The organism is Streptomyces flavofungini (assembly GCF_030388665.1).
In the GTDB taxonomy this organism is placed as follows: domain Bacteria; phylum Actinomycetota; class Actinomycetes; order Streptomycetales; family Streptomycetaceae; genus Streptomyces; species Streptomyces flavofungini_A.
On sequence record NZ_CP128846.1, the window covers coordinates 8,321,968 to 8,432,751 of the forward strand.

Annotated in this window: 109 protein-coding genes and 2 pseudogenes (2 of these 111 cut by a window edge); 55 read left to right on the forward strand and 56 right to left on the reverse strand. The window is 73.0% G+C overall.

The window, feature by feature from the left end:
• Both QUY26_RS35970 and QUY26_RS35975 read left to right on the forward strand, forming a co-directional pair.
• Positions 1–291, forward strand: the 3' end of a protein-coding gene (locus QUY26_RS35970; RefSeq protein WP_289954179.1) for a glycosyl hydrolase family 95 catalytic domain-containing protein. 1,953 nt of this gene lie to the left of the window's left edge; only the last 291 of its 2,244 coding nucleotides appear in the window; the start codon falls outside the window, past its left edge; the stop codon is at positions 289–291.
• Between the two features lie 153 nt (positions 292–444).
• Positions 445–1,134: a B3/B4 domain-containing protein gene (locus tag QUY26_RS35975; RefSeq protein ID WP_289954181.1), complete on the forward strand. Its 690-nt coding sequence runs from the start codon at positions 445–447 to the stop codon at positions 1,132–1,134.
• Between the two features lie 33 nt (positions 1,135–1,167).
• Here the strand turns inward: QUY26_RS35975 and QUY26_RS35980 are convergent, their stop codons facing one another.
• Positions 1,168–1,896, reverse strand: coding sequence for a lysophospholipid acyltransferase family protein (locus tag QUY26_RS35980; protein WP_289954183.1), 729 nt, complete (start codon positions 1,894–1,896; stop codon positions 1,168–1,170).
• Between the two features lie 257 nt (positions 1,897–2,153).
• Here QUY26_RS35980 and QUY26_RS35985 point away from each other — a divergent pair, with 257 nt between their 5' ends.
• The 4 genes from QUY26_RS35985 to QUY26_RS36000 all read left to right on the forward strand — a co-directional run bounded on the left by QUY26_RS35985 (position 2,154) and on the right by QUY26_RS36000 (position 5,288).
• Positions 2,154–2,534 (forward strand): thioredoxin family protein, encoded by a 381-nt coding sequence (locus tag QUY26_RS35985; protein WP_289954184.1) that lies wholly within the window; start codon positions 2,154–2,156, stop codon positions 2,532–2,534.
• A 207-nt stretch (positions 2,535–2,741) separates the two neighbouring features.
• Positions 2,742–3,248 (forward strand): flavin reductase family protein, encoded by a 507-nt coding sequence (locus QUY26_RS35990; RefSeq protein ID WP_289954188.1) that lies wholly within the window; start codon positions 2,742–2,744, stop codon positions 3,246–3,248.
• Positions 3,249–3,479: 231 nt separating this feature from the next.
• Positions 3,480–4,268, forward strand: coding sequence for an electron transfer flavoprotein subunit beta/FixA family protein (locus QUY26_RS35995; RefSeq protein ID WP_087883011.1), 789 nt, complete (start codon positions 3,480–3,482; stop codon positions 4,266–4,268).
• Between the two features lie 57 nt (positions 4,269–4,325).
• Positions 4,326–5,288: an electron transfer flavoprotein subunit alpha/FixB family protein gene (locus QUY26_RS36000; RefSeq protein ID WP_289954191.1), complete on the forward strand. Its 963-nt coding sequence runs from the start codon at positions 4,326–4,328 to the stop codon at positions 5,286–5,288.
• Between the two features lie 107 nt (positions 5,289–5,395).
• On the opposite strand, the gene QUY26_RS36005 is transcribed toward QUY26_RS36000, so the two are convergent.
• The gene (locus tag QUY26_RS36005; protein WP_289954193.1) at positions 5,396–6,298 is read right to left on the reverse strand and encodes an endonuclease/exonuclease/phosphatase family protein; all 903 of its coding nucleotides are present in this window, start codon (positions 6,296–6,298) and stop codon (positions 5,396–5,398) included.
• 274 nt (positions 6,299–6,572) lie between these two features.
• Between QUY26_RS36005 and QUY26_RS36010 the strand changes: the two genes are divergently transcribed.
• The 3 genes from QUY26_RS36010 to QUY26_RS36020 all read left to right on the forward strand — a co-directional run bounded on the left by QUY26_RS36010 (position 6,573) and on the right by QUY26_RS36020 (position 10,670).
• On the forward strand, positions 6,573–7,910 hold the full coding sequence (locus QUY26_RS36010; RefSeq protein ID WP_289954194.1) for a DUF6986 family protein: 1,338 nt from the start codon (positions 6,573–6,575) through the stop codon (positions 7,908–7,910).
• 137 nt (positions 7,911–8,047) lie between these two features.
• Positions 8,048–10,126 carry a serine/threonine-protein kinase gene (locus QUY26_RS36015; RefSeq protein ID WP_289954197.1) on the forward strand — a complete coding sequence of 693 codons (2,079 nt, stop codon included), beginning with the start codon at positions 8,048–8,050 and terminating at the stop codon, positions 10,124–10,126.
• 328 nt (positions 10,127–10,454) lie between these two features.
• Positions 10,455–10,670: a hypothetical protein gene (locus QUY26_RS36020; RefSeq protein WP_289954199.1), complete on the forward strand. Its 216-nt coding sequence runs from the start codon at positions 10,455–10,457 to the stop codon at positions 10,668–10,670.
• An 89-nt stretch (positions 10,671–10,759) separates the two neighbouring features.
• Here the strand turns inward: QUY26_RS36020 and QUY26_RS36025 are convergent, their stop codons facing one another.
• The gene (locus QUY26_RS36025; RefSeq protein ID WP_436840459.1) at positions 10,760–11,848 is read right to left on the reverse strand and encodes a LacI family DNA-binding transcriptional regulator; all 1,089 of its coding nucleotides are present in this window, start codon (positions 11,846–11,848) and stop codon (positions 10,760–10,762) included.
• Between the two features lie 336 nt (positions 11,849–12,184).
• On the opposite strand from QUY26_RS36025, the gene QUY26_RS36030 reads away from it, so the two are divergent.
• The 3 genes from QUY26_RS36030 to QUY26_RS36040 all read left to right on the forward strand — a co-directional run bounded on the left by QUY26_RS36030 (position 12,185) and on the right by QUY26_RS36040 (position 14,753).
• Positions 12,185–13,156 carry an ROK family protein gene (locus QUY26_RS36030; protein ID WP_289954201.1) on the forward strand — a complete coding sequence of 324 codons (972 nt, stop codon included), beginning with the start codon at positions 12,185–12,187 and terminating at the stop codon, positions 13,154–13,156.
• A 263-nt stretch (positions 13,157–13,419) separates the two neighbouring features.
• On the forward strand, positions 13,420–13,884 hold the full coding sequence (locus QUY26_RS36035) for a hypothetical protein (RefSeq protein ID WP_289954204.1): 465 nt from the start codon (positions 13,420–13,422) through the stop codon (positions 13,882–13,884).
• A 170-nt stretch (positions 13,885–14,054) separates the two neighbouring features.
• On the forward strand, positions 14,055–14,753 hold the full coding sequence (locus QUY26_RS36040; RefSeq protein WP_289954206.1) for a GNAT family N-acetyltransferase: 699 nt from the start codon (positions 14,055–14,057) through the stop codon (positions 14,751–14,753).
• 85 nt (positions 14,754–14,838) lie between these two features.
• Here the strand turns inward: QUY26_RS36040 and QUY26_RS36045 are convergent, their stop codons facing one another.
• Entirely contained in the window at positions 14,839–16,932 is a 2,094-nt protein-coding gene (locus QUY26_RS36045; protein WP_289954207.1) for an NPCBM/NEW2 domain-containing protein, read from the reverse strand.
• A gap of 266 nt (positions 16,933–17,198) precedes the next feature.
• On the opposite strand from QUY26_RS36045, the gene QUY26_RS36050 reads away from it, so the two are divergent.
• The 3 genes from QUY26_RS36050 (at position 17,199) to QUY26_RS36060 (ending at position 20,445) form a co-directional block, all read left to right on the forward strand.
• Entirely contained in the window at positions 17,199–18,458 is a 1,260-nt protein-coding gene (locus tag QUY26_RS36050) for an ABC transporter substrate-binding protein (RefSeq protein WP_289956334.1), read from the forward strand.
• 143 nt (positions 18,459–18,601) lie between these two features.
• The gene (locus QUY26_RS36055; protein ID WP_289954208.1) at positions 18,602–19,519 is read left to right on the forward strand and encodes a carbohydrate ABC transporter permease; all 918 of its coding nucleotides are present in this window, start codon (positions 18,602–18,604) and stop codon (positions 19,517–19,519) included.
• Positions 19,516–20,445, forward strand: a complete 930-nt coding sequence (locus tag QUY26_RS36060; protein ID WP_289954209.1) for a carbohydrate ABC transporter permease — start codon at positions 19,516–19,518, stop codon at positions 20,443–20,445. The genes QUY26_RS36055 and QUY26_RS36060 overlap by 4 nt, the downstream gene beginning before the upstream one ends.
• 1 nt (position 20,446) lies before the next feature.
• Here QUY26_RS36060 and QUY26_RS36065 read toward each other — a convergent pair whose 3' ends face one another.
• Positions 20,447–21,124 (reverse strand): response regulator transcription factor, encoded by a 678-nt coding sequence (locus QUY26_RS36065; RefSeq protein WP_289954210.1) that lies wholly within the window; start codon positions 21,122–21,124, stop codon positions 20,447–20,449.
• Positions 21,125–22,303 carry a sensor histidine kinase gene (locus tag QUY26_RS36070; RefSeq protein ID WP_289954212.1) on the reverse strand — a complete coding sequence of 393 codons (1,179 nt, stop codon included), beginning with the start codon at positions 22,301–22,303 and terminating at the stop codon, positions 21,125–21,127.
• A 248-nt stretch (positions 22,304–22,551) separates the two neighbouring features.
• Here QUY26_RS36070 and QUY26_RS36075 point away from each other — a divergent pair, with 248 nt between their 5' ends.
• On the forward strand, positions 22,552–23,205 hold the full coding sequence (locus tag QUY26_RS36075; protein ID WP_289954214.1) for a hypothetical protein: 654 nt from the start codon (positions 22,552–22,554) through the stop codon (positions 23,203–23,205).
• A gap of 181 nt (positions 23,206–23,386) precedes the next feature.
• Here QUY26_RS36075 and QUY26_RS36080 read toward each other — a convergent pair whose 3' ends face one another.
• Together QUY26_RS36080 and QUY26_RS36085 are read right to left on the reverse strand one after the other, a co-directional pair.
• Complete coding sequence (locus QUY26_RS36080; RefSeq protein WP_289954215.1) at positions 23,387–23,524, reverse strand: 50S ribosomal protein bL37; 138 nt, start codon at positions 23,522–23,524, stop codon at positions 23,387–23,389.
• A gap of 105 nt (positions 23,525–23,629) precedes the next feature.
• A complete protein-coding gene (locus tag QUY26_RS36085) occupies positions 23,630–24,019 on the reverse strand; it encodes an STAS domain-containing protein (protein WP_289954216.1) in 390 nt (129 codons plus the stop codon).
• 305 nt (positions 24,020–24,324) lie between these two features.
• On the opposite strand from QUY26_RS36085, the gene QUY26_RS36090 reads away from it, so the two are divergent.
• On the forward strand, positions 24,325–25,368 hold the full coding sequence (locus QUY26_RS36090; protein WP_289954218.1) for an NUDIX hydrolase: 1,044 nt from the start codon (positions 24,325–24,327) through the stop codon (positions 25,366–25,368).
• Positions 25,369–25,380: 12 nt separating this feature from the next.
• Here QUY26_RS36090 and QUY26_RS36095 read toward each other — a convergent pair whose 3' ends face one another.
• Entirely contained in the window at positions 25,381–26,376 is a 996-nt protein-coding gene (locus QUY26_RS36095; protein WP_289954220.1) for a helix-turn-helix domain-containing protein, read from the reverse strand.
• A gap of 181 nt (positions 26,377–26,557) precedes the next feature.
• Between QUY26_RS36095 and QUY26_RS36100 the strand changes: the two genes are divergently transcribed.
• Both QUY26_RS36100 and QUY26_RS36105 read left to right on the forward strand, forming a co-directional pair.
• Complete coding sequence (locus tag QUY26_RS36100) at positions 26,558–27,007, forward strand: peptidase inhibitor family I36 protein (RefSeq protein ID WP_289954222.1); 450 nt, start codon at positions 26,558–26,560, stop codon at positions 27,005–27,007.
• The gene (locus QUY26_RS36105) at positions 26,992–27,972 is read left to right on the forward strand and encodes a hypothetical protein (protein WP_289954223.1); all 981 of its coding nucleotides are present in this window, start codon (positions 26,992–26,994) and stop codon (positions 27,970–27,972) included. The genes QUY26_RS36100 and QUY26_RS36105 overlap by 16 nt, the downstream gene beginning before the upstream one ends.
• 107 nt (positions 27,973–28,079) lie before the next feature.
• Here QUY26_RS36105 and QUY26_RS36110 read toward each other — a convergent pair whose 3' ends face one another.
• Positions 28,080–29,435, reverse strand: a complete 1,356-nt coding sequence (locus QUY26_RS36110; protein ID WP_289954226.1) for a tannase/feruloyl esterase family alpha/beta hydrolase — start codon at positions 29,433–29,435, stop codon at positions 28,080–28,082.
• A gap of 107 nt (positions 29,436–29,542) precedes the next feature.
• On the opposite strand from QUY26_RS36110, the gene QUY26_RS36115 reads away from it, so the two are divergent.
• Both QUY26_RS36115 and QUY26_RS36120 read left to right on the forward strand, forming a co-directional pair.
• Entirely contained in the window at positions 29,543–30,730 is a 1,188-nt protein-coding gene (locus tag QUY26_RS36115) for a sensor histidine kinase (RefSeq protein WP_289954229.1), read from the forward strand.
• Positions 30,727–31,428, forward strand: coding sequence for a response regulator (locus QUY26_RS36120; RefSeq protein ID WP_289954231.1), 702 nt, complete (start codon positions 30,727–30,729; stop codon positions 31,426–31,428). Before QUY26_RS36115 ends, QUY26_RS36120 begins: the two co-directional genes overlap by 4 nt.
• Positions 31,429–31,461: 33 nt before the next feature.
• Here QUY26_RS36120 and QUY26_RS36125 read toward each other — a convergent pair whose 3' ends face one another.
• Positions 31,462–32,817: a dipeptidase gene (locus QUY26_RS36125; protein ID WP_289954233.1), complete on the reverse strand. Its 1,356-nt coding sequence runs from the start codon at positions 32,815–32,817 to the stop codon at positions 31,462–31,464.
• A 132-nt stretch (positions 32,818–32,949) separates the two neighbouring features.
• Between QUY26_RS36125 and QUY26_RS36130 the strand changes: the two genes are divergently transcribed.
• The 3 genes from QUY26_RS36130 to QUY26_RS36140 all read left to right on the forward strand — a co-directional run bounded on the left by QUY26_RS36130 (position 32,950) and on the right by QUY26_RS36140 (position 36,297).
• Positions 32,950–34,152 carry a geranylgeranyl reductase family protein gene (locus QUY26_RS36130; protein WP_289954237.1) on the forward strand — a complete coding sequence of 401 codons (1,203 nt, stop codon included), beginning with the start codon at positions 32,950–32,952 and terminating at the stop codon, positions 34,150–34,152.
• A 193-nt stretch (positions 34,153–34,345) separates the two neighbouring features.
• Positions 34,346–35,635, forward strand: a complete 1,290-nt coding sequence (locus tag QUY26_RS36135; protein WP_289954240.1) for a sensor histidine kinase — start codon at positions 34,346–34,348, stop codon at positions 35,633–35,635.
• A complete protein-coding gene (locus QUY26_RS36140) occupies positions 35,632–36,297 on the forward strand; it encodes a response regulator (RefSeq protein WP_289954242.1) in 666 nt (221 codons plus the stop codon). The genes QUY26_RS36135 and QUY26_RS36140 overlap by 4 nt, the downstream gene beginning before the upstream one ends.
• Here the strand turns inward: QUY26_RS36140 and QUY26_RS36145 are convergent.
• The gene (locus tag QUY26_RS36145) at positions 36,289–36,654 is read right to left on the reverse strand and encodes a DUF6332 family protein (RefSeq protein WP_289954244.1); all 366 of its coding nucleotides are present in this window, start codon (positions 36,652–36,654) and stop codon (positions 36,289–36,291) included. The two genes, QUY26_RS36140 and QUY26_RS36145, sit on opposite strands and share 9 nt — an antisense overlap.
• Before the next feature lie 176 nt (positions 36,655–36,830).
• On the reverse strand, positions 36,831–38,357 hold the full coding sequence (locus tag QUY26_RS36150) for an MFS transporter (protein ID WP_289954246.1): 1,527 nt from the start codon (positions 38,355–38,357) through the stop codon (positions 36,831–36,833).
• A gap of 87 nt (positions 38,358–38,444) precedes the next feature.
• Here QUY26_RS36150 and QUY26_RS36155 point away from each other — a divergent pair, with 87 nt between their 5' ends.
• Positions 38,445–38,867 (forward strand): MarR family winged helix-turn-helix transcriptional regulator, encoded by a 423-nt coding sequence (locus QUY26_RS36155; RefSeq protein WP_289954248.1) that lies wholly within the window; start codon positions 38,445–38,447, stop codon positions 38,865–38,867.
• A 15-nt stretch (positions 38,868–38,882) separates the two neighbouring features.
• Here the strand turns inward: QUY26_RS36155 and QUY26_RS36160 are convergent, their stop codons facing one another.
• Both QUY26_RS36160 and QUY26_RS36165 read right to left on the reverse strand, forming a co-directional pair.
• On the reverse strand, positions 38,883–39,611 hold the full coding sequence (locus QUY26_RS36160; protein ID WP_289954250.1) for a maleylpyruvate isomerase family mycothiol-dependent enzyme: 729 nt from the start codon (positions 39,609–39,611) through the stop codon (positions 38,883–38,885).
• Between the two features lie 96 nt (positions 39,612–39,707).
• Positions 39,708–40,760 (reverse strand): D-alanine--D-alanine ligase family protein, encoded by a 1,053-nt coding sequence (locus tag QUY26_RS36165; protein WP_289954253.1) that lies wholly within the window; start codon positions 40,758–40,760, stop codon positions 39,708–39,710.
• Between the two features lie 206 nt (positions 40,761–40,966).
• On the opposite strand from QUY26_RS36165, the gene QUY26_RS36170 reads away from it, so the two are divergent.
• Positions 40,967–41,542, forward strand: a complete 576-nt coding sequence (locus QUY26_RS36170) for a dihydrofolate reductase family protein (RefSeq protein WP_289954256.1) — start codon at positions 40,967–40,969, stop codon at positions 41,540–41,542.
• Here QUY26_RS36170 and QUY26_RS36175 read toward each other — a convergent pair.
• Positions 41,539–42,237, reverse strand: coding sequence for an AraC family transcriptional regulator (locus tag QUY26_RS36175; RefSeq protein WP_289954258.1), 699 nt, complete (start codon positions 42,235–42,237; stop codon positions 41,539–41,541). The genes QUY26_RS36170 and QUY26_RS36175 overlap by 4 nt on opposite strands.
• Before the next feature lie 95 nt (positions 42,238–42,332).
• Complete coding sequence (locus QUY26_RS36180; RefSeq protein ID WP_289954260.1) at positions 42,333–43,535, reverse strand: MFS transporter; 1,203 nt, start codon at positions 43,533–43,535, stop codon at positions 42,333–42,335.
• A gap of 472 nt (positions 43,536–44,007) precedes the next feature.
• Between QUY26_RS36180 and QUY26_RS36185 the strand changes: the two genes are divergently transcribed.
• A complete protein-coding gene (locus QUY26_RS36185) occupies positions 44,008–45,240 on the forward strand; it encodes an ROK family protein (RefSeq protein WP_289954262.1) in 1,233 nt (410 codons plus the stop codon).
• Positions 45,241–45,256: 16 nt separating this feature from the next.
• Here QUY26_RS36185 and QUY26_RS36190 read toward each other — a convergent pair whose 3' ends face one another.
• On the reverse strand, positions 45,257–46,450 hold the full coding sequence (locus QUY26_RS36190; protein WP_289954265.1) for an MFS transporter: 1,194 nt from the start codon (positions 46,448–46,450) through the stop codon (positions 45,257–45,259).
• Between the two features lie 141 nt (positions 46,451–46,591).
• On the reverse strand, positions 46,592–47,191 hold the full coding sequence (locus QUY26_RS36195) for a TetR/AcrR family transcriptional regulator (RefSeq protein ID WP_289954266.1): 600 nt from the start codon (positions 47,189–47,191) through the stop codon (positions 46,592–46,594).
• A gap of 119 nt (positions 47,192–47,310) precedes the next feature.
• Here QUY26_RS36195 and QUY26_RS36200 point away from each other — a divergent pair, with 119 nt between their 5' ends.
• Complete coding sequence (locus QUY26_RS36200) at positions 47,311–48,297, forward strand: NAD(P)/FAD-dependent oxidoreductase (protein ID WP_436840460.1); 987 nt, start codon at positions 47,311–47,313, stop codon at positions 48,295–48,297.
• Here the strand turns inward: QUY26_RS36200 and QUY26_RS36205 are convergent.
• From QUY26_RS36205 to QUY26_RS36220, 4 genes are all read right to left on the reverse strand, one after another.
• Positions 48,275–49,225: a phosphotriesterase family protein gene (locus QUY26_RS36205; protein WP_289954268.1), complete on the reverse strand. Its 951-nt coding sequence runs from the start codon at positions 49,223–49,225 to the stop codon at positions 48,275–48,277. The two genes, QUY26_RS36200 and QUY26_RS36205, sit on opposite strands and share 23 nt — an antisense overlap.
• A complete protein-coding gene (locus QUY26_RS36210) occupies positions 49,222–49,809 on the reverse strand; it encodes a DUF4865 family protein (protein WP_289954269.1) in 588 nt (195 codons plus the stop codon). The genes QUY26_RS36205 and QUY26_RS36210 overlap by 4 nt, the downstream gene beginning before the upstream one ends.
• A 45-nt stretch (positions 49,810–49,854) precedes the next feature.
• Entirely contained in the window at positions 49,855–50,256 is a 402-nt protein-coding gene (locus QUY26_RS36215) for a (R)-mandelonitrile lyase (RefSeq protein WP_289954272.1), read from the reverse strand.
• Positions 50,257–50,392: 136 nt separating this feature from the next.
• Positions 50,393–50,968 (reverse strand): TetR/AcrR family transcriptional regulator, encoded by a 576-nt coding sequence (locus QUY26_RS36220; RefSeq protein WP_289954274.1) that lies wholly within the window; start codon positions 50,966–50,968, stop codon positions 50,393–50,395.
• A 244-nt stretch (positions 50,969–51,212) separates the two neighbouring features.
• Here QUY26_RS36220 and QUY26_RS36225 point away from each other — a divergent pair, with 244 nt between their 5' ends.
• From QUY26_RS36225 to QUY26_RS36235, 3 genes are all read left to right on the forward strand, one after another.
• Complete coding sequence (locus QUY26_RS36225; protein ID WP_289954278.1) at positions 51,213–51,491, forward strand: SHOCT domain-containing protein; 279 nt, start codon at positions 51,213–51,215, stop codon at positions 51,489–51,491.
• On the forward strand, positions 51,488–52,291 hold the full coding sequence (locus tag QUY26_RS36230) for an ABC transporter ATP-binding protein (RefSeq protein ID WP_289954280.1): 804 nt from the start codon (positions 51,488–51,490) through the stop codon (positions 52,289–52,291). The genes QUY26_RS36225 and QUY26_RS36230 overlap by 4 nt, the downstream gene beginning before the upstream one ends.
• 86 nt (positions 52,292–52,377) lie before the next feature.
• Positions 52,378–54,939, forward strand: coding sequence for an ABC transporter permease (locus QUY26_RS36235; RefSeq protein WP_289956335.1), 2,562 nt, complete (start codon positions 52,378–52,380; stop codon positions 54,937–54,939).
• Between the two features lie 133 nt (positions 54,940–55,072).
• Here QUY26_RS36235 and QUY26_RS36240 read toward each other — a convergent pair whose 3' ends face one another.
• Together QUY26_RS36240 and QUY26_RS36245 are read right to left on the reverse strand one after the other, a co-directional pair.
• Positions 55,073–55,585: an ATP-binding protein gene (locus QUY26_RS36240; protein WP_289954282.1), complete on the reverse strand. Its 513-nt coding sequence runs from the start codon at positions 55,583–55,585 to the stop codon at positions 55,073–55,075.
• Positions 55,586–55,773: 188 nt separating this feature from the next.
• Positions 55,774–56,100: a hypothetical protein gene (locus tag QUY26_RS36245; protein WP_289954284.1), complete on the reverse strand. Its 327-nt coding sequence runs from the start codon at positions 56,098–56,100 to the stop codon at positions 55,774–55,776.
• A gap of 381 nt (positions 56,101–56,481) precedes the next feature.
• Here QUY26_RS36245 and QUY26_RS36250 point away from each other — a divergent pair, with 381 nt between their 5' ends.
• Complete coding sequence (locus QUY26_RS36250) at positions 56,482–57,588, forward strand: PLP-dependent cysteine synthase family protein (protein WP_289956337.1); 1,107 nt, start codon at positions 56,482–56,484, stop codon at positions 57,586–57,588.
• Between the two features lie 17 nt (positions 57,589–57,605).
• Here the strand turns inward: QUY26_RS36250 and QUY26_RS36255 are convergent, their stop codons facing one another.
• Positions 57,606–58,106: an SRPBCC family protein gene (locus QUY26_RS36255; protein ID WP_289954286.1), complete on the reverse strand. Its 501-nt coding sequence runs from the start codon at positions 58,104–58,106 to the stop codon at positions 57,606–57,608.
• Positions 58,107–58,168: 62 nt separating this feature from the next.
• On the reverse strand, positions 58,169–59,053 hold the full coding sequence (locus tag QUY26_RS36260; RefSeq protein ID WP_289954288.1) for a DeoR/GlpR family DNA-binding transcription regulator: 885 nt from the start codon (positions 59,051–59,053) through the stop codon (positions 58,169–58,171).
• Positions 59,054–59,496: 443 nt separating this feature from the next.
• On the opposite strand from QUY26_RS36260, the gene QUY26_RS36265 reads away from it, so the two are divergent.
• A complete protein-coding gene (locus QUY26_RS36265; protein ID WP_289956340.1) occupies positions 59,497–61,830 on the forward strand; it encodes a hypothetical protein in 2,334 nt (777 codons plus the stop codon).
• Here QUY26_RS36265 and QUY26_RS36270 read toward each other — a convergent pair.
• The 4 genes from QUY26_RS36270 to QUY26_RS36285 all read right to left on the reverse strand — a co-directional run bounded on the left by QUY26_RS36270 (position 61,781) and on the right by QUY26_RS36285 (position 66,866).
• Positions 61,781–64,192, reverse strand: a complete 2,412-nt coding sequence (locus QUY26_RS36270; protein ID WP_289954290.1) for a right-handed parallel beta-helix repeat-containing protein — start codon at positions 64,190–64,192, stop codon at positions 61,781–61,783. The genes QUY26_RS36265 and QUY26_RS36270 overlap by 50 nt on opposite strands.
• Before the next feature lie 498 nt (positions 64,193–64,690).
• Complete coding sequence (locus QUY26_RS36275; protein WP_289954292.1) at positions 64,691–65,296, reverse strand: Rv1733c family protein; 606 nt, start codon at positions 65,294–65,296, stop codon at positions 64,691–64,693.
• Positions 65,297–65,513: 217 nt separating this feature from the next.
• Positions 65,514–66,347, reverse strand: coding sequence for an MOSC domain-containing protein (locus tag QUY26_RS36280; protein WP_289954296.1), 834 nt, complete (start codon positions 66,345–66,347; stop codon positions 65,514–65,516).
• 45 nt (positions 66,348–66,392) lie between these two features.
• Positions 66,393–66,866, reverse strand: a complete 474-nt coding sequence (locus tag QUY26_RS36285) for a DUF6643 family protein (protein WP_289954298.1) — start codon at positions 66,864–66,866, stop codon at positions 66,393–66,395.
• A gap of 281 nt (positions 66,867–67,147) precedes the next feature.
• Between QUY26_RS36285 and QUY26_RS36290 the strand changes: the two genes are divergently transcribed.
• Positions 67,148–68,467, forward strand: coding sequence for a TerD family protein (locus QUY26_RS36290; RefSeq protein WP_289954299.1), 1,320 nt, complete (start codon positions 67,148–67,150; stop codon positions 68,465–68,467).
• A gap of 19 nt (positions 68,468–68,486) precedes the next feature.
• Here the strand turns inward: QUY26_RS36290 and QUY26_RS36295 are convergent, their stop codons facing one another.
• Positions 68,487–69,671, reverse strand: coding sequence for a glycosyltransferase (locus QUY26_RS36295; RefSeq protein ID WP_289954301.1), 1,185 nt, complete (start codon positions 69,669–69,671; stop codon positions 68,487–68,489).
• 73 nt (positions 69,672–69,744) lie between these two features.
• Here QUY26_RS36295 and QUY26_RS36300 point away from each other — a divergent pair, with 73 nt between their 5' ends.
• Both QUY26_RS36300 and QUY26_RS36305 read left to right on the forward strand, forming a co-directional pair.
• Entirely contained in the window at positions 69,745–70,560 is an 816-nt protein-coding gene (locus QUY26_RS36300) for a glutamate racemase (protein WP_354670771.1), read from the forward strand.
• A gap of 241 nt (positions 70,561–70,801) precedes the next feature.
• A complete protein-coding gene (locus QUY26_RS36305) occupies positions 70,802–71,353 on the forward strand; it encodes a hypothetical protein (protein WP_289954304.1) in 552 nt (183 codons plus the stop codon).
• On the opposite strand, the gene QUY26_RS36310 is transcribed toward QUY26_RS36305, so the two are convergent.
• Positions 71,310–72,404, reverse strand: coding sequence for an O-antigen ligase family protein (locus QUY26_RS36310; protein ID WP_289954306.1), 1,095 nt, complete (start codon positions 72,402–72,404; stop codon positions 71,310–71,312). The genes QUY26_RS36305 and QUY26_RS36310 overlap by 44 nt on opposite strands.
• A gap of 221 nt (positions 72,405–72,625) precedes the next feature.
• Between QUY26_RS36310 and lnt the strand changes: the two genes are divergently transcribed.
• From lnt to QUY26_RS36345, 7 genes are all read left to right on the forward strand, one after another.
• Positions 72,626–74,218 (forward strand): apolipoprotein N-acyltransferase, encoded by a 1,593-nt coding sequence (gene lnt / locus QUY26_RS36315; protein WP_436840461.1) that lies wholly within the window; start codon positions 72,626–72,628, stop codon positions 74,216–74,218.
• Positions 74,219–74,227: 9 nt separating this feature from the next.
• Positions 74,228–74,698: an NUDIX hydrolase gene (locus QUY26_RS36320; protein ID WP_289954308.1), complete on the forward strand. Its 471-nt coding sequence runs from the start codon at positions 74,228–74,230 to the stop codon at positions 74,696–74,698.
• A gap of 127 nt (positions 74,699–74,825) precedes the next feature.
• Positions 74,826–75,533, forward strand: a complete 708-nt coding sequence (locus tag QUY26_RS36325) for a hypothetical protein (RefSeq protein ID WP_289954310.1) — start codon at positions 74,826–74,828, stop codon at positions 75,531–75,533.
• Between the two features lie 49 nt (positions 75,534–75,582).
• Positions 75,583–76,209, forward strand: coding sequence for a hypothetical protein (locus tag QUY26_RS36330; RefSeq protein ID WP_289954312.1), 627 nt, complete (start codon positions 75,583–75,585; stop codon positions 76,207–76,209).
• 63 nt (positions 76,210–76,272) lie between these two features.
• Positions 76,273–77,457, forward strand: coding sequence for a methyltransferase (locus QUY26_RS36335; RefSeq protein ID WP_289954315.1), 1,185 nt, complete (start codon positions 76,273–76,275; stop codon positions 77,455–77,457).
• Between the two features lie 16 nt (positions 77,458–77,473).
• On the forward strand, positions 77,474–78,151 hold the full coding sequence (locus QUY26_RS36340) for an alpha-ketoglutarate-dependent dioxygenase AlkB family protein (protein ID WP_289954316.1): 678 nt from the start codon (positions 77,474–77,476) through the stop codon (positions 78,149–78,151).
• A 172-nt stretch (positions 78,152–78,323) separates the two neighbouring features.
• Entirely contained in the window at positions 78,324–79,232 is a 909-nt protein-coding gene (locus QUY26_RS36345) for an SDR family NAD(P)-dependent oxidoreductase (protein WP_289954320.1), read from the forward strand.
• 54 nt (positions 79,233–79,286) lie between these two features.
• Here QUY26_RS36345 and QUY26_RS36350 read toward each other — a convergent pair whose 3' ends face one another.
• The 3 genes from QUY26_RS36350 to QUY26_RS36360 form a co-directional block, all read right to left on the reverse strand.
• Entirely contained in the window at positions 79,287–80,015 is a 729-nt protein-coding gene (locus tag QUY26_RS36350; protein ID WP_289954321.1) for a 2OG-Fe(II) oxygenase, read from the reverse strand.
• A gap of 456 nt (positions 80,016–80,471) precedes the next feature.
• The gene (locus tag QUY26_RS36355; protein WP_289954322.1) at positions 80,472–80,969 is read right to left on the reverse strand and encodes a methylated-DNA--[protein]-cysteine S-methyltransferase; all 498 of its coding nucleotides are present in this window, start codon (positions 80,967–80,969) and stop codon (positions 80,472–80,474) included.
• 207 nt (positions 80,970–81,176) lie between these two features.
• Positions 81,177–81,803 (reverse strand): LysE family translocator, encoded by a 627-nt coding sequence (locus tag QUY26_RS36360; protein WP_289954323.1) that lies wholly within the window; start codon positions 81,801–81,803, stop codon positions 81,177–81,179.
• A gap of 111 nt (positions 81,804–81,914) precedes the next feature.
• On the opposite strand from QUY26_RS36360, the gene QUY26_RS36365 reads away from it, so the two are divergent.
• The 3 genes from QUY26_RS36365 (at position 81,915) to QUY26_RS36375 (ending at position 85,185) form a co-directional block, all read left to right on the forward strand.
• Positions 81,915–82,367 carry an Lrp/AsnC family transcriptional regulator gene (locus QUY26_RS36365; protein ID WP_289954324.1) on the forward strand — a complete coding sequence of 151 codons (453 nt, stop codon included), beginning with the start codon at positions 81,915–81,917 and terminating at the stop codon, positions 82,365–82,367.
• Between the two features lie 170 nt (positions 82,368–82,537).
• On the forward strand, positions 82,538–84,559 hold the full coding sequence (locus tag QUY26_RS36370; protein WP_289956343.1) for an NADPH-dependent 2,4-dienoyl-CoA reductase: 2,022 nt from the start codon (positions 82,538–82,540) through the stop codon (positions 84,557–84,559).
• Between the two features lie 68 nt (positions 84,560–84,627).
• Positions 84,628–85,185, forward strand: a complete 558-nt coding sequence (locus QUY26_RS36375) for a PadR family transcriptional regulator (RefSeq protein WP_289954326.1) — start codon at positions 84,628–84,630, stop codon at positions 85,183–85,185.
• Here the strand turns inward: QUY26_RS36375 and QUY26_RS36380 are convergent.
• From QUY26_RS36380 to QUY26_RS36390, 3 genes are read right to left on the reverse strand one after another with little or no spacing between them, the layout of a single operon-like run.
• The gene (locus tag QUY26_RS36380) at positions 85,182–86,318 is read right to left on the reverse strand and encodes a Gfo/Idh/MocA family protein (protein ID WP_289954328.1); all 1,137 of its coding nucleotides are present in this window, start codon (positions 86,316–86,318) and stop codon (positions 85,182–85,184) included. The genes QUY26_RS36375 and QUY26_RS36380 overlap by 4 nt on opposite strands.
• Positions 86,315–87,067 carry a sugar phosphate isomerase/epimerase family protein gene (locus QUY26_RS36385; RefSeq protein WP_289954330.1) on the reverse strand — a complete coding sequence of 251 codons (753 nt, stop codon included), beginning with the start codon at positions 87,065–87,067 and terminating at the stop codon, positions 86,315–86,317. Before QUY26_RS36385 ends, QUY26_RS36380 begins: the two co-directional genes overlap by 4 nt.
• Before the next feature lie 53 nt (positions 87,068–87,120).
• The gene (locus QUY26_RS36390; RefSeq protein WP_289954332.1) at positions 87,121–88,116 is read right to left on the reverse strand and encodes a helix-turn-helix transcriptional regulator; all 996 of its coding nucleotides are present in this window, start codon (positions 88,114–88,116) and stop codon (positions 87,121–87,123) included.
• Between the two features lie 225 nt (positions 88,117–88,341).
• Here QUY26_RS36390 and QUY26_RS36395 point away from each other — a divergent pair, with 225 nt between their 5' ends.
• Complete coding sequence (locus QUY26_RS36395; RefSeq protein ID WP_436840551.1) at positions 88,342–89,049, forward strand: NIPSNAP family protein; 708 nt, start codon at positions 88,342–88,344, stop codon at positions 89,047–89,049.
• A gap of 141 nt (positions 89,050–89,190) precedes the next feature.
• On the opposite strand, the gene QUY26_RS36400 is transcribed toward QUY26_RS36395, so the two are convergent.
• The 4 genes from QUY26_RS36400 to QUY26_RS36415 form a co-directional block, all read right to left on the reverse strand.
• Positions 89,191–89,739, reverse strand: coding sequence for a DM13 domain-containing protein (locus QUY26_RS36400; RefSeq protein ID WP_289954336.1), 549 nt, complete (start codon positions 89,737–89,739; stop codon positions 89,191–89,193).
• A gap of 138 nt (positions 89,740–89,877) precedes the next feature.
• Positions 89,878–90,816, reverse strand: coding sequence for a bile acid:sodium symporter family protein (locus QUY26_RS36405; RefSeq protein WP_289954340.1), 939 nt, complete (start codon positions 90,814–90,816; stop codon positions 89,878–89,880).
• 262 nt (positions 90,817–91,078) lie between these two features.
• Positions 91,079–91,582: a hypothetical protein gene (locus QUY26_RS36410; protein ID WP_289954342.1), complete on the reverse strand. Its 504-nt coding sequence runs from the start codon at positions 91,580–91,582 to the stop codon at positions 91,079–91,081.
• Positions 91,583–91,823: 241 nt separating this feature from the next.
• The gene (locus QUY26_RS36415) at positions 91,824–92,765 is read right to left on the reverse strand and encodes a LysR family transcriptional regulator (RefSeq protein ID WP_289954344.1); all 942 of its coding nucleotides are present in this window, start codon (positions 92,763–92,765) and stop codon (positions 91,824–91,826) included.
• 135 nt (positions 92,766–92,900) lie between these two features.
• Here QUY26_RS36415 and QUY26_RS36420 point away from each other — a divergent pair, with 135 nt between their 5' ends.
• Genes QUY26_RS36420 through QUY26_RS36430 form a run of 3 tightly spaced genes read left to right on the forward strand, consistent with a single transcriptional unit; the run spans position 92,901 to position 95,616 of the window.
• Complete coding sequence (locus tag QUY26_RS36420; protein ID WP_289954346.1) at positions 92,901–93,596, forward strand: type 1 glutamine amidotransferase domain-containing protein; 696 nt, start codon at positions 92,901–92,903, stop codon at positions 93,594–93,596.
• Positions 93,597–93,599: 3 nt separating this feature from the next.
• The gene (locus QUY26_RS36425) at positions 93,600–94,262 is read left to right on the forward strand and encodes a TetR/AcrR family transcriptional regulator (protein ID WP_289954347.1); all 663 of its coding nucleotides are present in this window, start codon (positions 93,600–93,602) and stop codon (positions 94,260–94,262) included.
• Between the two features lie 7 nt (positions 94,263–94,269).
• Positions 94,270–95,616 carry an aldehyde dehydrogenase family protein gene (locus tag QUY26_RS36430; RefSeq protein ID WP_289954350.1) on the forward strand — a complete coding sequence of 449 codons (1,347 nt, stop codon included), beginning with the start codon at positions 94,270–94,272 and terminating at the stop codon, positions 95,614–95,616.
• A 28-nt stretch (positions 95,617–95,644) separates the two neighbouring features.
• Here the strand turns inward: QUY26_RS36430 and QUY26_RS36435 are convergent, their stop codons facing one another.
• Entirely contained in the window at positions 95,645–96,121 is a 477-nt protein-coding gene (locus QUY26_RS36435) for a nuclear transport factor 2 family protein (protein ID WP_289954352.1), read from the reverse strand.
• 192 nt (positions 96,122–96,313) lie between these two features.
• On the opposite strand from QUY26_RS36435, the gene QUY26_RS36440 reads away from it, so the two are divergent.
• A complete protein-coding gene (locus QUY26_RS36440; RefSeq protein WP_289954353.1) occupies positions 96,314–96,913 on the forward strand; it encodes a PadR family transcriptional regulator in 600 nt (199 codons plus the stop codon).
• A 76-nt stretch (positions 96,914–96,989) separates the two neighbouring features.
• Here the strand turns inward: QUY26_RS36440 and QUY26_RS36445 are convergent, their stop codons facing one another.
• The 6 genes from QUY26_RS36445 to QUY26_RS36470 form a co-directional block, all read right to left on the reverse strand.
• Positions 96,990–97,361 carry a hypothetical protein gene (locus QUY26_RS36445; protein ID WP_289954355.1) on the reverse strand — a complete coding sequence of 124 codons (372 nt, stop codon included), beginning with the start codon at positions 97,359–97,361 and terminating at the stop codon, positions 96,990–96,992.
• Positions 97,362–97,451: 90 nt separating this feature from the next.
• Entirely contained in the window at positions 97,452–98,471 is a 1,020-nt protein-coding gene (locus tag QUY26_RS36450; protein WP_436840462.1) for a fibronectin type III domain-containing protein, read from the reverse strand.
• 264 nt (positions 98,472–98,735) lie between these two features.
• Positions 98,736–99,146 (reverse strand): PTS fructose transporter subunit IIA, encoded by a 411-nt coding sequence (locus QUY26_RS36455; RefSeq protein ID WP_289954357.1) that lies wholly within the window; start codon positions 99,144–99,146, stop codon positions 98,736–98,738.
• A gap of 90 nt (positions 99,147–99,236) precedes the next feature.
• The gene (gene dhaL / locus QUY26_RS36460) at positions 99,237–99,848 is read right to left on the reverse strand and encodes a dihydroxyacetone kinase subunit DhaL (protein WP_289954361.1); all 612 of its coding nucleotides are present in this window, start codon (positions 99,846–99,848) and stop codon (positions 99,237–99,239) included.
• Positions 99,849–100,010: 162 nt separating this feature from the next.
• Positions 100,011–101,003, reverse strand: a complete 993-nt coding sequence (dhaK, locus tag QUY26_RS36465; protein ID WP_289954362.1) for a dihydroxyacetone kinase subunit DhaK — start codon at positions 101,001–101,003, stop codon at positions 100,011–100,013.
• Positions 101,004–101,255: 252 nt separating this feature from the next.
• Positions 101,256–101,618, reverse strand: coding sequence for an ANTAR domain-containing protein (locus tag QUY26_RS36470; RefSeq protein WP_289954364.1), 363 nt, complete (start codon positions 101,616–101,618; stop codon positions 101,256–101,258).
• Here QUY26_RS36470 and QUY26_RS41035 point away from each other — a divergent pair.
• Positions 101,589–102,011: an SsgA family sporulation/cell division regulator gene (locus tag QUY26_RS41035; RefSeq protein WP_354670736.1), complete on the forward strand. Its 423-nt coding sequence runs from the start codon at positions 101,589–101,591 to the stop codon at positions 102,009–102,011. The two genes, QUY26_RS36470 and QUY26_RS41035, sit on opposite strands and share 30 nt — an antisense overlap.
• Positions 102,012–102,847: 836 nt before the next feature.
• On the opposite strand, the gene QUY26_RS36480 is transcribed toward QUY26_RS41035, so the two are convergent.
• Both QUY26_RS36480 and QUY26_RS36485 read right to left on the reverse strand, forming a co-directional pair.
• A complete protein-coding gene (locus QUY26_RS36480) occupies positions 102,848–103,174 on the reverse strand; it encodes a plasmid stabilization protein (RefSeq protein ID WP_289954367.1) in 327 nt (108 codons plus the stop codon).
• An 84-nt stretch (positions 103,175–103,258) separates the two neighbouring features.
• Complete coding sequence (locus QUY26_RS36485; protein WP_289954369.1) at positions 103,259–103,483, reverse strand: hypothetical protein; 225 nt, start codon at positions 103,481–103,483, stop codon at positions 103,259–103,261.
• A 397-nt stretch (positions 103,484–103,880) separates the two neighbouring features.
• Between QUY26_RS36485 and QUY26_RS36490 the strand changes: the two genes are divergently transcribed.
• Both QUY26_RS36490 and QUY26_RS36495 read left to right on the forward strand, forming a co-directional pair.
• Positions 103,881–105,704 carry a thiamine pyrophosphate-requiring protein gene (locus tag QUY26_RS36490; protein ID WP_289954370.1) on the forward strand — a complete coding sequence of 608 codons (1,824 nt, stop codon included), beginning with the start codon at positions 103,881–103,883 and terminating at the stop codon, positions 105,702–105,704.
• Positions 105,705–105,841: 137 nt separating this feature from the next.
• Positions 105,842–106,870, forward strand: a complete 1,029-nt coding sequence (locus QUY26_RS36495) for an SDR family oxidoreductase (protein WP_289954374.1) — start codon at positions 105,842–105,844, stop codon at positions 106,868–106,870.
• A gap of 216 nt (positions 106,871–107,086) precedes the next feature.
• Here the strand turns inward: QUY26_RS36495 and QUY26_RS36500 are convergent, their stop codons facing one another.
• Positions 107,087–107,503: a CBS domain-containing protein gene (locus tag QUY26_RS36500; protein WP_289954377.1), complete on the reverse strand. Its 417-nt coding sequence runs from the start codon at positions 107,501–107,503 to the stop codon at positions 107,087–107,089.
• A gap of 445 nt (positions 107,504–107,948) precedes the next feature.
• Here QUY26_RS36500 and QUY26_RS36505 point away from each other — a divergent pair, with 445 nt between their 5' ends.
• Positions 107,949–110,051: a catalase gene (locus QUY26_RS36505; RefSeq protein ID WP_289954378.1), complete on the forward strand. Its 2,103-nt coding sequence runs from the start codon at positions 107,949–107,951 to the stop codon at positions 110,049–110,051.
• An 82-nt stretch (positions 110,052–110,133) separates the two neighbouring features.
• Here the strand turns inward: QUY26_RS36505 and QUY26_RS36510 are convergent.
• The 3 genes and pseudogenes from QUY26_RS36510 to QUY26_RS36520 all read right to left on the reverse strand — a co-directional run.
• Positions 110,134–110,265: pseudogene (locus tag QUY26_RS36510) on the reverse strand (GNAT family N-acetyltransferase); the annotation flags it as partial.
• 129 nt (positions 110,266–110,394) lie between these two features.
• A pseudogene (locus tag QUY26_RS36515) lies at positions 110,395–110,595 on the reverse strand (LysE family translocator); the annotation flags it as partial.
• A gap of 15 nt (positions 110,596–110,610) precedes the next feature.
• Positions 110,611–110,784: the 3' portion of a SigB/SigF/SigG family RNA polymerase sigma factor gene (locus QUY26_RS36520; protein ID WP_289954381.1), read on the reverse strand. The gene runs 621 nt beyond the window's last position; the window shows 174 of its 795 coding nt (coding positions 622–795); the start codon falls outside the window, past its right edge; the stop codon is at positions 110,611–110,613.

Here is a 110,784-nt window from a genome sequence, read left to right on the forward strand (position 1 = left end):
CGCACCCAGGGCGCGTTCCTCGTCGACGCCTCCCGGCGCGGCGGACGCACCGAGTGGATCAGGGTGGAGAGCGAGGCCGGGGAGCCGCTGCGGCTGCGGCACGGCATCGCCGGCGCCGTCGACGTGCGCGACGAGCGCGGGCGCCCGCTGCCGTACGAGGGCCGGAACGTCATCAGCGTGCCGCTGCGGCGCGGGCAGGCCGCGGTGATCACTCCCAAGGGGGCGAGGCCGTCGCTGCGCCCGCGCGACGTGCGCGCGAACGGGACGGAGCCCGCCTGGGGGCTGCCGTAGAGGTGCGGAGGGCGAGAGGGCGCGGACGCTGAGGGGGGCGACGGGTCGTGGGTCGCGGGTCGCGGGTCGCGGGTCGCGAAGAAAGTTCATCGTGGTGCACTTGGTGGTGCTCTATGCTGTACTTCCGTCGATTTCCGTGACCCAAGGCAGACCATGACGCTCACTCTCACCGTGTCCGACGAGGTGCGCACGCTCGCGCCCGGCTTCACCCACGTCGCCATCGAGGCGTACGACCTCGTCAACGGCCCCAGCACCGACGCCACCTCGGCCCTGCTCGACGACGCCGCCCGCCGTCTCGCCGCGCGTCTCGAAGGCCGCGCCCCGCACGAGGACCCGCACATGGCGGCCTGGCGTGCCGCGTACACGGCCTTCGGCGCCAAGCCCTCGCGCACCCGCAACTCCGCCGAGGCGCTGGCCAAGCGGGCGCTCGCGGACGGCGGCCTGCCGCGGATCAACGCGCTCGTCGACGTCTACAACGCGATCAGCGTGGCCCGTCTGATCCCCGTCGGCGGCGAGGACATGGATCACATCAAGGGCGGCATGCGGCTGGTCCGGGCCGCCGGGGACGAGGACTTCGTCACCATGGCGGCGGGCGAGCGCGCCGTCGAGCACCCGGAGCCGGGCGAGGTCGTCTGGCGCGACGACGAGGGGGTCACCTGCCGGCGCTGGAACTGGCGGCAGGGCCCGCGCACCCGCCTCACGGAGGCGAGCGTGAACGCGATCTTCCTGCTCGAAGGCATGGGACCGGACGCGGGCCTGGAGGCGGCGGGCGCCGAGCTCGCCGAGCTCCTGGAGAAGGTCAGCCCAGGGGCGCGCGTCACCGTCCACGAGCCGGTGGGGTAGCCGGTTCGCCGCCCGCGGGGGTCGGGCGGTGGGTCAGCCCGCTTCGGCGGCGCGGACCTCGGCGGGCGTCGGGGCGGTGCCGCCGAGGTGCGCCGGCATCCACCAGGTGTCCTCCGGGCCCTTGGGGCGCGCGGGGTAGGCGCGCTGCGCGGCTTCCAGGAGCTCCTGGCAGCGCTCGCGCAGGCGGCGCGTGATCGCGCCCGCGTACTGGTCCTTGGGGGCTTCCAGGCGCTCGCCGACGCGGATCGTGATCGGCAGGCCCTGGCGCTTGAAGTTGCGGGGGTGCCCCTTCGTCCACAGCCGCTGCGTGCCCCACAGGGCCATCGGGATCAGCGGGACTCCGGCCTCCTGGGCCATGCGCGCGGCACCCGACTTGAACGACTTCAGCGTGAACGACTGCGAGATCGTCGCCTCGGGGAAGACGCCGATGATCTCTCCGGCGCGCAGCGAGTCCAGGGCGTGGGCGTAGGCCGTCTCGCCCTGCTTGCGGTCCACCGGGATGTGCTTCATGCCGCGCATCAGCGGCCCCGAGATCTTGTGGCGGAACACCGACTCCTTCGCCATGAAGCGCACCACGCGCTTCTGGGGCAGGGCGGCGAGGCCGTCGAAGATGAAGTCCAGGTAGCTGATGTGGTTGCTGACCAGGACTGCCCCGCCCGAGCGCGGAATGTTCTCGGAGCCCTTGCAGTCGATCTTCAGGTCGAGCGCCTTGAAGAAGGTCTTGGCGGCGCCGATGACCGGTCGGTAGACGAGTTCTGCCATGGCTGGGGAGGGCCCTTCGTCTCTGCCAGAGGAGAGGGCCTTTGGCAGGAAGCTAAGTTACGGATCCGTAGGGTCTACGGCTTTGCCAGATCGTGCCCCAAGAACGAGCGGCTGGCCAGCCATGGTGCCCGTATCGCGCGAGATTCTCGTCACGTCGGAATCTTTCCGTACGCGCGTGCGCTGTAGGGATGGACGTATGTGGAGCCCCGGTGGGGCGGATCGAGGCCCCTGGTGGGGGTGGGAAAGGCGGGGCGCCCGTGACAGGGGAGCGCGGAGGCGAGAGCGCGGGGGCGCGCGGCGCCCCACGGCTCGGTGCGGACCGGCCGGGCGCCGCTCGGCTCGGTGCGGCGGAACTCGGCGCGGAGCTGGGCGAGAGAGCCACGCTCGTGCAGTTCTCCAGCGCGTTCTGCCAGCCCTGCCGGGCCACCCGCAGGGTCCTCGCCGACGTCGCCGCCATGGTCCCGGGCGTCGCCCACGTGGAGATCGACGCGGAGGCCGAACTGGATCTCGTACGCGCGCTGGGCGTCGACAGGACCCCGACCGTGCTCGTCCTGGACGCCGACGGGCGCGAGGTCCGGCGCGCGGCGGGACAGCCGCGGAAAGCCGATGTGATCGCGGCCCTCGGGGCGGCGGTATGAGCGAGATGAGGCGATCCGGGCGGCCTTCGCATCCCGGAACGGGCTTGACTGCACCCGCCACCTATCGTCAGCCTGCTGCCATGCCCCCGGAGCTCCTTCTCTACGAGCGTGTCCACCTGGACCTCGCGCGCCACGCCGGCGCGCGCTGTCGGTCCCGCTGAGCAGCCACGGACCCGTTCGTACCTCTCGGCAGAAGGACACAACTCCATGACGGCCACGCCCGACCTCTCCGCCCCCCAGCTCGCGACACCCGATCTGCTGCGCGCCGCCTTCCGCAGGCACGCGGCCGGAGTCGCCGTGATCACCGCCCGGGGCACCGGCCCCGTCGGCTTCACCGCCACCTCGCTCACCTCGGTCTCGGCCGAACCCCCGATGGTCTCGTTCGGCATCGGCACCGGCGCCTCCAGCTGGCCCGCGATAGCCGTGGCCGAGCACGTCGGCGTGCACATCCTCGGCGAGCACCAGCAGGAGCTCGCCGCCACCTTCGCGCGCAGCGGCGCCGACCGCTTCGGCGCGCCCACCCGCTGGTTCGACGGTCCCGAGGGCGTGCCGGTCCTCGACGGCGTACTCGCCTGGATGGTGTGCCGGATCGTGGCGCGGGTGCCCGCCGGGGACCACCGGGTGGTCCTGGCCGAGGCCGTCGCCGGGGATCCCGCGGGGGCGGGCCGCCCGCTGCTGTACCACCAGGGACGCTTCAACGCGCTGCGTGACTGAGAGTTCCCGATGACGCGGGGTGCGCGTGATTACGGAGCGTTGCAAAGGTCACAGTTCAAAGCGCTTGCTCAGGGGGAAAGTACTGGGTGTACTCATGAGTAATATTCCGGTTGGAGCGGGGGCCGCCCCAACCGGGACCCGCCGCTTCAGGCGCCTATGCTGCCTGCAAGAAGGCAGTAGCCCGCAGCCAAGGCAGCAGCCCAGTAATGACGATGCAGTAGGAGAGCCGGCGTGAGCTTGAGGATCGTTGTCTGTGTGAAGTACGTGCCCGACGCCACCGGCGACCGGCACTTCGCCGAGGACCTGACCGTCGACCGCGACGACGTGGACGGCCTGCTCTCGGAGCTCGACGAGTACGCGGTCGAGCAGGCCCTGCAGATCAAGGAAGCGGCGGACGACGACGCCGAGATCACGGTCCTCACCGTCGGCCCCGAGGACGCCAAGGACGCGCTCCGCAAGGCCCTGTCGATGGGCGCCGACAAGGCCGTCCACGTCGAGGACGACGACCTGCACGGCACCGACGTCATGGGCACCTCCCTCGTCCTGGCCAAGGCCGTCGAGGAGACGGGCTACGACCTCGTCATCGCGGGCATGGCCTCCACCGACGGCACCATGGGCGTGCTGCCCGCGATCCTCGCCGAGCGCCTCGGCGTGCCGCAGGTGACGCTGCTCTCCGAGGTCTCCGTCGAGGGTGGCGTGGTGAAGGGCCGCCGTGACGGCGACACCGCCTCCGAGCAGCTCGAGGCGTCCCTGCCGGCCGTCGTGTCCGTGACGGACCAGTCGGGCGAGGCCCGCTACCCGTCCTTCAAGGGCATCATGGCCGCCAAGAAGAAGCCGGTGAAGTCGCTCGACCTGGACGACCTGGACATCGACGCCGAGACCGTCGGCCTCGAGGGCGCCTGGACGAAGGTCGACTCCGCCGCCGAGCGTCCCGCGCGCACCGCGGGCACGATCGTCAAGGACGAGGGCGAGGGCGGCAAGCAGCTGGCCGAGTTCCTCGCGGGCCAGAAGTTCATCTGAGCTTCAGTCACCCCACCCCTCCCCAACTTCTTCGTACTCGCAGGAGATTGAAGTCCCATGGCTGAAGTTCTCGTCTACGTCGACCACGTCGACGGCGCCGTCCGCAAGCCCACCCTCGAGCTGCTGACGCTGGCCCGCCGCATCGGCGAGCCCGTCGCCGTCGCGCTCGGCTCCGGCGCCGAGGCCACCGCCGCCACGCTCGCCGAGCACGGCGCGGTGAAGGTCCTCACCGCCGACGCCCCCGAGTTCGCCGACTACCTCGTCGTGCCGAAGGTGGACGCCCTCCAGGCCGCCTACGACGCCGTGTCGCCGGCCGCCGTGCTCGTGCCGTCCTCCGCCGAGGGCAAGGAGATCGCGGCCCGCCTCGCGGTCCGCATCGAGTCCGGCATCATCACCGACGCCATCGACCTGGAGGCCGGTGACGAGGGTCCGGTGGCCACGCAGTCCGTGTTCGCGGCCGCGTTCACCACCAAGTCCCGCATCTCCAAGGGCACTCCGGTCATCACCGTCAAGCCGAACTCGGCGCCGGTCGAGGCCGCCCCGGCCGCGGGCGCCGTCGAGGCCCTGTCGGTGTCGTTCTCCGCCCAGGCCACCGGCACCAAGGTCACCGCGCGCACCCCGCGCGAGTCCACGGGCCGCCCCGAGCTGACCGAGGCCGCGATCGTCGTCTCCGGCGGCCGCGGCGTGAACGGCGCCGAGAACTTCGCGATCATCGAGGCGCTCGCCGACTCGCTCGGTGCCGCCGTCGGCGCCTCCCGCGCCGCCGTCGACGCCGGCTGGTACCCGCACTCCAACCAGGTCGGCCAGACCGGCAAGTCCGTGTCGCCGCAGCTGTACATCGCCTCCGGCATCTCCGGCGCGATCCAGCACCGCGCCGGCATGCAGACGTCGAAGACCATCGTGGCCATCAACAAGGACGCCGAGGCCCCGATCTTCGACCTGGTCGACTACGGCGTGGTCGGCGACCTCTTCGAGGTCGTCCCGCAGCTGACCGACGAGGTCAAGTCGCGCAAGGGCTGAGCCCGTCGGGCCCGGGAGCGCCGGGGAACCGGCGCTCCCCGCGGCTCGCGGCCGAGGTCGGAGAAGGCCCCCGTTTCCGCCGTGCGCGGACGCGGGGGCCTCGCGCGTCACAGCGTCAGGCTCGCCTGCACCGGCAGGTGGTCGCTCGGGAACTGTCCGCCGAGCGAGAACGTGTTGATGGCCGCCGCGTGCACCCGGGCACCCGGCGACGTCAGGATCCAGTCGATGCGGTCGCCGTCCGGCACGAGCGGCTTGTAGCCGTGGAACGTCGCGTACTGCTTGCTGCGTTCGTCCGCCGCGTCCCAGGTGTCGACGAGCCCGGCGTTCAGCATCGTCTCGTACACCGGGTTCTTGTGGGCCGCGACGTTGAAGTCGCCGGTGAGGATCAGCGGCAGCGAACGGTCGAGCGCCGTGATCCGGTCGGTGATGAGGTGCGCGGCGCGGGTGCGGGCGTACTGACTGGCGTTGTCCAGATGGGTGTTGAGGACGTACAGCTCGCCGTCCGTGCGCCGGTCCAGGAAGCGGACCCAGGTGACCATGCGGATCGAGCCGCCGCCCCAGGTGTTGGAACCGATCACGTCCGGGGTGTCGGAGAGCCAGAAGTGGTCGTAGGCGACCGGCAGCAGCCTGCGCGTGTCGTAGAAGACCGTCATGAACTCGTCGCGGCTGCCGCCCGCGCGGCCGGTGCCGATCCACGCGTAGTGCTGCCCCAGGTCCTCGGCGATGTCCTGCACCTGCTGGTAGAGACCTTCCTGGGTGCCGACGACGTGCGGGCGGGCACGCCGCAGCAGTTCCCGTGTGACGGGGCGGCGGACGGCCCAGGTGTTCGGCGGGGTCGTCCCGGCGTAGCGCAGGTTGAACGACATCACCTCCAGTCGGCGGCCCGGACGCTCCACGGCGCGGGCGGGCGACGCTGCCAGGGCGGTGGCGAGCAGCGGGACCGCCACGGCCGCGGCCGCGGCCGCCGTCCGCAGGCCGGAGCGGCGGGTCACTCGGTTGTCGGTCGGCACGCGTTCTCCTTCATCGGGTCGTGGTTCGGTGCGTTCGGTCGCGGTCGGGCCACGGTCAGCGTGAAGTGCGCCCACGGGAGTGTGGAAGCACCATCTGAGACACGCGTGAACATGCGGGGACCGGCACGCGAGAAGGTGTTGACCAGCGGGAAGGTGCACAGATAACTTCAGTATGCGGATGTTGGATTCCGTCAGACGGAAAGACGGTCGGTGGCGTCGTGGGTGTGAGTCACTGAGAGCCGGCGTGGGTCACTGAACAGTGGAGGGTGCACGGATGGGTCAGCAGGAGAAGGTGTCCACGAGCCTCGCAGGTGCGGTCAGCGAAGGCATCAGCGCCTCGCTCGCGCCGGTCGACGCGGAGCTCGAACGCCGGTACCCGGGAGACCCCGGCACCCGTCAGCCCGTGCACACCGTGTACGTACCCGGTGAGGCCTTCGCCGCGGACACCATCCGCGACTGGGGCGGCCGCGCCCTCGCCGCCCTCGACGAGCACGCCCCCGACGCCGCGTCCTTCGCCGCCGTCCTCGGCCTCGCCGACGACCTCGCGGAGCCCGTCTACACCCGCGTGCGCGCCAAGCTGGAGCGCGAACCCGTCGAGGACCTGCGCGTCGACTTCGAGGACGGCTACGGCGGCCGCACCGACGCCGACGAGGACACCCATGCCGCCCGCGCGGCCCGTCTGATCGCCGAGGCCTACGCGAACGGAACGGCCGCTCCGTACATGGGCATCCGCATGAAGTGCATGGAGGCGCCGGTACGCGACCGGGGCATCCGCACCCTCGACGTCTTCCTGTCCGGCCTCATGGACGCGGGCGGGCTGCCCGACGGCCTCGTCCTGACCCTGCCCAAGGTGACGTACGCCGAGCAGGTCACCGCGATGGTGCGGCTCCTGGAGGAGTTCGAGAAGGCCCGCGGCCTCACCCCGGGACGGATCGGCTTCGAGATCCAGATCGAGACCAGCCAGTCCATCCTCGCCGCCGACGGCACCGCCGCCGTCGCCCGCATGATCGACGCCGCCGAGGGCCGCGCCACCGGCCTGCACTACGGCACCTTCGACTACAGCGCCTGCCTCGGTGTCTCCGCCGCCTACCAGGCCAGCGACCACCCCGCCGCCGACCACGCCAAGGCCGTCATGCAGGTCGCCGCCGCGGGCACCGGCGTGCGCGTCTCCGACGGCTCCACGAACGTGCTGCCCGTCGGACCCACCGCGAAGGTCCACGACGCCTGGCGGCTGCACTACGGCCTGACCCGGCGCGCCCTCGCCCGCGCCTACTACCAGGGCTGGGACATGCACCCCGGCCACATCCCCACCCGGTACGCCGCCGTCTTCGCCTTCTACCGCGAGGGCTTCGCGCAGGCCGCGGCCCGTCTCGCCGCCTACGCCAACCATCCCCAAGCTCTCAACTCCGTTCGAGCAGGGGAGACCCCAATCGGCGGCGACATCGCGGACGAGCCCGCCACCGCCAAGGCCCTCGCCGGGTACCTGCTGCGCGGCCTGGACTGCGGGGCGCTCGACACGGCCGAGGTCACCCGCCTCACCGGCCTGACGCTCGCCGGGCTCCAGGCGTACGCGGGGCCGCGCCGGGGGGACCTGACGCCGTCGGCCAAGTAGGGCCGCGACCGGAGGCGCGGGCGTCCCGAGGTCTTCACGAGACGTCCCGCACCGCCTGTCACATCCGCCCCGTACTCTGTACGCCACACAGCACATCAGCACGACGGCGGCACAGGGATCGCAGGGACGGGGCAGCGGTGTCTTCGGGGGAACAGGGACAGACGGACGGGGTCGGCCGCGTCCTCGCCGGGCGGTATCGCGTGCTCGCGCAGCTCGGGCGCGGCGGCATGGGCGTCGTGTGGCGCGCCCTCGACGAGGTGCTGCACCGCGAGGTCGCGGTCAAGGAGCTGCGCACCTACACCGACACGGCCGGGCCGGAGCTCGCCGACCTGCGGCTGCGCATGCAGCGTGAGGCCCGCGCGGCGGCCCGGGTGCGCCACCCCGGAGTCGTCGCCGTGCACGACGTCGCGGAGGTCGACGGACGGCCGCTGATCGTCATGGAGCTGGTCGACGGGCCGTCCCTGGACGACGTCCTGCGCGAGCGAGGACCGCTCGACCCGCGCGAGGCCGCGGCCATCGGCGCCAAGGTCATGGACGCCCTCGCCGCCGCCCACCGCGCGGGCGTCCTGCACCGCGACGTCAAGCCCGGCAACATCCTCCTCGGCACCGGTGGCCGCGTCGTCCTCACCGACTTCGGCATCGCCACCATGGAGGACCCCGGCGACGGCTCGGCCACCCACCTCACCCGCAGCGGCGAACTCGTCGGCTCCCTGGACTACTTGGCGCCCGAGCGGGCCCAGGGCCAGGAGCCCGGCCCCGCGTCCGACGTCTGGGCGCTCGGCGCCACGCTGTACGCGGCCGTCGAGGGCGCGTCCCCGTTCCGCCGCACGTCCACGTGGTCCACGCTCACCGCGATCGTCGTCGAGCCCCTGCCCGTGCCGCTGCGCGCGGGCATGCTCATGCCGGTCCTGCGGCTCCTCATGGACAAGGACCCGCAGGCACGGCCGGACGCGGAGGGCGCGCGGCGGCTGCTTGAGCAGGTGGCTGCGGGGGAGTCGATCTCGTCGGGGGCGTTGGGGGCGTTGGGGGCGTCAGGGGCGCCGGGGGCGTCGGAGGCAGGGCGTGCGGCTGGGGCTGGTGGGGTTGGTGAGTTCGGTGGGGCTGTGGGGGCTGGTGGGTCCGCCGGGGCTGTTGGTGCCGCCGGTGCCGTGGGAGCCATGGGGCCTCTGGGGTCTGGTGGCCCTGTCGGGTCGACCGGACGCGGCGGCGTGACCGGGCCCCTCGGACACGCGGAGTCGCCGTCCCCGGGCGCAGGGAGCGGGGAGCGCGAGCCCACGGTGCGCCATGTGCCGACAGCGCCGCCGCCCGGATTCGGTCCGCCTCCCGGTGCGGCAGGAGCGGCCGGTGTGCCCGGGGAGGCTCCTGGGCACGGTGGGGCGGGGGCGCCCGGCGAGCTCGCGGCGTTCGGTGTGCCGGGTCTCGGCACGGCCGGACAGCCCGCGGGGTCCATACCGGCGTCCGCTGCGGAACCCTCCGGCCGTCGTGCCGCCCGGGCGGGTCGGCCGCGCCGGGGCAAGGCCCTGCTCGCCGCCGCGGCCGTCGTGGTCGTCCTCGCGGCGACGGGCGTGACCGTGGCGGTGCTCTCCGGCGGGGACGACAAGAAGGACCAGGCACGGGACGCGCGCGACGCGCAGGAGGCCGGGGGCACGGTCGAACCGGGCTCGGACGCGAGCCGGGGCGCCCTCGACCCGGACGGTTCGAAGCCTTCGAAGCAGGGCGACAAGAAGACGAAGCCCTCCAAGGGCGCCGACCGCCCCGACAAGGCGGGCAAGGACGACCGGGACGGCGACGGCGAGGACGGCGCGAAGGGCGACGGGGCGGCGGACGACGACTCCGGTTCCGGTTCCGGCGACAAGTCCGACGCACGCCCCAAGGAGTCGTCGAAGCCGCCCAGGAGCGGCACGTCCGGCGGTTCCTCCGGCGGCGACGAGGAGCCCGCGTGCCACCCCGCGGGCGGCGGCAAGTACAACTGCTCGGTGTGGCAGACCGCCAAGTCGTACCAGGCGTCGGGCGCCGAGGCGGGCATCCTCAACGCGGGCACCAACTACTTCTACTGCCAGCAGAACCTGGGCCGCCGCGAGACGCACGGCCAGTGGACCAACGTCTGGTGGGCGAAGACCGACGACGACAGCGGCAACACGAATGTGTTCGTGAGCGACGTGTACATCCGGGGCGGCGACAACGACAAGCCGCTTCCGGGTCTGCCGACCTGCTGACGGTGGGGCCGCCCGGCCCCTGAGGGGTGCCCCGGGCGCGCCGCGTGCGCGGGGCAGGGAACACCGGGGCGCGTCGGGCCCGCCGTGAACATTCCGGCTGCGCGGCTCCCGCGACGGCGCGGACCCTTGCCGGATGGACGAGTTGACGCCCACGAAAGCCCTGATCGGCCCGGAGGCCTCGGCCGACGGGGACCGACCTCATCGTGCGCGCCGCGACTCCCGAGGACGCGGCCGAGATCTGCCGCATGCTCAACACCGTCGACCTCCTGGAGCTCGGGCACGCGGAGACCGACCTGGGCATCGTCGAGGTCGACCTGGTCCACACGACATGCCGGGCTACGAGACCGTCTACGGGCGCGCCGTCGAACCCGCCGCGACGGTACGCATCACCTGGGCCGACGGAGCGCGGCGCACGGTCCGCCCGAACCCCGACGGCACGTTCCTGACGTTCGCCCGCAGGCGGCCCGGGACGGAGCGGGAGCACCGCACGATCGACGCGCCGGACCGGCGGGGGAAGGTCGGCACGAGCGACCCTCACGGGTAGGGCGACCCGCACGGGCCACAGCGCGGGCGCCTTGGGCAGCTCGCCCGGCGCGGGACGGCCGCCCTGGTCGGCCCGCGCCGGGCAGCCCCTCACGCGGAGGGCGGCAGCTCCCCCGACCCCCGCGTGATCAACCGCGTCGGCAGTTCGATGCGCTCCGGCGTGTCCGAGGCGCCGTCGAGCTGGCGGAACAGCCGCTCCGCCGCCGTGCGCCCCAGCTGGGCCGCGTCCTGGGCGACCACCGTCACGCCGGGGCTCAGCAGGTCGGCCAGCTCGATGTCGTCGAAGCCGACGAGGGCCACGGGGCGGGCCAGGCCCGCGAGGACGCGCACGACCGTGACCGTCACGCGGTTGTTGCCCGCGAAGACGGCGGTGACGGGGGAGGGGCCCGACAGCATCGACTCGGCCGCGTGCCGGACCCGGTCGGGGTCCGTGGGGCCGAGCGACACCCAGGACTCGTCGACCTCGATGTCCGCCTCCGCCATCGCCGCGCGGTAGCCGCGCAGCCGTTCTATCGCGGTGTGGATGCGCGGCTGGTCACCGATGAAGCCGATCCGGCGATGACCGTGGGCGACCAGGTGCGCCACGCCGTCGCGCGCGCCCCCGAAGCTGTCGGAGAGCACCACGTCCGCGTCGATCCGCCCCGGCGGCCGGTCCACGAACACCGTCGCGACACCGGCGGCGATCTCCGGCTCCAGATAGCGGTGGTCGTCGCCCGCCGGAATCACCACGAGCCCGTCCACCCGGCGGGCGCACAGGGCGAGCACCAACTCCTGCTCGCGGTCCGGGTCCTCGGCGCTCGAGCCGTTGATCAGCAGCGCCCCGTGCGCGCGGGCGACCTCCTCCACGGCTCGGCTGAGCGGCCCGTAGAACGGGTCGGCCAGGTCCTCAAGGACCAGGCCGATGCTCGCCGTACGGCCCTTGCGCAGCACCCGCGCGCTGTCGTTGCGCCGGAAGCCCAGCGCCTCGATGGCCTCCTGGACACGGCGTTCGGTGTCGGGCGTGACACCGGGCTCGCCGTTCACGACGCGCGACACCGTCTTCAGGCCCACACCCGCGCGCGCGGCGACGTCCTTCATGGTCGGCCGGTTGCCGTAACGGCTCTTGGAGTCCGCGGTGCCGTCCGGAGTCCTCCCGTCCGTACGGAGCCGGGAGACGGGGGTGCGGGCGGTCTCTGCCACGGTGCGCTGTCCTGTCTGTCGTCCACTGGTGCGGATCTCAGTGTGCGTAACGTCGGTGCTTCACGTGAGGAAGTTCAGACTTCCACCTCTGCGCTTCCCCCTCTGTACGGCGACGTCCGTACTGCGACGTCCACTATCCATCGGGGGTCGTACGTCCCCGTCCACCGGGGTCCGCATCCGTCGCGCCCGGGGACCGCCCGGGGCGGCGCGCGCCCGGTCGAATGCGTGTGCCGCGCATGTGGCGTCGAGCATAGGACCTGGACAACGTTGTCAGATGCGCGAGAGACTAGGCACCGCACTCTCCGGCCTGCCCTTTCACCAGGAGATCTCACACTGATGCCCACGGACCTCGTCGCCGCACTCGACATCGGCGGCACCAAGATCGCCGGAGCCCTCGTGGACGGCCGGGGCCGGATCCTGCTGCGTGTCCAGCGGCCGACGCCCGCGCGCGAGGACGGCGACACCGTGATGCGCGCGGTCGAGGAGGTGCTCGGCGAGCTGACGGCCGGTGAGCCGTGGGGCCTCGTCCGCGCGGTCGGCATCGGCAGCGCGGGTCCGGTCGACGCCGGCGCGGGCACGGTCAGCCCGGTCAACGTCCCCGGCTGGCGGGGCTATCCCCTGGTCGAGCGCGTGCGCGCCGCAGCCGGTGGCCGACCGGTCGAGCTGGTGGGCGACGGCGTCGCGATGGCGGCAGCCGAGCACTGGCAGGGCGCGGCCCGCGGCCACGACAACGCCCTGTGCATGGTGGTGTCCACCGGCGTCGGGGGCGGCCTGATCCTGGGCGGCTCCCTGCACCCCGGCCCCACCGGCAACGCGGGCCACATCGGGCACATCAGCGTGGACCTCGACGGCGACCCGTGCCCGTGCGGCGGGCGCGGCTGCGTCGAGCGGATCGCGAGCGGCCCGAACATCGCCCGGCGCGCCCTGGCGAACGGCTGGCTCCCCGGACCCGACGGCGACACCTCCGCCGCCGCCGTGGCCCGCGCGGCCCGCGCGGGCGACCCGGTCGCCGTCGCCTCCTTCGACCGTGCGGCGAAGGCCCTCGCCGCGGGCATCGCCGCCACGGCCACGCTCGTCGAGATCGACATCGCGGTGATCGGCGGGGGCGTGGCGATGGCCGGCGACCTCCTGTTCGCACCCCTGCGCCGTGCCCTGCGCGAGTACGCCACCCTGTCGTTCGTCGGCGGCCTCACCGTCGCCCCCGCCCTGATGGGCACCGACGCGGGCCTCGTGGGCGCGGCCGCGGCGGCGCTGCGGGCGTTCCCCGACGCGACGGTCGGACAGCTGCGCCCGGTGGCCAATCGCTGAGCCCGGTCGCGGCGACGTCCAGCGGCTCCAGGAGGTCGCCGCTCGTTGGGACTTGCCGAATCCCGTCGATGCCGGGTGAACGGCCAGCGGCTTGCGCCCAGTTGCGGCACGAGGCTGCAAACGGGGGGAGCGTCAGGCGATCACGATGGCAGCGCAGAAGGATCGGAGCCGGAGAAGAGGCACAGTGCCTCGGGCGGTCGCCTGGACGATTGGTGTCGCGCTCGTCGCTGTGCTGCTCACCTCATGTGAGGGTCGGCACTCTCGTGGGCGTCAAGCTGCACTGCAGCGGGGCGGGCGTCACCTGCACGGCACTCTCCTCCGAGCGGCAGAACGTGCTCACGCCTGACGACAAGGCGAAATGGCGGTGGATGGTCAAGCCATCCGCAACGGGCACCATGACTCTCGCCCTCACGGTCACGGCGTACTACCGCGACACGAACAACGTCCTTTTCGAGAAGCCGCCCTTCATGCGGAGAGCGCGCGTCGACGCGACGGCGGCGAACACGGCTCGGCGCGCCAAGGACGATGCGGTCGCGGTGCTGGCGGTCCTGGGCGCGGTGTTCGGTCTGGGCGTCGCCTGGGTGACGATCCACGAGTTCTGGCAGCGTCGCTCCGGCAGAAAGACCGAAGCCGAGGCCACGAAGAAGACTCTGCCACGGAGGGTACGCGGGGTACGCAGGGTGAGGCACCGCGACGGCCCCCGCGTGCGTCGTCGCAACCGGACATGACCTTTGGCCCGGCGCCAAAAGACCTTGTCGACCGCGTCCGGCTTGCCGGCCTGGCGGCCAGGCGGCTGTCGGCTGGCGACCTGGCGGCCGGCGGCCTTCGTCATTCGCGGATCGGGCCGGGCAGTCGACCCCCGTGCCGCGGAGGAGTGCCGGGATGCGAAGATCGGGCAGTGACCAGTGATGCCGCCGTGCTCGACCATCCCGTGGCCCAGTCGCTGCTTGGGCAGCACGCGGAGCTGGCTCGGCGCTGCGGGCAGGCGGCCACGTACCTGCCGGGTGTCGCGACCTTCTGCGCGGTGCCGGCCGAGCCCGACGCGACGGACTGGGCCGATCTGGCGCGACTGCTCGGCAGCGGCGGTTTCGCCGACATGTTCAGCAGCCCGGCGCTCCCGCCGTCGGACTGGGAGCCGGTCTTCGAGTTGGAGGGGCGGCAGATGCTGTGGCCCGGCCGCCCAGCCGGTGCTCCACGTCCTGCCGCCGATGTCGCGGTCCTGGAGCTGGGGCCGCAGGACGTGCCGGACATGCTCGACCTCGTCGCGCGGGCCGAACCGGGGCCGTTCTGGCCCCGTACCTGTGAGCTCGGCACCTATCTCGGGATCCGCGCGCAAGGACGCCTGGTGGCGATGGCGGGCGAGCGGCTACGGCCTCCGGGGTGGACCGAGATCAGCGCCGTGTGCACGGCCCCCGAGGCACGCGGCCAGGGCCACGCGGCCCGGCTGGTGCTCGCGCTGGTCGAGCGCGTACTCGCCCGGGGAGAGCGGCCGTTCCTGCACGTGGCCGAGGCGAACACCGGTGCCATCGCCCTGTATGAGCGGCTCGGGTTCGAGAACCGCAGGTCAGTGACCTTCCGCGGCTTCCGCACCCCCTGACGCGCCGGGTGGGCCCGGCCCTGTCGTCGAGACGGGGCCGGGCCCCACGCGCGCTCGGGCCCGAGCGCGCGTGAACTCAGCGGTCTCAGCAGTTCAGCACCGGCTCCGCCCAGTCCGCGTGGTCCGAGTCGATGCCGTCGCCGCCGTCCGTGACGACGAGGCGGATCACTTCGGCGCCGCGCACGTCGGCCGAGACCGTCTCGGCGGGGTCGGCGGTGGTGAGGACGCCGGTGGCGGCGGCGAGTCTGCCGTCGGCCCAGATCTGGAAGGCGACGGTGCCCTTGTCCGGCTTCTCGTCGTCGACGCCGACCTGGGCGGTCAGCTTCTTGCACGTGCCGCCCGCGTAGTACTCGACGGTGCTCTGCGCGTGCACACCGAGCCCCTTGGCGTACACCTTCCCGCCGATGGTGAGCGGCCTGCCGTCGCCTGCCGCGCTCTCGCCGTTGCTGGTGTCCTTCTCGACGGGACCCCAGCCGTTGGTGGTGGACAGCCAGGGCAGGCCGCTGAGCGCGGTGTCGCCGGTGGGCGGGGCCACCACGACCCGTGCCGTCAGGGGCAGTTCGAGCTGGACGCGGCCGCCGCCGGGTGCGCGGTGGCTCGCCTTCAGGCCGAGGGCGTACGCTCCGGGCTTGGCGTCCCGCGGTGCCGTCACCTGCCAGGACGTGCCGAGAACCTCGCCCGTGCGGAGGGTGGACGCGCGGGTCGGGGAGGTCGCCTTGAGGCGCCAGCCGGAGGGGCCGGTGAGGGAGACGCGGACGTCGCGCGCGTCGGTGCTGCCGCGATTGGCGACCTTGGTGAGGACCTTCTCGGCCTTGCCCGCCTCCACCAGCGGGTCGGTGGCGGTGCCGAGGTCGACGGCGGGCGGCTTGTGGTGCCACTGGTCGTCGGCCGAGACCCGCACGAGGACCGTGCCGTGCGCGGGCACGGTCGCGGAGATGGTGCCCGCGACGTTGTAGCTCTCGTGCTTCCACAGGTCGCGCAGGGAGTAGCCGTCGGCGGCGGGCAGGCCCACGGCCTTCGCGGTCGTGGTGATGGTCTTCGGGCTGCCGGTCTCGTTGAACAGCGCGACGGCGCGGCTGCCGTCCTTCATCTCCTTGGCGACGACCCAGCGCCCGCCCTCGGACGAGACGACGTGGCCCTGCTTGCCCAGCGGGTCCTGGTCGACGGCGATGACTTCCTTGTTGCCGAGGATGTCGAAGGTCTCGGGGGAGACCTTGCGCAGGTCGGAGCCGATGAGCAGCGGCGCGGCCATGATCGACCACATGGAGAAGTGGCTGCGGTACTCGGTGGCCGTCATGCCCCCGTTGCCGACCTCCAGCATGTCGGGGTCGTTCCAGCGGCCGGGGCCCGCGTGCTGCGCGAGCGGCAGGTTCTTCTTCATGATGGAGAGCATCGAGCCCCAGTTGTCGCTGATGTCGCCCGTGGTGCGCCACAGGTGACCGACGTCGGCGGCCCACTCCCAGGGCTTGTTCTCGCCCCACTCGCAGATGCTGTAGACGATCGGGCGGCCCGTCGTCTCCGACGCCGCCTTCAGGGCGTCCCGCATGGCGATGTAGCGCTTCTTGGCGTCCACGCCCTGGTTATTGCAGTTGTCGTACTTGAGGTAGTCGACGCCCCAGTCGGCGAACTGCTGGGCGTCGCTGCGCTCGTGGCCGAGCGCGCCGGGGAAGCCCGCGGAATTGCAGGTCTTCGTGCCCGCGCTGGTGTAGATGCCGAGCTTGAGCCCCTTGGAGTGGACGTAGTCGGCGACCGCCTTGATGCCGTTCGGGAACCGCTTGGGGTCGGGCACCAGCTTGCCGTCGGCGTCGCGCTGCGGCAGCGCCCAGCAGTCGTCGAGGTTGACGTACTCGTACCCCGCGTCCTTGAGGCCCTTCTCGACGAAGATGTCGGCGATCCCTTTGACCATCGACTCATCGAAGTCGGCGCGGCAGTGCGTGGCGTTCCAGTTGTTGAAGCCCATCGGAGGGGTGAGTGCGAGGCCGTCCGGCAGCCGGGGGCCCTCGCTTCCCCGGGCCTGCTCCCGGGGCTGGGCACCGTCCGCTCCGGGCGGCTGGGCGGAGTCCGTGGTCCGGGTGTCGCGGGCGACGGCGGGCGCCGCGAGCCCGGCCGCGCAGAGCAGCGCCGCGGCGAGCGACCCGACCACTCTTCGGCGGATGGTGCGGCGGGAAAGGTGACGCATCGTGACGTTCCTCCGTACTCGCGGAAGATGGGATGTCTTCGTGTACGTGTCACTCGTGCGCGCTTACGGTAGGGCGTGTTGAACTCTGTTGGAAGAGGAGCGGTAACGGTTCGGGCCGTCCCCGTCAAAACCCTTGACGGCAGGGACTGGTGGGAGTGAGATCCAATCCTCGCGTTCGGTTGTGTTCGGTTGCACCCCGAGGAGGGGACATGACGCAGTCATCGTTCACCGGTCCACCGACCCCGCGTGGTGGCGTGGGACATCCGATGTCCCGGCGGAATCTTCTGCGCGGTGCGGCCGTCGGCGCCGGGGCGGTCACGCTCCCCGCGCTGCTCACCGGCTGCGGTGACGGACCCGGCGGCAACAAGAACGAGGTGACGGTGGGCTCCAACGCCTCGGACGCCGTGCCGAAGAAGGCGTTCGCCGCGGCCTTCGACGCGTACGAGAAGCAGAGCGACAAGAAGGTCAAGGTCAACACCACGGAGCACAACGAATTCCAGCAGAACATCACGCGCTATCTCCAGGGTTCACCGGACAACGTCTTCATGTGGTTCGCCGGCTACCGCATGCAGTACTTCGCCGAAAAGGGCCTGCTCATCGAGATCAGCGATGTCTGGGAGGACTTCAAGGGGTTCTCGCCCGCCCTGAAGGAACAGTCGACCCACGAGGGCAAGCAGTACTTCGTGCCGTACTACTACTACCCCTGGGCCGTCTTCCACCGGAAGAGCCTCTTCGAGAAGCAGGGATACGAACAGGCCAAGAACTGGGACCAGTTCATCGCCCTCGCCAAGAAGATGCACAAGGACGGCACCCCGGTCGCCTTCTGCGACAAGGACGGCTGGCCCGCGATGGGCACCTTCGACTACATCAACATGCGCCTGAACGGATACGACTTCCACAAGAGCCTGATGGCGGGCGAGGAGGCGTGGACCGACCAGAAGGTGAAGAAGGTCTTCGACCTGTGGCGCGAGCTCATGCCGTACTACCAGAAAGGCGCGCTCGGCCGGACCTGGGAGGAGGCCGGGCAGGGCCTCCAGCAGCGCAGGACCGGCATGGCCGTCTTCGGCATGCCGCACCCCGGCTCCCAGTTCCCGGTGGACGAGCGCGACGACATCGACTTCTTCGCGTTCCCCGAGATCGACCCGCAGTTCGGCCAGGACGCGGTGGAGGCGCCCATCGACGGATTCCTCATCGCCAAGAAGTCCAGGAACGTGGAAGGCGCCAAGGACCTGCTTGCCTGGCTCGGCACCGCAGAGGCCGAGGACGTCTATCTGAAGGGCGACCCCAACAACGTCGCGGTCAACGACGGCGCCGACACCGCGAAGTACTCCCCGCTGCAGAAGAAGTCCGCCGAACTCGTCTCCAAGGCCAAGCACATCTCGCAGTTCCTGGACCGCGACACCCGCCCCGATTTCGCGCAGACCGTGATGATCAAGGCGCTGCAGGACTTCATCAGCAACCCGAAGGACGTAGACGGGCTCGTCAACAGCATCGAACGGCAGAAGAAGGACATCTTCTCCACCTGAGACGCCACCCGGGAATTCCCCTGGAGCTCGACCCGGGACGCCCCCTGCGACGCCCCCGGAACTCCACCCCGGGCTCCACCCCAGAACTCCACCGAGAAGAACCGTGAGTTGATTCGTGAGCTGATTCGAGAGGACCGCACTCCGTGCCGCAGAAAACCGCGCGGCGCGCCGGTCGGCGGGCGACGGCACGGCGCTTCACGCGCCGTGACATCGCCGTGCTCGGCGTGCTCCTTGGCATCCCCGTGCTCCTTGACATCGTCATCGTCTGGGGCCCGGCCCTGGCCTCCGTCGGCCTGTCCTTCACGTCCTGGGACGGCATCGGCGACATCCACTGGGTGGGCGGGGACAACTACGAGAACCTGGTCGAGGACTACCCCGCGTTCTGGCCCGCCGTCCGCCACAACCTGTTGTGGATCGCCTTCCTCGGCCTGGTGGCGACGCCGTTCGGGCTCTTCCTCGCCGTCCTCATCGACCGCGGCGTCCGCTTCAGCCGCTTCTACCAGTCCGTGCTGTACATGCCCGTCGTGCTGTCCCTCGCCGTCGTCGGCTTCATGGCGCAGCTGCTCCTCGGCACCGACCAGGGCGTCGTCAACACGATCCTGGACAACCGCAACGACCCGGTCGATTGGCTCGGCGACTCCAGCATCAACCTGTGGATGATGATGCTGGCCGCGAGCTGGCGGCACACCGGCTACGTCATGATCCTCTACCTGGCCGGACTCAAGTCCGTCGACCCCGCGCTCAAGGAGGCGGCGGCCATCGACGGCGCGAACGAACGCCAGACCTTCTTCCGCGTCACCCTGCCGACGCTGCGCCCCGTGAACGTCATCGTCGGCGTCATCACCGTCATCGAGGCTCTGCGCGCCTTCGACATCGTCTACGCGGTCAACAAGGGCCGCAACGGGCTCGAACTGCTCTCGGTGCTCATCACCGACAACATCATCGGCGAGGCCAGCCGCATCGGGTTCGGCTCGGCCATCGCGGTCTTCCTGCTCGCGGTGTCCCTGGGATTCATCGTGACGTTCCTGGTCCAGGAGCTGAGAGGAGCGCGCGAGAAATGACAGCGGACATCCGTGCCACGGCCCGCACCACCGAACCCGCGCCACCCGCACGCGAGTTCCGCCCCGCGCGGCCGCCCCGCCGCGGTCGCTTCGGCGTGCACATCTTCCTGTCCGCGGTGTCCCTGCTGTTCCTGGCGCCGCTGCTGCTCGCCGTCTACGCCAGCCTGCGCCCGTACGAGGAGACGGCCCAGCACGGCTACTTCTCGTTCCCGAAGAAGCTGTCCTTCGACTACTACCGCGAGGCCTACACCGAATCCGGTATGGGCAAGTACTTCATGAACACGCTGATCATCGCAGTGCCCGCGGTGATCATCACGCTCTTCCTCGCCGCGTTCGTCGCGTTCGCCGTCGCCCGCATCAACATCCGCGGCAGCCTGGCCCTGCTGATGTTCTTCACCGCGGGCAACCTGCTGCCGCCACAGGTCCTCGTCACACCGCTCTACGTTCTCTTCCTGAAGATCGACCTGCCTTGGTGGATGTCGGACTCGATGAGCCTCTACGACTCGTACTGGGCCGTCATCCTCGTCAACATCGGCTTCCAGGTGGGCTTCTGCGTCTTCGTCCTGGCCAATTTCATGCGCACCCTGCCCAAGGAGATCCTGGAGGCGGCGATCGTCGACGGCGCCGGGGTGTGGACCCAGTTCTGGCGCATCACCCTGCCCCTGTGCCGCCCCGCGATCGCGGCCCTCGCCACGCTCGAGTTCACCTGGATCTACAACGACTTCCTCTGGGCCCTGATCTTCATCTCCAACCCCGACAAGCTCCCCATCACCTCGTCGCTGAACAACCTGCGCGGCCAGTTCTTCACCGACTACAACCTGCTCGCGGCGGGATCGGTCCTGGTGGCCCTGCCGACGATCCTTGTCTTCCTGCTGCTGCAACGGCACTTCATCGCGGGGTTGACGCTGGGGTCGAGCAAGGGCTGAGTCAGTTCTCCGCGTCGCGGACCAAAAGCGCGATCTGCACCCGGTTCTCGACCTGCAGCTTGGCGAACAGGTTGGTCGTGTGCGCCTTGACGGTGGCGACTCTGATGCGGAGCCGTCGGGCGATCTCCGGGTTGCCCAGGCCGTCCGCGATGGCCCGGGCGGTCTCGCGTTCCCGCTCGGTCAGGGTGGACAGCTGTTTCCGCGCGGCTTCGCGGGACGGGTCGCGGGCGTGCGCGGACTGCGGTCCGGTGGCCGCGGCGATCACTCGCGCCGTGGCCGCGGGCGACAGGACGGGGTTGCCGCCCGCGACGGTCCGTACCGCGTCGAGGATCTGCGAGGGCTGGGTGTCCTTGAGTACGAAGCCGAGTGCTCCGGCGCGCAGCGCGCCGAGCACCAGATCGTCGGAGTCGAAGGTGGTCAGCATGAGCACCCGCGGCGCGGGCCGCCGGGTGAGGAGTTCCCGGGTCGCGCTGAGACCGTCACGGCCGGGCATGCGCACGTCCATCAGGACGACGTCCGGCCGCTGTTCGTCCACGGCGGTGAGCGCGGCGTTCCCGTCGGCCGCCTCCGCGACGACGGTCAGGTCCGGTTCACCGTCGATGATGAGGCGCAGCGCCATGCGCACCAGTTGTTCGTCGTCGACGATGGCGACACGGACCTTCGTCTGTTCGGTGTCCACTCAGGTTCTCTCTTCGAGCACGGGGCCCGGCCAGGGCAGGGCGGCTGTCAGGAGGTAGCCGTCGCCGGGGGTGGGGCGGTGGTCGAGCCTGCCGCCGACGAGGTCGACCCGCTCGCTGAGGCCGAGCAGCCCGAATCCCGACGTCGGCGGTCGCGCCGTCGTGGCGGTGGTCGCCGAGTTGCGGACGCTGACGGTGAGATGGCCGCCCGCGGTTCCCGCGAGAGTGACGTGCACGCGGGCGCCCGGGGCGTGCTTGGCGGCGTTGGTGAGTCCTTCCTGGACGATCCGGTAGCAGGTGCGGGCGACGACGTCGGACGGTCTTCCCGTCACGGTGGTGCTGAGCGTGACGTCGAGGCCGGACCCGCGTGCCTCCTCGACCAGGCCAGGGATGTGGCCGAGGTCGGGCTGGGGCGGTTCGGGGCGGCCGGGTTCCGCCCGGAGCACGCCGAGGACGTCCCGTAGTTCCTCCAGGGCCTGGTGGGAGCCCTCGGCGATGCCGCGGACCAGGACGCGGTTCTCCTCGGCGCTGAGGTCGCCGCGGTGGTCGAGGACTCCGGCCTGCAGGGCGACCAGGGAGATCCGGTGCGCGAGCACGTCGTGCATCTCGCGGGCGATCCGGTTGCGCTCCAGGGTGCGGGCCCGCTCCGCTCGCGCGGTCTGCTCGCGTTCCGCGCTCTCTGCCCGCTCCCGCAAGGACCGCACCTCGACTCGGCGTGCGCCGACGGCCATGCCCACGGCCACCGCGATGCCCGCGGCCAGTGCCGGGAGCGCGAACCGGAACCACGTCGAGCCGGGCGCGTCCTGCGTGGGGTAGGGCGAGGGGATCTGGGACGCGGCCAGGTAGACCAGCGCGACGCTCCCGATCTCCATCGGACGGCGACGGGTGGCGACCGAGCTCAGCGCGAGCAGCGCGGTGCCGCCGGCGAGCGCCGACGCGGTGGAGACGATCGCGACCGTCATGGCGACGGCACGCGGGAACCGGCGCCGCCACAGCAGCGCGGCCAGGCAGCCGAGAGCGACCAGCGGATCACCGATGAGGAACCAGGAACCCGTCCCGTCCGCCTGCCGGTGCAGCACCACTCCGAGGGACAGCCAGGTCGGCAGGCCCATGGCCGCGGCCGCCGCGAGGCGCCAGGCCTGCTGCCGCCGTCCGAGCGGTGGCGCGACGTCCGTGTTCACCCGGTCATTGTCGCGAGACCGCGTGGACAGCGCGTCAGACCTGAGTCTGGTATGCCCTTCGACCGGAGTCGAATGACCGCCTCGTCCTTGGTCGAGGACGGTCCGGGCCGACGGGCCGATGTGCCGACCGCGCCGGCTGGGCGAAGGTCGTTCCGCACGGACGACACCGCCCCCGGCACGTCGACACCGGTGGCCGTCACCCCCGATCACGAGTGCGTAGGACCGAACTGTCGCGAGGGAGCGGAGTCATGATCGACGAGTGGCGGCGGCGCCGGGCGGCCCGGCGGGTCAAGCCCGGGGACGGGTGGCCGCTGCAACCCTTCCGCTGGTGGCAGCTGCTCTCCCGCGCCCTCTTCTACCTTCGGCTGACGCACGACGACGGTCGGCAGATCGTCTACGCCATCGACGTCAGGCACGGCCGGACCGACGAGTCGGGCGCCGTCAACGCCGATCTGTACGTCGACGGCAGGCGGCATGCCCGGTCCAGGCTCCCCGCGGCCTTCCCCGTCCCCGGAGGCACCGTCGAAGTGAGGACGAGCGCCTTCGGGCTCAAACGCTGCCACTACGTCACCGCTGAGGGAACCGAGCACCGACTCGTCCCGGACCGCGACTCCGCCGAAGGGCGCCGTGCGTACGTCGACCGCGCGCACCCGGCACTGAGCCGCTGGATCGGGCACCTCTCGTCGATCGTGCTCGTGCTCGCCCTGCTCCTGCTCGTCTCCCAGCTGGTCGAGCAGGTCACCCGGCCGGACGAGATCGCCCGGCACGTCGGGGCCTTCACGTCCCCCGTGGACCTGTCGGCGTGGGGCAACGCCGTGGCGGGGTTCGTTGCCGCGGCGGCCGGCACGGAGCGGGCGCTGCGGCTGCAGTACCACTGGCTGCTCGATGCCGGGGCGGGATGACCGGAGCAGAACCTCGACGTGCCGTGCGTGGCGCTTACGGCAGTTGTCGGGCCACGGCCCGTTCCGGCGCCCTCGGCGAAGTACCAGTCATGGCTGTGCACGGATACGCCGGTGTCCCGATGCCACCCCGGTACGGGGACCAGACTCCCGGACCGCCGCCTTACGAGCGGCGGTCCGACCGTCAGGACTGCGGCCGCTTGCCGTGGTTGGCCGCGTGCTTGCGGCGGGCCTTCTTCTTGCGGCGACGCTTCGAGGACATGGCCGCGCTCCTCTCGGGGGTGAGATGGCGCCGATTGCTCGGTCTTTCGGCGTTTTCCACCCTTTCACACCGCTGCGGGGCTCGCGATTCCGCCGGGGGTTCGCGGGAGCGACGCGGCCGTACGGGCCCCGGGCCGTGCGGTTCGGGGCCCGGTCGTGTACCCGGTCAAGGGCCGAGGTGCGGCTGCGCCAGCGCCTCCCGTACGGAGGCGACCGGAGACAGCGTCGCCTTCAGGCCGGTGATGCCCATGACGCGCAGGGTCATGGGGTCGGCGCACACCACGCGCAGCGCGGCGCCCCGGGCGGTGAGGCGGCGGTGGGCCCGCATGAGCAGGGAGAGGCCGGAGCAGTCGAGGAACGTGGCACGCGTCAAGTCGACCACGACGACCCGGGCCGGGCCCGCCGTCACCGGGTCGAGGTGGGGGAGCGTGCGCTGGAACCCCACGAGGTCCATGTCGCCGTACAGCTCCACGACCGTGGCGCCGTCGACCTCGTACACCCGGGGTGGTAATTCCGGGTTCTCGCACGTGAATTCGCTCAGCTTGTCCTGATGCACTAGTCCCCCCAGGGCGAGCCCCGGCCAGTGCGCGCGGCCGGGGGCGGCTGCTGTGCAGCAACCGGAACGAGGAGGTCACCAGGGGCCAGGGTGCCTGGCGGATCACGGTATCGGGCAGGGCTGTGACGCGTCGTGCGGGAACGATTCATGGGAGAGCACTGCCACTCGATAGGGGGAAGTTGGCGCGAGGCCCTTGACAGGGTGGCTCGACTGTTCCCGCGAGGACGGCCACCCTCATCAGGCGCTGGTTTCCGTGGCAGTGTGTTGCGGGCAAGCCACTGGGGGCCAACAGAAGAGGGGGAACCGTGATCGTCTGGATCAACGGCGCGTTCGGTGCGGGCAAGACCAGCGCCGCACGGGAACTGATCGAGCTGATCCCGAACAGCACACTCTTCGACCCTGAGGTCATCGGCGGCGGGCTGCCGCAGCTCCTTCCGGCCAAGCACCTCGCCGAGGTGAGCGACTTCCAGGACCTGCCGATCTGGCGGCGCCTGGTGGTCGACACGGCGGCCGGGCTGCTCGCCGAGGTCGGCGGCGTCCTCGTGGTGCCGATGACACTGCTGCGCCAGGAGTATCGCGATGAGATATTCGGCGGGCTCGCCGCCCGTCGCATACCCGTGCGCCACGTTCTGCTCGCTCCGGACGAAACGATCCTGCGTGCGCGCATCGCCGCCCGTGAGGTCTCCCCGGACGTGCCCGACGGCGAACTGCGCGTCCGACAGTGGTCGTTCGACCACATCGAGCCCTACTTCGCCGCGCTGTCCGCCTGGCTCGGCGCGGACGCCCACCGCGTGGACAACGGCTCCCTGACGCCGTACGAGACGGCGGAGCGCGTCGCCGAGGCCGTCCGCACCGGGGCCGCCGCCGTCTGCGACATCGTGCAGACACCCGAGCCCACCGCGGAGACCCTCGCCGCCGGCGTGCTGCTCTTCGACGAGCAGGACCGGGTGCTCCTGGTGGATCCGACGTACAAGGCGGGCTGGGAGTTCCCCGGCGGTGTGGTGGAGCCGGGCGAGGCACCCGCGCATGCCGGGGTGCGCGAGGTCGCCGAGGAGACCGGAATCCGGCTCACCGGGACGCCGCGCCTGCTCGTCGCCGACTGGGAGCCGCCCACACCGCCCGGCTACGGCGGCATGCGCCTCCTTTTCGACGGCGGCCACCTCGACAGCAGCGAGGCGCGCAGGCTGCTGCTGCCGGGGCCGGAGCTGCGGGACTGGCGCTTCGTCACCGAGGACGAGGCCGCCCGGATGCTCCCGCCCGTGCGCTACGCCCGTCTGCGCTGGGCGCTGCGGGCGCGGGAGCGGGGCGCGACGCTGTACCTAGAGGCGGGCGAGCCGGTGGGCGGCTAGCCGGGGGCCGCGTCAGGCGGGCAGGAGCGGCTGCTGCCCGTTCAGGAGGGCCGTGCCCAGTGCCGTGACCGCGTGCAGCGTGGTGTTGCGGTGGCGGCGGCTGGAGACGAGCGCGGCCTGGCGCAGGGCGGTGAGGTGGCGGCTGGCGTTGGACGGGCTCAGGCCGGTGTGCCGGGCCAGTTCCGTGGTGGTGGAGGTGCCGTCGGCCGCGGCCTCCAGGAGGCGGGCGCGGGCGTGGCCGAGGAGGGCGGCGAGGGCCGGGTGGTCGGCGAGGGCGTGGCTCGGCCGCTCCCAACCCGGCCGGTGTTCGATGGGGTAGGCCAGGACGGGGTCCAGGGCGGGGTCGATGAGGGTCGTGGGGTGGCAGGGGCTGAAGAAGCAGGGCAGGAGCAGCAGGCCGCGTCCCTCCAGATGGAGGTCGAGGTCGAGGGGGAAGTCCATGGTGAGGACCGGGTGGTCCCAGCGGGCTGACGGGTGCAGCGTGCCGAGGACCGCGTCCCACCCGCCGTGTGCGAGGGCCCGGGTGCGCAGCGCGACGTCGTGGCGCACCTCGTCGTCGATGACGCGCCAGTACGGCTGGAGCCCGACATCGAAGCAGGCCCGGGCGGTGTCGGCGATGCGGCCGAGCACGGGGGCCGAGCCCGCGGCCAGGTCGGCCGCCCAGGAGGGCAGCCTGCGGCCGGGGTTGAGGCGGCCGAAGGTCTGGAGGTCGGCGCGCAGCGTCCGCCGGGGCAGGGCGCGCAGGGCCTCCGTCTGTTCCCGCAGCTCCGCGCCCGTGCGAAGGGTGAGGAAGTCGCAGGTGTAGCCGCGGACCGGGGAGAGCGCCGTGAGCATCCGGACGTCGGCCGGGAGCGCGGGGGCCACCCGCCGTCGCCAGGCGCCGAAGAGCACGGAGGCGTCGCGGCGTCGGAGCCGGTGCAGGCTGATGCTCAACTCCCACAGCGGATCGGGCCCTTCGACGAATCGAGTGCGCGCGAGGTCGTCCGAAGTGAAATGAATCCGCAGCATTCCGGTTCCCCCGATTTCGATAGCGCAGAAACTTCCCCGCGGTCGCGGTGCGGTTCGGTGACCGCACACCAGGGACATTGCGTCCAGTTGCACATTTGTAGCAGTCCGCCCGGTGAATGCATCAGTCTCTTTTCGGCACGAAGAAAGGGCGTTCCATCCATCGTCGATTGAAGGGGGAAACATGCGTAGGACTTGGGGAGTCGCGGCGGCTTCCGCGACGCTGGTGCTCGGTGGACTCGCGGCGGTGCCGGCTTCGGCGGGGGAGAGCGGTGCGAGCGGTAGCGGCGGGGAGGCGCGGGCACTTCAATGCGCCCCGGGTGACGCGTGCTTCTGGGTGCACAACGACTACAGGGGCGCCCGGGGGCGGGTCGCCGGGAACAACCGGGACTTCCGGGACTTCCCGCAGGGGCAGTGTCCCCGCGGCACCTGGAACGACTGCATCAGCTCCTACGCGAACCGCGGCAGGAGCTGCACGGTGTACTTCTGGACGGGCTTCAACTACACCGGCAGGTGGCACAGCCTGGGCAGGAACGACGAGGTCCCGAACTTCGCGGCGCCGCCGCCGGTCGGCTACAGCGACCCGGCGTTCAACGACACCATCAGCTCCAACCACTGGTGCTCGCCGAGGTGACGCGCAGGCCACCACGGGTCGTGTGCCTCACGGTGGCCGTGCTGGCCGGTCTGTCGGGCTGCTCCGCGGCGCCCGGCGGGCCGGTCGGCTCCCGGTCGACGGCGTCCGCGTCAGTCGGGGGGCTGAGCGCGGACGCCGTCGACATGGTCACCAGGTCCGGGAGCTGGCCCGCGGCCCAGCAGACCCTGGACACGGCCCTGAACGAGCTGACCCACACCTGCATGCGGCGCGCGGGCTTCGTGTACCCGGCGACCAAGGCGGCGCGGCCGACCTCCCCCGACGACGCGAAGGCCCTGGTCGACCTGCCCGCCCGCCGCCGTCACGGGTACGGCATCGCGTCCCCGCCACCGTCGTCCGGGCCGCCGCCCGCCCCGTACTACACCGAACTCGACGCGGACCGGCGCCGCCGCTTCGACCTGGCCTTCTCCGGTCCGCCGGACGCGCGGACAGAGGTCGGGACGGGGGCCGGCACGGTCCGGGTGGGGCGGCGTGGCTGTGACGCCGAGTCGCGCGCCCGGCTCGCCGGGGACGTCGTTGCCTGGGCGCGCATGTACTACACGCCGGAGGCGCTCAACGGCCGCCTGGACGCGGCCGTTCCCCGGCAGTCCGGATACGTGGCCGCACTGGCCCGTTGGCGCTCCTGTATGACGGAACGCGGTCATCGGTACCCGTCTCCCGAAGCGGCCCGCGAGAAGTTGAGCGCTGTATATGAGAAGCGTGATCGGAGGAAGTCAGCACAGAATTTGGAATTCCGCGCACTCGAACGTGACGTCGCCGCAGATGACGGTGAATGCGCCTTGGCAAGCAGGCTTCCTTCGTCGGCCATTGAAGCGCGGCGCAAGCTCGTGCATTCGCTTCCGGAGAAGGATCGCGCGGCTATCACTGAGCTGGCGCGCATTCAGGCGGCGGCGTTGAAACGGGCCGAGGCGGTCCTCGCCGACAAGTCCCGGCGGGAGGCCCGTTAGGCAGCGGCCGGGATGTCGCCCCGACACGACGGGCGATCACTTCGCCCTGGGCCCGGGTGTTCTGCCCAGCGCAGAGCGACGCCCGTCCTGCCAGGGCAACCGGCTGCTCAGAGAGTGCAGGACTGCACCGGGTCGGCGTCAGGGCGGGGCACCGTGCGGCTGCGCGGCGGGGCCGTGCCGTCCTCCGTCCAGGCCGTCAGCGCGTCGAAGGCGTCGCGCACGCAGGGGAGCATGGGGCGCACGAGGCGCGGGTGCGCGCCGTACAGGCCGTCGGTGTGGTTGCCGCCGGTGATCCGGTAGTAGCGATGCCGGTCCTCGCGGTGTGCCTTCGCCACGAGCCGCGCGTACCGGTCGGAGCCGGGGCCGATGGGGACGAGGGCGTCGAGCGTGCCGTGCAGGGTGATCAGGGGGCGCTGGACGCGGCCGGACAGGGACAGACGGGCCACGGTGTCGTGCACCGCGCGCGGGCGCTTCGCGTAGTCGTAGTCGGTGTCGCAGCCCTTGCCCGTGCCCTCGCGGCAGAACGGCGTCCCGGCCTCGGTGGCGCCGTCGTAGTCCGGATCGACCTCCTCGCGGAAGAGGCGCTGGAAGGTGTCCCACTGCGTGCGGTAGTGCGTCTCCCACAGCGGCTCGGACTCCGGTGGATAGCCCGCGGCGCGCAGTGCCTCGCGCGCGCCGGGCTCGCCCGCGAGGAGCCGGGGATAGGCGCGCAGCGCGGGTGGCAGCGTCGCCAGGAGGTTCGGCGCCCCGCGCGTCAGGAGCACGCCCTCCCAGTCGAGGCCGCCGTCGTACAGCCACGGCACGTTCTCCAGCTGCCAGCGGACCAGGTAGCCGCCCATGGACATGCCTGCCGCGTACGTGTGCCGGGGTGCCCGGCCGTAGTGCCGGGCCGCGACGCTCTTGGCGGCGACGGTGAGCTGGGTGAGGCGCCGGTGCCATTCGGCGATGGCGTCACCGGGGCGCCTGCCGTCGCGGTACAGCGTGGGGCCCGTGTTGCCCTTGTCGGTCGCCGCGAACGCGTAGCCGCGCGCGAGGGCGTGGTCGCCGATGGAGCGGTCGTTGGCGTACTGCTCGCGGACGCCGGGCGGCCCCGCCACGACCAGGCCGCCGTTCCAGCGCTCCGGAAGGCGGATCACGAACTGGCTGTCGTGGTCCCAGCCGTGCGTGCTGTTCGTGGTCGAGGAGTCGGGGAAGTAGCCGTCGAGCTGGACGCCGGGCACGCCGCTCGGGTGACGGGTCCCCGGGGCCTGAAGGCCTGCCCAGTCCGCGGGGTCGGTGTGGCCGGAGGCGACGGTGCCCGCCGTGGTGAGGTCATCAAGACATGCGGCGACGGTGCGCTCGGCGCCGGGTACGCGGAGCCGGTCGCCGGGGCAGGGCGCGGGGTCGGGGGCGGCCGCGGCGGTCGGGGTGAGAGTGGTCAGCAGCAACGCGGCTGCCACCGCCGAGAAGTGACGGAACATCATGCGTAGGACTCCTTCGGTCGTCGGGCCCGAGCTCGGTGGGGGCCGCCTCCTGCTCGACGGGGAGCCGGCGCCTGGTGCGGAGCGGGGCACGGTGACCTCCGCGCCCCGTGCCCTGGGTCTCCTCCGTGCTCTACGCCGCCGTGCTGTTCGCGGGCGTGTACTACGACATCGTCGGGGACGACCCGCAACACCCCGGGCGCACCGCGGGGTTCGTCATCGGCGTGGCCGCCCTCTTCGCCCTGGACGCGGCCGAGGCGCGCTGGTGCCGTGCGGGTGCGCGGCGCGGTGCCGTCGCGGCGGCCGTCCTCGTCCTGCGCGTCGGGCTCTTCTTCGCCGTGGCCGCGTGCGACGGCGCGGGCCTGTCCCGGGTGCTCTTCGTCCTGGTGCCGTTCACCGCGTACTTCGCGTTCGGGCGCCGCGCGAGCCTCACGCTCGGCGCGGGCTGCGCGGGCGTGCTGCTCGGTTGGTACGCGCTCGCGGTCGACGGCTGGTACGCGGACGCCGAGGCCATCTCCGACCTGCTGATGTTCGCACTCGGTCTGGTGCTCGCCGTGTCGATGGCGGCCGTCGCGACCGGTGCGCAGGAGGCCCGGCGGAGCCTGGAGTCGACCGTGCGCGAACTCCGGGCTTCCCACTGGCAGTTGCGCAAGTACGCGGCGCGGGTCGCCGAACTCTCCACGGCTCAGGAACGCAACCGCCTCGCCCGCGACATCCACGACAGCCTCGGCCACCATCTCACCGCCCTCGCCGTGCAGTTGGAGAAGGCCGAAGCCTTCCGCGCCCTCGACGCGACGGCGGCCGACCGTGCCGTGAGCGACGCCCGCTGGTCGGCGGCGCGCGCCCTCGACGAGGTGCGCGCGTCGGTCCGCGCCCTGCGCGCCGAGAGTGCCCCCTTCTCCCTGTCGACCGCGCTCACCGACCTCGTCCGCCACACCGGCACCGACCGGCCGCGCGTCACCCTCACCGTCACCGGAGCCGAGACCGGGTACGACGTGGACCGGCTGACCGCGCTGTACCGCGCCGCCCAGGAAGCCCTGACCAACGCCCGCCGCCACGCCGACGCCCGGCACGTCACGGTCTGCCTGGAGTACGGCCGGTCCGCCGCGCGCCTCACCGTGGCCGACGACGGGCGCGGCCTGCCCGGCCCGGCGGCGGGCGCGGCGCCGGGCGTCGGCCTGCTCGGCCTGCGTGAACGACTCCAACTCCTCGGCGGCGCGCTGCGCATCGCGAGCGAGGCGGGGACGGGGACGACACTCACGGCGACGGTGCCGCGCACCCCGGGCGGCGAGCCATGACCGCGGACGGCGCACCCACCGACACCCCCGACGCCGTGCGCGTCCTCGTTGTCGACGATCAGGAGCTGGTCCGCGAAGGCATCGCCTCCCTGCTCGGCATCCAGCCGGGCATCAGCGTCGTCGGCACGGCGGCCGACGGCGCCGAGGCCGTCGACGCGGCGCTCGCCCTGGCGCCCGACGTGATCCTCATGGACGTCCGCATGCCGGGGACGGACGGCGTCGAGGCGGTCCCGGTCATCGCGAGCCGGGCGCCCGGCTGCAAGGTGGTGATGCTGACGACGTTCGACGACGAGGAGTACGTCGTACGGGCCCTGCGCGCCAGTGCTGTCGGCTACCTCCTGAAGAACCTGCCGGCGGCCGAACTGGCCGCCGCCGTACAGCTCGCCCACCGGGGCGTGGCCCAGCTCGACCCGGCCGTCACCCGGCGCCTGGCCGGAGAGCCCCCACCACCACCGGCCCCGACCACGCCACCGGCCCCGACAGCACCACCATCCCCGCGGGGCGAGCCCGAACCGACCGCCCGGGAGGTGGAGATCCTGCGCCTCGTCGCGGCCGGAGCGACCAACCGCGAGATCGCCTCCCGGCTCTACCTCAGCGAGGGCACCGTGAAGAACCACATCTCGCGCATCCTCACCCGCCTCGGCCTGCGCGGACGCGCCCAGGCCGCGCTGTACGCACGGGACCGCGGACTGTTGTAGCGCGCAGCGCCGGCCAGGGCCGGGGCCGGTGCGTCAGCTCTTCGCGTACCGCTGGAGGAACAGCGCCTCCGCGACCGACATCCGCTCCAGCTCCTGCGGGGACACGCTCTCGTTGACCGCGTGGATCTGGGCCTCCGGCTCGTTCAGGCCGATCAGCAGGATCTCCGCCTCCGGGTACAGGGCGGCCAGCGTGTTGCACAGCGGGATGGAGCCGCCCATGCCTGCGGCCTGCATCTTCTCGCCGTCGTAGGCCTCGCTGAGCGCGCCGGCCATCGCCTCGTAGGCGGGGCTCGTGGTGTCCGCGCGGAACGCCTGGCCCTGGCCGATCTGCTCAGTGCTCACGCGGGCGCCCCACGGCGTGCGGGACTCCAGGTGGGCGCGCAGCAGCTTCGTCGCCTCGGCGGCGTCCACGCCCGGCGGCACCCGCAGGCTGATCAGCGCCCGCGCGGAGGCCTGCACGGACGGCGTCGCGCCGACGACCGGCGGGCAGTCGATGCCGAGGACCGTGACGGCCGGGCGGGCCCAGATGCGGTCGGCGACCGAACCGTCGCCGATGAGGCCGACGCCGTCGAGGACCTTGGCGTCCCTGCGGAAGTCCGCCTCGCTGTACTGCAGGCCCTCCCAGACGCCGCCGCCGTCCAGGCCGTCGACCGTCGTCGAGCCGTCCTCGGCGCGCAGCGAGTCGAGGACGCGCACCAGCGCCCCCAGGGCGTCCGGCGCCGCGCCGCCGAACTGGCCGGAGTGCAGATTGCCCTCCAGGGTGTCGATCTGGACGCGGACGAGGGTCATGCCGCGCAGCGTCGCGGTCACCGTCGGCAGGCCGACGCGGAAGTTGCCCGCGTCGCCGACGACGATCGTGTCCGCGCGCAGCAGCTCCGGGTGCTCCTGCGCGTACCGCTCCAGGCCGCCCGTGCCCTGCTCCTCGGAGCCCTCCGCGACGACCTTGACGTGCACCGGGACGCCGCCGTTCGCCTTGAGGGCGCGCAGGGCGAGCAGGTGCATCACGATGCCGCCCTTGCAGTCGGCGCTGCCGCGGCCGAACCAGCGGCCGTCGCGCTCCGTCAGCTCGAACGGGGGCGTGGCCCACCCGGCCTCGTCGAGCGGCGGCTGCACGTCGTAGTGCGCGTACAGCAGGACCGTCGGGGCGCCCTCGGGGCCCGGCAGGAAGCCGTACACGGACTGGGTGCCGTCCGGGGTGTCGAGCAGCGCGACGTCCTGGAAGCCCTCGGTGCGCAGCGCGTCGGCGACCCAGTTCGCGGCGGCCTCGCTCTCGCTCCTCGGGTACTGCTCGAAGTCCGCCACCGACTTGAACGCCACCAGTTCGGTGAGTTCCGCCTTCGCCCTCGGCATGAGAGAGGCGACGGTCTCGGCGATCGGATGCGGCGACATGGGCACGCTCCTCGTGGGTGCGACGTTGTGCGGGGTGTACGTGATCCTCCCACAGGAGGGTCGCGGGAGTGTGCGCCGTAGGATGCCTCAAGAGAGCGCGGCCAAGAGCGGGATCGGGAGCGGAAGACCAACGTGAGCAGCGAGAACTCAGCGGACGACGCGCGACAGGTCTGGGACGTCGTCGTGGTCGGCGCCGGACCCGCGGGCGCCTCGGCGGCGTACGCGGCAGCCGTCGCCGGACGCAGCGTACTGATCCTCGAGAAGGCCGAACTGCCGCGGTACAAGACGTGCGGCGGTGGCATCATCGGCCCCTCGCGCGACGCGTTGCCGCCGGGGTTCGAGCTGCCCTTCAAGGACCGCGTGCACGCGGTGACGTTCTCCTTGGACGGCAAGTTCGCCCGCACGCGCCGCTCGCGGAACATGCTGTTCGGGCTGATCAACCGCCCGGAGTTCGACCAGCAGCTGGTCGAGCACGCCCAGAAGGCGGGCGCCGAGCTGCGCACGGGCGTCACGGTCAGCCGCGTCGAGCAGCACGGCCCCGCGGTGCCCGACCGGCGCACGGTCGCCGTCGTCCTCCAGGGCGGCGAGACCGTCCTGGCCCGCGCCGTCGTGGGCGCCGACGGCAGCGCGAGCCGCATAGGGGCGCACGTCGGCGTGAAGCTGGACCAGGTGGACCTCGGCCTGGAGGCGGAGATCCCGGTGCCGGAGACCGTCGCGGAGGACTGGGCGGGCCGCGTCCTGATCGACTGGGGACCGATGCCGGGGAGTTACGGCTGGGTGTTCCCCAAGGGCGACACCCTCACCGTGGGCGTGATCTCCGCGCGCGGCGAAGGCGCCGCCACGAAGCGGTACTTGGAGGACTTCATCGCCCGCCTCGGTCTCGCGGGCTTCGAGCCGAGCCTGTCCTCCGGCCATCTCACGCGCTGCCGCAGCGACGACTCGCCGCTCTCGCGCGGACGCGTCCTGGTCTGCGGCGACGCGGCGGGCCTCCTGGAGCCGTGGACCCGTGAGGGCATCTCCTTCGCGCTGCGCTCCGGGCGGCTCGCGGGGGAGTGGGCCGTGCGCATCTCGGAGGCGCACGACGCGGTGGACGCCCGCCGCCAGGCCCTGAACTACGCGTTCGCGATCAAGGCGGGCCTCGGCGTCGAGATGAGCGTCGGCCGCCGCATGCTCAAGGTCTTCGAGCGCCGCCCCGGCCTGCTGCACACGGCCCTCACGGGCTTCCGCCCGGCGTGGAACGCGTTCGCCAAGATCACCCGTGGCTCGATGACGCTGGCCGAGCTGGTGCGGACGCATCCGGTGGCGGGGCGGGCGCTGAGCCGACTGGACCGGTAGGCCGACGGGCGGGCGGCTCCGCGGGCCCTGGGAGGCCCGGCGGCCCGCCCTCCCCTGGCCGGGGCCCCGGCCAGGGGGCCGCGCCCGGCCCTCGTACCCCCTCCCGTACTCCCCGCCTACTCCACGGGGAGTACGCCTGATCGCCACGCCTGGCGGACGCTCCGCGCCGACGCCCCGGTCTAGCGTGACTGCCATGGAACAGGAGCATCAGCGCGACGGCGGCGGCCCGCCCCGGGCGGCCGCCGGGCAGCCGTCACGGCCGGGACCCGCGGCCTGGCGGCAGGGACCGCCGTGGTGGCGCCAGGGACCGCCCTGGTGGCGGGTCGGGGATACGGCCACGCGCCGTCTGCCGTGGCTGACCACCGCGCTGCTGACCGTGTTCGTGCAGGTCGGCACCACCTTCGCCGCACAGGGCCAGTCCGACCGCGAGACACCCGACGGCTTCGCGCGGGCGCTGCTCCTCGCGGGCACGGCCGCCCTCCTGATGCGTCACCGCCACCCCGTCCCGGTGGCGTACCTCACCGCCGGGACGGCGATGGTGTACCTCGGCGCCGGATACCCCTACGGGCCCGTGCTCATCACCGTCGCCGTCGGCTGCTTCGCGGCGGTCGTCGCCGGACACCGGTACGCGGCGTGGGGCGCCGTCGGCATGCTGTGGGCCGGGCATCTGCTGATCGCGCACTGGCTGTACCAGTACTTCCCGCCGAGCGACGACGGCCCCAGCTCCTGGGGCGGGGAGATCGTCATCGCGGTCTGGGTCGTGGCGATCGCCGCCGTCTCCGAGCTCGCCCGCACCCGGCGCGAACAGTGGGCCAAGGAGCGCGCCGAGCGGGAGCTCGCGGCGCGGCGGCGCGCCGATGAGGAGCGGCTGCGCATGGCCCGGGAACTGCACGACGTACTCGCCCACAGCATCTCCGTCATCAACGTCCAGGCGGGCGTCGGCCTCGCCCTGCTCGACTCCGACCCCGAGCAGGCCCGCACCGCCCTGACCACCATCAAGGCCGCCAGCAAGGAAGCGCTCGGCGAGGTCCGCCAGGTCCTCGACACCCTCCGCGCCCCCGGCGCGGCCCCGCGCGCCCCCGCCCCCGGGCTCGACCGCATCGGCGAACTCGTCGAACAGGCCAGGAGCACCGGCCTCACCGTCACCGTCACGACGGAGGGCCGCCGCGCCGCCCTGCCGCCCGGCGCGGACCTGGCCGCGTTCCGGATCGTCCAGGAGGCCCTGACGAACGTCGTACGACACTCGGAATCCAGGACAGCCACTGTCCTGGTCCACCGTGCTCCCGACGCGGTCACCCTGCGCGTCGACGACGAGGGCCCCGCGACCGGCACGGAGGCGGGCGGCAGCGGCAACGGACTCGCCGGGATGCGGGAGCGCGCCGCCGCCCTCGGTGGCACGATCGAGGCGGGCCCGCGCCCCGACGGCGGCTTCCGCGTCACGGCGGTCCTGCCCACCCGCACCGCACCCGAGGAGAACCAGTGATCCGCGTACTGCTCGCCGACGACCAGTCACTGGTCCGCGCCGGGTTCAAGGCTCTGCTCGACGCGCAGCCGGACATCGAGGTCGCCGGTGAGGCGGCGGACGGTGAGGAGGCGGTGCGTCTGGTGCGGCAACTGCGGCCGGACGTCGTCCTGATGGACATCCGCATGCCGGTGCTCGACGGGCTGGAAGCGACCCGGCGCATCACGGGCGAGGCGGACCTGGACGGGGTGAAAGTCGTCATGCTGACCACGTTCGAGCTCGACGAGTACGTCTTCGAGGCGATCAGGTCGGGCGCGTCGGGCTTCCTGGTCAAGGACACCGAGCCGGACGAACTGCTGCGTGCGGTACGGGCGGTGGTCGCCGGGGACGCGCTGCTCTCGCCCGGGGTGACGCGGCGTCTCATCGGGGAGTTCGCCGCGCGCTCCAAGGAGCCCGCTGCCGCTGAGACACTGAGCGAACTCACCGAGCGGGAACGGGAGGTGATGGCTCTCGTCGGCATCGGACTCTCGAACGAGGAGATCGCCCGCCGCCTCGTCGTCAGCCCGCTCACCGCGAAGACGCATGTGAGCCGCACGATGGTGAAGCTGGGCGCCCGCGACCGCGCCCAACTGGTCGTCCTCGCCTACGAGTCGGGCCTCGTCCGCCCGGGCTGGCTAGGCTGACCCGCCCCCGGGCCGCCCGCCCCTGCCGTCGCTGTCGCCACCGAGGACGTCACCACCCGTGCCGCCGTCGGCAGCGTCGCCGAGGGCGGCACGCCGCTCCCGCTCGCGCGCGGTGAAGCGCCACAGCACCGTGACGAGCCGCGCCACGAACGCGGTGGCCGCCAGCGAGCCGCCCACGCCGAGAAGGGTGCGCTCCGTGGACTCCGACAGGCTGAACGCGATCGCGGGGCCGGCCACCACCACGCCGATGATGGCGAGCGCCACGGCCGTCGCGCTCGCGAGCGCGTACCCGATCTCGACCGTGATGGCGTCCCGCTCGGCCTGGCTGCGCCGCCCCTGGCCCACTGCCTCGTCCATGATTCGATTCCTGTTCCCCCGCAGATCGTCCCTTACGGGGAGTCTCACAGCCGGATGTCCTGGAGGCAAGGAAACGCGTGGGGCATCCAGGGCGGACGCGGGAGGGCCCGGCGTGGATCCCACGCCGGGCCCTCCCGCGTCTCGGGGGCCGCACCGGCCCGCCGGGCCTGCGAGGGTCAGTCGCCCACGCTCACCCGCTCGTTCGCGCTCGTGCGCTCGCCCGCGCTCTCCAGGGGCGGGGCCGCGGTCGGCGACTTGGCCACGACGACGGTCTGCTGCCCCCGGCGGGCCCGCAGGCCGGTGAGGTTGATGAGCAGGCCCGCGAGCGCGAACAGCGTCACGAGGACCAGCCCTGGCCGGTAGCTGTCGAGGACGGACTGCGGCGAGGCGGTGCCCTCGGCGGAGCCGCCGTCGGACGCCGTGATGACCGCGGTGGTGATCGCGAGGATCACCGCGCCGCCGACCTGGATCGAGGTGTTCAGGAGGCCGGAGACCATGCCCTGCTCGTGGTCGTCGACGCCGTTGGTGGCCTGGATGTTGAGCGAGGGGAAGACCAGCGCGCACGCGATGCCGAGCAGCACCATCGAGGGCAGGATGACCGCGACGTACGTGGGCGTCAGGTCGATGCGCAGGAAGAGGCCGTACGACGCCACGAGCAGCGCGAAGCCCGTCACGATGACGCGGGTCGTGCCGAACCGGTCGATGACACCGGCGATCTTCGTGGCGGACAGCGCCACGATCACGCCCGCGGGCAGGAACGCGAGCGCCGTCTCCAGGGCCGACCAGCCGAGCAGCGACTGGAGGTACTGGGTGGCGATGAACTGGAAGGACACGTACCCGCCGAAGAACGTCACCGCGCCGAGCTGGGCCCGGATCTGCGGCCCGGAGCGCAGCACGCCGAGGCGGATGAGCGGGTTGGGGGTGCGCAGCTCGATGCGGACGAAGAGGGCGAGGAGCACGGCCACCGCGAGGAAGGAGAGCAGCGTGCGCGCGGAGGCCCAGCCGACCTCGGGGGCCTGTACGACGGTGAAGACGAGCAGCAGCATCGACGCCGTGCCGGTGACGGCGCCCGGCACGTCGTAGCCGCCGCGCTTCTCCTCGCGCGCCGAGCGGGGGATGAGCTTGAGGCCGGCGATGAGCGCGATCACGGCGATGGGTGCGGGCAGCAGCATGGTGAGCCGCCAGCTGACCTCCGTGAGGACGCCGGACAGGACGAGGCCGAGGGAGAAGCCGGTGGCGGCGCAGGTGGTGTAGATGGACAGGGCGCGGTTGCGGACCGGGCCCTCGGCGAAGGTCGTGGTGATGATCGACAGGCCCGCGGGGGCGGTGAACGCGGCGCTCAGGCCCTTCACGAAGCGGCTCGCGATGAGCAGCGGACCGGAGTCGACGAGCCCGCCGAGCACCGAGGTCAGGGCGAAGACGCCGAGCGCGATCAGGAACACCTCGCGGCGGCCGAGCAGGTCCGCCGCGCGGCCGCCGAGCAGCAGCAGTCCGCCGTAGCCCAGGATGTAGCCGCTGACCACCCACTGCAGGGACGAGGTGGACAGGTCGAGTTCGGAGCCGATGGAGGGCAGGGCGACGCCGACCATCGACACGTCGAGCGCGTCCAGGAACATCGCTGCGCACAGCACGAGCAGCGTGCCCCACAGGCGCGGGGTCCAGCGCTCCTGGGGCGGGGAGGCAGGAGGGAGCGGAGAAGTCATGGGGGGCAATCTTGCATGCGCGTGCATTGAATGCAAGCGCATTTAATTCATGTGCAATAAACTCCTCGTTTCTGCTACCGTGCGTGCATGGTGGCGACCAAGGCCGGGCCGACGGCGACTGATGCCGAGCAGGCGCTCGTGAACCAGTGGCGGGACATCCAGACGGTGCACGCGCGCACCCACTGCGAGCTGGACCGCGAGCTGCAGCCGTACGGCCTGGGCGCGAGTGACTTCGAGGTCCTCGACGTGCTCGCCACCGGCCTCGCGGAGGACGGCACCGACGCCTTCCGCGTCCAGGACATCGCCTGCCAGGTGCATTTGAGCCAGAGCGCGCTGTCCCGGCTGATCGGCCGCCTGGAGAAGGACGGCCTGGTCGAGCGCGGCATGTGCAGCGAGGACCGCCGCGGCGTGCGGGTCTGCATCACCGAGAAGGGCAGCCGGGTGCACGCCGAGGCGCGGCCCGTGCAGCGGACGGTCCTCGCGCGGATGCTTCCCGGCGCGGGCGCCTGACGTCGGGCCGGGGTCTCAGACCCCCGCCTTCTCACGCCACAGCGCCGCCAGTTCGGCGTCCCCCGACACCGCGGGGAACGTCCGGCGGTTCCACAGCGCCAGATAGAGGTCCGCGGCCGGGCCCGACACCTCGCAGTCGGCGGGCGCCGTCTCGCCCCGCTCCGTGACGGCGACATCGACGGACAGTCGTACCGTCCACGTCCCCTCCGTGTCCGTCGTCCGCACCCGAAGCACCCGCGGCTCGGCCGTCCGCATCCGGCTCTTCTCGCGCGCGTGGAACCCGCGCAGCAACTCGTCGATGCCGTCCGCCGCGAACCGCGCGTCGAGCGCCGACAGCGTGCCACCGCGCGCCGACTCGGCGTCTATCCGGTGCACGGCCGTCTCGTTGGCCTGCCGTCGCGCCCAGAACGCGAGCGGCGACGGCGCGGGCAGGAACGTCCAGCACTCCAGGTCGACGGGCGCGTCCCGCAACGCGGCGACCAAGTGACCGTGCCCCTCCCGGAACCAGTCGAGCAGGGCGTCGCCGTCCAGGTCCAGCCGCTCCTGCCAGGGCTGGAACTCAGGGAGCGCCTCCGCGACGAACCGCGTGGCCCAGCGGTGCACCGTCCCGGTGTGCCGCAGCAGGTCGCGGACCCGCCAGTCGGGGCACGTCGGCACGGGTGCGTCGAGGCCCGCGGCCACGGCCGCGTCGGCCAGCAACGTGCCTTCGCGGTCCAGGACTTCTGTGTGCTCGGCAGTCTTCATGGGGGGATTGTGCGGGATGCAGCGGGCTTCAGCGAGAGTGACCCCAGGCCGCATGCGACCGATATGCGACCGATATGTGACTGATCGACGGGGGGCTCAGTGCTCGTGGTGACCGATGCCGTGCTTCCCCAAGCTCACGATCTCGTCGATGAGTGCCAGGTACGAAAGGTCTGCGCCCGCGGCCGCGTGCGCGAGGGCGCTGGTCGTGCGCAGGCCGGGGCAGGCGTTCACCTCCAGGCAGTGTGGCTCTCCCTGGAGGTCGCAGCGGAAGTCGGAGCGGGAGTAGTCCGTGTCTTCGAGCCCCACGGCCCGGTGGGCTCGGAGGGCCTGTTCGCGCAGGTGCCGCTCCAGCCGTGGTGGGATGCGAGCGGGGCAGGTGTGGGACGCGCCGCCCTTGGCGTACTTCTTCCGGTAGTCCAGGAAGGGGCCGTCGAAGACGTACTCGACGGCGGGCAGGACCCGGCGGCCCAGCACGCCCACCGAGAACTCCCGGCCGGGCAGATACGGGGTGAGCACCACCTCCTCGCCCGCGGGCATGCCGTGCAGCACGCGCGACAACTCGTCCTCCACGCACACCAGATGGAGCGTCTCGTGGGCCGTTCCCGCCGCGGCCTTCACCACGACGGGGCCCTCTCGCAGCAGTGCGACGGGCTCCGGCGGCAGGTGTCCGTCGTCCGTGCGGTGCGCCGTCCACGGTCCGACCCGGACCCCCGCGTGCGGCAGCAGTTGCAGCGTGCGCCGCTTGTCCCAGGCGAGGCTGCACTGCGCGCTGCCCGCGCCGGTGAAGGGGATGCCGGCCATCTCCAGGAGGGACTGCACGTGCCCGTCACCGCCCCAACCCCCGTGCAGCGCTAGGAAGACCAGGTCGGCGGAGCGCAGCGTGCCAAGGACGGGGCCGCGGGTGAGAGCGGTGAAGATGCGCCGTCTGTCCTCGGCCTCGTCCCTGTCGGGGAGGCGGACCGGTGAGGTGAACCGGGGCAGCTCGTCGGCGTCGCGCGTCGGCCCCGCGAGGACCGGGTGCGGGGCGGCCGGGTCGACCACCTCGACCTCGTGTCCGAGCTTCGCCAACGCGTGGGCCACCGACAGTCCGGATTCCAGGGAGACGTAGCGTTCGAGGCTCTCCGCTCCGCAGAGCACGACAATCCTCATGGACCAGCATTACCCGCCACGCGTCGGCAGTACCGTCGTATTCCCGTCACCGAGCTCGGTGAGCAGAGCAGAGCAGACCAGTGCGGCGCGTGGGGCCGGCTGCTCGGGTCCGTGCGCCGCAGCCGCTGTCGTTTCCGTCCAAGACGGCTCCGGCGGGCCGATCTAGGTTGAGCACACAGCTCGCCCGATCCAGAGGAGACAGCACCATGCGCAACCTGGTCTATACCGGATTCATGTCGCTCGACGGCGTCGTGGACTCGCCCGGCGGGCCGGGCGAAGGCCACCGCAGCGGCGGCTGGGTGGTCAACGATCTCGAGTTCGTGCCGGAAGCCTGGTCGCTGAAGGGCGAGGAACTCGCCGACACGACGGCGCTGATGTTCGGCCGCCGCAGCTACGAGGCGTTCTCGAAGGTCTGGCCCGGTTCGGAGGACCACGCCGACTACAAGGAACTGCCCAAGTACGTGGTGTCGACCACGCTGTCCGAAGACGACCTCGTCGACGGTTGGGGGCCGACCACCATCCTGCGCTCGGAGAAGGACATCGCCGCGCTCAAGGAGGGCGAGGGCGGCGCGATCTTCATCCACGGCAGCGCCGAGCTGGCAGGGCGCCTTTCGGACGCCGGCCTCATCGACCAGTACAACCTGCTCGTCTTTCCCGTGCTGCTCGGTGCCGGCAAGAGCGCGTTCGGCCGGGCCGACCGCGACAAGCAGATGCTGACGCTGCGGGAGTCGCAGAGCTACTCGAACGGAATCCTGAAGCTGGTCTACGACGTCAAGCGCTAGCCCAGGTCGAGGCCGATCGCGCAGTCGACGCCCTGACGCAACTGCCCGGCGCTGCGCCCGACGTACGAGCGCAGCGCCCGGGCCAGGTGCGGCTCGTCGAAGTAGTCGAGCCCGGCGACCACATCGGCGGCCGGGGCACCGCCCGCGAGCAGCTCCGCCGCGGTGCGGGCACGCTCGATCTGCCGTACGGCACCCCGCGTCAGCCCGGTCGCGGCCCGGAACCGGCGCTCGACCGTCCGCTGTGAGACACCCGGGTCGTGCGGGCCCCGCAGCACCTCGGCGACCAGCGAGTCACGGACCACGATCCCGGCCCGGACGAGGCGGTCGACCAGTGCCTCGGCGTCGTCCGGGCCGGGCGTCTCATGGCGCGCGCCGTCCAGCCGGAACGACCGGTGCCAGGTGTCGGGGAGCTCGATGCCGCCGTCGACCAACGCGGGTGTGGGCACGGCCCGCAACGAGGTGCCCAGGGCGAACTCGATGCCCGTGAAGGTCGCGCCCCGCGGCACCGGCACCGTGGCCGTCCGGGTCGCGGGACCGGTGACGGACGCGTACGCCCGGCCGTCCTGCTCCCAGAACACCAGGCCCCAGCGCACCCCTGCGACGGCGGTCATCGACGTGACCTGCCCGCCCGTACAGGTCCACACCATGTCGACCCACGGCGAGTCGGACCGGCGTGTCTCGAAGTGCAGCTTCACGGGCGAAGAGTACGCGGGGCGAAGCGGGTTGTGACGTGGTCAGGGGACCTCTCGTGGAGGCCGTACCGCCCCGACGGCCCGCCCGCGCGCGCAGATCACGTGACGACCCGCCGCGTGCCGAAGCCGATCACGGCGGCCACCGCGGCCAGCAGGGCCACGCTGGTGAGCGCCGTGGGCAGGGTGAACCAGTCCGCCATGAAGCCGATGGCGGGCGGGCCGAGGAGCATGCCGGAGTAGCCGAACGTGGAGGCGATGGCCACGCCGCTGGCTCCGGCCAGGGCGCCGGCGCGTTCGACGGCGACCGGGAAGATGTTGGCGAGGCCGACGCCGGTGATGGCGAAGCCGAGGAGCGCCGCCCACACGGAGGGGGCGAGCGCGCCGAGGAGCATGCCGACGGCGGCGGTCGTGCCGCCCGCGACCAGGGTCCGGGTGCGGCCGAGCCGTTCGAGGAGGGTGGTGCCGGTGGCGCGGCCGAGCGTCATGGCGAGCGCGAAGCAGGAGTATCCGGCCGCTGCCACGCCCGGGTGGGTGTTGAGGTCCTGTTCGAGGTGGAGCGCGCCCCAGTCGGCGAGCGCGCCCTCGCCGTACGCCGTGCAGAGGGCGATCAGGCCGAAGACGATCACGAGGCCGCGGGTGCGGGGGGTGAGGCGCTGCGAGGTCCTGTCCTCGCGCTGCCGTTCGCGCGGGGGCGCGGCGGGCTCCAGGCGCAGCAGCGCGCGGCCCGCCACAGCGGTGACGAGCAGGCCGATGACGGTGAGGCCGAGCAGGTGGACGGTGGGGGACACGGAGCCCGCCATGAGTGCGCCGAGCCCCGCGCCGATCATCCCGCCGAGGCTGAAGGCCGCGTGGAAGCTGGGCATGATCGGCCGCTTCATGGCGGCCACGAGGTCCACGGCCGCGCTGTTGAAGGCGACGTTGATCCCTCCGTATGCGGCTCCGAAGAGCAGCAGCACCGCCCCGAGCGCCGCCGCGGAGTGGGTCAGGGGAGGCAGCGCGACGCTCAGCGACAGCAGGACGCCGCAGACGACCGTCACCGGGTGGCTGCCGTAGCGGTGGCAGAGCCGTCCGGTGATCATCATGGTGACCACGGCCCCGACGGACACGCCGAGCAGGGCGAGCCCGAGGGCGCTCGACGAGGCGCCGGTCTGTTCCTTGATGGCGGGGATGCGGACGACCCATCCGGCGAAGATGAAGCCGTCGAGGGCGAAGAAGACCGTGAGGACGGCTCGGAGCCGGGTGAGGTCATGGCCCCGCGTTGCGCCGTCGGGCGGCGCGGGCGAGGACGTTGCGGAGCGCATGGGCGGGTGTCTCCTCGGTGGGGGAGGGCGGGTCAGGCGCCCTTCACTGGCATTCGGCTGCGCGGGACCCTTGCGGGCGGGAGGCGGGAGGCGGGCTCGGCTCCGGTCCCCTGGCGCAGGGCTTCAGGACCTCGGTCGGGTCAGCGGGCGGCCACGGGCCCGGATGGCTGCGCGACGGTCGGCCCGGACCCCGCTGGAGTGGCACCAGAGGCCCGGGGCGTGGTTTTGTTTAGTAGCGGCACAAAGTCAGCGTAGAGGGGAAGCCGGGTTGTCGACAAGACGGTTTCCTCGTGGTGTGCGCGGCGTCGCATGGTGACGGGCGTGCGGGCGGGGATCGCGTGGTGTGCGCGGGGAGTGCCGGCGGTACGCGCACGGGGCGGCCGTGTCCGCGGCGCCCGGGAAGACAGGACGGGGAAGACGGGATGACGGCTGAACGGCGAGACGGCGTACGGATCATGGGAGACTCGCCCTCATGAACGGGAAGGCTGTCACCCGGGGTGAGGCACATCTGTCCACGCGTACGCGTCTGGAGCGGGGGCGTACCGCGCTCGGTCCCGCCCTCGAACTCGTCCACACCGGGCGCGCCCCCACCCGAGCCGTCCTCACCGCCGAGCTGGGTGTCACCCGCGCCACGGCCGGAGCGGTCGCCGCGGAGCTCGAAGCGCTCGGCCTGATCAGCGTCGACGCCAAGCCGAGCGCCGCCGCCGGCTCCCAGGGGCGGCCCTCGCACCGGCTCTCCGTCGCCGGGGACGGCCCCGTCGCGCTGGCGGCGCAGGTGCACGCCGACGGGTTCCGGGCCGCCCTGGTGGGTCTCGGCGGCCGGATCGTCGCCACCGCGCCCGGCTGCGAGACCATCGACGCCGACCCGGCGCAGGTCCTCGGCTCGGTCATCGAGGCGGGCGCGCAGCTGCTGCGCGAGACCGGCAGGCGGTGTGTGGGCGCGGGCCTCGCGGTGCCGTCCGCCGTCGCCGAACCGGAGGGCACCGCCCTCAACCCGCTGCACCTGGCCTGGCCCGCGGGCGCGCAGGTCCGGGAGATCTTCGCGGACTGCGTACGGGGCGCGGGCATCGAGGGCCCCGCGTTCACCGGCAACGACGTGAACCTCGCGGCGCTCGCCGAGCACCGGCACGGCGCGGGGCGCGGTGCGCGCGACCTGCTGTGCGTGGCGACCGGGCACCGCGGCGTCGGCGGCGCGCTCGTGCTCGACGGGCGGCTGCACACGGGCAGTTCGGGCCTGGCCCTGGAGGTCGGCCACCTCACCGTGAACCCGGAGGGCCGCCCCTGCTACTGCGGCAGCCGCGGCTGCCTGGACGTGGAGACGGACCCGATGGCGTTCCTGGCGGCGGCGGGCGCCGAGCCGAGCCCCGAGGGGCTGCTCGTGCAGGCCCGCAGGCTCGTCGCCGAGGAGTACGCCGACCCGGCGGTGCGCACGGCGGTCGAAGCCCTCATCGACCGGCTCGGCCTCGGCCTCGCGGGCCTGGTGAACATCCTCAATCCGGACCGGATCATCCTCGGCGGGCTGCACCGCGCCCTCCTCGAGGCCGATCCGGAGCGGCTGCGCGCCGTCGTGGCCGACCGCAGCCTGTGGGGCCGCAGCGGCGGCGTCCCCATCCTGGCCTGCACCCTCGACCACAACAGCCTGGTGGGGGCCGCCGAGCTGGCCTGGCAGCCGGTGCTCGACGACCCCCTGGGGGCGCTGGGTTAGCGCCGGACCGCTGAGGTCAGCCGACCTCGACGGGCTCCCGTGCCGGGGCGGGCGCGGGGGCGTCGGAGGGGGCCGTGCGCCGCTTCAAGTCCGGTACGAGGGACAGCAGTCCGAGCACCGCGAGCCCGGCGCCGATCCACAGCGGCGCCCGCAGTCCGTAGGCGTCGATGGCCGGACCGCCGAGGGACGTGGCGATGATGATGCCGCCCGTGATGAACGACGAGTGGACGCTGTTGACCAGCGCGCCGGTGTTGCCCACGCGCTGCACGCGGGTCACCATCGCCGGGTTCATGGTGACGCCGACCAGACCGATGCCCAGCATCATCGCCACGGCCCCGACGGGCAGGTCCGCGAGGAGCGCGAAGCCGACCAGGAACGCGAAGTTCAGGAGCAGTCCGGTGACCAGGACCGGCAGCGTGTGCCGGTCGGCGAGGCGGCCGACGACGGTGTTGCCGATGAGGGTGGCCGCGCCGTACGCGACGAGCAGCACCGGCACCGTGCCGGTGGCGAAGCCCGTGATCTCGGTGAGGATCGGATTGAGGTAGCTGAATGCCGCGAACGTCGCGCCGATCACGAAGGTGCTGGTGGTGAGGGTGAGCCAGAGCCGGGCGCTCGTGAAGGCGCCGAGCTCCTCGCGCAGCGACCCGGCCTCGTCCGCGGCGCGCTCGACCCGCGGTACGCCCACGAAGGTGGCCGCTGCCGCGAGCACCGTCAGCAGGGTGATGGCCCAGAACGCCGCGCGCCAGCCCAGGTGTTCACCGACGACGGTGGCCAGCGGAAGGCCGAGGAGCGTGCCCAGCATGAGTCCGTTGAGGGCCACGGCGACGGCGCGGCCCCGTATCTCGGGGCGGGTGAGGCGGGTGGCCATGGAGATGCCCACGCCGAAGAAGGCCTGCGAGGCGACACCGGTGACGACGCGCGCCACGAGCATCGTCCAGTAGTCCGGGGCGAGGGCGGCGAGGACATTGCCGCCGAGGAAGATGCCGAACAGCACCATCAGGGCCCGCTTCTGCGGGAGTTTCAGCAGGGCGACCGTCAGGAACGGGCCGCCGAAGGCCATCGCCACGGCGAAGGCGGTGATCAGATAGCCGATCTCCGGGATCGTGGCGCCGAGCCCGTCGGCCATCTGCGGCATGAGTCCGGCGACGACGAACTCGCTGGTCACCATGGCGAAGATGCCTAGGGCCAGGACGTACACGGCGCGGGGCATGGTGCTGCTCCTTGGGGAGAGGTGGGGACGCGAGTCACAGTATTGGATAGGTCAGTACAAAATATGGGCACGGCTGATCGCGATGGCGGCGGAGGGTGCTGCGCCGGTGGGTCCACCGAGGCGTTCCGCGAGCGGTGGGGGTCAGGGGCGCAGGGCGTCCAGGGCGGCGTCCGCGATGGAATCCAGGGCCGTGCGGTCCGCGCCCGCCTGGGCGGAGACGCGCATCCCGCCGATGGTGGCGTTGATGAACCGGGCGAGGGTGTCGGGATCGCGGCGGGTGGCGATCGTGCCGTCGCGCTGCCCCGCTTCGAGGGCGACGCGCAACAGGCCGAGCCGGAAGCCGAGGTCGCGCTCGATCAGCGCGGCCGCCTCCGGGTCGCGCCGGGCCAGCTCCACGACGGTGTTGACGGTGAGGCAGCCGATGCTGCGCTCGTCCTCCGCGCGGTAGTCGAACTCGGTGTCGACGATCCGGGCGAGCAGGGCGCGGATCCGCTCCAGGCCGGAGCGTTCGGCGTCCTCCAGGATCTCGGCCTGGGGCACGCTCATCACGTCGATGTAGCGGGCCAGGGCCCGCCGGAACAGGTCGTGCTTGCTGGTGAAGGTGTTGTAGATGCTGCTGCGGCCCAGTCCGGTGGCTTCGCACAGGTCCTGGGTCGAGGTGGCCTCGTAGCCGTTCGCCCAGAAGGCGCGCATCGCCGCGTCCAGGGCCCGGTCCTCGTCGAACGTCCGTGGTCGGGCCATGCGGGTACCGTAGCCGTTTTGGAACGTGTGATGCAATACGACTCTCGAAGTTGCTGGTTCAGCAAGCTTGTTTGCGTCCCTGGGGAGAGTGGCGCATGGTCGTGGTGGAGGTGACAGCCATGAACTCTCAACTGGGTGACGTGTACGACGTGGTGGTGATCGGCGGTGGCGCCGCCGGTCTGAACGGTGCGCTGGTGCTGGCCAGGGCGCGCAGGTCCGTGGTGGTCCTGGACGCGGGAGCCCCGCGCAACGCCCCGGCCGACGCGGTGCACGGACTGTTCGCGCGGGAGGGCACGCCGCCCGCCGAGCTCCTTGAGCGCGGCCGGGCCGAGGTGCGCGGTTACGGCGGGCAGGTGGTGTCCGGCGAGGTCGACGAGGTGACCAGGGACGGGGACGGCTTCGTGGTCGGCCTGGCCGACGGCCGGACCGTGCGGGCACGCCGGGTGCTCGTGGCGACCGGCCTGGTCGACGAGCTTCCCGATGTGCCGGGGGTGCGCGAGCGGTGGGGCCGGGACGTGCTCCACTGCCCGTACTGCCACGGCTGGGAGGTGCGGGACAAGGCCATCGGCGTGCTCGCGGGCGGGCCGATGTCCTTGCACCAGACCCTGCTGCTGCGGCAGTGGAGCGCCGACATCACGTACTTCGCGCACACCGCGGACCCGCTGACCGACGAGGACGCGGAGCGGCTCGCCGCCCGCGGCATCCGCGTGGTGGAAGGGGAGGTCGCGGCCCTGGAGGTCGTCGACGACCGGATCGTGGGCCTGCGGCTGGCCGACGGCGGGCTCGTGCCCCGGGAGGCCGTGGTCGTCGGGCCGCGGATGGTGGCGCGCGTCGGCTTCCTGAAGGGGCTCGGGGTGGAGCCGGTGCCGCACCCCGCGGGCGAGTACGTGCCCGCGGACGCCACGGGCCGCACCGAAGCGCCCGGCGTGTGGATCGCGGGCAACGCGTCGGACCTGTCCGCGCAGGTCGGCGGGGCCGCGGCGGCGGGGGCGTTCGCGGCGGCGCAGATCAACGCCGACCTGGTGAACGAGGACACGGAGCGGGCGGTCGCCGCTTACCGGCAGGGGTCGGCCGGCCCCCGTCTCACTGGGGCCACACGACCCTGAACGCCCGCCCCGGGTTCACGGTGACGATCCGGTCCACCAGTTCCTTGCCCACGGCCGACTCCAGGCGCGGCCGTACCCGGCGCAGCAGATGCGGCATCCCCGGGCCGCCGTTCACGGACCGGGCTCCGGCGGTCGTCGTGTCGCCGCCCAGCAGGAGCTGATCGCCGTGCCCGGCGCCGACGAGGGCGCGCACCGCGTCCGGCATCCGCCAGTCCGTGGCGTGGTTGGCCCGTGAGGGTCCGTCAAAGGCCAGCCAGGCGCCCGCCGATGCCGCTTCCCGGTGCACTTCCAGGTCCGGGGCGCGGTTGAGGTGCCCGAGGATCACCTTGTCCGGCGGGACCTCCAACGCGCCGCACAGCAGGTCGAGTACGTCGAGGGCGCCGGTGCCGAGTTCGAGGTGGACGGCGATGGGCGCGCCCGTCGCGAGGTGGGCACCGGCCGCCGCGGTCATCGTCCAGCGGGCGTGCGCGTCCAGGCCGTGGAAGCCGCCCGCGACCTTGATCAGTCCGGCCCGTACGCCGCTGTCGCCGATGCCTTGCGTGAGTTCGCGCACGAACAGCGCCGCGAGGACGTCGGGGTCCCCGGCGCCCAGCTCCGCGAGGAGTTCCGGGGAGTAGTGCACCGCCTGGTGCAGCCCGGTGGCCGCCACGATCCCCACGCCGGTCGTGCGCGCGAGGCCGGGCAGCTCGGCTGCGTGCCGCCCCATGCCGTGCGGGGTCCACTGCACGACGCTCCGCCCGCCCTCGGCGCGGAACGCGGCCAGCTCGGCCGCGGCGGCGGCCACGGAGTCCAGCTCCTGGCCCGGGAGTTGCGGGCTCCGCAGGAAGAGGTGGTCGTGGGCGTCGCAGACCCCCAGCTCACCGGGGTCGACATCACCGAGGACGGTGCGCACGGCGGCCGTGTCCGTGCCAGGCGCCTGTGTGCTCACCACGCCCGCCCCCGCCCCACCCGCTCCAGCTCCGGCGTCGAGCAGCGCAGCACCTGGAACACCTCACCGCTCGCCCGCGCTTGCCCGCCCTCGGTCCACAGCGAGAACGTCACCGCCTCCCAGTGCCGCGGATCCACCGCGACCAGCACGCCCACGGCCCCGTCCCGCGCGGCCAACGTCCTTGCCTCGGCGAGCAGTTCCTCCGCGAGATCCGTGGTGCGGGTGCCCTCGGGGACGGTCCTGCGGTGCCGCACGGCGCTGACCGGCCGGCCGCCGGCCGCGCCCCCGTGCTCGTACCCCACCGCCATCCAGTGCTGCACCACCGGCCGCCCGAAGTCGTCGCACAGGCCCTGGAATCCGCGACCCCACAGGAACGAGCCCAGGCCTTCGTCCGTGTTCCAGAGGTAGAACGGCGCGTACTGGTTCACGGGTGAGCCGTCGACGCCGCGTTCGCGCATCAGGTACGCCTTGAAGCCCAACCCCGGGAAGGCGTCGAGGAGATGGCCCTTCGTGGCCACGCGCTCGCGTATGACGCCCATGTCGTAGTCGGCGGGCAGAGTGATCTCGTACTGCTTGGCATGCATGCGTGCTCCAGGGGAGGTGCGGGGCGGGGTGGGACCAGGCGAGCCTCAGGCGGTCGGTGGGTACTCCGGGTCGGGGACGAGCTCCTCCCAGGTGACCGTCGCGCCGTCGGCCGCCGCCTCGACAACGGCGAGATGCGTCATGAACGTGCGCGGTCCGGCCCCGTGCCAGTGGCGCTCGCCCGGCTCGATCCAGACGGTGTCACCCGCCCGGATGGGCTCGACGGGGCCGCCGTCGCGCTGCACGAACCCCTCGCCCTCGGTCACGTGCAGGACCTGGCCGTGCGGGTGGCGGTGCCAGGCGGTGTGGGAGCCGGGGGCGAAGTGGACGCTGAACACCCGGACCCGGGAAGGCGGTTCGGGGTGAGCGATCTCGTCGAGCCAGACGGTGCCGGTGAAGTTCTCGGCGGGGCCCTGCTTGCTGGCGGGGCGGGTGCGGGTGATGTGCACGGGTGGGGTCCTTGACTCGCTGGATGAGCACGGAAGTCGAGTGGGAGGGGGTGAGAGGGACGGGAGGAGGTGAGGTGAGGGGAGGTGAGGGGAGAGGGAGCGGGCGATTGCTCAGGGGCGCGGCGCGATCAGCTGCTCAGGGGCGCGGCGCGAGCAGCGCGAGCAACCCCCGTGTCCCCGCCTCGAACGCCTCCGGCGAGCCCGTCGCGCGGGCGAGCACATAGCCGCCCTGCACCGTCGCGACGATCGCGGACGCCGTCTCGCCCGCGTCCAGCGAGGCGCTGAACTCGCCCCGTTCCACGCCTTCCTGGACGATCTCCGCGAGCCGTCCGCGCAGCCACTCCAGGGTCTCGGTGACCGGCGCCCGCAGCTCGTCGCTCGCGATCACGTCGGGGTCCATCGTCAGCCGCCCGACCGGGCAGCCGCGCAGTACGTCCCGCTCACGCCGGAGGTAGGAGGCGACGCGGTCGTACGCCGGTCCGTCACCGGCGAGGGACGCCTCCGCCGTGGCACGCATCTCCTGGGCGGTGCGGCGGATCGCCGCGAGGGCGAGATCCGGCTTGCCCGCGAAGTGGTGGTACATGCTGCCCTGGCCCGCGCCCGCGTGCTGCTGGATCGCCTTGGGGCTGGTGCCGACGTAGCCGCGCTCCCACAGGAGTTCCCGCGTGGACTCGATCAGACGCTCCGGAGTGCTCATGAGCCGACTGTACATACTAATAGGTACAGAAGTCCAGGTGAGGGGCGCGGACAGGCGCTGAGGCCCGTCCTTCCGTACCGGAGAAGCAGGCGGCGCCGGGCCGCGTACTCCCCGGGGGGTACGCGCACTGCCGCTGGCCGTACGACGACTTCGCGGCGCCCGGCGAGGAGCCTCGAAAGCGAACCGAACCAGTGCGTACCGAGGGGCAGAAGCCCTGGTCACGCGGCTGGTCCACCCGCTTCCCGAGGAGATGGACACCATGCGGACCCTGGCATTCGACGGCGGACCCGGCCCTTGGATCCTGTTCTTCCCACTGATCTGGGCCGCCGTCGTCATCGGCGTCGTGACCTTCCTGCGCCGCACCGTCCGGCGCGGCCGGCGCGGACCCTGGCGGATGGGCGGCAGCGACGACAAGTCGCCGATCGCCGTGCTCGGCCACCGCTTCGCCGCCGGTGAGATCGACGAGGACGAGTACTGGCGTCGACTGAGCGTCCTCGACGAGGAGTTCGGCCGCGCCCCGAAGGGCGGCAGGGCATGAACACCGCCACCCTCCGGCAGCGGTCCGACGCCCCGGACGCCGCGCGGGTCGAGGCCGCCGTGAAGGTCTACGGCTCCTCCTCGGACACCGCCGTCACCGCCCTCGACGGCGTGAGCGTCGGCTTCCCCGCCGGACGCTTCACCGCGATCATGGGCCCGTCGGGCTCGGGCAAGTCCACGCTGATGCACTGCGCGGCCGGTCTGGACACCCTGACCTCGGGGTCCGCGTACATCGGCGACACCGAGCTCGGCCCTCTCGACGACCGGCGTCTGACCCTGCTGCGCCGGGACCGCGTCGGCTTCGTCTTCCAGGCCTTCAACCTGGTGCCCACGCTGACCGTCGCCGAGAACATCACCCTGCCGATGGACCTGGCCGGGCGGCGCTTCGACCGGGAGAGCCTGGAGTGGACGGACGCCCTCATCGACGTCGTCGGCCTGCGCGACCGGCTCCGCCACCGCCCCGCCGAACTCTCCGGCGGTCAGCAGCAACGCGTCGCCGTGGCACGGGCGTTCGCCGGCCGCCCCGACGTCGTCTTCGCCGATGAGCCCACCGGCAACCTCGACTCCCGCTCCGGCGAGGAGGTCCTCGGCCTGCTCGGCCGCGCGGTGCGCGAGATGGGCCGCACCGTCGTCATGGTCACCCACGACCCCGTGGCCGCCGCCCACGCCGACGAGGTCGTCTTCCTCGCCGACGGGCGCCTCGTGGACCGCATGGCGGCACCCACGGCCGACAAGGTCCTCGACCGCCTGAAGGCGTTCGACACGCGCTCCGCCACGACTCAGGAAGGAGCACCCTCATGAGTGCCACCGGTCGGCGCAGGCCCGCCGGGCCCAGCAGTCCCACAAGGGCACCGGGCCCCGCGGGGCCCGGTGCCCCCACCGGGTCCCTGGCCGCGGCCCTCCGCATCAGCCTCACCTCGCTGCGGGGCCACAAGCGCCGCTTCGCCGGTACGTTCTTCGCGGTGCTGCTCGGTGTCGCCTTCCTCGCGGGCACCCTCGTCATGGGTGACACGCTGCGCGCCGGCTTCGACACGATGTTCGGCAACGCGACGCGCGGCACCGACGCCGTCGTCCGCAGCGCCGACACCATCACCACGCCCGGTGAGAGCCAGGGCGTGCGCCGATACGTCGACACCGCCCTGGTCGACCGCATCGAGAAGGTCCCGGGCGTCGCCGCCGCCGTGCCCGGCATCCAGGGCGCGGGCCAATTGGTCGGCAAGGACGGCGACCCGATCGGCGGCCAGGGCCCGCCTACCCTCGCGGGCAACTGGATCACCGACCCGGAGCTGAACGCCTACCGCCTCGCCGAGGGCCGCGCCCCCGCGAGGAGCGGCGAGGTGGTCGTCAACCGCGGCGCCGCCGAGAGCGGCGACCTGAAGATCGGCGACACCACGACCCTGCGCACCCCCGACCCGGTGCGGGTCACCATCGTCGGCCTCGCCACGTTCGGCGGCGAGGACGGCATGGCGCAGACGACCTTCACGGGCATGACACGGGCCGACGCCGAGAAGTACCTGATGCCGAAGCCGGGCGAGGCCGCCACCGTGCAGGTGCGCGCCGGACCCGGGACGAGTCAGCAGGAGCTCGTCGACGCGCTGACGCCCGTGCTGCCCAAGGGAGTCGAGGCCATCACCGGGCAGGAGGCGGCGGAGGAGAACTCCGACATGATCTCCGGTCAGTTCCTGACCCTGTTCACCACGTTCCTGCTGGTCTTCTCCGGCATCGCGCTGCTGGTCGCCACCTTCTCCATCCACAACACCTTCGCGATCGTCGTGGCCCAGCGCACCCGCGAGAACGCGCTCCTGCGCGCCCTCGGCGCCTCCCGTCGTCAGGTCACCGCGTCGACCCTGACCGAGGCGTCCGTCGTCGCCTTCGTGGCGTCCGTCGTGGGTCTCGCGGGCGGCATCGGCATCGCCGCCGGATTGCAGGCGCTGTTCCCGGCCATCGGGTTCCCCTTCCCCGAGGGCGACTTGGTGATCAGCGCCACTTCGATGCTGCTGCCCCTCGCGGTCGGCGTCGCCGTGTGCGTGGCGTCCGCGCTGCTGCCCGCCGTCCGCGCCGGACGCACCGCCCCGCTGGCGGCGCTCCGCGAGACGGCCGTCGACCACTCCGGCGCCTCCCGCACCCGCGCGGCCGTCGGCACCGGCATCGCCCTCGCGGCCGTCGCCCTCACCCTGGTCGGCGTGCTCGCATCGCCGTCGATCTGGCTCGCGGGCGGCGGCGCCGTCCTCGCCCTCGCCGCGTTCGTGGTCCTCGGGCCCGTCGCGTCCTCGCGCGCGGTGCGCGTCCTCGGCGGGCCGCTCGACCGGCTGCGCGGCGTCACCGGATCGCTGGCCCGTCGCAACGCCCTGCGCAGCCCCAAGCGCACCGCAGCCACCGCGAGCGCCCTGATGATCGGCGTGGCCGTCGTCTGCCTGTTCACCGTCTTCGGCGCCTCGTTGAAGGCCACCATGGACCAGACGGTGTCGCGCTCCTTCGCGGGGGACGTCGCGGTCAGCACGCCGTCCTTCGGCGCGGGCGGCAGCGGACTCAGCCCCCGGCTCGCCCCCGCGATCGCGGAGCGCCCCGAGGTCGCCACGGCCGTCGGCCTCGGCAGGGGAGTGGCCGAAGTGAACGGCGAGGGAAGGGCGTTGACCGTCACCGACCCGGTCGCGCTCGCCAAGTCCTTCGACCTCGGCAAGGTCGAGGGCTCGATGGGCGGCCTGGGCGACGACGGCATCGCCCTCACCCGCAAGGAAGCCGACAAACAGCACCTCGACGTCGGCGACCGGGCCGAACTCGCCTTCGCCGACGGCGAGAAGGAAACCTTCACGGTCCGCGCGGTCTACGGCCGGTCCGAACTCGCGGGCGACTACGTCATCACCCGCGCCGCCTGGGCCCCGCACCGCGCCCAGGACTCCGACACGCTGGTGTCGGTGACCTTCAAGGACGGGGTGAGCGCGGCGGACGGCGAGGCGGCGGTGGCGGCCGTGGCGAAGGAGTACGGCAACCCCGAGGTCCAGACCCGGGAGGAGTACGCGCGGTCCGCGGCGGGCGGCATCGACATGATGCTGACTCTCGTCTACGCCCTGCTGGCCCTCGCCGTCCTCATCGCCCTGCTCGGCATCGCCAACACCCTCACCCTCGCCGTGCACGAGCGCACCCGCGAACTGGGCCTGCTGCGGGCCGTCGGCCAGACCCGCGGACAGCTGCGGGCCATGGTCCGCTGGGAGTCCGTCCTGGTTGCCGCGTTCGGCACGGCGGGCGGCCTGGCGCTCGGCGGCTTCCTCGGCTGGGTCCTGGTCGAGGCGTCCGACGGCGCGTCCGACAGCGACTTCGCGTTCGCGCTGCCGCCGACGCAGCTCGCCGTCGTCGCCCTGGTGGGCCTGGCGGCCGGAGTCCTCGCGGGCCTGCGGCCGGCTCGGCGCGCCGCCCGCCTCGACGTCCTGCGGGCCATCGCCACGCAGTGACGCACGGGACGAGCGGTGCCGCGCACGGGGCGGCGCACGAGTCCTCGTACGCACAAGGACGGGGGAGGACTCGGACCAGAAGGACTACGCCAACGCGTACGACGAGCCACGCGGAGGTGAAGTCACCGCCCGGTCAGCCGGCAACGGCGGACCGGGCGGGAGCATGGGCGCCGACGGCGGCGGGATCCTCGGCGAACGGGGCGGCGCGCGTGGTGCCGTACACCGGATACGTCGGCAGCGACGTGAGGGCCGACGGCGCGCAGAGTGTGAACCAGACGACCTTGCCCGTGTCGCCCTGCGGCTGCGCGCCCCAGCTCTCACTCACCGCCGCGACCATCGCGAGCCCGCGCCCGCAGGTCTCGAACGGATCGGCGTCGCGCACCTCGGGAAGCCTCGGATCGTGGTCGTGGACGGAGACCATGAGGCGTTCGAGCAGCAGCTCGATCTCCACCGTGCAGGTCTTGTCCGGTTCGGCGTGCCGGTGGACGTTGGTCAACAACTCGGTCACGCCGAGCGCGGCCTGGTCTATCAAGGGATCGAGATGCCAGTAGCGCAACTGCGCAGAGACGATTCTGCGGACCTGGCCGATCCGCGACGGCAGGGCTTGGAGCTCTACCGTGCAATGCCTGCTTGGCTGGCTGATCACGGTGCGACTCCCCGAATTGAGGTCCGGAAGAAGACGGCGTTCGGATCCAGCAGGGGCCGCTCGCGCCGCCGCCTGCGGTGGTGACCGGCGGGCTGGTTCGCAGCGTTATCACCGGTAAACCCAGAGTGATGTGACACCAGCGTGACTCAGGGGGTGGGGGCGTGCAACTCGCGCCCGGGTCGCGCCCTTCAGTCCCGGCGCCCGCCGGCCGCGTGACGTACCGCTTCGAGGAAGGTTCGGACCGTGGGCGGCCCCGCCTCCCCGGGCGCCGGATCGTGCTCGCCGAGCGTCAGCAGATAGCGGGTGCCGTTCATCTCGGCGAGCGCCTTGTCCTGTGGGGCGAACCAGGGTTTCGCCGTGCGCACCGCGCGCAGCGGGGCGCTGTCGATCTCGGTGCCGTAACTGGTGAGCAACTCCAGCCTGCCGTCGCTGATCCGGACCTGGCCCGCACGGGTCAGCGAGCGAAGTAGCCGCCCGATCCGTACGCCCGTGGCCCTGAACTCCGGCTCCGCCATGAGGCTCTGCCCCCCTCGTGCGCCTGGTGTCGACGCGCCATCGGTGTGGTGACGCACGGCGCCGCACGCCCGTCGTACGGCACCTGGTGGAAACCTACCCCTGTTTCCGTGCGGTGCAGTGTGCACGCGCACGGCGTCGAGGGCCAGGGTGCCCGGCGACGACGCACATGCCACTTCGGTGCGTGACCGGCGCGGCCCGCCGCGCGGGGCCGAGTGGTGGGCAAGGGCCTCCTTTGGGCGCCCAAAAGGTGTGTTTATGCAGGTGAGAGCGGTGTTGTGGGTGTTTATCATCGAGGTGTCCGGCCGGACCGATCCCGTTCCGGCACGAGGCCTAAGGAGCCCGCGGTGAGCACCACCCAGCACGATCCGGCCGACGAGCCGATGGCCACGCTCGACGTGGACCGCAGCGACGACGCGTACCGCACTTGGCTGAAAGAGGCCGTGCGGAAGGTCCAGGCCGACGCGAACCGCTCCGCGGACACCCATCTGCTGCGCTTCCCGCTGCCCGAGCGGTGGGGCATCGACCTGTACCTCAAGGACGAGTCGACGCACCCGACCGGCAGCCTCAAGCACCGGCTCGCCCGCTCGCTGTTCCTGTACGGCCTGTGCAATGGCTGGATCCGTCCGGGGCGCCCCGTGATCGAGGCCTCCAGCGGCTCGACGGCCGTCTCCGAGGCGTACTTCGCGAAGCTCATCGGTGTGCCCTTCATCGCGGTGATGCCGCGCACGACGAGCGCCGAGAAGTGCCGCCTCATCGAATTCCACGGCGGCCGGTGCCACTTCGTGGACGACTCGCGCACCATGTACGCGGAGTCCGCCCGCCTCGCCGTCGAGACCGGCGGCCACTACATGGACCAGTTCACCTACGCGGAACGGGCCACGGACTGGCGCGGCAACAACAACATCGCCGAGTCGATGTTCCAGCAACTGCGCCTGGAGCGGCACCCGGAGCCCGCGTGGATCGTCGCCACGGCGGGCACCGGCGGCACCTCGGCGACCATCGCTCGCTACGTCCACTACATGCAGCACGACACCCGGATCTGCGTCGCCGACCCGGAGAACTCCTGTTTCTTCGACGGCTGGACGAAGAACGACCCGGACGCCTCCAGCGACTGCGGCTCGCGCATCGAGGGCATCGGCAGGCCCCGCATGGAGCCGAGCTTCGTGCCCGGCGCCATCGACCGCATGATGAAGGTGCCCGACGCGGCGAGCGTCGCCGCGGTGCGCGCCCTGGACCGCGCCATCGGCCGCAAGGCGGGCGGCTCGACCGGCACGGGGCTGTGGAGCGCCCTCAGGATCACCGCGGAGATGGTGGCCGCGGGCCGCACGGGCAGCGTCGTCACCCTCATCTGCGACCCGGGCGACCGCTACCTGGACAAGTACTACTCGGACGCGTGGCTCGCCGAGCAGGGGCTCGACATCGCACCGTACGAGCGCACGATCGAGAGGCTGCTCGCCACGGGGGAGTGGCCGGCGCAGGCGGGCTAGGACCTGTCGGGGCCGGGTCAGGCGCCGTTCGCTCCGGACAACTGCCGGTCCAGGTTCGCGACCGCCGTGTGGAAGGACGTGCCCATGCCCCGGCGGCCGCCGCGCCTCATCAGGAAGCGCGTCAGGGCCACGGCGTCCGCGGCGTACGTCCACTGCACGCGAGTGCCCGAGCCCTGGCCGTCGGTCGGTTCCAGCGGGATGAGCCGCCACTCCTCCACCAGGGCGCGCAGGCCGGGGAAGTTGGTCAGGTCGATGCGGTAGGCGTACCGCGTGGGCGCGTCCGTGGCGAGGAAGGTCTCCCGGAACCAGAAGCGGCCCTGAATGCGCACCAGACGGCCCGAGCCGTCGTCGAACGGCCGGGCGTACACCACCGAGCTGTGCCACGCGGGCAGGCGCCGGACGTCCTCAAGCACCTCGTACACCGCCTCGGGCGGTGCCGCGACGTCGTGGGTGAACACCAGGCGTACCGGTGCGGTGTCGAGGAACTCCAGGCCCTCGGGCCTCAGTCGGCGTGGCATGAACGCGACCCCCAGGCGGGACGAGGCGGTTGACCGGCCCGACCACCATAGCCGGGGGCCCGTCAGAAGTCCGCGGAGTTCTCGTCGTCAGCGGCGCCCGTGCTCCCCGGGGCCCCGGTGGTGTCCACGGCGTCCGCGGGCGCGCCCGCGACCAGGAGCCGCCGGAGCTGCTCGGAGATCTCCGCGCGGGCCCGCGCAGGCAGCCCCGCGTCCGTCACCAGCGTGTCCACCTGGCCGAGCGTCGCGAACGAACTCAGGCCCACCGTGCCCCACTTGGTGTGGTCGGCGACCACGACCACGCGGCGCGCGGACTGCACCAGACGCCGGTTTGTCTCCGCCTCCGCGAGGTTGGGCGTGGAGAGACCGGCCTCGGCCGATATGCCGTGCACGCCGAGGAACAGCACGTCGAAGTGGAGTGCCGCGATCGCCTGGTCGGCCACCGGCCCCACCAGCGAGTCCGACGGCGTGCGCACCCCGCCCGTGAGGACCACCGTGGCCGCGCCCTGGCGCTGCCCGGAGCTGCGCTGCGCGGAGTGGAAGACGTCGGCGACCCGCACCGAGTTCGTCACGACCGTCAGGTCCGGGACGTCGAGCAGCTGATGGGCCAGCGCGTACGTCGTGGTGCCGCCGGAGAGCGCGATGGCCGTGCTCGGTGCCACCAGGGTCGCCGCGGTCCGCGCGATGTCCTCCTTGGCGCTCAGCTCCAGGCCCGACTTGGCCTCGAAGCCCGGCTCGTGCGTGCTGGCCTCGGCGACCGGCACGGCGCCGCCGTGCACCTTCTCCAGGACCCCGAGGCGGGCGAGCGCGTCCAGGTCACGGCGGACGGTCATGTCCGACACGCCCAGCTTCCTGGTGAGTTCATTGACCCGGACGCCGCCGCGGCGGCGGACCTCGTCGAGGATCAGGGCGCGACGCTGCTCCGCGAGGAGGTTCTGATTCTCACTCACGTCAGGTCCGGCCCTTTCGCCTCGTCAAGCCCGTCATCGGGTCGCCTCATCCTCGCACGTGCCGTCGTTGCGGGTGCCACCGACCGGGCGGCCCCGCCATCCGGAAGGGGGAGCTGCCGAAGGGGGAGATTACGTGAGGGTGGCTGCGTGCGGGGCGGGAAACGGCGATCCTTGTGTCCCTGCACGACCTGCGTGGCCCGTACACGGCTCAGGACAGCGCACGACTCGGGGGAAGCGGAACAGTGGAGCGCGCCACGGCGGCCCGGACCGCCCGGAAAGACGGACCGGCACGCCCGAACCAGCCAGAGGAACCGCACCGCACGGCACCCCCGGACCGCCCCGCGGGCCCGAGTCGCACCGCACACCCGGAACGCGGCGCCGAGGCAGAGCCGATCGCCCTGGAGCTCCTCGTCCACGGCGTCGGCGGCACCACGCCCGAGGAGATGCTCGGCGACCCCCGCACGGTTCGCGTGTCCGGCGACGGCACCGCCGCCGTCCACCGCCGCGCCGACGACGTGGACGCCGAGTCCCGCCCCGCGCACTACCGCGACCAGCCCGTCCCGGAGGCCTACGTCTGGTCGAACCTGACCTCCGGCAACGGCTCCCGCGCGCTGTGGCTGCTGCTCCTGCCGTTCATGGTCGTCAACCTCGCCCACTGGATGCGCCCCTCGGCCCGCCGCGCCGAACGCGCCGTGCGGACCTACGGCCTCCTCGTGCGGCTCGTCGCCCTCAGCCTCACCGTGCTCCTGGTCGCCGCCGCCTGCGAGATCGCCATCGACCTGACGGCCTGGCAGTGCGCGGGCACCCGCGCCTGCGTCGACGACCACTCCTGGCTCGGCTTCCTCGCGCCGGAGTCCGCCGGGGGCGGTGGCTGGTGGTCGCAGCCCGGCCGCCGCCTCGCGCTCGCCGCACTCCTGCCCGCGGCACTCACCGGCCTGCTCTGGTACCTGTCCCACCGCACCTGGAGCGCGTACGAGTCCCAGCAGCCGCTGCCGCACCAGCCGGACCCGGAGGAGCCCAGCCGCAACGCCCTGGGCAAGCCCGGCTTCTGGTACGGCCGCAGGCTCGTCGCCCGGCTGCGTGCCGCCCACACGGCCGCGGGACTGCTCACGGTCGCCGCCGCCGTCGGCGCCTCGGCCGCCCGGTACGACCGCAGGTCCGGCGGGCCCGCCCTCCTCGACGTCCTCGGCTGGGCCCTGGAGTCGGCCCTCGTGGTGGCGGGAGCCGTCGTCGTGTGGGTGGTCTGCCGCCGGGGCCGCAGCGAGAACCGCCTCGACCGGCAGCTGGACCGCACCCTGGTGCGCCGACTGCCGCTCGCCGCCCTGGCACTGCTCGTCCTCGCGGTCCTGTACGCCGGCTGGTCCCGCCCCGGCTGGACCTCGGCCGGACGGCTGCCGGGCAACACGACGTTCGGCGGCATCACCCTCGTCCAGGGCGCCCTCGTGCTCGCCCTCGCCGTGGCCGCCACCCATATCCACCGCACGTCGCCGGACGCCCGCACCGCCATCCGCGGCCTCGGCGGGCCCGCCGTCGCCATGCTGGCCTGCGCCCTCGGCGGCGTGATGTCGGGCGGCGGCTCGCAGCGCGTCGCCGACTGGCTCGACGGCCCCGGCTCGCCCGGCGCCGGCGGCTCGATCGACGGCCCGCCCGCGCTCCTCACCTGGCAGGCCTCCGTCATTCCGCCGCTGCTCGTGGTCGTCGCCGCCCTGTGCGCCTGGCTGGCGGTACGCACCGCCGGGCGGCTGCGCCGTGAGCTCGCCCAGGTGCCGCGCGACTACCCCGACGAGCGTCCCGACACCGCCCGGACCCGCCGCATCGCGAGCACCCGCGCGGGCGCCGCCCTCACCGACCGGGCACCACAGATCGTCGGCGTGACCTCGGCGGTGACGCTCCTCCTCGGCGCGGCGGCCCTCGTCGGCGCCTGGGTCACCGGCGAGGTGCCGGGCGAGGCCGCGCGAAGCGCGCCCCCCTTCGTCGAGGGCACCGCGCAGACCGCGCAGGCCCTGGGCTCCTGGCTGATCGGCCTCGGCTTCATACTGTTCGTCACCTGGGGCCGTCGCGCCTACCACGACCCCTCGGCCCGCCGCACCATCGGCATCCTCTGGGACGTCGGCACGTTCTGGCCGCGCGCGGCCCACCCCTTCGCGCCGCCCTGTTACGCGGAGCGCGCGGTGCCCGACCTGACCTGGCGCATGCACACCTGGACCCGTGCCACCGGCGGCCGACTCGTGCTCTCCGGCCACTCGCAGGGCAGCGTGCTCGCGGCGGCAGCGGCCTGGCAGCTGCTGCCCTCCGTACGCAGACGCGTCGCGCTGCTCACGTACGGCTCACCGATCGAGCGCCTCTACGGCCGCTGGTTCCCCGCGCACTTCGGGCCCGCCGCCCTCAGTTCCCTGCACCGCGAGGTCGACTGCTGGCGCAATCTGTACCGCCCCACCGACCCGATCGGCGGCCCCGTCCGCCTGCGCGGCGAGTGCGGGCCGCAGGTCGACCGGGAGCCCCTGAAGGACCCGCTGGCGTACGGCCGCACCGACGTCCACCCGCTGCCCGCGCCGATCCTCGGACACGGCGACTACCAGGCGGACCCGGCGTTCGCGGAGGAGCGGGGGCGGCTGCTCGCGCGGCTGCGACCCGCTGTGCCGGGACCGAGGCCGGAGGGCGCGGAGGGCGTGGGCGCGGGTGGAGCCGGTCCTGCGGGTGGCGGGCCCGTGGGCGGCCCGGAAGGGGTTACAGCAGGTCCGGAAGGTCCGGCAGGTCGTCCGAGTACAGCAGGGTGAGGTCGTCCGTGCTCGGCGCGCCGAGCTGGGCGACCCGGCCGGCGTGGCGCTCCACCATCGCCTCGAACGTCTGGCGCGCCGTGCGGCCGTTGCCGAAGGCCGGGCCCTTCGGCAACGCCGTGAAGTACTTGAGCAGAGCCTCGCCCGTGCCGGGGCCGAGTGTGTACTCGTGCTCCTCGGCCTGCTGTTCGACGATGCGCAAAAGCTCCTCGGGCGTGTAGTCGCCGAAGGTGATGGTGCGCGAGAAGCGGGACGCCACACCGGGGTTGACCGACAGGAACCGGCTCATCTCCGCGGTGTAGCCCGCGACGATGACCACCACCGCGTCCCGCTGGTCCTCCATCAGCTTCACCAGCGTGTCGATGGCCTCGCGGCCGAAGTCCCGCCCGGAGTCCTCGGGTGAGAGGGCGTACGCCTCGTCGATGAACAGCACGCCGCCACGGGCCCGTTCGAAGGCCTCCTGGGTGCGGATCGCCGTCGAGCCGATGTGCTCGCCGACCAGGTCCACGCGGGACACCTCGACGAGGTGGCCGCGCTCCAGGACGCCGAGCGAGGCGAGGATCTCGCCGTAGAGCCGAGCGACGGTCGTCTTGCCGGTGCCGGGGGAGCCCGTGAACACCAGGTGGCGGCGGACGGAGGCCGCCTTCAGGCCCGCCTCCTGGCGGCGCCGTCCCACCTCGATCATGTCGGTGAGGGCCCGCACCTCGCGCTTGACGCTCTCCAGGCCGACCAGCGTGTCGAGTTCGCCGAGCACGTCCTTCGACGAGCGGGACCGCTGCTCGGGCACGGTCGGGACGGGCTCCTGCGGCTCGCGCCGGGCGGGCACCGCGCCGAGCAGCCCCGCGGACTGCGTGGCGGTCTGCGTGACCGGCTCCGGCGCGGCGGGGCGGACGCTCGCGCTCTCGTCGCTCGTGCAGTCCTCGACGAGCGGCCCGTCCTCCGCGAACTCGTAACCTCCGCGCGCGCAGCGCTCCGTGCGGCACCTGCGCAGCGTCGTACGGCAGCCGTCGATCACATGGAAGCCGTAGCCGCCGCTGCCGACCACCTTGCAGCGGTCCAGGCTGCCGCGGCCGCCCGCGGAGACGTAGAAGCCCGCCTCGGCGGGGGAGGTGACCGTGCACCGCTCGATCGTGGGATCGGCGCCCTTGGTGACGATCACGCCCGTCTGGGTGCCGTCCACCGTGCAGCCGGCGAGGACGCCGCCACTGCCGTGGTCGCGGAACCACGCGCCGGTGGCCGCCTCGCGGATGCGCACGTCGTCCAGTTGGGCCGTGGCGCCGTCGCTCACGGACACCGCCGTGTTGCGCACCTGGGTGAGGTCACTGTCTATGACGTCGACGCGCGAACCCCGGTCGAGCACGAACAGCGCGTCCGGCACGTCGTGCACGCGGCACGACTCCAGGACGGCCGTCGCGCCGTCGCTGACCCACACGGCCGGATAGTCGCCCGTGCTGTCGTGGATCTCGCACTGGTTGGCGTCGACGCGCGTGCCGGGGTCCCACACGGACAGGCCGTTGCGGCCGAACTCGCGGACCGTGGTGCGCGTCAGCGTCAGGACCGAGCGCGAGCGCAGGTCGACGGCGTTCTCCGGGATGTCGTGGATGCGGCAGTCGGCGAGGGTGAGGACGGCGTCGGTGTCGAGGGTGACGCCGTCGGACGTGGTGCGGTGCACGTCGCAGTCCGTCAGGTGCGCCGTGGCACGCGCGGTGACCTGCACGCCCGAGCCCTTGATCTCGTACACCTCGCAGCCGACGGCCTCCAGGCCGCTGCCCTCGCCCGTGACGGCGAGTCCGGCGCCCGAGGCGTGGTGCACCCGGCAGCGTTCGAGACGCGGGTGCCCGCCGCCGCGCACCGCGACGCCGGACTGCCCCGCGGCGACGACCTCGCACTCCTCGAAGACCCCGCCGCCGCCGTCGAGCACGCCGATGCCGATGCCGCCCGGGTTGTCGACCGTGCAGCGGCGCAGCGTCGGGCGGGCGCCGCCGCGCACCTCGATCCCGGCGGCGGAACGCGTCATCACCCGCACGTCCGTCAGCTCCGGGGCGCCGTCCTCGATGAGCAGCGCGGGCGCGGCCGAGTCCTGCCCCTCCACATGGAGGTCCTGCACGAGCGCGGACGCCCGCACCGTCAGCGGCACCCCGTCCACCGGGGCGATGCGCACGGAACCGGGGGAGCCCTCGGGGCCGCGCAGCGTCACCGCGCGCTGGACGACGAGGTTCTCGCGGTACGTCCCCGGGGCCACCGTCAGGACGTCGCCGTCGCCCGCGGCCTCCAGGGCGGCCGCCAGCGATGCGTACTCGCCTGTGCGGCGCCGCCACCGCGACGTACCGGTGTGCGTCACCTGGACCGTGCCCTGTGCCATGGAGTTGCTCTGCCCCCACCTCGAAGTTCGCGGGACCCCGCGCCCGCGCGCGAGGAGACCGAAGAGTTCGCCCGGTCCACCGTAGCGCGCGGAGGGAGGGGGAGTTGACCTGATGGCCGGGCCGGTGGGCCCGGTCTCACCTGCGCAAGCGTGGGGTGCTCGGGTGGGCGGACGTGCGGGGCGGCCTGGTCAGGGGTGCCGGAGGAGGGTGCGCGGGCGGCCGGGGGGACTTGGCCGGGCCGCCGCCATGTGCGCCGGGGGTGTGTGCGCCGGCGTTGCCGCGCGCGCCCGCTCAACTGCCCTTGCCCGTCCGCCGAACTGCCCCTGCCCGCCCGCGCAGGGCTACCGGGATATGCCTGCCCTGCCTGCCAGGAGCGCCCTCGCTTGCCCGCAGAAAGGGGGGCCACGCCCGCAGAAGAAGCAGAAAAAGCGACCCACGCCCGCAGGGATGCCCACGCCGCAGGGATGCCCACGCCCGCAGGTGCGCCGCTCCTTACTTCACGCGCCGGTCCCGGCCCGGCCCCAGTCCGGCCCCGCCTTGTCCCAGGCCTGGTCCCAGCGGGCGAAGCGGCGGCGGACGGCGCGCCAGACGATGAGGCGGCGGGTGCCCTCGACGAGTCCGGCGCAGGCGAGGGCGGCGCCGAGGCCGGCCAGGGCGGCGTGGGTCGTGGCCGTCGCGGTGTCCAGGGGGCGGCCGACGACGCGGCCCTCGGCGTCGGTCCAGATCCGGAAGCGGTCGCCCGGGTGCGGGGACTTGAGGTCGGAGGCGACCGTGCCCGCGCGGCCCGAGCCGTCAGGTCCGGTCCAGCTCGCGAGCACCCGGCGGTGCGCGTCGCGCGAGGAGGAGGTCTCGGGGTCCGGGTCGAGCGGGGGCTGGTCGAGCTTCTGCAGGACGGTGGCGGTGATGTGGTGCCGGGCCTCGCGCTGGGCCTGGACCGAACGCAGCAGCGCGTCGTGCGTCAGCGAACCTGCGACCGCGCCGGCGACGGGGGCCGCGACGACGATCAGCACGAGGGCGGCGAGCGCCACCCAGGCCTCGGCGAGATCGGTGGCACGGCGCAGTGGATTGTGGCGCCAGCGCCAGAGTCCGGCGATCGCTCGCACAGTCCTGCACCCCCTTCCGCGTCCGTGATAGCCGCGAACGGCACGGCGCACGCCCAAAAGACGGGAAGAGAGAGCGACATCACCCCGGGCGATTTCGCGTGTCCTCGACCCGCCGGAGCCCCACTCGCGCGCCGCGGGCGGGACAGCCGGGCCTCACCGGGCCTCCTCCGGCTTCAACGTCCTTCCAAGGACGTCGAGTTCCCCACCCGGGCGGCGTTCATTCGAGGATCTTCAGCTGGTCACCGATTCGAATGGTTCCGGTCGATTCCGGGATCAGATTCAGACCGAAGAGCAACCGGTCACCGCTGCGGCGGTGGCGGGCGAGGGTGCGCAGCGGCTCTTTGCCGCGCTCGGCGGTGCGCTGGTCGGTGGTCGTGACGACGCACCGCGCGCACTTCCTGGCCACGCGGAACTCCACCGCGCCGATGGCGAGGCGCGACCAGTCGTCCTCCGCCCACGGCGCGACGCCTTCCACGACCACGTTCGGCCGGAAGCGGTTCATCGGCAGCGGGCCCTCGTCCGCGTGGTCGCCCTGCGCGATGAGGGAGTTCAGCGCGTCCAGCGAGGACAGCGTGGTGAGCAGCAGCGGGAAGGCGTCGGCGAACGAGACGGTCTCACCGGGCCTGCCGTACGCCGCGTCGACGGGGCGCCGCGTCGACGGGGCGTCCAGGTACCCGAGGCGCACGTCGAGGTCGAGGAAGGCGCTGAACCAGGCGTCCGCCGCGGGATCGGCGACCACTGCCTCGGACTTGTCCCGCAGGAACTCCACCGGCGCGGTCTGCCCGGGCTCGGGGACACCGACGATCAGCGGCTCCCTGCCGGGCGCGCACACGCGTATGCCGCCGTCGGGCAGCGGCTCGACGGCGGCCGACGCCAGGCGCGGGTGGGGCCGTTGCGTGACGGCTCGGCCCGCGCTGTCGATCAACACCCATCTGCGGTCACCCGCGAGCCCCCAGGGCTCCACGACGGCCTCACGCGCAGCGTGCCCCCCGGCCGCCTTCAGCGGGTGGATGTGGATCGAGTGGATCGAGACGGGCACGGAAGTCGACATGCGGCCATCCTGCCAGCGGGCACTGACAGCGAAGGCCGCCGCCGATCAGTAGCCCCGGTACTGCCGGTTGTGCGGGTCCTCGTGCGGGGCCGGGGCCGGGCGGGGCGCGGCGGGACGCATCGCCTCGTAACCCGTGCCGCCCACGGGGCGCTGCTGCTGGGGGCCGGGGTAGCCGCGCGGGGCGCCGGCCTGCTGCGGGATGTACGGCGCCGGGGCCTGTTGCAGCGGTGCGGGCTGCGGGGCTGGGGCGTAGCCGTACGCCGGGTTCGGGTGGGCCGCGGTGGGCACGGGCGCCTGGGCCATGGCGGCCGCGGGGTAGCCCGAGGGGCCGGAGGGCAGGGCGGGCAGCGCTGCCGGGAGGGCGGGGAGGTGGCTGCCCGTGTCGTACGCGGAGGGGACCCGGATCGGGGCGATCTGCGGGGTGCCCCGCTCGGCGACCAGCGAGTCGTAGATCGGGGTGTCCGGGAAGGACGGCGCGGAGTAGTAACCGCCGCCATAGGTGGAGCGGGGGGAGGTCATGCTCCATAAGTTAAGCCCTTGATGTGCTGGTTGGGGAGACCGATAAGAGGGTTGTTTTACGTGTCGCCGGGGGCTGTGGATCCCCAATGCGAGCGAACTTGGGAAAAATCGGTCGCTTGGCGACGTACGGATCGTGTAAATAGCGCGTTCCTCAGGGGTTACTCGCGGTCGACCGGGGGCTGTCGACGGGCGTTGCCGGGACCGCGTGTAGGCCTCTTCGAATGCCAGGTAATAGGTTGGGCGGGAACGCAACGGCGGCCCGGACGACCCGGCAACTTGTGATGGGGGCAGACATGTCAATGGCCAAAGGTTCGAATGTTCCCGTCCCGGCACCCGCGGTGCGGGTCGAATTGGGATGGGGAACCGGGCCGGGGGTCCCGGACGCCGACGCCTCCGCCCTGTTGCTCGACGCCTCCGGCAAGGTGCGCTCGGACGCGGACTTCGTCTTCTACAACCAGGCGACGCACGCCTCCGGCGCGGTGCGCCACGAGGGCAAGCAGTCCACTGGCGGCGGCGTGACCGACGCGCTGGTCGTCGACCTCGCGCGCGTGGAGCCCGGTGTGGAGACCGTGGTGCTCGCCGCGTCCTCGGACGGCGGCTCGTTCGGCAAGGTCCCCGGCCTGCACGTGCGGGTCGTCGACGCCGCGAGCGGCGCGGAGATCGCGCGGTACGACAGCGCGGACGCCACCGTCGAGACGGCCTTCGTGCTCGGCGAGCTGTACCGCCGGCAGGGCGCGTGGAAGTTCCGCGCCGTCGGCCAGGGCTACAGCAGCGGCCTCGAAGGCCTGGCCACGGACTACGGCATCACGGTCGACGAGCCCCAGCAGGCGGCCCCCGCCGCACCGGCCCCCGCGCCCGCCGCGCCCACCCCGCCGCCCGCGCCGCCGGTCGCCGCCCCCGCGCCCCCCGTCGCCGCGCCCGCCCCCGCGTCCCCGCCGCCCCCCGCCCCGCCCGCCCAGCCGGTGCGCCTCACCAAGGTCACGCTGACCAAGGAGGCGCCGTCGGTCTCCCTGACCAAGCAGGGCGGCACCTCCGGCGCACTGCGGGTCAACCTCAACTGGGAGGTGCGCAAGCAGTTCAAGGGCTGGGCCAGCAAGCTCGGCCGGGCCGTCGCCATGCACGCGGACCTCGACCTCGACCTGTGCGCGCTCTTCGAGCTGTCCGACGGCCGCAAGGGCGTCGTCCAGGCGCTCGGCAACGCCTTCGGCGCGCTGCACCAGCCGCCGTACATCCTCCTCGACGGCGACGACCGCACCGGCGCGGTGTCGACCGGCGAGAACCTGACGGTCAACCTGGACCACTCGAACGAACTGAAGCGCCTGGTCATCTTCGTGACCATCTACGAGGGCGCGCGCAGCTTCGCCGACCTGAACGCCACGGTCACCCTGACCCCACAGCACGGCGCGCCCATCGAGTTCTCCCTCGACGAGTGCACGGTGCCGTCCACGGTCTGCGCCCTCGCGCTCATCACCAACAACGGCGGGGAACTCACCGTCCAGCGCGAGGCCCGCTACCTGGTGCCCGAGCGCGGTGTCAGCCCGCAGCGGACCATCGACTACGCCTACGGGTGGGGCATGAACTGGACCCCCGGCCGGAAGTGACCTCCGGACTCCGGGTGCCCTAGGGGAGGGTCTCCTCCGGCGCGGTCGTGTCGGGGCGCGCGTACGTGCGCCCCTTCCAGGCCGCGCCGCGCCCCCGGTAGTGCTGCACCGCGGAGTCCACGGTCATCAGGAGGTACAGGAACGCGGTGGCGGGCAGCGTGAGGGCCAGCCACGCCGGCTGGCGGTAGTACCGGAGCATCGGCAGGTACGTCGCCGTCATCACCAGCCACGCGAGACCACCGCACACCACGGCGCCCGCCGTGCCCGTCGCGAGACCCGCGAACAGGGCCACCGGCGGCGCCAGATACACCACGGCGAGCCCGGCCACCGTCCCGACGAGCAGCGCCGGATTGTGCCGCAACTGGGCGTACGCGCTGCGCGCCACCATCCGCCACAGGTCCGCGAGCCGCGGATAGGGCCGCACGCTGTCGACACGGTCGGCGAGCCCCAGCCAGATGTGCCCGCCCGACCGCTTGACCGCGCGGGCGAGCGCCACGTCGTCGATGACGGCGTGCCGGATCGCGTCGGGGACCCGGGCCCGCTCGGCCGCGTCCGCGCGCAGCAGCACACAGCCGCCGGCCGCCGCCGCGGTCCGCCCGCCCCTCCGCGCGATCCAGCGGAACGGGTACAGCTGCGCGAAGAAGTAGACGAACGCGGGGACGACGAGCCGTTCCCACAGGCTGACCACCCGCAGCCGCGCCATCAGCGACACGAGGTCGTAGCCGCCCGTCGTGGCCGCGGCCACCAACACCCGCAGACTGTCCGGCCTGTGCGCGATGTCCGCGTCGGTGAGCAGCAGGAAATCGGGCTCCCGCGCGCGGGCCAGGGCCATGCCGTGCCGCACCGCCCAGAGCTTGCCGGTCCAGCCCGCGGGCACCTCGCCGGGCGAGGCGACGGTCAGGGGAAGGCCGCCGTGCCGCTCCGCCAGGGTCTGGGCTAGGACGCCCGTGCCGTCGCTGCTGCCGTCGTCGACGAGGAACACCTCGGCGTGTCCCGGATAGTCCTGCCCGAGCAGCGACGGCAGGCTGGTCGGCAGGACCTCGGCCTCGTCCCGGGCCGGGACGACCACCGCCACTCTCGGCCACTGCTTGGGGTCCCGGCGCCGCGGCAGCCGGTCTCCCGTACGCCAGAAGAAACCCTGCCCGACCAGCAGCCACAGCCACGCGGCGAGCGAGGCGGCGGCGATCCACACAACAGCGCTCATCCGCCGCAGTCTGCCCCACCCTGCCGGGCTTGTCCGGCTCATCGTCTAAGGTGACCGGGTGAAGATCGCGCTGATGGACTCCGGTATCGGACTGCTCGCCGCGGCCGCGGCGGTACGGCGCCTGCACCCCGGCGCCGATCTCGTCCTCTCCTCCGACCCGGACACGATGCCCTGGGGCAACGCGCCCGAGAAGGTCAAGGGGCTGGCCCTCGCCGCCGCCGAGGCCGCCGCCGCGCACCGCCCCGACGCGCTGATCGTGGCCTGCAACACCGCGTCCGTGCACGCCCTGCCCGCGCTGCGCGCCCGCCTGGAGCCCGAACTGCCCGTCATCGGCACCGTCCCGGCGATCAAGCCCGCGGCGGCCACCGGCGGCCCGGTCGCGATCTGGGCCACGCCCGCCACCACCGGCAGCCCCTACCAGCGCGGCCTCATCGAGGAGTTCGCCGCGGGCGTCAGCGTCACCGAGGTGCCCTGCCCCGGCCTCGCCGACGCCGTGCAGGAGGCCGACGAGGAAGCCATCACGCGCGCCATCGAGGCCGCCGCCGCCCTCACCCCGCCCGAGGTGACAACCGTCGTCCTGGGCTGCACCCATTACGAGCTGGTCGCCGAACGCATCCGCGCCGCCGTGCGGCAGCGGGACGCGCAGCCCCTCGTCCTGCTCGGCTCGGCCGAGGCCGTCGTCGCCCAGGCGCTGCGCCGGATCCGCGAACGGGACGTCGTCGACGCGGACGGCCCGGCGGAGAACGCGTACGACCCCGAAGACGCAGAAGACACCGAAGGCACCCTCACGGTGCTCCTCGGTGGCCGTGAGGCCGCGCTCCCGAGCGCCGCGCTCACGTACGCGGAAGGGCGGCTCCTCGCGGCGTCCGACCCGCTCCTGAAGGCCTGACGCCTCGCAGGTCCGTCGGACGGCGGGACAGCAGCGGGCGAAGGCATGCCGCCCGGCCGTCACGGAGCGTCCGGGGGTGGTACCCCCGGCCCCGCAGCACCCGTCCCAGCCGTACGGAACGGCCCTCCCACGCCCCTCACCGGCCACGACGCCGTGCCGCGGCCGGGACGGGCGGCCACCCGCAGGAGTGACCTTCGGCGACGCGGTGCCTTCGCCCCGGAACGTGAGTACCCTCGATTCCATGACGGACCACGCCCCCGGTGAGCGGGTCAGCTCCGAGCAGCACCCCGAGATCTGGACCGGACACGCGCGCAACCGTGGCCAGTGGCTGCTGGCCTGCGGCGGTGCCGCGTGTCTCGCCCTGGGCATCGACCTGGCCGTCGAGGCCCTGTGGCCGTCGGGGATCCTCCCGCTGATCATGTCCATCGTCGGACTCATCGCCGTCGGCCTGCTGGTTCTCTTCGGCACGCTCGCGTTCGTGCACGTCGCCGTGAAGGTCGACAAGGACTCCCTCGAAGTGCGCTGCGGGCACATTGGGGTGCCGCGCCGCCGCATCCCGCTCTCGCACGTCGTCGGCGCCGACTTCGCCCCGGCCGTGACGCCACGGCACTGGGGCGGCTGGGGCTATCGCTGGCGGCCCGAGCAGGGCACCGCCGTCATCGTCCGGCGCGGCGAGGGCGTCGTCCTCAGCCTCGGCGACGGCCGCAAGTTCACCGTGACCGTGGACAACGCCGAGTCGGCCGTCCGCGTCATCCGGGACCGCCTCGGTCTCCCCGGGAGCGCGCCGGTCTGACCCGGCCCGGGTCGTCCGCCTCCGCGGTCAGCGGGCGGGCCGTGGCGATGCCCGCGAGCAGGCCCGCGCCCACCGTCACGGACGTCACGCTCAGCGCGTTGCCGACCGTCGCCACCCCCGCGAGCGCTGTCAGGGCCGCGCCCGCCGAGAGGACGACCTGCGTGGGGCGCGGCGAGCGCCACAGCGCGAAGAGGAGCCAGCAGAACGCGGCCGCGAGCAGCGCCACCCCCACGAACCCCTGCTCGGCCCCCTGCTGCAACAGCGCCGAATGCGGCTTGTCGTCCACGAGCACGCCCTCGGCGGCCGCCGGAGCCGCGTCACCGAACCGTCCAGGGCCCACGCCGAGCGCCGGATGCGCGCCCGCGAGCCCCTCCGCGTCCTGCCACGCCCGCACCCGGTACGGGCCGAGCTGCCCCTCCAGGGACGAGCTCAGCCCCTCCGGCAGCGCCCCGCGCGCGACGGCCCAGGCGAGCCCCGTCACCACCGCGGCGGCCACCGCGAACCCGCTGAGCCCGAGCCCCCGGCTGCGCACGATCCCCGCGGCGAGCGAACACAGCACGATCCCCGCGCACGCGATCACCCCGGCCGTCGACCCCAGCAGCGCGGCCGCGAGGACGATCCCGGCCGCGAACACCCGCAGACCGGCCCGCAGCCCCGCCCCGTGCGCCGACCACGCCGCACAGCAGGCCGCGCCGGCCGCCAGGGCGAGCAGCGCGGCGGTGGCCCCGATGGGCCCGAGCGGCGAGGAACTGACGGGCCCCGGCGTGACGTGCGGTGCCGCCGCCGCGAGGCCGACGCCGGCGAGCGCCCCCACGCAGGGCGCGGCGACCGGCAGCAACGCCCCCGCGACCCGCCCGCCCGCGTACCCGGCGGCCACCGCGAGGACCGCGAGCAGCACACCGTCCGGCCTGCCGCCCCGCACCCCGGTCGTGACCAGCGCCCAGGCGGCGCACACCGCGAGCAGCGCCATGCCGCCGACGTCCGCGGCGCCGCGCCGCTCCACGCCCCAGCCGGCCGCCGTGGCCGCCACGGGCGTCGCGGATGCCTTCATCGCCCCCACCCCCGCCGCCCCCGATCTGTGCGGCCCCGACCGTATGGCTCGATCTCGTCGCACGTCAGGGCTTCGGAACACGCTAGCGGCTGGGACCACCAATTGTGGAGATCTTGCGCAGGAACGATCCGGCGCAGGTCCGGAACGGTCCCGCGGGGCGGCCGCGCGGGCGGCCCGGACCGCGGTGTCCGTGGCCAGGTGACGCGCCGTACACTCCCCGAGTGACCGCCACCACCGCTCCCACCGAGGCGTCCGAGCAGACCGAACCGTTGCCCGGCCCACAGACGCGCGCCGAGCGGATCCGCAGAAGGCTGATTCCCGCCGGGACGGCGGTGCTCTCCGGCGTCCTGCTGTATCTGAGCTTCGCGCCGCGGGAACTGTGGTGGCTCGCCCCCTTCGCCTTCGCCGTCCTCGGCTTCGTCCTGCACGGGCGGCGCCCGAAGTCCGGCTTCGGCCTCGGGCTGTTCATGGGGCTCGGCTACTTCCTGCCGCTCCTCTCCTGGACGGGCGTCGACGTGGGGCCGCTGCCGTGGATCGCGCTCGCCGTCGCCGAGACGCTGTTCGTGGGCCTGACCGGTCTGGGCATCGCCTACGTGTCCCGGCTGCCCGCGTGGCCCGTGTGGGCGGCGGGCGTGTGGATCGCGGGGGAGGCCGCACGGGCCCGCTTCCCCTTCGAGGGCTTCCCCTGGGGCAAGGTCGCCTTCAGCCAGCCCAGCGGCCTGTTCCTGCCGCTCGCCTCGCTCGGCGGCACCCCGCTGCTCGGCTTCGCGGTGGTCCTCTGCGGCTTCGGCCTCGCCGACGTCGTACGCCGCCTCAAGGCCGATCCCCGCGCGCGTGAGCGCGCGCTCGTCGCGTCCGCCGCGCTGACCGTCGCCCCCGTCGCCGCCGGGGCCGCCGCCCTGCCGCTCGTGGCCACCGGCGCCGAACACGGCACCGCGACCGTCGCCGTCATCCAGGGCAACGTGCCGCGCATGGGACTGGACTTCAACGCCCAGCGCCGCGCCGTCCTCGACCACCACGTCCGCGAGACCCTGCGCCTCGCCGCCGACGTGAAGGCGGGCAAGGCCAAGCAGCCCGACCTCGTCCTGTGGCCGGAGAACTCCTCCGACATCGACCCGTACGCCAACGCCGACGCCTACGCCGTCATCGACAAGGCCGCCAAGGCCATCAAGGCCCCCGTGTCCGTGGGCGCCGTCGTCACGGGCAAGGACGGCAAGCCCCGCAACCGGCAGATCCTCTGGGACCCGAGGACCGGACCGGGCGCCACCTACGACAAGCGGCACCTCCAGCCGTTCGGCGAGTACATGCCCTACCGCGGCTTCTTCCGCGTCTTCAGCTCCGACGTCGACCGCGCCGGGATCTTCCAACCCGGCACGGAGCCCGCCGTGTTCGACATGGCGGGCACCGGCATCGGCCCGGTGACCTGCTACGAGGCCGCCTTCGACGACGTGGTCAGGGACCAGGTCCGCGAAGGCGCCGAGATCCTCTCCGTGCCCAGCAACAACGCCACGTTCGAGCGCAGCCAGATGACGTACCAGCAACTGGCCATAGACCGGGTGCGGGCCGTCGAGCACGGCCGGGCCGTCATGGTGCCCGTCACCAGCGGCGTCAGCGCCGTGATCCGCCCCGACGGGTCGATCGCGCAGCGCACCGGGATGTTCACCGCCGAGTCCCTGGTCGCCGACGTGCCCAAGCGCACCTCGCTGACGCCCGCCACCCGCGCCGGAGTCTGGCCGGAGGTCGTCCTGGTGCTCGTCGGCGCGGCAGGGGTCGGCTGGGTGATCGCCCGCCGCCGCGCCGGCGCCGCCGGTTAGGGTCGGATCATGGCTACTCCCGACTTCATCCGCACCGTGCGCGCCGACGCGGGCCATCAACTGCTGTGGCTCCCCGGAGTCACCGCCATCGTCTTCGACGACGCGGGCAGAGTCCTGCTCGGCCGCCGCGCCGACAACGGCAAGTGGTCGGTCATCGGCGGCATCCCGGAGCCGGGGGAGCAGCCCGCCGCGTGCGCCGTGCGCGAGGTCTTCGAGGAGACCGCGGTGCGCTGCGTCGCCGAGCGCGTGGTCCTCGTGGAGGCGCTGGAGCCGGTCACGTACCCCAACGACGACGTCTGCCAGTTCATGGACATCACGTTCCGCTGCCGGGCCGTGGGCGGCGAGCCGCGCGTGAACGACGACGAGTCGCTGGAGGTCGCGTGGTTCCCGCTGGACCGGCTGCCCGACCTGCACGAGACCGGGCTCTTCCGGATCAAGCAGGCCATGGCGGAGGGGCCGACCTGGTTCGACCGCGGCTGAGAGGCCGTCCGCCGCCCTGCGGCGAGGACCGGGCCATGGTGACGGCCCGGCACAGCATGTAACCTGCACGGACATTGTCCGCGCGGCGGCCCGCACGCCGCCGCAGCACTCGGAACAGGGGCGGGAGTTGAGCCGGAGGACCTACGGCCTGACGCTGCGCGGGCTCGCCTGCGCGCTCCTCGCCTGGCAGGTCTGGCTCGTGTGGCACCTGAGCACCTACGGCGTCTCGACCGTCGTGTGGTCGTGCGACGACGAGGGCTGCGGCAGCGACCAGTTCGCGTCCCTGGCGCCGGAACTCGGCATCGCGTCGGCGGCGCTGCTCGGCCTCGTCGCCGCGCGGTTCCTGCACCGCGCCACGGTGGGCGCCGTGATCTCCCTGAGCGCGGCCGGCGCCGCCGCGGGCTGGTACGACGCGGTGTCCGACGGGCGCGTCGGGTACGGCACGGTCACCGACTTCATGCTCGTCGTGCCCGCGGGGCGGCACACCGTGTCGGGCTGGCTGACCTTCCTGTGGTCGGTCGCCGCCGCGGGCGGCCTCGTCGCCGTGTGGGGCGGCGCCGTGAGCCTGCGGCGCACCGCCGCCCTGCGCAGGCTGCGCGCCGACTTCAGCACCGCGCAGGCCCGCCTGGAGGGCTGGCGCCCGGTGCGTGGCAGGCGCGGCGAGGTCACCGTCGTCTTCCACGACGTCCAGGGCGCCCGGTACGCCGTGCCCGTCGTCGTGGACCGCGCCGCCCTGGACCGGCCCGTGCTCGCCGTGTACGACCGCACCGACCCCGCCGACCCCCGCCGCACCCGCGTCGCGGTGCCCCGCCGACGGCGGCTGCGCTTCTCATGAGCCACGCGGCGCAGACGTCCTCGCGGTACGTGGCGACGGGGCCCCTCGCATGATGCGCGCGGCGCGCCGCCTCCTCGCCCCGGACACGCTGCTCGGCGCCGCCGCCGTCGGCCTCGCCTTCGGCGCGCTGGCCGAGGGCGTCATCGACGGCCCCACCTGGCTGCTCGTCGTCGGCCTCACCGCCACCGCCGCCACGTTCCTGTGCCTCGGCGCCGTCGCCGAACGCGGGCAGAGCGCCGGGATCGCCGCCGGGCTGCGCTCCGGCGGCCCCCGCGCGTACGCGCCCGCCCTGGTGCACACCGTGCGGGCTGTCCACCGGGACACCGGGCAGCTCGCCCTCGACCCGCAGGCCGCGGGCAGCCTGTTCGCCTTCGACCTGACCGTCGTGCCGGAGGGCGGGCGCCCGTTCCGCGTCGAGGTGCGGCACCCCCTCGACGTACAGGACCTGCTGCACCGCGGCCACGCCGTCGTCGAGTACGACCCGCGCCAGCCCTGGCGCGTCGTCCTGCCGGACCGGCCTCCCGCCGAGTGGGCGGCCCGCGCGCGGCGCCTCGACCCGGAGGCCGCGCACACCACCGAGGGACCCCCGGCCGGGCTGCCGCCGGGGGCGCACCTCCTCGTCGCGGGGGCGGTGGTCGCGGCCGGGCTGGTCGGGGCCCTGCACCTGGCGGGCTGACGAGGGCGTGCGCTGCACCTGGCGGGCCGGCCGGGGCGCGTGCTCCGTTAGCCTGAGGGCACGATGAACCGTTTGAGCACGTCATGGGGCGAGTACGACCTCACCCGCTTCCCCGAGGACCCGCGCGACACCCTGCGGGCGTGGTCCGCGGCCGACGCCTACCTGCTGCGGCACCTCGCGGGCGAGGAGGGCGGCGAAGGCGGGCAAGGCGGCGCCCCGGTCGCCCTGGACGGCACCGTCGCCGTCGTCGGGGACCGGTGGGGCGCCCTCACCACCGCGCTCGCCGCGCACCGGCCCGTGCAGATCACCGACTCCTACCTCGCCCGCCGGGCGACCCTCGCCAACCTGGCGCGCGCCGGTCTCCCGGCCGACGGCGCCCGCCTGTTGACGACGCGGGACACCCCTCCGGAGCGCGTCGACGTGCTCCTCGTGCGGGTCCCGAAGAGCCTCGCGCTCCTGGAGGACCAGCTGCACCGGATCGCCCCGGCGCTGCACGCGGGCAGTGTCGTGGTCGGCACCGGCATGGTCACCGAGATCCACACCTCGACCCTGGACCTCTTCGAGCGGATCGTCGGCCCGACGCGCACCTCGCTGGCCCGTCAGAAGGCCCGCCTGATCTTCAGCACCCCCGTCCCCGGGCGCACCTCCGGGCCCGCCCCCTGGCCCCGGTCGTACGTCCTGCCGGGCGACTCCGGCGCGGGCGCGGGCCTGACCGCCGTCAACCACGCGGGCATCTTCTGCGCCGAACGCCTCGACATCGGCACCCGCTTCCTCCTCCAGCACCTGCCCGCGAGCAGTGGCGACGCGCACATCGTGGACCTGGGCTGCGGCAACGGCATCCTCGGCACCGCCGCGGCCGTCGCCAACCCCGACGCCCGGCTCACCTTCGTCGACGAGTCCTACCAGGCGGTCGCCGCCGCCGAGGCCACCTTCGCGGCGAACACCGCGCGGGACTCCGCCGCCAAGGCCGACTTCGTCGCCGGGGACGCGCTCACCGCGATGCCGCCGGAGTCCGTGGACCTGGTCCTCAACAACCCGCCCTTCCACAGCCACCAGGCGACCACCGACGCCACCGCCCAGCGCATGTTCCGCGGCGCCCGCGCGGCGCTGCGCCCCGGCGGTGAACTCTGGGTCGTCGGCAATCGGCACCTCGGCTACCACGTGCGCCTCAAGCGGGTCTTCGGCAACGTCGAAGTCGCCGCGAGCAACCGCAAGTTCGTGATCCTGCGGGCGGTCCGGCACTCGTGAACGCGGGCTCCTGGCCATGACCGGCGAACTGTTCCCGCGCGAGCCCGGCGAGGTGGCGCCGGGCGCGGTCCATGTGCCCGACTGGCTCGGGCAGCAGCGGCAGCGGGACCTCGTCGCCGCCTGCCGCGCGTGGGCGCGGCCCCCGGCCGGTCTGCGCACGGTCAGGCTGCCCGGCGGCGGGACGATGACGGCGCGACAGGTGTGTCTCGGCTGGCACTGGTACCCGTACGGGTACGCGCGCACCGTGGTCGACGGTGACGGCGCGCCCGTGAAGCCCATGCCCGGGTGGCTCGCGGACCTCGGACGGGAGGCGGTGCGGGCGGCGTACGGCGACGAGGCGGGGCCCGCGGACGGCACGGCCGAGGAGGCCCCCGCCGCGTACGACATCGCGCTCGTCAACTTCTACGACGCCGACGCCCACATGGGCATGCACCGCGACAGCGACGAGCGGTCCACGGCGCCCGTCGTCTCGCTGAGCCTCGGCGACACCTGCGTCTTCCGCTTCGGCAACACCGAGACCCGCACGCGGCCGTACACCGACGTCGAGCTGCGCAGCGGTGACCTGATGGTGTTCGGGGGTCCCTCGCGGCTCGCGTACCACGGCGTGCCGAAGGTGTACGCGGGCACCGCGCCGCCGGAACTCGGTCTCACCGGGCGGCTCAACCTCACGCTGCGGGTGAGCGGCCTGCGCTGAGAGAGCCGCTCTTGAGCGAGGGCTCGCGCGGGGCGGGCCGCGGCGGCGGGGCGAGCGGATGGGCGAGCGGATGGGCGAGCGGATGGGCCGCGGTGTGCGGGGCAGGGGTCGTGCGACGGGTTCCGCCGTACGCTGGAGGGGGTCCCGAAGCCATGGGTTCGAGGTGGGCGGCGTGCCAACGACGGTGATGACCGGCGGCAGTTCGGGATTCGGCGCGATCGCGGCGGCACGGCTCGCCCGGTCCGACGGCGCCCGGCTCGTCGTGGGGGCGCGCCGCACCGCCGCCGTCGGGGAGTCGATCCCGCTGGACCTGACCGAGCTCGACTCCGTACGGGCCTTCGCCGCGGCCGTCCGCGAGCGCCTGGGCAACACCCCGGTCGACGCCCTGGTGCTCAACGCCGGGGTGGTCCGCCCCGACGCCGCCGGGCGCACCGCCGACGGCTTCGAGACGACGTTCGCCGTCAACCACCTCGCCCAGTACCTGGTGTTGCGGTTGCTGCTGCACGACCTCGCGGACGGGGCGACCGTCGTACTGACCACGAGCGGCACCCACGACCCCGCCACCAAGGCCTCGCTCCAGCCGCCCCGGCACGCGGACGCCGAACTGCTCGCGCACCCCGACCGCGACCCCGGCCTCGACCCCCGGCCGCGCAAGGCGGGCCAGCACGCCTACACCGCGTCCAAGCTGTGCGTCGTCCTCACCGCCCGAGCCCTGTCCGGACGGCCCGACGCCCGGGCCCGGCGGCTCACCGCGCTCGCCTACGACCCCGGGCAGGTCTTCGGGACCGGTCTCGCCCAGGACCTGTCGCTGCCCCTGCGTGCGGCCTGGTCGCTGTGCGGCACGCCGGTCCTCGGGTGGCCGCTGCGGCGGTTGAACCGCACGCTCAACAGCCGCGCCGACGCCGGGAACACCTTGGCCGACCTCGCCCTCGGGAGCGTGGTTCCGCCGAGCGGCCGCACCCACGCGGCCCTGCGCGGAGGACGGCTCACGTGGACGGACCCGTCGGAACTCGCCCGCAGGGACGACGTGGCGCAGGCCTTGTGGCGGGACAGCGCGAGGCTGGTGGGCCTGCCCGGGTGACGGGCCGTGCGGGGCCGCCGCGCTCACGGCGGCCACGGGCCCGCTCCTGCCCGCCTACGCGTCGTGGAAGACCAGGCCGAGGGAGTGCCGCAGCCCCGAGCGGACCGTGCTCACACCGTGCCGCACCGGTGCCGCCGACCAGCCGCGGCGGGAGCGGACGGGGCGGTCACGGGTGGTGAAGACAAGACCGTGGCCCTGCGGAAGCACGGTCACCGTGCCCCGCGACTGGGCCCGCGGGCGCTGCTCGACCAGCAGGAACTCGCCGCCCGTGTAGTCGGTCCCGTGCTCGTCGAGGCCGATGACGACCTGGAGCGGGAAGACGAGGTCGCCGAACAGATCGCGGTGCAGGGCGTTCCAGTCGCCGCTCTCGTACCGCAGCAGGATCTGCGACGACTTGGCCTGGCCCGCCGCGTGGCACTGCTCGATCCAGGCGTCCAGGGTGTCGGGCCAGGGCGCGGGGCGGTCGAGGCGGGCGGCCCAGTCGCGGGCGACGGGCAGCAGGTGGGGGTAGAACGCGCGGCGCAGCTCGGCGATCCGGTCGGGCAGGTCGTGACCGAAGTACCGGTACTGGCCGGAGCCGAAGCGGTGGCGGGCCATGTCGACGGTGGAGCGGAATCGGTCGGTCTCGTCGTAGAGCGCGGCGATCCCGCGGCACTCGTCGGGGGTGAGGAGCGGGCCGGTGAGGGCACAGCCGTGCTGGTCGAGGTCGTCGGCCACGGTCTGCCAGTCCGTGGCACGGACGCGGTCGGCGGGTCCTGCGTCGTGGCTCGGGGTGGCGGTCATGGTGGGGTCTCCGTGCGGGATCGTGGGTGATGAAGCAGGTCAATTCGGGTGTGTAATGACCCGCCGCGCCGACGGCGGTGCGGCCGTGGCGACCGCCGGTGGAGCGGTCGGGGCCGGTGGTGCCGCGGTCGGGATCGGTGGTGCCGCCGCCCAGGACCAGGTGCCGCGACTGCGGGCCTGGACCGACGGGACCGGGCGGATCTTCACCAGGGCGCCTGACCTCGCGGGGGGTGCGGGGTGCGCCGCGGGTCCGGGTGTCCGTGGGGCCGGCTGACCGGGTGCCCGGTCCCCGGGGACGGGCCTTCGCCCCATCGACCCGGTGCCCGCCACCCGCTCCTCGGCCCGGTCGCGCCGTCGCCCCGGCACCCGGCAGCCGTTCCTCGGCCCGGTCGCGCCGTCGCCCCGGCACCCGGCAGCCGCTCCTCGGCCCGGTCGCGCCGTCCGGCGGCGCCCCGCTCACCCCGTCTCCAGCTCCAGCAGCTGCTTCTTGCGGTCGAGGCCGCCCGCATAGCCGGTGAGGGAGCCGTCCGCGCCGACGACGCGGTGGCAGGGGCGGATGACCAGGACGGGGTTGCGGCCGAGGGCCGTGCCCAGGGCGCGGACCGCCACCCGGGACAGGCCGAGCCGTTCCGCGAGCTTTCCGTACGTGGTCGTGGTGCCGTACGGCACGGAGTCCAGGGCGGACCACACCGTGCGCTGGAACTCGGTGCCCGCCCCGCCCGCGTACTCGATGTCGAAGTGCGTGAGCGTGCCCGCGAAGTACGCGCGGAGCTGGCCGGTGATCTCCGTGAACGCCTCGTCGTCCCGGACCCAGCCGTCCTGGACGACCGCGCCGCCCTTCTGGCCCGGCATCGACAGGGAGGCGAGTGCCGTCCCGCCGGGGGCCGTCGCCGACGCCTCGCCCACGAGCAACAGCTCGCCCAACGGGCTGTCGAACGTCGTGTGGACTGTCATCGCGCCTGTCCTCTCTCCCGCTCTGCTGCGCATCCGCTGATGCGTCTTTCCTGGTCCGGGGCTTGCTGCCCCGATCCGTCCGTGCCAAGTCTGCGCGCTGCGGGCGCCGACGGCTGGCGGATTTCGGACGCGGTGCTCAGGGGGAGGGGCGCGGTGCTGGTGGCGCCAGGAGAGACGCGAGGAGAGGGAGGCGGGGCGCGGGTGCGGTCAGGTCAGCTGCTCGACGACCAGGACCGCGCCGATCACGATCATCGCGGCCCCGGAGATCCGGGTGACCACGCGCGCGGCGGTCGGGCGCGTGCGCAGGACGGTACGGGCGAGCACGCCCACGCACAAGTAGATGGCGCCGCAGCTGAGGATGTGGATCAGGCCGAGGGTGCTGATCTGGAGGGCGAGCGGCCAGCCCGTGCCGGGCTGGGTGAACTGGGGGAGCAGGGCGAGGAAGAGAAGCAGCGCCTTGGGGTTGAGGCCGCTGATCCCGGCGCCCTGGAGGACCCGGCTGCGCCAGGGCGCGGGCGCGGCGGTGCCCGGTGTGCCGTCCGGCGCGGCGGGGGTGCTCGGGCGGGTCAGCGTGGTCACGCCGAGCCAGATCAGATACAGCGCGCCGAGCAGCGTGAGTCCGGCGAGCACGGCCGGGTGGTCGGCGACGACGGCCGCGATGCCGGCCGCGACGACGGCGGTGAGGCCGACGTAGCCGAGCAGAAGGCCGCCGACGGCCGGGGCCACCGAGCGATCCCGCAGCCCTGCCGATATCGCGTACGCCCAGTCCGCGCCAGGAACCAGGATGAGCAGGACGGACACCGCCCAGAAAGCGGTGATGGAGCTGACGGCCATGGATGTTTTTTCCCTCCCTGTTCGGTTGCGTGAGGGAGGTTAGTTCCGATCTGCCCAAAAGTGCTCCCAAGATCTGCCGCGCAGAGGTGTGCGAGTGGAAGAATCTTCCTCATGGACTCAGTCGACCGGCAGATCCTTGCCGAGCTGCAGAAGGACGGCCGCCTGACCGTCACCGAACTGGCCGCGCGGGTGCGCCTGAGCCTGTCGCCGTGCCACCGCAGGCTGCGTGAACTCGAACGCCGTGGTGCGGTGCGGGGCTACCGCGCCGTGCTCGACCCCGAGGCCGTCGGCCTGACCTTCGAGTCACTGGTCTTCGTCACGATGCGCCAGGAGGACCGGGACACGGTCGCCGCCTTCGAGTCGGCCGTCGCCGACATCCCCCAGGTGGTCCAGGCGCAGCGCCTCTTCGGTGACCCGGACTATCTCCTTCGCATCGTCAGCAAGGACCTGCGGGCCTTCCAGCAGCTGTACGACGAGGAGCTTGCGACGCTGCCCGGGGTGCAGCGCCTCAGCTCGACGCTCGTGATGAAGCACGTGGTGCGCGAGCGGTCGCTGCCGCTGTGAGCCCGCCGGGGGCCCGCTGTGAACTCCGTCTCGCGCGGCCCCATCCGTATGTGCAACTAGTTGCATAAAGCTGAGGGCTGCCCTACAACTGTTCCGACGACACCGATGACGCTGACGCCCCCGCGTATCCCGGCGTATGTGGACGAAAGAGGCCGTACCGCATGAGCTCAGTGAGCCGCTACCCGCACCTGCTCAGCCCCCTCGACCTGGGCTTCACGACCCTGCCCAACCGGGTCCTGATGGGCTCCATGCACGTGGGCCTGGAGGAGGCCCCCGACGGGTTCGCGCGCATGGCCGAGTTCTACGCGACCCGGGCCCGCGGCGGCGTCGGCCTCATCGTCACCGGCGGCATCGCCCCGAACGACGCCGGACGGCCCTACGAGGGCGGCGCCAAGCTCACCACCGAGGCGGAGGCCGAGAAGCACGCGGGCGTCACCGCGGCCGTGCACCGCGAAGGCGGCCGGATCGCGATGCAGATCCTGCACTTCGGGCGCTACGCCTACCACGACCAGCTCGTCGCGCCGAGCGCCATCCAGGCGCCCATCAGCCCCTTCCCGCCGCGCGCCCTGGAGGACGACGAGGTCGAGCAGACCGTCGAGGACTTCGTGCGGGCCGCCGAGCTGGCCAAGCTCGCGGGCTACGACGGCGTCGAAGTCATGGGCTCCGAAGGCTACTTGATCAACGAGTTCATCGCGGCGCCCACCAACCGGCGCACCGACCGCTGGGGCGGCGCCTACGAGAACCGCGTCCGCTTCCCCGTCGAGATCGTCCGCCGCACCCGAGAGCGCGTTGGCCCGGACTTCATCATCATCTACCGCCTCTCGATGCTCGACCTCGTGCCCGGCGGCTCCACGCTCGCCGAAGTCGTCCAGCTCGCCAAGGAGATCGAGGCCGCGGGCGCCACCATCATCAACACCGGCATCGGCTGGCACGAGGCCCGCATCCCGACCATCGCCACCTCCGTGCCGCGCGGCGCGTACACCTTCGTGACCAAGAAGGTCATGGGCGAGGTGTCGGTGCCGCTCGTCACCACCAACCGCATCAACACCCCCGAACTGGCCGAGCAGTTGCTCGCCGACGGCGCCGCCGACATGGTCTCCCTCGCCCGGCCGCTGCTCGCCGACCCGGACTTCGTCGCCAAGGCGCGGGCCGAGCAGGCCGACGCCATCAACACCTGCATCGGCTGCAACCAGGCCTGCCTCGACCACACCTTCAGCCTGCAGATCACCTCCTGCCTGGTGAACCCGCGCGCCTGCCACGAGACCGAACTGGTGCTCGCCCCCACCCGCCGCGCCAAGCGCGTCGGCGTCGTCGGCGCGGGCCCCGCCGGGCTCGCCTGCGCGGTCTCCGCGGCCGAGCGCGGCCACAGCGTGACGCTGTACGACGCCGCGTCCGAGGTCGGCGGGCAGCTCAACATCGCCCGCAAGGTCCCCGGCAAGGAGGAGTTCGACGAGACGTTGCGCTACTTCCGCACCCAGCTCGAACTGCGCGGTGTGGACGTCCGGCTGAACACCCGCGTGACGGCGGACCAGCTCACCGCCGCCGGGTACGACGAGATCGTGATCGCCACCGGCGTCACGCCCCGCACCCCCGAGATCCCCGGCGTCGACCACGCCAGCGTCGTCAGCTACCTGGACGTCCTGCGCGACGGCGCACCCGTCGGGGAGCGGGTCGCGATCGTCGGCGCGGGCGGCATCGGCTTCGACGTCGCCGAGTACCTCACCGACAGCGGGGACAAGGCGAGCCTGGACCCGGCGACGTACTTCAAGCAGTGGGGCGTCGACATGGACTACCGCGAGCGCGGCGGCCTCACCGAGCCCGTCAGGCCCACCCCGCCGCGCACCGTCCACCTCCTCCAGCGCAAGACGTCGAAGGTCGGCCAGGGCCTCGGCAGGACCACCGGGTGGATCCACCGCACCGAGCTGCGCCACCGAGGTGTCGCCATGGTCAACGGCGCCACCTACGACCGCATCGACGACGAGGGCCTGCATATCACCGTCGGCGACGAGCAGCGGACCATCCCCGTCGACACGGTCGTCCTCTGCACCGGCCAGGAGCCCCGGCGCGGCCTGTACGAGGAGCTGATCGCCGCGGGCGTCGACGCGCACCTCATCGGCGGCGCCGACGTGGCCGCCGAACTCGACGCCAAGCGCGCCATCAAGCAGGGCACGGAGCTGGCCGCCGCGCTGTGAGTGACCCGGGCGCGCGGCCGGCCGAGCGGGACGGCCGCGCGCCCGCTCACCGTCCCTAGGATGCCGTCATGTCACTCCCGCACGCGATCCTCACCGCCCTGCTCGAGAAGCCGTCATCGGGTCTGGAGCTGACGCGCCGGTTCGACAGGTCGATCGGCTACTTCTGGTCCGCCACCCACCAGCAGATCTACCGCGAGCTCGGCAGGCTGGAGCGCGACGGGCTCACCCGCGCGCTGCCGTCCGCGCAGGCCACGCGCGGCCAGAAGAAGGAGTACGAGGTGCTGCCCGCGGGCCGCGCCGAACTGGCCCGCTGGACGGCCGCGAGCCAGGACCCCAAACCGCTGCGCGACACCCTGCTCCTGCGGCTGCGCGCCGCCGCCGTCGTCGGCACCGACGGCATCGAGGCGGACCTGCGCCGCCATCTCGCCCTGCACGAGCAGCAGTTGGCCGAGTACGAGGAGATCGAGCGGCGCGACTTCCCGCCCGGCAGGGATGCCATCGAGGACCGGCTGCGCCATGTCGTGCTGCGGGCCGGGATCGACCTGGAGACGTTCTGGACGCGGTGGCTCACGCGCACCCTTGAGGAGCTGACGGAGCCGGAAGGCCGGTCCGGGGCTGCCGACTAGCCGGTCCCGAGCGTGGCCGCCGTCGGGTCCCAGCCGTCCGGGAGCGGGGGCGGCGGCACGACCTGGGCCGGGAGCGGGGTGAACTCCGCGCGGTCGGCGGAGCGGATGACGGCCGCCATCGTCTGCAGGACGTGCAGGGCGAGGGCACCGGACGCCCGGTGGGTGTCGGGCGCGGCGCCGTCCCGCAGGCCGTTTCGGGCCCGGATCGCGCGGGCCATGTCGAGGACCCCGAGCCCCCGCCCGTCCGTGCGCCCCCGCACCGGGAGCTCCCGCCACTCGCCGTCGCCGTTGGCCCGCACCCGCAGCGGGCCCCGGAACGTGTTCGGGTCGGGCACGGCGAGGGTGCCCTCCGTGCCGGTGATCTCGAACCGGATCCGGGGGTGGGAACTGTCGAAGCTGAACGTCGAGTTGGCGCTCGCCCCCGACGCGAAGTCGAGGAGCGCGCACACGTGCGTCGGCACGTCGACCGGGAACGCCTGCCCGGCCTTCGGTCCCGAGCCGACCGTGCGCTGCGCCCGGGCCCGCCCCGCCGTCGCCGCCACGCGCTCCACGGCGCCGAAGAGCGCCACCAGTGCCGTCAGATAGTAGGGACCGAGGTCGAACAGGGGCCCCGCGCCCGGCTGGTAGAAGAACGCCGGGTCCGGGTGCCAGCCCTCCGGGCCGAGGCTCTGCACCGCGGTCGTCGCCGCGACGGGCGTGCCGATGTGCCCCGCCCGGACGGCCCGCAGCGCCGACTGCAGCCCCGCGCCCAGGAACGTGTCGGGCGCGCCGCCGAGCAGCAGCCCCCGCTCGGACGCCTCGGCGAGCAGCTTCTCGGCGTCGGCGGGCGCCGGCGTGAGCGGCTTCTCGCCGTACACGTGCTTGCCCGCCCGCAGCGCCGCGGCCGCGACCTGCGCGTGGGCGGCGGGCACGGTGAGGTTCACGATCAGCTCGACGTCCGGCTCGTCGAGGACGGTGGGCAGATCGCCCGCGAGCGGTATGCCGTGGGTGCGGGCCGCGGCGGCCGCGCGCTCCGGCAGGATGTCCGCGACGGCCACGAGCCGGATGTCCGGGAAGGTGGCGAGGGTGCGCAGGTACTCGGCGCTGATGACGCCCGCGCCGACGACGGCGACGCCGACCGGGCCCGTGCTCACACGGCCTCCAGGGCGCTGACGTACGTGCGGCTCGCGGCGAGTTCCCCGAGCAGGTCGCCCGCGCAGGCGTCGAACTCGACGACGCGCCAGGCGTCCGGCGCCGCGGCCAGGACCTCCGGCACCGGCATGGTGCCGCCGCCGACCGCGACGTTCGGGTCGTCCTTCGTGCCGGGGCCGTCCTTCAGGTGCAGGGCCTGCACGCGGTCGCCGAGGCGGGTGAGCAGCGCGGGGACGTCCGCGCCCGCGACCGCCGCCCAGTACGTGTCGACCTCCAGGAACACCTCCGGGGCCAGGAGTTCGGCGAGGACCTCCAGGGCGGGGCGCCCGCCGTGGCTCGCCAGCCGCGGCTCCACCTCCCACCAGTGGTTGTGGTAGCCGAGCCGCAGCCCGTGCCGGGCCGCCTCCCGCGCGAGGCCGCCGAGGCGGTCGGCGACGCGGGCCAGGCCGTCGTACGTCGTGAAGTCCTCGTGCGGGAACCCGGCGGGGACGATCGCCAGCGGTGTGCCGAGCGTCGCCACCGCCTCCAGGACGGGGCCGGGTTCGCCGGTGAGGAGCTGCGCGGCGTGCGCGCCGGACACGGTGAGGCCGAGCTCGTCGGCGAGGCGGCGCAGCCCGGCCGCGTCGTCGGTGACGTCGTACGCCTCCACCGCGCCGTATCCCATCTCCGCCAGTCGGCCCAGGGTCCCCGCGCGGTCGGCGGCGAACTCCTCGCGCACGGAGTAGAGCTGAACGCTGAGCGGTCGTGGCATGGAGGTCCCTCCCCGTCGGCGGCTGGGAGGACCGTAAGGCGCGGGCGTCGCGTCTACAAGGGTGCCTGCCGTCCGCCGACCCCGTAGGTCAGGGCGAGCGCGCCGATCGTGGCGGCCATGGCCCGGCGCAGTTCGGGCGGGGCCACGACCTCGACGTCGACGCCGAGCCGGAGCAGTTCGCCGCAGGCGTGGGCGGTGCTCTCGGTCGGGATGACGGCCTCGACCCAGCCGTCGTCGCCGACGGGGGTGGCGGTGGTGTCGACGGCCCGCGCCACGTCCGGCGGGACGTTGTCGGGCAGGCGGCGGCGGCCGCGCGGGGACAGGCGGACGGTGGCGGTGCCGGTGTGGCGGCGGCTGTGGAAGTCCTCCAGGTAGGAAGCCCAGTACGCGCCCAGGTCGAAGTCCCGCGGCCGGTCGAAGCGCTCGTCGGTGAGGGTGGCGTCGAGGACCTGGGTGACGCGGTAGGTCGCGGTCCGGCTCTCCGACGCCGCCACGAGGTACCAGGTGCCGGACTTGAGCACGAGGCCGTAGGGGCGCAGGCGGCGGCTTCCCTCCTGCGGGGCGCGCCAGCGGCGGTAGCGCACATCCACCGCGTGCCGGGCGAGCACCGCGTCGACGAACAGGGGGAGGTGGGGCGTCTCCTCGGGCTCCCGGTACCAGCCGGGGGCGTCCACGTGGAACACCGCCGCGGTCCGCGCCGCCTCCTCGCGCGGCCCCGCCGGCAGCGCGGCGAGCAGCTTCAGACGCGCTGCCGTCACCTCCGCCGCGAGGCCCAACTCGGCGGCGGGGCCCGGCAGTCCGGCGAAGAACAGTGCCCGCGCCTCGCCCTCGCTCAGCCCGGTGAGGCGGGTGCGATAGCCGTCGAGCAGCTGATAGCCGCCGCCGCGGCCCGGCTCCGCGTAGACCGGGACCCCGGCCTCCTGCAGCCGCGCCACATCGCGGTAGGCGGTCCGCACGGACACCCCCAGCTCCTCGGCGATGCCCCGCGCGGACACCCGGCCACGGGACTGGAGCAACAGCAGCAGCGACAGCAGACGACCGGCGGACATGGACACATTCTGCGCGGAAACACTGACAGCCCCTGGCACGCGTCCTGCCTACGGTCGACGAAAGCGCGCCGAAGTCGAGGAACGCGCACCGAACAGGAGCCCGCCGTGCCGCCTCTGGACCCCGACCTCACCGATGTCACTGCCCTGACCGGGCCCACCGGACCCACTCGCCACGTCGACCCCCTTGATCTCGTCGATCTCGGGGTTTCCCCCGTGCGTCCCGCCGTGGTCGAGCTGCGCCAGTACACGCTGCGGCCCGGTCGATGTGACGAGCTCATCGAGCTGTTCGACCGGGAGTTCGTCGAGACCCAGGAGGCGACCGGGATGGTCGTGCTCGGCCAGTTCAGGGACCTCGACGACCCGGACCGCTTCGTCTGGCTGCGCGGGTTCCCCGACATGACGGCACGGCAGCACGCCCTCGCGGCGTTCTACGGCGGCCCGGTCTGGGCCGAGCACGGGCCCCGGGCCAACACCACCATGGCCGACTCCGACGACGTCCTGCTGCTGCGTCCGGCGTCGGCGGAGCACGGACTCGGCGTCTCTCCTGCCGAGCGACCGTGCGACGGCGCGCCCGCGCCGGACCGGCTCGTGTCCGCCACGGTGTGGTCCTTCCCGCCGGGACGGTCCGAGGGCGTCGCGCTGATCCAGGACGGACTGCTTCCCGTCCTTCGCGAGACGGGCCCGGCGCCGCTCGCCGTCCTCACCACCGAGACGGCACCCAACACCTTCACCCGGCTGCCGGTCCGCACCGGCGAGAACGTCACCGTCGTCCTCACCTCCTACCCGGACGAGGCCGCCCGGCGCCGACACGCCGCCGAGGTGCAGGCGCACCCCCTGGCCAGGGACGAGATCCTGCCCGGAATCGAGCGGGAGCGGACAGGCGCCCCGCGCGTGCTCAGGCTCGCGCCCACCGGCCGCTCACTCGTCCGCTGACGTCGGTCCTCAGCAGTTCCTCGGCGCCGCCGTCGAGGAGCCGGGCCATCTCGGCCGACCGGGGAACACGGTCTGCTCGTAGCCGTGGACCGCGGTCCGCGTCGGCGCCGGTCCGGACGCCTGCTGCTCCGGGGCGCGCGGTCAGGAACGGGTCAGCTCCGTGGCGCCGAAGGACACGTCGAAGCGGTCGCACCAGATGGTGACGCTGCGGTAGTCGTCCAGGTCGACGTCGGCGGGCAGCGGGTAGTTCTGGTCGCCCTTGTTGCCCTTGAGTTCGCCCAGGCTGACGTGCTTGCCGTCGTCGAAGACGTGCCAGCCGTCCTTGCCGGGCTTCACTTCCGCGTCGCTGAGCCAGACCCGCAGGGCGGGCCCGTTGCTCGTCCTGAGGTCCGTCAGGCGCAGGACGCGGGTGCCGTCCGCGAGGCGCAGGATCCGGACCGAGCCGCTGGTCCCGTGCTCGTGGCTGATCAGCTTGCCGGTGGCCAGCTCCTTCGGCCCGGCGTCCGCGCCGTCCCCGGCGGCTCCCGGGGAGGGCGCGGCCGCCGCGACGGGGAAGGGGTCCCGTACGGTCTCGTCCACCCACAGCTTCCACGGCTGGAACCAGTACAGGCCCACACCCGCGAGCACCACGCCCGTGAACAGCGCCGTGACGAACCATGGCTTGCCGAGTGTGCGCCGTACGCGTCCCATGTCGTACCTCCGTGAGGGATCGAGGAGTGGTGATTCTGTTCCTGTACGACGTCGGAGGCGGGCTCGGAACTCCCGGAATCAGATGACGAAAGTCTTACGCGGCGGCCTCGCGGGGCCGCCGGCGCGGTCCTGGACTGCCTAGGCGGGAAGCGCTCCCGTGGTGGCGGTGGCCGTCTCGTGCGGGGCGATGCGGCGCAGCAGGAAGCCCGCGGCCAGGGCCATGACGAACATCTCCACCGCGTACACCGCCGAGGGGATGGCCATGCGGGTGCTGTCGAGGAGGGAGGGGCTGAGGGCGATCGCCATCGACAGCGTCGTGTTGTGCATGCCGATCTCGAAGCAGGTGGCGACGGACTGCCGGTGGTCACCGCGGGCGAGGCGCGTCGCCCCGTACCCGATGGTGAGGGAGATCGCGGCGAAGAGGAAGGCGACGAGGCCGACGTCGGCGAGATAGCCGAGCACGTTCTCCCGCTCGGAGACCACCGCCGCGATGATGACCGCGACGAGCGCGCCCACCGCCGTCACCTTGACCGCCTGCGTGGAGCGCTCCGCGAAGTCCGGACGGCGCTGCCGGACCAGCATGCCCGCCGCGACCGGCACGAGGACGACGAGGAAGACCTGGAGGGTCTTCTCGAAGCGCAGCCCCAGCGCCTCGTCCGTGCCGGACATGAAATGGTCGAGGGAGAGGTTCACGACGAGCGGCAGCGTGAAGACGGCGATCACCGAATTGATGGCGGTGAGCGTGACGTTGAGGGCGACGTCACCGCCGAAGAGGTGGCTGAAGATGTTGGCCATGGTGCCGCCGGGGGAGGCCGCGAGCAGCATCATGCCGACGGCGAGCGCCGGGCTCAGGTCGAAGGCGAGGACCAGGCCGAGACAGGCGGCGGGCAGCAGGACCAACTGGCAGCACAGCGCGACGGCCACGGGCCGGGGATGCGCGGTGACCCGGCGGAAGTCGGCCACGGTCAGGCCGAGTCCGAGGCCGAACATGATGACGGCGAGGACGGCGGGCAGCAGGAACGTGGTCAGGGACGAGTCCACAGGGACAGGCTCCAGCAGCCTGATGGGAATGTCCATGACCATGCAGCGGACGCCCCTCGACCGGTTCCCGCGCGCGGCACGTCAGGGACGGTCCGCGCGGCCCGCCCCGGACGCGCGCGGGCCCGGGCCCGGAACCGGCGGGGAGCACCGGGACCGGGCACGGGCCGTTCGGCGGCCGGGGACGAACCCGGCCGGGGTGAGGGCCGAGGAGCTCCCGGCCGACGTGATGGCCGGGGGTGAACCCGGCCGCAGCGGTGGCCGAGAAGCACTCGGCCGGAGTGCCGGAGCGGGGACGGGCTCAGAAGTGACGGTGCACCGTGCGGCGCCGGAAGAACCAGACGCCGCCCGTCACCCCCGCGGCCACCAGGGCCCCGCCCGCGACCAGCGTGATCGTGCCGTAGTCCTCGACCGCGCCGCCGATGCCACCGCGCACACCGCGCGCGGGTGCCGTCGTCGACGAGGTCGTCGCGGACGTGCCGACCGTGACCGACTGCGAACCCGCCGCCGAACCGTCCTGACAGATCACCGCCACCGTATGGGTGCCGGGACTGACATCGGTCCACGAGGCGCTGCCGCCCGACAGCTGGGTCTGCCGCCCCGAGGCGAAGCTGGCGTTGCCGCCGCTCATCAGCGCGGCCTTGCCGCCGTTGGGACAGGCAGTCGTGGTGACCTGCACGGTCGTCCCGGTGACGGTCACGTTGATCCCCGGTCCCGCGACCGCCGAGGGGGCGGTCAGTGCCAGCGGGACTGCGATGGCGGCGACGGCCAGTCCGGAGCGGAGCGATATCTGAGTAGTACGCATGCGTCTGCCCTCCGGTGGCACGGTTGGCGGTACGTCCCGTGCGCCGCCTGAATTGGGAAGCGTCCGTGCTACCTGACGACGAGCCAACGCGCCGTCGGCCCGTCCCGCATGCGGGCTGCCCCCGGGCAGGTGACGGAGTCCATCGTCCGGCGCAGAGCTGACCGCCCTTCAGGGCCGTGCCCGGCGCGGCATCGCTGACCCGGCGTCACCCGGGCCGGGGCGACAGGCCGTGGTGCGCGGGTCACCACGAAGGGCCCGCCCGCAGCATCCGGTCCCGGACGAGCAGCACATGCGGATTGGCCGAGGCGCCGGGCCGCTGCGCGAGATAGCCCGTGTTGATCGGCGGGTCATCGGGAAGCAGCAGCGGCACCAGGGCGCCCGAGTCCAGCGCGTCCAGGCACAGATAGCGCGGCAGGACGGTGATGCCCGCCCCGGCCGCCACCGCCGAGAGCACCCCGCGCAGGTCCGGCACGGTGATCGCGGGCTGCTCGGTCAGGCGCTCGCCGAAGACGTGCCACCAGTACCTGCGGGCGATGGGCAGGTCGTCGGCGTACGCGACGATCGGCACCCCGCGCAGTGCGGCGGCGCCCTCGGCGGCGACCCGGCGCGGGCCGATGCGCTCCGCCCACTCCGGCGAGGCGACGAGCACGAACTCCTCGTCCGCGAGCGGCACCGCGCTGAACGTCCGTCCGCGCAGCCGCAGCGTGGAGATCACCAGGTCGAAGCGGCCGCCGCGGAGCCCGTCGAGGAGCTCGTCGGTGAGGCCCGTGGTGACCCGCAGCCGCACCCCTTGGCCGGTGAGCGGCGCGAGCGCGGGCAGGACGCGGGCGCACAGCAGCTCGGCCGGTCCCGCGAGGTGCACCGGGTCCGGGCGCTTCTCGGCCGCGAGGGGGCCTCGTTCGGCCACGGCGGCGAGCGCGTCGATCGGGGCCGCCACCTGGGTGGCCAGCTCGTCGGCGACGGACGTCGGGACGGCACCGCGCGGCCGTCGCTCGAACAGCTCCCGGCCCAGCTGCTGCTCCAGGGAGCGGATCTGCGTCGTCACCGTCGGCTGCGACAGGCCGAGCACCCGTGCGGCGGCCGTGAAGGAGCCGGAGCGGTGCACGGCGAGGAAGGTGCGCAGCAGGGACAGGTCCAGCGGCGCCCGCGCCGAGCTCGCGCCATTGGAATCTCTATGGGGCATACCGGAGATCCTATTGGAACTCTATGGATCGGCGGCCTACCGTCGAAGGACCGGCGACCTGACGTTCTGCGTACGGAATGTCAGTGCGTCACACGGGACAAGGCACGAGACGAGACACGAGACGAGGAGAGGCCCATGGCGAAGATCCTGATGGTGGTCACCGGCTCCGACGTATGGACGCTGGCCGACGGCACCGCGCATCCGAGCGGCTACTGGGCCGAGGAGGTCGCGGCCCCGTACCGGGCCTTCACCGAGGCCGGGTACGACGTCGTGGTCGCGACGCCCGGCGGCGTCGAGCCGACGATGGACCCGGCGAGCCTCGCGCCCGAGCTGAACGACGGCCAGGAGAACGCCGACGCCATCGCCGCGCTCCTCGCGGGCGTCGCCGAACTCAAGCAGCCCGTGGCCCTGGAGGACGTGCGGCTCGACGACTACGCCGGGGTGTTCTACCCGGGCGGCCACGGCCCGATGGAGGACCTCGCGGTGAACGCCGCGTCCGGGGCCCTCCTGATCGCGGCTCTCGTGTCCGGCAAGCCCCTCGGCATCGTCTGCCACGGCCCCGCCGCGCTCCTCGCCACCGCCGACGCCGAGGGCGGCTCGCCCTTCGCGGGCCGCCGCGTGACCGCGTTCAGCAACGCTGAGGAGGCCCAGGCCGGGTTCGCCGACCGCGCGCCGTGGCTGCTCCAGGACCGGCTCGTCGCCCTCGGCGTCGACTTCCAGGAGGGCGAGCCGTGGGCGCCGCACACCGTCGCCGACGGCAATCTGTACACCGGCCAGAACCCGGCGTCGGCCGCCCCGCTCGCCGCCCGGATCGTCACGGCGCTGGGCTGAGCCATGGCCAGTGACCGGCTCACCGACGTCCTCGACGCGACGTACACGTGCCTGAGCAGGTACGGCGTGCGGCGCACCACGATGGACGACATCGCGGGCGAGATGGGTGTGTCCCGGTCCGCGGTCTACCAGTACGTACGCGGCAAGGACGACGCGGTGCGGCAGCTCGCCCGGCGCCTGCACGACCGGGCGCTCGACCGGGCCGCGGCGGCCGCCACCGCCGACGTGCCGCCCGCCGAGCGGATCCACGGGATCCTGGCCGCCAAGCTCGACCTGGTCCTCGACCTCGCGGGCGGCGCGGGGCACGCCGCGGAGCTGCTCGACGCCAAGGCGCGCCTCTCCGGCGACATCTGCGACGCGTTCACCGCCCGGATCCGGGACCTGCTCACCGAGCAGTTCACCGGGACGGGCGTGGCGACCGCGCCGAGCGGACTTGCCGGGGACAGCGAGCCCGGCGCGGACGCCGAGCCCGCCCCGGCCACGGCCACCTCCGTGACCACCCCCGTCCAGACCCCCGGCACCCCCCTCACTCCCGCCCAGGCCGCCGACATCTGCCTCGCCCTCGTCATCGGCCTGGAGTCCCTGCCCGTAGCGGCACATCTGCTGCGCCCCGCCACCGACGCCCTGCTCACCGGGCTCCTGCCCGCACCCGAGTCACACATCTGAGGACCCCATGAACGACAGCGCCACCTCCGCGAACCCCTCCGGCCTTGAGGACCCCGCCGCCCTCGTGGCCCGCCTCCGCGCCACCTTCCGCACCGGCCGCACCCGCCCCCTCGACTGGCGCGTGCGTCAGCTCACCCGGCTGCGCGCGATGCTCACCGAGCACCGCGAGGACATCGCGGACGCCCTGCACGCGGACCTCGGCAAGCCCCGCGCGGAGGCCTACCGCTCCGAGATCGACTTCAGCGTCCGGGAGATCGACCACACTCTCGACCACCTTCAGGAGTGGCTGAGTCCGCGGTCCGTCGACGTCAGCGGCGTCTTCGGGGAGCGGGCGAGCGCGGGCACGCAGGTCGACCCGCTCGGTGTCGTCCTCGTCATCGCGCCGTGGAACTACCCCGCGCAGCTCCTTCTCGTCCCCGTCGCCGGAGCGCTCGCCGCGGGCAACGCCGTCGTCGTCAAGCCCAGCGAGATGGCGCCCGCCACCTCCGCGGTCGTCGCCCGGCTCCTGCCGAGGTACCTGGACACCGACGCCGTGGCCGTCGTCGAGGGCGGCGTGCCCGAGACCACGGCGCTGCTCGCCCAGCGCTTCGACCACATCTTCTACACCGGCAACGGCACCGTCGGCCGCATCGTGATGCGCGCCGCCGCCGAGCACCTGACCCCCGTCACCCTCGAACTCGGCGGCAAGTCACCGGCGTTCGTCGACACCGGTGTGGACGTGCCGGAGGTCGCCCGGCGCCTCGCGCAGGCCAAGTTCGCCAACGCCGGACAGACGTGCGTCGCCCCCGACTACGTCCTCACCGACCCGGCTACCGCCCGCGCCCTGGAGGCCGCGCTCACGGAGGCGATCGCGCAGCGGTTCGGCGCGGACCCGGCGGCGTCGGACGCGTACGGCCGGATCGTCAACGAGCGGCACTTCGACCGGCTCTCGGGGCTGCTGGGCTCGGGCCGCCTGGTGACCGGCGGGCAGACCGACCGGGCCACGAAGTACATCGCGCCGACCGTGCTCGGCGGGGTGAGGCCCGACGAGCCCGTCATGCGCGAGGAGATCTTCGGCCCCGTCCTGCCGATCGTCGAGGTCGAAGGCCTGGACGAGGCCATCGAGTTCATCAACGACCGGGACAAGCCGCTCGCCCTGTACGCGTTCACCGAGGCGGACGTCACCCGGGAGCGGCTCGCCGCCGAGACCTCCTCGGGCGGGCTCGGTTTCGGTCTGCCGATGGCTCATCTCTCCGTCCCCGAGCTGCCGTTCGGCGGCGTGGGCGAGAGCGGGCTCGGCGCCTACCACGGCCCGCACTCCATCGAGACGTTCAGCCACCGCAAGGCGCGCTTGGACGTGCCGCTGTCCGCCTGATCCGCCGCCGTCCCCGGCCGGCCTGGTGTCACCCTTCCTCGGCGAGGGGCGGCACCAGGCCGTCGGCGACCAGGCCCGCGTACACGGCCTGCCCGAGCGCCTGGACGGCCGACTGCGGGCGCACCATCACCGTGAACTCCTTGATCCGGCCGGCCTCGTCGAAGTGCAGCAGGTCGATGCCGTGGATCTCCTTGCCGGACACGGTCGTGCGGAACAGCAGGACGGCCGACGGAGCCTCGCTCCCGTCGGAGCTGGTCTGCGCCGCGCCCTCGTAGGACCCGACGTACCGGAAGTCCTCGAAGAGCCGCAGCAGCACCCCGAAGAGCCCGACCACCATCTCGCGGCCCTCGAAGGGCTGGAACTTCACCGGGCTGTAGAAGCGGATGTCCGGCGTGAACAGGTCGTCGAGCGCGGCGAGTTCACGCTTCTCGACGGCGTCGCGGAAGCGGGCGACGGCGTCGCGGGCCGGGGCGGGGGCGCTGTCGGCGGACGGTGCGGTGGCCATGTGAACCTCCATAGTCAAGAATCTGAGTAGTCAGATCGATGACTATCATGGCGACGCGGCGCCCGGAAGGGAAGACTGCGCGAGGCGGCCCGGAAGAAAATCCCCGGGCGGCCCGAGGGAGAGGGCGAAAGCCCGGGGAAGACCCGGGGAAGGCCTGGGGAAGACCCGGGGAAGAAGAGGGAGAGGTCGGACATGGCTCTGCGGCACGCGGTGCTCGCGGCACTGCTCGACGGCGAGTTCAGCGGCTATCAGCTGGCCAAGGGCTTCGACATCGGCGTCGCCAACTTCTGGCACGCGCTCCCGCAGCAGCTGTACGCCGAGCTGTCACGCCTGGAGGGCGACGGACTGGTCTCCGGGCGCGAGGTGGTGCAGGAGGGGCGGCCCAACAAGCGGATGTTCCGGGTCACGGACGCGGGCGTCGCCGAGCTGGAGCGCTTCGCCGCCGCGGCCGCGAAGCCGTCGTTCATCCGGGACGACCTGCTGGTCAAGGTGCAGGCGGTCGACGGCGTCGACCCGGCGCCGGTGATCGCCCAGCTCCAGGAGCGGGCGGCGGTCGCCGAGGCCAAGGCGGAGGTCCTCGGGAAGCTCCTGGTGCGGCTGCGCGGGGAACTGGACGAGGAGGAGTTCCTGCATGGGGGGCAGCGGATCGGCCCGTATCTGACCTGCCAGCGCGGGCTCGCCTTCGAGCGCGAGACACGTGCGTGGTGCCTGCGGACGGCGGAGCTGCTGCTGCGGCGCCGGGGCACGGGGAGGGCCGGGGCGGGGTCCGTGGGCCGCCGTCCGGCCGGGTGACCCGGGCCCGGCCGCAGGGCCCCCGCACCCGATCGGCGTCCGGTGCGGGGGTGGCTCTCGCGGTCGGCCGCCCGGGTCAGTTCAGACGGGCCTTCGGCGGCGTCCCGTAGAAGGTGATGGGCGGCCAGCCGCGCTTGGCGGCGAGGTCGTTGAGGGCCTCCGCGACGTCCATGGGCGTGACCACCTGCTGCCCGGAGGGCTCCTCGACCCGGACGCTGAAGGTCATGGACAGCTCCGCGTAGCCCGTGCTGTGCTGCACGCGCCCGCTGAACTCCGTCCCCGGGGCGAATGTCACCTCCGACCCACTGCCCTCGGCTGCCTGAGCGGGCCGTGCGTCCGCGGCGCCGCCGTTGTCGTCCGCCTGTGCCGTACCCGCGGACGCGAGCACCGCGCCCGCCGCTGCCGAACCCGAGTAGCCCAGCAAGGACCGCCTGGAGACTCCGGACATGTTCCCCTCCTGATGTCGCACGGGCCTCCCCCTGGGGGCCCGCGGTGATCATAAAGGCCGAAAGATCCCCATGGAGCGGAACGAGATCACCTACTTCGGGCCGCTCCGCGCGGTGGTGACGGTCCGTTCGGGGGAGTAGCGGCCCCAGGTGCCGTCGGGCAGCTTGGCCCGGAGCTTCACGCGGTGCGTCTCACCGGCCGTCCGGCCGACGTAGAAGCTGTGCTTCGCCCTGCCCTGGGGTGCCGTCCCGCCGAACACCAAGGAGGTCGCGCTCTTCCCGTCCAGATGGATCTGATACTCCGTCACGGCCCCGCCGGTGTGCGGGGGTTTCCAGGTCAGGTCGATGTAGTACGCCCCGTCGCCGGACTTGTGGGTCCGCGCCCTGAAGTCCGCGGGGGCGGTGGCCCGCCCGCTGCCCTTGCCCGCGGCCGTCCTGACGCGTACGGCGGGGCTCGCGGCCGAGAAGTTGTCGGCGGCGTCGCGCGCCTTCACCGTGAACGTGTACGTCGTGCCCGGCCGCAGGCCCGTGATCAGTGTGTCGGTGGTGCCCCCGCCCACACTGTGGATCTTCGAGTCGCCCTGGTAGATCTCGTACGACGCCACGCTGCGGTTGTCCTTCGAGGCGCCCCACGCGAGCGTCGCCGCGTGCCCGCCCTGGGCCTCGCCGCGCAGCGTGCGCGGGCGGGACGGGGCCTTCCGGTCGGCGGTGGTCGCGGCGGGCGTGGTGACCCGCAGCTTCTTGCTGTCGGGGCTGACGTTGCCGTCGTCGTCGCGGGCCCGCACGGAGAAGGTGTAGGTGGCCGCAGGTTCGAGGCCGGTGATGTCCACCATGTGCTGGTCGGCGGGGACGTCCTTGACCTTGGCGGCGCCCCGGTAGACCTCGTAGCCGGCGATGTCGGAGCCGTCGGTGGTGCTGTTCCACATCACGTGCACGGACGTGGCGCTGCCCGCCTGCACGGTGAGGCCGCGGGGCGCGGACGGGGGTCGCGTGCTCTTGCCGTCGCCGCCGCCCCAGGCGCACGAACTCGCCCCGAGGGCGACCGCGGTGACGGTGAGGCAGGCGGACATCAGGGAGAGTCGGTGGCGGGGCGGGTGGGGGGTCCGTCGCACGGTCGTGCCTTCCACTCGACGCGATTGGTCCGGACCAATTTGACAGGGGTGACGGGGGCACATCAAGAGGTCGGGCGGCGCGGGGGCGCGGGGGAGGGCAGTTCACGGGGGGCGGTGGGGCGCGCGGGGCGGCCGGCCGGAGGGCCCCGGACCCTGCCGCCCCTGAGGCACCTCACGCCTTCCGGCACGTGTACGTCACACCTTCCGGTACGTGTACGTCACACCTCCCGGTACGTGTACGTCACACCTCCCGGTACGCGTACGTCACACCTTCCGGTACGTGTACGCCTCCCGCGCCGCCGCCTCCACCGCCGCGATGTCCGCGCCCGCCGACGCCGTCACGACCGCCGCCACCGCGCCCTCGACGAAGGGCGCGTCGACGAGGCGGGCGCCGTCCGGGAGTTCGTCGCCCTCGGCGAGCAGGGCCTTGACCGTGAGGACGGCGCTGCCGAGGTCGACCAGGATCGCGACGCCCACGCCCCGGTCGACCCGGTGCGCGGCGGCGGCGATCAGTTCGGAGCTGGTGCCGAGGCCGCCGCCCTCCGTGCCGCCCGCGGCGGCCACCGGCGCGGTGCCGCCCCCGGCGAGGCCCGTCGCGAGCGTCGCCACGGACTCGGCGACGGGCCCGCTGTGGGAGACGAGCACGACCCCGACGAGCTTGCTGTCGTCACTCATCGCTGCTGCTCCTCGCCGCCCTTGCCTCGGCGGCCCGCACCGCTCATGCCGCCCTCGCCCTCGCCCACGTCGCCCCCGCCGCCCCTGGGGTCACGCATGCCCCGCCCCTTCCGCCGTCTCGGCGAGCGCCTCGAACAGCAGGGCCGACGACGTGGCCCCCGGATCCTGGTGTCCGATGCTGCGTTCGCCGAGGTAGCTCGCCCTGCCCTTGCGGGCCTGGAGCGGCGTGGTCGCGAGGGCACCCTCGTGGGCGGCGGCGCGGGCCGCGGCGAAGGACGTGGGGAGCGCGTCGACCGCGGGGACCAGGGCGTCCAGCATCGTCTTGTCGCCCGGTGCCGCGCCCCCGAGCGCTGCCACCGCGTCCACGCCGACACGCAGGGCGTCGGCGAACTCGGCCTCGCCGACCTCGGCGGCGTCGCCGAGCGCCTTGCCCGTGCGGCGCAGCAGCGTGCCGTACAGCGGCCCGGACGCGCCGCCCACGGTGGAGATCAACTGCCGCCCCGCCAGGATCAGGACGGCGCCGGGGGTGTCCGGGGCGTCCTTCTCCAGAGCGGCGGCGACGGCCGTGAAGCCGCGCTGGAGGTTGCTGCCGTGGTCGGCGTCGCCGATGGGCGAGTCCAACTCGGTGAGCCGCTCCGCCTCACGGTCGACCGCCGTGGCGGCGTTGGTCAGCCAGCGGCGGAGGAAATCGGCGTCGAGCACGGGAACTCCTTGCGTCGTCGATGCTTCGGTGCGCCGGGCCGTGGGGCCCGGAGTCGGTGGCGCGGGGCCCGACCGGCGGTAGGGGGGGCCGGGGCCCGACCGGCGGTGCGGGGGGCCGGGGCGCGGCCCGCGAAGGGCGGGGCGGGGCCCGACACCGTTCGGTCACATGCCCCAGCGCAGCCCCGCGGTGCACACGGGCGCGTCCCACAGCCGCAGCAGTTCCTCGTCGGCCTGGCAGAGCGTCACCGAGGCGCCCGCCATGTCGAGGGACGTCACGTAGTTGCCGACGAGGGTGCGGACCACGGGCACCCCGCGCTCGCGCAGGACGCGCTGGACCTCCGCGTTGAAGCCGTACAGCTCCAGGAGCGGCGTGGCGCCCATGCCGTTGACGAGGACGAGGACCGGGTCGGTCGGGGTGAGGTCGTCCAGGACGGCGTCCACGGCGAAGTCGGCGATCTCGCGGGACGTCATCATGGCGCGCCGCTCACGGCCCGGCTCGCCGTGGATGCCGACGCCCAGCTCCAGCTCGCCGGGGGGCAGGTCGAAGGTGGGGGAGCCCTTCGCGGGGGTCGAGCAGGCGCTGAGGGCGACGCCGAAGCTGCGGGAGTTCTCGTTGACGCGCCGGGCGACGGCCTCGACGCGCTCCAGAGGCATGCCCTCCTCGGCGGCGGCGCCTGCCAGCTTCTCCACGAACAGGGTCGCGCCGGTGCCGCGCCGCCCCGCGGTGTACAGGCTGTCGGTCACCGCGACGTCGTCGTTGACGAGGACCTTGGCGACCTGGATGCCCTCGTCCTCGGCCAACTCGGCGGCCATGTCGAAGTTCAGCACGTCACCGGTGTAGTTCTTCACGACGAACAGCACGCCCGCGCCGCTGTCCACCGCCGCCGCGGCCCGGACCATCTGGTCGGGCACGGGCGATGTGAACACCTCACCGGGACACGCGGCCGACAGCATCCCCGGCCCCACGAACCCGCCGTGCAGCGGCTCGTGCCCCGACCCGCCGCCCGACACCAGCGCGACCTTCCCGGCGACGGGCGCGTCCGCCCGCGTGATCACCCGGTTCTCCACGTCGACGGTCAGCTCCGGATGCGCCGCCGCCATCCCCCTGAGCGCGTCCGCGACCACGGTCTCCGCCACGTTGATGAGCATCCTCATGGGTACCTCCGATAGGGCTGAGCGGGCATGCTCTTGACCTGAGTTCGTCGAGGTCAGAGCGCATACGGCGAGTTGTGGATCGTGGCGGTCCGAGGGGGTCCCGGCAGTACTGACGCTGACTTCGGTGACGGCATGTCGGACGTTCCGTTGGCGACCGATGGCGAGACGGATGCGACTGAGTTTGACGGCAGTATCGGTCGTGCGGCAGCGAAGGTCACGGGTCGAAGACACATCTGCGAGCTGCGTCCGTGATCACTCGCCGACCTGCGACCTGTCCTTTGTCGCCCGCTCCCTCTTGCGCATGTCGAGCTGGCGCTCCAACTCGGCGCGCAGCGCGTCGTCAAGGCTCCCGGTCCGCCCCCACTCGACGATGCGCTCGGCAACGGTACGGAGTTTGACGTTGGTCTGCATGGAGACCTCTCTCAGGACGTCCCATGCTTCGGCCGGCGACAGCTGACCGAGTGCCAGCACGACGCCGATGGCCTGGTCGACCGTCTCGTGCGAGGCCACCGCGTGTTTGAGGTGCTGGACCTCGTCGCGCAGTTCCACGACCTGCTCGGCCGTGGCCTCGTCCTTGTTGGAGCCATGTCCAAGGTGGCCGGCATCGGTAGGCAAGGAGGGCCTCCACAGGGTCTGGGGGAAGCGACCTGTATCAACAGAATCCTTGATCAACGAACCCAGTGCAACACTCTTCCGCTCCATCGAGGAGAGTCCTTCGCGGCAGAGGGCGCCGAGGCTCGCTGGGTGCTGTACCGGGAAATGCTGCTGCTCGGACCTCGTCGTCACGACGGCCTGGGTGAGGTCGCCGTGTGGCCCGTCGGACCGCTGAGCGGCCCGGCTCTTCTCCCCGTACGTCTCCGGTCCGCGGAAGACGGTGCGGTCGTGGAGACGGAACTGGGCGTGATCGCCGAGTGGTTGGGCCTCACACAGCGCCTTGTTCCTCTTGGCTGTGAGACGTCCGGTATCCGCTGGGACGACTTCCTCCTTCCGCTCCTGGACGGATCCTGAGCACCTTTCCCGAGGACACGCCCGGATCATCGACACGCAGGCGTCCGGGTGGGGGTGCTGAAGTGGGCGTACGTGGAAGAGCGCGCTCTCGGCAGTCGCCCGCGCAGGGCCTGGAAGCGGCTTTGGCGCGGTGCCTTCGGTGTCGCATCGAACCGCTGTGCGCGCCCCCGCTCAGGGCACCCGTAGCCGGCGAAAGACGTGTCACAGACGTGGACAAGGAGACCACCGTGCCCGTAGCCACATACTGTCTCGTCGCTGTGGACTGCCCTGACACCCTCCCCCCCGGCTCCGCACGACATGAGAACGGCATGCTGGCGCGCCGGAGCTCTCCGCACCGGTGCGGAGTTCCTGTGCTGGTGGGTGGTTCTTGTCGCGCTGTGGTCCGCTCTGATCAGTGGCGTCGATGCGATGGAGCCGGCAGTCGGGGTCGGCTGCGGACTGGCCGGGGCGTCGGCAGCCACAGCGGCTCGGCGTGCGGCGGCCTCGGAGTGAACGCCTGACTCTGGTGCGGGGCCGCGCTCCTGGGAGCCGGGGTGCCCGCCGTGGTCTGGGGGGCGTCCGGCCCGCTGGCCCGCAGGGTGCTGGGCCAGAACGCGGCCGGACCCCTCGCCGTCACCCACGTGCGCCTCCGGGGACGAGGGGCCCGAGACGCGCGCACTCCTGGGGCGGCGGGTTCCTCTGCCGATGGTGGCCGTGCCGCGGCGAGCAGATCGGCGACGACCGGCACGACCTTCCGGGCAGACGGCAGGAGCAGGTCGACGTCCCGGTGGTCGTACGTGTTGACCATGTCGATCACGATCACGGCGGACGACCCGTCGGTGCGCGGCATGCTGCGCTCAGCGGCCGACGGCCTTGGCCAGTTCCGCCTTGTTCATCGACGAACGGCCCTTGACGCCCTTGCGTTGCGCCTCGGCGTAGAGCTGGTCCTTGGTGGGCCCCTGGGCTCCCTGGTGCGAGCGTTCACCGCCGCGCTGTGACGCCGACTTGGGGTCTTTGGTGGAGGTGCGGCTGGCCGTGCGGGATTCACCGGAGCGGGCCCGTTCCTTGTTCACCGTGCGCGCGGCGATCTCCTTGGCCCTCTTGGTGGATGCGCCCCGCTGCTGCGCGCTTTCCTTGATGTGCTCGTACTGACGTTCCCTCTTGCGGTTCGATCCTGCGGGCATGACACGTCCTTCCGCCGAGTGAAGCTCTTCCCCAAGGGGCTCACAGTGTGGGGCTCCGCGCTACCCGACTGTCTGAGGCGGCGGTCATGGTCCGCGCCGTTCCCCGCGTGCGCGCTGTGGTTCCACGGTGCACTTCGGGTCCTGGGCCGGACGCAGGAGAGTGCCCGCCCTGCCCTGCTGGTAGGTCGCGGCGACCGCACCGAGGCGGCGCTCGTCCGCCTTCGTCACCACGGTGTCCGCGAGCGCGGCGAGGCCGGCGGCGCAGCGGGCCGGCGTGTTCTCCCGGACCGGACCGACGACCAGGGTCATGCCCGCGCGGCGGCCGTCGCGGACGCCGTGAGGAGATGGGCATCGCGGTGGGCGCCGTGCCCTTGCGCGTGCCACGCGACCGCGGACGCGCACTGGGTACCTGGGTGGGCGCGCGCCAGACGCGCGCGGGGCCCTGAAGACGGCCGGCCCGTCCGGTGCCCGCCGTGCATGGGGCTCGGTGTGCGGGGTACCGGGCGCAGGACGCGCTACGCGGGCGGGTCCCCCTACCGGCACAAGCTCGCCGCCCGGCCCCTCGCCCCGACCACCGCGAGGCGCCCGGTCACCGCGGGTGCGGCCGCCGCCGTCGGCACTGCGGCCCTCGCCGTCCATGCCCGGCGGCCATCGAGGAACGAGAGCGCACCGCGCCCCGATCCCGCTGAACAGAAAGGTGATTCCTGTGTCAACAAAGGTCTCCGACTACCTGCTGCAACGCCTGCGGGAGTGGAACGTGGAACATGTCTTCGCCTACCCCGGCGACGGCATCAACGGACTGCTCGCCGCCTGGGGCCGCGCAACGAACACACCGCGGTTCATTCAGGCCCGGCACGAGGAGATGGCCGCGTTCCAAGCCGTCGGCTACGCCAAGTTCTCCGGCAGGGTGGGCGTCTGCGCGGCGACCTCCGGGCCCGGCGCCATCCATCTGCTCAACGGGCTGTACGACGCCAAGCTCGATCACGTACCGGTGGTCGCGATCGTCGGACAGACCGACCGCAGCGCGCTGGGCGGCTCCTACCAGCAGGAGGTCGACCTGCTCAGCCTCTACAAGGACGTCGCGGGCGACTACTGCGAGATGGTCACCGTCCCCGAACAGCTCCCCAACGTCCTGGACCGGGCGATGCGCACCGCCTACGCCCGTCGCACCGTCACCGCGGTCATCGTCCCCGCCGATGTGCAGGAACTGGATTACTCCCCGCCCGCGCATGCCTTCAAGATGGTCCCCTCCAGCCTGGGCATGGCCGCGTACGCGCCCGTCCCGGCGGACCACGCGATCACCAAGGCCGCCGAGGTCCTCAACGCCGGCGAGAAGGTGGCGATCCTCATCGGGCAGGGCGCGCGCGGCGCTCGGGCCGAGGTCGAGCAGACCGCCGACGTGCTGGCTGCCGGGGTCGCCAAGGCGTTGCTGGGCAAGGACGCGCTCCCCGACGACCTGCCGTATGTGACCGGCGCGATCGGCCTGTTGGGGACCCGGCCCAGTTACGAGATGATGCGGGACTGCGACACGCTCCTGGTCATCGGGTCGAGTTTTCCCTACACCCAGTTCATGCCCGACCTGGACCAGGCCCGCGCGGTCCAGATCGACATCGATCCGCACCTGGTCGGGATGCGCTACCCCTTCGAGGTCAACCTGGTCGGTGACGCGCACGAGACCCTCAAGCGGCTGCTGCCCCGGCTCACGCCGAAGAAGCACGGAAAATGGCGGCGGAAGATCGAGAAGGACACCGCACGCTGGTGGGAGGTCATGCAGCGGCGCGCCGCTGTCGACGCCGACCCCGTCAACCCCGAGTACGTCGTGCACGCGCTGGACTCCCTGCTGCCCGATGACGTGATCCTGACCGCCGACTCGGGCTCCGCCGCCAACTGGTACGCCCGCCACCTGCGGGTGCGCGGCGCGATGCGCGGCTCGCTGTCCGGCACTCTGGCCACCATGGGACCCGGCGTCCCGTACGCCATCGGCGCCAAGTTCGCCCACCCGCAGCGCCCGGCCATCGCCCTCGTCGGCGACGGCGCGATGCAGATGAACGGCATGAGCGAACTGATCACCGCTGCCAAGTACTGGGAGCAGTGGGAGAACCCGCAGCTGGTCGTGGCCGTGCTGAACAACCGGGATCTGAACCAGGTGTCCTGGGAGATGCGGGCCCTGTCGGGCGCCCCGCAGTTCCTGCCGTCCCAGGAGATCCCGGATGTCCCCTACGCCGACTTCGCCCAGTCCATCGGGCTGGGCGGCCTCCGCGTGGAGAAGCCCGGTGATGTGGCGGACGCCTGGCACCAGGCGCTGTCCGCGCGTCGGCCCTTCGTGCTCGACTTCCGCACCGACCCCGCCGTGCCGCCCATTCCGCCGCATGCCTCCCTCGATGAGATCGAGGCCGCGGTCACCTCCATCCTCAAGGGGGACAGCGACCGCGCGGGCATGGTCCGGCAGGGCTTCAAGGCCAAGGTGCAGGAGATGCTGCCGGGCGGTCGGCACCGGCCCGAGCGGCCGGGCGCGGACGAGGGCCAGTGAACCGCCCGTCACGGGCACAAGGGAAGCGCGACGGTGCCGGCTGACGGACCAACCGGCACCCCGTCCGGCACCGGACGCGCTGTCCGGCCCTCCGGCCGGCGAGGAGCGGCCGGTCACGGCGAGAGAGGAATTCGGCAATGCCGCAGACCGTGGTCATCACGGGCGCGAGCGCCGGGGTCGGCCGGGCCACCGCCCGCCTCTTCGGCGCCCGAGGGGCCCGCATCGCCTTGCTGGCCCGCGGAAGGGCGGGCCTGGCAGCAGCCGTCACCGACGTCGAGGAAGCCGGCGGCAGCGCCCTCGCGCTGCCCTGCGACGTGGCCGACCACCGCCAGGTCGAGGCCGCGGCCCAGCTGGCGGAAGAGGCCTTCGGGCCCATCGACATCTGGGTCAACGCGGCCTTCACGTCGGTGTTCGCACCGTTCACCGACATCACGCCGCAGGAGTACGAGCGCGTCACCCAGGTCACGTATCTCGGATTCGTCAACGGCACCCGGGCCGCACTCCAGCGGATGCTGCCCCGTGACCGGGGAACCATCGTGCAGATCGGCTCGGCGCTCGGCGAGCGGGCCATCCCGCTGCAGTCGGCCTACTGCGGCGCCAAGCACGCCGTCAACGGCTTCACCTCGGCGGTGCGCACCGAACTCCTGCACCAGCACAGCCGGGTGAGCCTGACGGTGGTGCACCTGCCCGCCGTCAACACTCCGCAGTTCTCCTGGGTGCGCTCCCGGCTGCCCGAACATCCGCAGCCGGTGCCGCCGATCCATCAGCCCGAAGTCGCCGCCCGCGCCATCGTGTACGCGGCGGATCATCCCGGCCGCAAGCAGTACTACGTGGGCGCCTCCACGCTCGCGACCCTGTGGGCCAACCGCCTGGCGCCCGCCCTGCTCGACCGCTATCTGGCCCGCACCGGATTCGACGCCCAGCAGACCGGCGCAGCCCACGAGCCGGCCGCCGACGGCAACCTCTGGGAGCCGGCGGACGAGGAAGACGGTCGCGACCACGGCGCCCACGGGGCCTTCGACGACCGCGCGGCCGGCCACTCCCCGCAGGCGGCACTCGCCCGCCACCCCGCCCGCACCACCGCGGTCATCCTCGCGGCAGCCGCGGGCGGCGCGGCCGTCCTCGGACGGTGGGGACGGTTGCGCCTTCGGACGGGCCGACGATGAGCACACTGCCCGCACCGGCTCCCCGCCCGAGCGCTTGAGCAGAGACCGAGCGCTTGAGCAGAGACGCGGCCCCGACGCACCTGTGTCCCCGACGCACCTGTGTCGGACGCGCCTGTGTCGTCGTCGGACGCGCCTGTGTCGTCTTCCCTTCACGCAGGGCCGCTTACGGGGCTGGACGGACAACGCCCCTGGACGCTCTGCGTCGTCGATCGGCCGTCACTCGCTGGAGAGGGCGTCCAGCAGGTCGCCGACCTGGGGGTCGGGCAGCGCACGGGCGACGTCTGCCTGGGCGACGATGCCGACCAGGCGGTGCTTGTCGATGACGGGGAGACGGCGCACCTTGTGCGTGGTCATGGTGCGCAGGATCTCCTCGACGCTGTCGTCCGCGCCGACGGTGACCACTTCGCCCTGGGAGAGGTCACCGGCGGTGGCCTTCCCGGGGTCCTGGCCGGCGCCGAGTACCTTGATGACGATGTCGCGGTCGGTGACCATGCCTTTGAGGCGGTCGTCGCGCCCGCAGATCGGCAGGGCGCCGACCCCCAGTTCGGCCATCTTCCGGGCGGCCTGCAGCACACTTTCCTGTTCGCCGATGCATTCGGCGCCAGGCGTCATGATCTCTCGTGCGGTGGTCACGTTGTTCCTCCCGTCGTGGGTGTGGTCTCGCGCCCCGGGCAAGTACCCCGCAGGCCCACGGCAAACCGGCCCTCGGGCTCGCGCTTCCACGAAACGGGGACCGTGGTCCGCAGACGGTTTTGTGAGGGTTCTCGGGGATACCCGGCCAGCTGTCCGTTGTCCGCAGCAGTCGAGATGAGCGACCTGATGGACCACTCCCGGGCCCCTGTCCTGGCCCCAGGGGAAGCAGCGGGACCCAGGGAAGGTGGCTCTGCTCGACCGAGTCCGACGCGCCGCAGGATCACATCCCGTCCGTGACAGCGGGGCCCGACGCCGCCATCACGCGCCGCAGACCGGACGGCCTCGGGGTGCTCTGCGCGGCGTTCGTCCCGAGGTTGTTCCGCGCGGCGTTCACCCCCGAATGCGCCACCACCCAGACCACCGGAATCGAAGCAAGGAGTCCCCGATGACGTCCCAGGACCGCAAACAGTCCCAGCGCGACGCCTACCGGGCCGCCGACCCGGCAGACGGCCCGCTCACCACGGACCAAGGGGTCGCAGTCGGCCATACCGACGACTCGCTGACCGCAGGGGAACGCGGCCCGACTCTCCTGGAGGACTTCCACTTCCGTGAGAAGATCACCCGCTTCGACCATGAGCGGATTCCCGAGCGGGTGGTGCACGCGCGCGGTGCGGGCGCGTACGGATTCTTCGAACCGTACGCATCCTGCGCGGAGTTCACCCGCGCCGCCTTCCTCCAGGACCCCTCGGTGCGCACTCCGGTCTTCGTCCGCTTCTCCACCGTGCAGGGTCCGCGTGGCTCCGCCGACACCGTGCGCGACGTCCGCGGTTTCGCGACCAAGTTCTACACCGCGGAGGGCAATTACGACCTGGTGGGCAACAACTTTCCCGTCTTCTTCATCCAGGACGGGATCAAGTTCCCCGACTTCGTCCACGCCCTCAAGCCCGAACCGCACAATGAGATTCCCACCGGCGCCTCCGCGCACGACACACTGTGGGACTTCGTCTCCCTCCAGCCGGAGACGCTGCACGCCATCATGTGGCTGATGTCGGACCGCGCCATCCCGCGCAGCTACCGCATGATGCAGGGCTTCGGTGTGCACACCTTCCGCTTCGTGGACGCGACCGGGCGCGGCACGTTCGTGAAGTTCCACTGGAAGCCGAAGCTGGGCGCGCACTCACTGGTGTGGGACGAAGCCCAGGAGTGCCAGGGCCGCGACCCGGACTTCAACCGCCGCGACCTGTGGCAGGCGATCGAGAACGGAGAATTCCCCGAATGGGAACTGGGCGTACAACTGGTCGCTGAGGAGGACGAGTTCGCCTTCCCCTACGACCTGCTGGACGCCACGAAGATCATCCCTGAGGAGCAGGTGCCGGTCCGCCCCATCGGCCGGATGGTGCTCGACCGCAACCCCGACAACTTCTTCGCCGAGACCGAGCAGGTCGCCTTCCACACCGCCAACCTCGTTCCCGGCATCGACTTCACCAACGACCCGCTGCTCCAGGCCCGGAACTTCTCCTACCTGGACACCCAGCTGATGCGCCTCGGCGGCCCCAACTTCGCCCAGATCCCCGTCAACCAGCCCGTCGCCCCGGTCCGCAGCAATCAGCGCGACGGCTTCCACCAGCACGCGATCCACACCGGCACCAGCTACACGCCCAACTCCCTGGGCGGCGGCTGCCCGGCACTCGCCGGCGCCGAGCAAGGTGCCTTCACCCACCTCACCGAACGCGTCGAAGGCGCCAAGATCCGCCGCCGCAGCCCCGGCTTCACCGACCACCACAGCCAGGCCGCGCTCTTCTGGCACAGCATGGCCGACTGGGAGCGGCGGCACATCGTCGACGCGTTCCGCTTCGAGCTGGGCAAGGTGGCGGCCCGGCAGGTCAGGCGGCGCACCGTCGCCGAACTGGCGCATGTGGACCACGCGCTGGCCGCTGCGGTCGCCGAGGGGATCGGCGTGCCCGTACCCGAACGCGACCCGGCCGCGGTCGAGCGCAAGGCGTCCTCTCCCGCCCTCTCGTTGGAGAGCCTGCGCGGGGACGGCTCCATTCGCACCCGGCAGGTCGCCGTACTGGTGGGCGAGGGCGTGGACGCTGCCCAACTCGACGCCGTGCGCGTGGAGTTGGAGGAACAGGGAGCGGTGGTGGAAGCCCTCGCCGCCACGGACGGCAAGGTGACGGCAGCCGACGGGAACCAGTACACCGTGGACCGCGCGCTGCCCACCGTCGCCTCGGTCCTCTACGACGCGGTCCTGATACCGGGCGGACCGGCTCGTCCGGCGCCGTGGCCCGACGCGGCGTACCTGCGCTTCCTGCGAGACGCCTACCGGCATGGAAAACCCATCGGCGCACTCGGCTCCGGCGTCGGCGCGCTCAGCCGGCTGGACCTGCGGGGACTGCGGATCGCCTCCGAGCCCGGACGGCCCGTCAGTGACCACGGAGTGGTCACTGACACCTCCACCGGACCGGACGCCCGGGAGTTCACCCGAGCCCTGGCCGGGGCCATGGCCGCCCACCGGCACTGGAGCCGCCCACCGCTACAGCGCTGAGGCCTGCCTGACAATTGATCTCGTGGCAGGTCGACGTGAGTCGGCAGGTGGTCGATGAGGTTCCGCGGCGGTTGCGGACCGGGGTGTGCGCCGGAGCGACCCCGTCCCGCGGCCGCTGCCGTACTCGCCGCCCGTCGTACCGCCCGAGCCGCTCCTGGTCCGCCCACAGCACCACGGCCCGCAGCTCGGCCACCGGCTCGACGCCCGGCCTCAGCGATGCTCTGCCGCCAGCCGGGCCGCGAGGCCCAGCATGGCCACGACCGCCCGTACCCCAGCCACACCAGAGCCACACCAGGTGGGCCACACCGCACCACTTGACGGCGTTGAACGCCACCTCGGACGCGGCGAGCACGGCTCCGACGCCCGCCGCGACCGCCGCCACCATCACCGCGAAAGCGGAGAAACGGCCGAGCGACGCGCTGACAGCAGGAGCCAGGCCGTGACGTAGCCCCTTGCGCAGCGTCAGAAGCTGATTCGCTCCGGGTGCAGCGGCCAGCAGCAGTGCCGAAGGAACGAACGTCGTCCACTCCACACCGGTGATCACGACGCTACGAGCGCGTCACGCGGCTCGCCGGTTCGCCGATGCGCCGTCGGCGTGGTGGCGGACCTGCGCGCAACTGCGGGTGATCAGGCGGGACACGTGCATCTGGGAGATGCCCATCCGCTCGGCGATGCGGGACTGGGTCATGTCCTCGAAGAAGCGGAGGTACAGGATGGTGCGTTCGCGTTCGGG

What these genes read in the sequence shown, in the direction of transcription:
- QUY26_RS36430 (WP_289954350.1), top strand. Translation starts at nt 94,270, where the DNA reads ATGAACGACAGCGCCACCTCCGCGAACCCCTCCGGCCTTGAGGACCCC.
- QUY26_RS36135 (WP_289954240.1), top strand. Translation starts at nt 34,346, where the DNA reads ATGGAACAGGAGCATCAGCGCGACGGCGGCGGCCCGCCCCGGGCGGCC.
- QUY26_RS36365 (WP_289954324.1), top strand. Translation starts at nt 81,915, where the DNA reads ATGGACTCAGTCGACCGGCAGATCCTTGCCGAGCTGCAGAAGGACGGC.
- QUY26_RS36160 (WP_289954250.1), bottom strand. Translation starts at nt 39,611, where the DNA reads ATGAAGACTGCCGAGCACACAGAAGTCCTGGACCGCGAAGGCACGTTG.
- QUY26_RS36495 (WP_289954374.1), top strand. Translation starts at nt 105,842, where the DNA reads ATGCCGCAGACCGTGGTCATCACGGGCGCGAGCGCCGGGGTCGGCCGG.
- QUY26_RS36310 (WP_289954306.1), bottom strand. Translation starts at nt 72,404, where the DNA reads ATGAAGGCATCCGCGACGCCCGTGGCGGCCACGGCGGCCGGCTGGGGC.
- QUY26_RS36505 (WP_289954378.1), top strand. Translation starts at nt 107,949, where the DNA reads ATGACGTCCCAGGACCGCAAACAGTCCCAGCGCGACGCCTACCGGGCC.
- QUY26_RS36010 (WP_289954194.1), top strand. Translation starts at nt 6,573, where the DNA reads ATGGGTCAGCAGGAGAAGGTGTCCACGAGCCTCGCAGGTGCGGTCAGC.
- QUY26_RS35980 (WP_289954183.1), bottom strand. Translation starts at nt 1,896, where the DNA reads ATGGCAGAACTCGTCTACCGACCGGTCATCGGCGCCGCCAAGACCTTC.
- QUY26_RS36075 (WP_289954214.1), top strand. Translation starts at nt 22,552, where the DNA reads ATGATCGACGAGTGGCGGCGGCGCCGGGCGGCCCGGCGGGTCAAGCCC.
- QUY26_RS36110 (WP_289954226.1), bottom strand. Translation starts at nt 29,435, where the DNA reads ATGATGTTCCGTCACTTCTCGGCGGTGGCAGCCGCGTTGCTGCTGACC.
- QUY26_RS36030 (WP_289954201.1), top strand. Translation starts at nt 12,185, where the DNA reads ATGCCCACGGACCTCGTCGCCGCACTCGACATCGGCGGCACCAAGATC.
- QUY26_RS41035 (WP_354670736.1), top strand. Translation starts at nt 101,589, where the DNA reads ATGTCCAAGGTGGCCGGCATCGGTAGGCAAGGAGGGCCTCCACAGGGT.
- QUY26_RS36350 (WP_289954321.1), bottom strand. Translation starts at nt 80,015, where the DNA reads ATGACCGCCACCCCGAGCCACGACGCAGGACCCGCCGACCGCGTCCGT.
- QUY26_RS36150 (WP_289954246.1), bottom strand. Translation starts at nt 38,357, where the DNA reads ATGACTTCTCCGCTCCCTCCTGCCTCCCCGCCCCAGGAGCGCTGGACC.
- QUY26_RS36320 (WP_289954308.1), top strand. Translation starts at nt 74,228, where the DNA reads ATGGCTACTCCCGACTTCATCCGCACCGTGCGCGCCGACGCGGGCCAT.
- QUY26_RS36425 (WP_289954347.1), top strand. Translation starts at nt 93,600, where the DNA reads ATGGCCAGTGACCGGCTCACCGACGTCCTCGACGCGACGTACACGTGC.
- QUY26_RS36405 (WP_289954340.1), bottom strand. Translation starts at nt 90,816, where the DNA reads ATGGACATTCCCATCAGGCTGCTGGAGCCTGTCCCTGTGGACTCGTCC.
- QUY26_RS36100 (WP_289954222.1), top strand. Translation starts at nt 26,558, where the DNA reads ATGCGTAGGACTTGGGGAGTCGCGGCGGCTTCCGCGACGCTGGTGCTC.
- QUY26_RS36000 (WP_289954191.1), top strand. Translation starts at nt 4,326, where the DNA reads ATGGCTGAAGTTCTCGTCTACGTCGACCACGTCGACGGCGCCGTCCGC.
- QUY26_RS36225 (WP_289954278.1), top strand. Translation starts at nt 51,213, where the DNA reads ATGCGGACCCTGGCATTCGACGGCGGACCCGGCCCTTGGATCCTGTTC.
- QUY26_RS36485 (WP_289954369.1), bottom strand. Translation starts at nt 103,483, where the DNA reads ATGACCCTGGTCGTCGGTCCGGTCCGGGAGAACACGCCGGCCCGCTGC.
- QUY26_RS36190 (WP_289954265.1), bottom strand. Translation starts at nt 46,450, where the DNA reads ATGCCCCGCGCCGTGTACGTCCTGGCCCTAGGCATCTTCGCCATGGTG.
- QUY26_RS35975 (WP_289954181.1), top strand. Translation starts at nt 445, where the DNA reads ATGACGCTCACTCTCACCGTGTCCGACGAGGTGCGCACGCTCGCGCCC.
- QUY26_RS36340 (WP_289954316.1), top strand. Translation starts at nt 77,474, where the DNA reads ATGACCGGCGAACTGTTCCCGCGCGAGCCCGGCGAGGTGGCGCCGGGC.
- QUY26_RS36440 (WP_289954353.1), top strand. Translation starts at nt 96,314, where the DNA reads ATGGCTCTGCGGCACGCGGTGCTCGCGGCACTGCTCGACGGCGAGTTC.
- QUY26_RS36125 (WP_289954233.1), bottom strand. Translation starts at nt 32,817, where the DNA reads ATGTCGCCGCATCCGATCGCCGAGACCGTCGCCTCTCTCATGCCGAGG.
- QUY26_RS36095 (WP_289954220.1), bottom strand. Translation starts at nt 26,376, where the DNA reads ATGCTGCGGATTCATTTCACTTCGGACGACCTCGCGCGCACTCGATTC.
- QUY26_RS36165 (WP_289954253.1), bottom strand. Translation starts at nt 40,760, where the DNA reads ATGAGGATTGTCGTGCTCTGCGGAGCGGAGAGCCTCGAACGCTACGTC.
- QUY26_RS36335 (WP_289954315.1), top strand. Translation starts at nt 76,273, where the DNA reads ATGAACCGTTTGAGCACGTCATGGGGCGAGTACGACCTCACCCGCTTC.
- QUY26_RS36480 (WP_289954367.1), bottom strand. Translation starts at nt 103,174, where the DNA reads ATGCCCGCAGGATCGAACCGCAAGAGGGAACGTCAGTACGAGCACATC.
- QUY26_RS36445 (WP_289954355.1), bottom strand. Translation starts at nt 97,361, where the DNA reads ATGTCCGGAGTCTCCAGGCGGTCCTTGCTGGGCTACTCGGGTTCGGCA.
- QUY26_RS36210 (WP_289954269.1), bottom strand. Translation starts at nt 49,809, where the DNA reads ATGCATGCCAAGCAGTACGAGATCACTCTGCCCGCCGACTACGACATG.
- QUY26_RS36360 (WP_289954323.1), bottom strand. Translation starts at nt 81,803, where the DNA reads ATGGCCGTCAGCTCCATCACCGCTTTCTGGGCGGTGTCCGTCCTGCTC.
- QUY26_RS36220 (WP_289954274.1), bottom strand. Translation starts at nt 50,968, where the DNA reads ATGTACAGTCGGCTCATGAGCACTCCGGAGCGTCTGATCGAGTCCACG.
- QUY26_RS36455 (WP_289954357.1), bottom strand. Translation starts at nt 99,146, where the DNA reads ATGAGTGACGACAGCAAGCTCGTCGGGGTCGTGCTCGTCTCCCACAGC.
- QUY26_RS36265 (WP_289956340.1), top strand. Translation starts at nt 59,497, where the DNA reads ATGCTCGGCGACCCCCGCACGGTTCGCGTGTCCGGCGACGGCACCGCC.
- QUY26_RS35990 (WP_289954188.1), top strand. Translation starts at nt 2,742, where the DNA reads ATGACGGCCACGCCCGACCTCTCCGCCCCCCAGCTCGCGACACCCGAT.
- QUY26_RS36305 (WP_289954304.1), top strand. Translation starts at nt 70,802, where the DNA reads ATGACGGACCACGCCCCCGGTGAGCGGGTCAGCTCCGAGCAGCACCCC.
- QUY26_RS36415 (WP_289954344.1), bottom strand. Translation starts at nt 92,765, where the DNA reads ATGCCCCATAGAGATTCCAATGGCGCGAGCTCGGCGCGGGCGCCGCTG.
- QUY26_RS36120 (WP_289954231.1), top strand. Translation starts at nt 30,727, where the DNA reads ATGACCGCGGACGGCGCACCCACCGACACCCCCGACGCCGTGCGCGTC.
- QUY26_RS36355 (WP_289954322.1), bottom strand. Translation starts at nt 80,969, where the DNA reads ATGACAGTCCACACGACGTTCGACAGCCCGTTGGGCGAGCTGTTGCTC.
- QUY26_RS36230 (WP_289954280.1), top strand. Translation starts at nt 51,488, where the DNA reads ATGAACACCGCCACCCTCCGGCAGCGGTCCGACGCCCCGGACGCCGCG.
- QUY26_RS36435 (WP_289954352.1), bottom strand. Translation starts at nt 96,121, where the DNA reads ATGGCCACCGCACCGTCCGCCGACAGCGCCCCCGCCCCGGCCCGCGAC.
- QUY26_RS36050 (WP_289956334.1), top strand. Translation starts at nt 17,199, where the DNA reads ATGTCCCGGCGGAATCTTCTGCGCGGTGCGGCCGTCGGCGCCGGGGCG.
- QUY26_RS36200 (WP_436840460.1), top strand. Translation starts at nt 47,311, where the DNA reads ATGAACTCTCAACTGGGTGACGTGTACGACGTGGTGGTGATCGGCGGT.
- QUY26_RS36285 (WP_289954298.1), bottom strand. Translation starts at nt 66,866, where the DNA reads ATGACCTCCCCCCGCTCCACCTATGGCGGCGGTTACTACTCCGCGCCG.
- dhaK (WP_289954362.1), bottom strand. Translation starts at nt 101,003, where the DNA reads ATGAGGATGCTCATCAACGTGGCGGAGACCGTGGTCGCGGACGCGCTC.
- QUY26_RS36410 (WP_289954342.1), bottom strand. Translation starts at nt 91,582, where the DNA reads ATGCGTACTACTCAGATATCGCTCCGCTCCGGACTGGCCGTCGCCGCC.
- QUY26_RS36195 (WP_289954266.1), bottom strand. Translation starts at nt 47,191, where the DNA reads ATGGCCCGACCACGGACGTTCGACGAGGACCGGGCCCTGGACGCGGCG.
- QUY26_RS36420 (WP_289954346.1), top strand. Translation starts at nt 92,901, where the DNA reads ATGGCGAAGATCCTGATGGTGGTCACCGGCTCCGACGTATGGACGCTG.
- QUY26_RS36170 (WP_289954256.1), top strand. Translation starts at nt 40,967, where the DNA reads ATGCGCAACCTGGTCTATACCGGATTCATGTCGCTCGACGGCGTCGTG.
- QUY26_RS36155 (WP_289954248.1), top strand. Translation starts at nt 38,445, where the DNA reads ATGGTGGCGACCAAGGCCGGGCCGACGGCGACTGATGCCGAGCAGGCG.
- QUY26_RS36255 (WP_289954286.1), bottom strand. Translation starts at nt 58,106, where the DNA reads ATGCCACGCCGACTGAGGCCCGAGGGCCTGGAGTTCCTCGACACCGCA.
- QUY26_RS36270 (WP_289954290.1), bottom strand. Translation starts at nt 64,192, where the DNA reads ATGGCACAGGGCACGGTCCAGGTGACGCACACCGGTACGTCGCGGTGG.
- QUY26_RS36300 (WP_354670771.1), top strand. Translation starts at nt 69,745, where the DNA reads ATGGACTCCGGTATCGGACTGCTCGCCGCGGCCGCGGCGGTACGGCGC.
- QUY26_RS36295 (WP_289954301.1), bottom strand. Translation starts at nt 69,671, where the DNA reads ATGAGCGCTGTTGTGTGGATCGCCGCCGCCTCGCTCGCCGCGTGGCTG.
- QUY26_RS36375 (WP_289954326.1), top strand. Translation starts at nt 84,628, where the DNA reads ATGTCACTCCCGCACGCGATCCTCACCGCCCTGCTCGAGAAGCCGTCA.
- QUY26_RS36145 (WP_289954244.1), bottom strand. Translation starts at nt 36,654, where the DNA reads ATGGACGAGGCAGTGGGCCAGGGGCGGCGCAGCCAGGCCGAGCGGGAC.
- QUY26_RS36045 (WP_289954207.1), bottom strand. Translation starts at nt 16,932, where the DNA reads ATGCGTCACCTTTCCCGCCGCACCATCCGCCGAAGAGTGGTCGGGTCG.
- QUY26_RS36250 (WP_289956337.1), top strand. Translation starts at nt 56,482, where the DNA reads ATGGCCACGCTCGACGTGGACCGCAGCGACGACGCGTACCGCACTTGG.
- QUY26_RS36185 (WP_289954262.1), top strand. Translation starts at nt 44,008, where the DNA reads ATGAACGGGAAGGCTGTCACCCGGGGTGAGGCACATCTGTCCACGCGT.
- QUY26_RS36330 (WP_289954312.1), top strand. Translation starts at nt 75,583, where the DNA reads ATGATGCGCGCGGCGCGCCGCCTCCTCGCCCCGGACACGCTGCTCGGC.
- QUY26_RS36020 (WP_289954199.1), top strand. Translation starts at nt 10,455, where the DNA reads ATGCCGGGCTACGAGACCGTCTACGGGCGCGCCGTCGAACCCGCCGCG.
- QUY26_RS36290 (WP_289954299.1), top strand. Translation starts at nt 67,148, where the DNA reads ATGGGGGCAGACATGTCAATGGCCAAAGGTTCGAATGTTCCCGTCCCG.
- QUY26_RS36390 (WP_289954332.1), bottom strand. Translation starts at nt 88,116, where the DNA reads ATGTCCGCCGGTCGTCTGCTGTCGCTGCTGCTGTTGCTCCAGTCCCGT.
- QUY26_RS36385 (WP_289954330.1), bottom strand. Translation starts at nt 87,067, where the DNA reads ATGCCACGACCGCTCAGCGTTCAGCTCTACTCCGTGCGCGAGGAGTTC.
- QUY26_RS36245 (WP_289954284.1), bottom strand. Translation starts at nt 56,100, where the DNA reads ATGGCGGAGCCGGAGTTCAGGGCCACGGGCGTACGGATCGGGCGGCTA.
- QUY26_RS36400 (WP_289954336.1), bottom strand. Translation starts at nt 89,739, where the DNA reads ATGGGACGCGTACGGCGCACACTCGGCAAGCCATGGTTCGTCACGGCG.
- QUY26_RS36060 (WP_289954209.1), top strand. Translation starts at nt 19,516, where the DNA reads ATGACAGCGGACATCCGTGCCACGGCCCGCACCACCGAACCCGCGCCA.
- QUY26_RS36280 (WP_289954296.1), bottom strand. Translation starts at nt 66,347, where the DNA reads ATGTCGACTTCCGTGCCCGTCTCGATCCACTCGATCCACATCCACCCG.
- QUY26_RS36180 (WP_289954260.1), bottom strand. Translation starts at nt 43,535, where the DNA reads ATGCGCTCCGCAACGTCCTCGCCCGCGCCGCCCGACGGCGCAACGCGG.